The organism is Corynebacterium riegelii (assembly GCF_016728505.1).
In the GTDB taxonomy this organism is placed as follows: Bacteria; Actinomycetota; Actinomycetes; order Mycobacteriales; family Mycobacteriaceae; genus Corynebacterium; species Corynebacterium riegelii.
Map to the genome: position 1 here is coordinate 1,204,260 of NZ_CP068159.1, position 113,508 is coordinate 1,317,767.

Below are 113,508 nucleotides of genomic sequence, written 5' to 3' on the forward strand. Positions count from 1 at the left end.
GGCGGGGCGGTAGCGGCCGTGCGGGTCCTTCATCGCAACGACCTCCCCGGAGTCGAGGTCCGCCACCAGCCACGCGGAGGCAACCACGTCTTCGGGAACCTTGTAACCGGCAGCGGCACTGACCCCGCACGGACCGTCGTACGTCACCGGCAGTGCCGCAGGTGTTGTGGTGGCACGCTCTGACGTTGACACCGGCTCACGAGGTGCCGTTTCGTACGGGCAGTCGTCGGTGTCAGGCGCGTGTTCGCGGCTGGGTGGGATGAAATTTCCCGCCTCGTCGAAGTAGCCGGTGGTGGTGGGGGTTGGGGTTGTGGGGGTTTGCGCTGGCGTCGGCAAGCAGCCAAGGCTCACACAGCACACCGCGACTGCCAAGCTCAACCCCACACGCTTCATCTAGTTGCCTTTCTTCTTGTAGCGGGCCACGAGGCGTTCGATGAGTTCGTCGGTCAACGCGTCGTCGGCAAGAATGATGTCCAGCATGTCAGCATGTGCAGCCGCAGCTTTCTCAGGGTCGGACTGGGCCGTCTCATCGTTGTAGGAGGTGCCGTCAAAGTCCATACCAACGCCGTCCAAGAGGCGCTCGCGGTCTTTCGGCTTCTTCTCCGCATCGATGTCAGTATCGATGTCTGCATCGACGTCAGCATCGATGGCGGGGAACTGGTTGGTGAACTCGTTGAGGAACTCGTCCGCAGCGCTGCGCACTTCCGCCCGGTTCTTGCCCTTGACCACCTCAGCTTCTACACGACGCTCCAACGCCTTCTCCATCTGCCGATGCCGCCATGCACGCAGCGCCTTCGGCTCCAGCTCACGAGCAACCGCACGCGAGCGGTTCTCCGCGCGGCGCGCAATCTGCGCAACCTGCGAAACGGTCGCATTGACGGTGGCGTTGATGGGGGCAAAATCCTTGTCTTGGCTCAGCTTCCATTTGCCGTAGTAGCCAACAAGGAACAACGCGTAGCTGGCCAGCGGCCCCAATGCCATGCCGAGGGCGAGGAAGCCGGTTGCGTCGCCGACAATCAAAATCACTGCGCAGACCACGGCCGGAACCACGGTCGGCTGGTTGCCGCCGAACACGCTGGGCTCACGTCCCGTGACCACGTCGCGGATCATGCCGCCGCCGGTGGCGGTGAACACACCCATCATGATTGTGGGCAGCACAGGCAAGTCGTAATAAATAGCCTTCGACGCGCCAGTTGCGGCCCACAGGGCGGAGATCATTGCGTCGCCGTGTGACTGCATGACTTCCCAGGCACGGCCCTTGAAATATGTAAAGCGGGCGATCAGCGCGCCGGTGAACGCCAGGATCAAGTACTCCGGCTGGCTCATGGCGGCGACGGTGCCTTGGTTAATCAGCACGTCGCGCAGCATGCCGCCGCCGAGCGCCGACAGCATGGCGATGAAGAAAAAACCCACGATGTCATAGCCACGATGACGCGCAAGCGTGCCGCCGATAACGCCCATCAGCAGCACGCCGGAAACATCCATCCAGCGGTAGATGGAACTGATCAGCGGGTCTACCTGATCTACTGCCACGGTGTTAGAACTTGGAGAAGCGCTTGATCAGCTGGTCTTCCATCTCGGTCCAGGCCTGTGCCTTATCCGTAAACGGCGGGGATGGCACATAGCCTGCGGCCTCGGTGGAGCCGAGCATGTATGCCAGGTAATCCTGCATACGCGGGTTGGCCAGCAGCAGGGAGTTCAACGAATCATCGTCAGCCCAGTCCGCTGCGTCTGCCAAAAGCTCGTAGGCCTTGCCCATCTGCTTGGTGTCTACTGCGTCCACGTTCTTGGCAATGTCCTCGCTCAGCCCGCTGAAGGAGTACGTGTTGTCCGGGTGGACCTCCACCTTCAGCTCACCAGCATTCGCCGCGGCAATAACGTCGGCCCAGGTAGATACGTTGGCCAAATCGTGGTCGTCGTGCTCCAGGATCCAACGGCCGAGGTGCTTCGGGGTGGGGAAGGAGAAAATCTCGCCGTACTTGCCCAAAAACACCGGCTTGCCAGCAAGGTAGGTGCGCAGCGTGTACACGGTCTTGCCTTGCACCGTGATCTTCACCGGGTCGATGCCTGCGCGGCCCCAGACGGAAGAGTCGTACGGATCAGCAGCTTGGAGCATCTCCTGCTTCTGGGCTTCGGCCTCCTTTGCGGCCGCTTCACGGGCTTCAGTTGCGGCAGCAATCGCCGTTGCGGCTGCGGACACAGCAGCAGCATCAAGGCTTTGCGTATCGACGACACGCACCACCTCATCCAGCGACTCAACCACTGCTTCCCAATTCTTCAGCACCACGCGGCCCACACCGGACCATTCCTCCATGCCATTGTCGCCCGCGTAGTGGTCAGAGCCACGGTTGACGTTGTTCAAGATGGAGTGGGATGCGAAGAAGATCTCCGCCTGCTCCGCGCTGCCAACCTGTGCCAGCGAGCGCGAAATCTGGAACACGCGCGACAGCGCAGACACGTTGGCGTGGCTTGGGCGGCCAGCCAAAAAGTCCGGTGCGCCAACAATGTCGTAGTACTGCTTTTCCGTAGGAACCACGCGGGCGTCGCCCTGGGACTGGAATAGCGACCACTTCGGGTGGTCGCTCAAGTCATGCTTCGGCGTGGTCTGCAGGTACGTCAGCAGCTCCTCGGGGGAGTGGAAGGCGAGAACTGAGGTGTCGTCGCCCAAAAACGCCTGCCACTCGGTGCCCTTTTCTTTCCAGGTGGGTGCCCACAGCGTGTAGACATCCCCCTGAGGCAGGGACAATTTCACGGGAAGAATCGCGCGGGTGCTCATGCACGCAGATGTTACCGGTCCAACCACCTATGTTTTCGCTTACTACCCCGTGGGGCGCCAGAAGCCCATAAACGGCATACCGATATTGTCCGTGCGCACCGGGTTCATCTGTACCGGGCTGCCAGCTTCCACCATCATTCCGTCACCGGTGTACATGGCTACGTGGCCGGACCACACCACCAAATCACCCGGGGCGAGCTCCTCGTACGAGACCTGGCGGCCTACGCGTTGATCCACGGCAACTCGCGGAATCTCCACGCCCGCCTGGCGGTACGCCCAGGAGGTCAGTCCCGAGCAGTCGAACCCGCCGGGTGCAGACCCGCCCCAGCTGTAGGGGGTGCCAACCTGTGACTTTGCAAGTTCTGCCGCTGCGGCACCTGCGGCAGACGGTGCTCTGGCGGCGGGCGGTGCGCTGTAGGCCGCCGCGTGGTTGACCGCAGGAACCTCGCTGATCGACGCCGGCGTGGTTGCCCCCATCACATTTCCCGCATGACGCTCAAGCTGCGCCATCGCCTGCTGCACCGCGGAGCCTGAGCCGGGAACCACAACCGCTAGGGCGGCCTGGGTGTCCCTGGCAAGCTCTCCAGCAAGCGAGCCCAAGGCTGCTTCCAAACGGTCGAGCTCCTGCTTCGCGCGCTGCAATGCCTCTTTGATCAAGGTGACTACGGCAAGGCCAACGCCAATTGGCCCAAGTACGGCGCTGGCGCCAAGGACCTTCACTCCTTTACTCACCACATCCATGGCAAGGCCGGTTAGCGTTGCCGCGGTTGCTGCGCACTGCAGGCTTGCGCGCGAAATCTTGTCACTAATCTGCCCGCGGAACGCCTCAAGCGCGCGCACCATCTCCACGTGCTTGCCGGGATCAGCGCCAACTAGCTGAGCGAGCGCGCCAAAGGCATCAAACCCGGGGATTTGAAAACCTGGCAGGGTAGGGATGAGCTCCGGCCTGCTCGCCAGAATCTGCAATCCAGCGGCGACAGGATCCATCGCTGCGGCAGCGAATATGTCGCTTCTTTGCCACGGCAAAGACTTCGGTCCGGGGAGAAAGCCCGTCATCTCATATGCCAAGGTGCCGAGTGTGTCTAGCGTGTTCAAGCTCATAGCAGTCCTCCTAATCCTTTGCTGGTGTTGCCATCGACGGTGTCAGCCGCGGTGACGGTCAGATCCATGAACGCGGCAACACGACGGGCCTCATCGCGCACCTGTTGTGCGCGCGTCTCCGCAGCAGATGCGGCCGCCGCATATGCCTCATGAAAAGCGGTGAAGGGGTAGAAGGATGGAAAGGAGGTGCCGGGAAGTGGGTTAAGCGCTGCGGCATCAGCGCGAAGGGAATCGGTGTGTGAGGTAACAGTGTGTGAATCAAGTACGAATGTGTCCATGCCTATTTAGACCGACAAACTGGGTCCCCGGTTCCCTCGGCGCTGAAAAAAAATTTTCAGCGCCGGAGAATCGCACCGGAAAATCACGCCGGAAAATCACGCCGGAAAATCACACAGGGAGGCAGCACGGCCTAGCATGGTGGCTATGCAGATCACGGTTATTAACCACCCACTGGCGGCGTCCCGCCTGACCATCATGCGTGATGAGCGCAGCGACAACGTTGCGTTCCGCACCGCGCTTGCAGACCTCGGCGCGATGCTGATCTATGAGGCAAGCCGCGACCTTCCAGTGGAAACCTTTGAAACCAAAACCCCGGTGGCCGTTGCACAGGGCACTCGCCTGCAGAAACCGCCGATCATCGTGCCGATTATTCGTGCCGGCCTGGGCATGATCGACCCGGCGCTGTCCATGATCCCGGACGCGCAAGTGGGCTTCATCGGCATGGCACGTGATGAAGAAACGCATGAGCCGGTGCCGTACCTGGAGGCGCTGCCGCATGATCTGGCGGGCCAGCCGGTCTTTTTGGTGGACCCGATGCTGGCCACCGGTGGTTCCCTCATCCACGCCATTGACTTGTTGTTGGAGCGAGGGGCGGACGATATCACCTGTGTGTGCATGGTGAGTGCGCAACAGGGCGTCGATAAGCTAAAGGCTCACGGTGGGCCGGTGCGACTGGTTACGGCGACGATTGACCCGGACCTGAATGAGCAGGCCTACATCGTGCCTGGTCTTGGGGATGCGGGCGATCGCCTTTACGGGCCGCGCAACATCGACCTGTAGAAACGCTGGCGCTGATTCCGTCGTGCGGCTACGCTATTGAGCATTCACATGGAGGGGATGCCAAGGGGGATCAGTTGATGACGGAATCATTACCGCACTCTCAATGGAAGCCGTATGCGCTTGATCTGGGCCAGCGGGTGCGTCTGCTGCGCATGATGCGGGGGCTGACACAGAAGCGGCTGGCGGAAATCTCGGGGATTTCACGCACCCAGATCTCTAACCTGGAGCGCAACGAATACAACGGGTCTAAGGTTGCAGACCCCCAGGTAAGTACGGTGTATCGCCTGGCTGCGGCGCTTTACGTGCCGCCGGCGGCGCTGCTGCCAGGCGCGGGCGTTATTTATGACGGCAACTACCCAGAGGGCGAAAGCCAAGTAGAAATTGCCATGCGGTGGCCTCGTGGGCCGAAGGACACTGCACGCTTTGCGGAGGCTTACCTCAGGCTGGGAGCGCGGGCAAACACCGCACGGTTTTAAGTACGGTTTTCAGCGCTTCACGCCCTGGCGTAGACTTCTGCCGCAGAACAGTAGTTGCAAGCAGGAGGCAATCAGGGTGTCAGAGGCGGATACAGTGTCGATCTCCGCGAGCGTTAACGCGTGGTTTGCGCAGAACCAGGAGCGCGTGATCGGCTGGCGTCGACACTTGCACTCGCACCCGGAGCTGTCCAACGAAGAGGTGGAAACCACCGACTTCATCGTGGGCGTGCTTGCAGAATACGGGCTGAAAGCAGTGCGTTTCCCCGGCACCGGCTGCTACGTAGACATCGGCCCGGATACAGGCAAGCGAATCGCGTTTCGCGCCGATATCGACGCACTTGGCGTGCCGGAGCAGACCGGCCTTGAGTTCGCTTCGCTGGTCCCCGGCGTTTCGCACGCGTGCGGGCATGATGTGCACACCACGGTGGTGCTCGGTTTGGCGTGTGCACTTTCTACTATCGACGTCCCGTTGTCCATCCGCTGCATCTTCCAACCAGCAGAGGAAGTCATGGGCGGCGGCGCACTCGACGTCATCGAGTACGGGGGATTAAAAGGCGTGTCCTCCATCTTTGCGCTGCACGTGGAGCCGAAACTGCGCGTAGGTCAGATCGGTGTGCGCGCCGGCGCAATTACCTCCGCTGCTGATGTGGTGCGCCTAGAAATCGAAGGCCCGGGCGGGCACACCGCGCGCCCGCACATGACTGCGGACGTGGTCTATTGCCTCGGCGCGATTGCCACCCAGCTGCCGGCGTTGTTGTCGCGCCGGGTTGATCCGCGCACCGGCACGGTGATGGTCTTTGGCCACATCGAGGCAGGCGATGCCCCCAATGCGATTCCGAAGCGCGGCAGGATCGACGGCACGATCCGTACCGCAGACATCAGCATTTGGCGCGGGTTGAAAGACCTGCTGACGGACTTGATCGACATGATTGTCGCGCCGACGGGCTGCACCTACCACTTGGACTACGTCCAGGGCGTTCCACCGGTGCTCAATGATGATGCGGCGACGTCGCTGGCGGTGACCGCCGCGCGTTCCATTGACCCGCATGCGGTGGTGACCTCGCCGCAGTCCTCGGGTGGAGAGGACTTCTCCTGGTACCTCGAACATGTGCCGGGAACGATGGTTCGCCTCGGCGCCTGGGACGGTACCGGTGTGAAGCCGGACCTGCACCAAGGCAACCTCATGATTGATGAGCGGGCCATCGGAGTAGGCGTGCGGCTGTTCGGCGCGATTGTTGAGCAGTACAGTGCGGCTGCCGCCGCTGGCGCAGGTATGTAGACTAGCCACCGTTTTGGCCGGTTATGTAGGGAGTAAACACGTGAGCAAAAAGATCGTCATCATGGGCGGAGGTCCTGGCGGCTACGAGGCGGCCCTTGTGGCCTCCAAGTACGGCGCGGACATCACGCTGGTAGAGGACGAGGGTGCTGGTGGTTCGGCGATTCGCAAGGACGTCGTGCCGTCGAAAAGCTTCATTGCAGGCGCCAACATTAAAACCGACCTGCGCCGCGCGGACGCGATGGGGCTGAACCACACCTTGGGTGATGCGCAGCTTGCGTTGACCGCATTGAATAACCGTGTAGTGGCGCTGGCTTCGGAGCAGTCCCGCGATATTCACAACCAACTTGAGCGTGCCGGCGTGCGCATTGTGAAGGGGCGCGCTCGTTTCTCCTCCGAGCAGGATGGCCACACTACGCACCGTGTGGTGGCGGAGCTGGCAAATGGTGAAGAGGAGCGCTTGGACTGCGACATGGTCTTGGTGTGCACCGGTGCAAGCCCGCGCGTGCTCAAGGGTGCGGAGCCGGACGGTGAGCGCATTTTGAACTGGCGCCAGATGTACAACCTGATTGAGATGCCGACGCACCTGATCGTGGTTGGCTCCGGCGTGACCGGTGCAGAGTTCGTCTCCGCATACGCTGAGCTGGGCGTTGAGGTGACCATGGTGGCCTCGCGCGACCGTATTCTGCCGCACGACGACGCGGATGCCGCAGATGTGCTGGAGACCGTGCTTGAGGGCCTTGGCGTGCACTTGGAGAAGGATGCGCGCGTGGAGTCGGTGGAAAACACCGGCGATGGTGTGGTTGTGCGCACCACGGATGGACGTGAGATCCGTGGCTCGCACGTCATGATGTCCATTGGTTCCATCCCGAACACCCAGGACCTGAACCTTGAGGCGGCTGGTGTGGAGACCACCCCGTCTGGCCACATCCACGTGGATCGCGTATCACGCACCAACGTTGCGGGTATCTACGCGGCCGGTGACTGCACGGACCTGATGCCGCTGGCTTCCGTCGCCGCACAGCAGGGCCGCATCGCCGTTGACCATGCCCTGGGTGAGGGCGTTGCGCCGATCCGCTTGAAGACGGTGGGTAACGCCGTGTTCACCCGCCCCGAAATTGCGGCTGTGGGCGTAACGGAGCAGCAGATCCGCGACGGGGAAATTGAGGCGGACATTTACAAGCTGCCGCTGTCTACCAACCCGCGCGCCAAGATGCGTTCGCTGCAGCACGGTTTTGTGAAGATCTTTGCTCGCAAGGGCACCGGCGAGGTCATCGGTGGCGTGATTGTGGCGCCGACCGCATCTGAGCTGATCCACTCCATCACCATTGCGGTGACCAACAAGCTGACCGTGCGCCAGCTGTCGGATTCGATGGCGGTCTACCCCTCGCTGTCCGGTTCCATTACGGAGGCGGCACGCCGCCTTATCGCTCACTCCGACCTGGACTAACCGGAAACGCCCGCTGCGGGCATTCATTACGCGGACACGTCTCACACCCCGGCCCAATCGGGGTGGCTGAGTCAGGGGAGAGGTCCAAACCGTCCGCGTACACCAGGCGTTCGGCGTGGTCTGTGTCGCAGCCCAAGGCCACCGCGTTTTCCTGGCGTGGCGTGCCAAAGCCGGCCGCGGGGCCTTGCACCATGCGCGCCACCCACAGGTAGGTGCGCCCATCTGGCATCACCGCCACCTGGCGGGTGACACGGTTCGGGGTTTCAAAGGCGCGGTGGACCACCCACAGCGGGCAGGTCCCGCCGCGCTGGGAGAAGTGGAACGACGTGGTGGACTGACGCTTGGAAATGTTGCCGGCGCGGTCTGTGCGCACAAACGCAAAGGGGACGGCGCGCGCGCCGGGGCGCTGCAAGGTGCCGAGGCGCTGGCAGGTGGATTCAAAACCGGTGCCAAAACGGGCGGCAATCATGTCAATGTCGTAGCGGGTGGCCTCCGCCGCGGCCAAAATTTCGCCGTACGGCATGGTCACTGCGGCGGCAAAGTATTGCGCCAGGCCATGCCTGCCCAGGCTGTAGGCGTCGGGGTCGGTGATGGGGGCCAGGTGGGCGTCGATAAGCGAAATGTGCCCAATGAGCGCATAGTGGTACGACAGCTCGAAGCACTGCTGGGCCTCAGTCAGTCCGGTACGCAGGCGGATCTCGCGGGAAGCGGTATCCAACATTGAGCGCGGTCCTTGCGCGTACTGGTTGAAGCGGACCGTGTAGCCGTAATCGCGGTCAAACGCGGCGGCGAGGCGGGTCAGGCGCAGCTGGCGCGAGGGGGCGTGGAGCGCGAAGTTCTCAGCTGCCAGATCCAGGTCATCAAAATAGTTCTCATTGCGCTGGAAGAAATCACGCACCGTGGCGTGTGGGCTCAGTGCCGCCGAGGTCAGCAGTGTGGGGATCTCACGCACGGCGTCCGCGATGCGGGGGTAACGGATGGCAAAGTCTGCAAGCTCGTCGTCCGAAAGACCAGGCATGAGCTCGGCCAATTCACCAATGGTGCGCTGCTCGGAGTCTTGGGAGAAAAACGAGGCGTCCAGTCCGAAGACGCGGGTGAGTTGCAGAAGTACCGAGACGGTCAGCGGGCGCTGATCATTTTCTAGCTGGTTGAGATAGCTGGCAGAGATGCCAAGTTTTTGGGCCATTTCAACCTGAGTAAGTGAACGGGACGTGCGAAGCGTGTGAATCCGTGCCCCCGCGTAGTGCTTGCTCATAGCCTGTGCTCCTCTGGATAGTGCCCGCTACCTGCTGATTTACAAAGTTTACAATAAAGGCAAATCAACGCCACAATTCTTTGCAAATTAAGATCATGACGTAGCGCACACTTTTCTCCCTAGTATGAGCTGTAGCACCCGAGCGCAATGCCGGGTTCATTCACCGCAGAGGCGCAGCAAAGGCGCCACAGGGCGAAAAGGAGTTGAAGCGCACGATGATCCAACACGAAGTACGGACACATAAGTCCGCAGAAGAGTTCCCGATTGAAGAGCACCTGGCGTACAAGATTGCTCAGGTTGCCGCTGACCCGGTTGAGGTTCCTGAGGACACCAAGGAAATGATCATCAACCGCATCATCGACAATGCGTCGGTAGCGGTTGCCTCCTACGGTCGTCGTCCGGTGGCTACTGCCCGTGTCATGGCTGAGGCTCACCCGGTGCAGGAGGGTGGTGCCCAGGTCTTCGGCGTTGATGGCGCCTACTCCGCAGAGTGGGCAGCCTTTGCAAACGGCACCGCTGTGCGTGAGCTGGACTACCACGACACCTTCCTGGCGGCTGAATACTCCCACCCGGGCGACAACATCCCGCCGATCCTGGCAGTGGCACAGCACAAGGGCCTGGACGGCAAGGCGCTGATCCGCGGTATCGCTACCGGCTACGAGATCCAGGTCAACCTGGTTAAGGGCATCTGCCTGCACGAGTGGAAGATTGACCACGTTGCGCACCTTGGCCCGTCGGCCGCAGCGGGTATTGGCACCATGCTGAACCTGGACGTGGACACCATCTACCAGGCAATCGGCCAGGCGCTGCACACCACCACCGCAACGCGTCAGTCCCGCAAGGGCCTGATCTCCTCCTGGAAGGCTTCCGCGCCGGCGTTCGCAGGCAAGATGGCCATTGAGGCTGTTGACCGTGCAATGCGCGGCGAGGGCGCGCCGGCTCCGATCTGGGAGGGCGAGGACGGCTTCATCGCATGGATGCTGCACTCCCCAGAGCGCACCTACATTGTTCCGCTGCCGGCACCGGGTGAAGAGAAGCGCGCCATCCTGGACACCTACACCAAGGAGCACTCCGCGGAGTACCAGGCACAGGCGCCGATCGACCTGGCTCGCCGCATCAAGGCCACGATTGAAGAGCAGGGCAAGTCCACCAAGGACATCGAGTCCATCGTGCTGCACACCTCGCACCACACCCACTACGTGATCGGTACCGGCGCGAACGACCCACAGAAGATGGATCCGTCCGCATCGCGTGAGACGCTGGATCACTCCATCATGTACATGTTCGCTGTCGCGCTTGAAGACGGCACGTGGCACCACGTCGACTCCTACACCCCGGAGCGCGCAAACCGTCCGGAGACCGTTGAGCTGTGGCACAAGGTCTCCACGGTGGAGGACCCGGAGTGGACCCGCCGCTACCACTCGACCGACCCGGCCGAGAAGGCATTCGGCGCTAAGGCTGTCATCACCTTCAACGATGGCTCCGTGATTGAGGACGAGATGGCAGTGGCAGACGCTCACCCGCTGGGTGCTCGCCCGTTCGTCCGTGAGAACTACATCAAGAAGTTCCGCACCCTGGCTGAGGGCATTGTGGCACCGGAGGAGCAGGAGCGCTTCCTGACCGCAGTGCAGGATCTGGAGAACCTGACCGACCTCAGCGAGCTCAACATTGTGGTTAACCAGGCTGCACGCGATGCAGCTCCTGAGATTCCGGAAGGCATCTTCTAATGTTCGCACCCGAGAAAACCCCTCACGAGCGCCGCGTGGCGCTGCGTGAGTCCCTGACCAGCGAGACGATTACCAAGCTGCCAGGCGCGTTCAACCCGCTGACGGCGCGCTTGATCGAAGACATCGGCGCTTTCGAAGGCGTCTACGTTTCCGGCGCAGTGGTGGCCAACGACCTGGGTCTGCCGGATATCGGCCTGACCACCTTGACTGAGGTGGCAAACCGCGGCGGCCAGATCGCACGTGCGACCAACCTGCCGGTGCTGATTGATGCTGACACGGGTTTTGGTGAGCCGATGAGCGCTGCGCGTACCGTTGCAGAGTTTGAGGCCGCAGGCCTGGCGGCGCTGCACCTGGAGGACCAGGTCAACCCGAAGCGCTGCGGCCACCTGGACGGCAAGGAGGTTGTGCCGCGTGACCTGATGGTGCGCCGCATTACCGCCGCGGTGCGCGAGCGTCACGACGATGCGTTTGTCATCTGTGCGCGTACCGACGCCGCCGGCATCGAGGGCATCGACGAAGCCATCGAGCGCGCGAAGGCCTACGCCGACGCCGGCGCGGACCTCATCTTCACCGAGGCGTTGTACTCGGAAGAGGACTTTGCAAAGTTCCGCGAAGCCGTTGATACGCCGCTGCTGGCCAACATGACCGAGTTTGGCAAGACCGACCTGATTCCGGCACCTCGCTTGGAGGAGCTCGGCTACAACGCGGTGATCTGGCCGGTGACCACCTTCCGCATCGCCATGGGCCAGACCGAGGCAATGCTGCGAGACATCGCAGAAACCGGCACGCAGGAGCCGTGGCTGGACAAGATGCAGCACCGTTCCCGCCTGTACGAGCTGGTTCGCTACGACGAGTACAACCAGTTCGACCAGTCCGTCTTCACCTATTCCAAAGACACCTACACCCAGACCTTCAAATAAGGAGTGACCGAGAAATGACTGAGCAAGAAATCCGCAAGGGCCTTAACGGCGTTGTCGCTGACTACACGGCAGTATCCAAGGTCAACCCGGAGACCAACTCGCTGTTGTACCGCGGCTACCCGGTTCAGGAGCTGGCTGAGCACTGCACCTTTGAAGAGGTCGCCTACCTGCTGTGGAACGGTGAGCTGCCGACCCCGGAGCAGCTGGAAGAGTTCCGCGGCGGCTGCATGGAAAACCGTGACATTGATGAAGAGCTGATCCAGGTGATCAACTTCATGCCGAAGGACTGCCACCCGATGGACGTGCTGCGTACCGCAGTGTCCTACCTGGGTGCTGAGGATCCGGAGAAGTTCACGAAGGACTCGGATCACCTGCAGTCCATCGGCCGTAAGCTGCTGGCAAAGCTGCCCACCATCGTGGCTACGGATATCCGCCGCCGCCAGGGCAAGGAGTACATCGCTCCGAGCAAGGAGAAGGGCTTCTCCGAGAACTTCCTCTGGATGGTGTTTGGTGATGATGAGAAGTCGCCGGCGAACATCCCGTCCGACATTGAGGCGTTTGAGAAGACGATGATTCTCTACGCTGAGCACTCCTTCAACGCTTCCACCTTCACCGCACGCACCATTGCCTCGACGATGTCTGACGGCTGGTCCGCCATCACCGGTGCAATCGGCGCGCTGAAGGGCCCGCTGCACGGTGGTGCGAACGAGTTCGTGATGCACCACATGGAGGAGATTGGGGACCCGGCGAAGGCTGAGGAGTGGTGCCTGAACAAGCTCAAGAACAAGGAGCTTGTCATGGGCTTCGGCCACCGCGTGTACAAGAAGGGCGACTCCCGCGTGCCGACGATGGAAGCCGCATTCAAGAAGCTCGCTGCTGAGCACCCGGAGAAGGACGCACAGAAGTGGGTTGAGATGTACGACATCATGGCCAAGACCATGCATGACAACACGTCCATCAAGATCCGCCCGAACCTGGACTTCCCGTCCGGCCCGGCGTACTACATCCTTGGCTTTGACATTGAGTTCTTCACCCCGCTGTTCGTGATGTCCCGCATCACCGGCTGGACTGCGCACATCATTGAGCAGTTTGAGAACAACTCGCTGATCCGCCCGCTGTCTGCGTACAACGGTCCGGAGGAGCGTCACATCGAAGCGTAAATAGAGCTTCAAGCTTGACGACGTTTGCGTGAACCACCCCCACCTCCCTACGAAGTGGGGGTGTTTGCGTGCGGAGAGCGAACTTTTTCTCCAGTTTCTAGGTGATACCAACCCGCACTCCGATACTATTTGAAACATACTTGCAGTCATTTGCAGCCATTGCGAAAGGAAAAGCGATGAATCCGGACACGCTTCCACTGAACGAACTTCCCACCTTTAAAAAGATCCTGGTGGCCAACCGTGGCGAGATTGCGGTGCGCGCGTTTCGCGCCGCCTTTGAAACAGGTGCGAAGACGGTTGCGGTCTACCCACGTGAGGACCGTAACTCGTTCCACCGCCCGTTCGCGGACGAAGCGGTTCAAATCGGTGTTGAGGGCCAGCCTGTCAAGGCGTACCTGGACATTGAAGAAATCATCCGTGCGGCAAAACAGACCGGCGCGGATGCTGTGTACCCCGGCTACGGGTTCCTGTCTGAGCGTGCGGACCTTGCCCGCCGCTGTAAAGAGGAGGGCATCAAGTTCATTGGCCCTACCGCTGAGACCCTTGATTTGACTGGTGATAAGTCTGCCGCTGTCCATGCTGCTCAGCGCGCTGGCTTGCCTACGCTGCAGGACTCGGAGCCGTCTTCGGACCCGAAGCAGTTGGCTGAGTATGCCAAGGATTTCCAGTTCCCGGTGTTTGTGAAGGCAGTTGCCGGTGGTGGCGGCCGCGGCATGCGCTTCATTGAGAAGATCGAGGATGTAGAGAAGCTTGCAGCTGAGGCGTCGCGTGAGGCGGAGGCTGCCTTCGGTGACCCGAATGTCTACATCGAGCGCGCCGTGATTAACCCGCAGCACATTGAGGTGCAGATCATGGCCGACAGCTACGGCAACGTGGTCCACCTCTTTGAGCGTGACTGCTCGGTGCAGCGCCGCCACCAGAAGGTGGTTGAGATCGCTCCTGCGCAGCACATTACGGATGAGCAGCGTCAGCGTATCTGCCAGGACGCGGTGAACTTCTGTAAGGAAATTGAGTACGAGGGTGCCGGTACCGTCGAGTTCCTTGTAGATGAGCAGGGTAACCACGTCTTCATCGAGATGAACCCGCGTGTTCAGGTGGAGCACACCGTGACTGAGGAAGTCACCGGCATCGACATTGTGAAAAACCAGATGTACATTGCCGCCGGGGCGAAGCTGGAGGACGTGCACCTGAGCCAGGACCTTATTGAGGTCAACGGTGCTGCGCTGCAGTGCCGTATTACCACTGAGGATCCGCACAACGGCTTTAGGCCGGATTCTGGCACCATCACTGGCTACCGTTCCCCGGGTGGCGCGGGTGTGCGTTTGGACGGCTCGGTGGCCGTTGGTACCCCGATCACTCCGAACTTTGACTCCCTGCTGGTGAAGATGACCTGCCGTGGGCGTAACTTCCAGGTGGCTGTGGACCGCGCGCTGCGTGCTCTCAATGAGTTCGCCATTGATGGCCTGTCCACCAACATTGGCTTCCTGCGTGCGCTGCTGAGTGAGCCGGAGTTCCGCTATGAGCGTGTGAACACAAGCTTCATTGCAAAGCACCCGCACCTTTTGGATGCTCCGAACGCTGCGGATGATGCAGGCAAGATCCTGAACTACCTGGCTGAAGTGACCGTGAACAAGCCGAACGGTCCGCGCCCGACGAGCATCCAGCCGTCCAAGAAGCTGCCGAAGCTGGATTACCCGGACACCCCGCGTGGTTCCCGCGATGATCTTCTGGAGCTGGGCCCGAAGAAGTGGGCGGAGAAGCTGCGTAACCAGACTGCCCTGGGGGTTACGGAGACCACGTTCCGTGATGCGCACCAGTCTCTGCTGGCAACGCGTATCCGTACCAACACCCTGGTTGCTGCAGCTAAGCACGTTGGTCACCTGACTCCGCAGCTGACTTCCGTGGAGGCATGGGGCGGCGCCACCTTCGACGTGGGCATGCGCTTCTTGCACGAGTCCCCGTGGATGCGTTTGGACGAGCTGCGTGAGGCCATGCCGAACGTGAACATCCAGATGCTGCTGCGTGGCCGCAACACGGTGGGCTACACGCCGTACCCGGATTCTGTGACCCGCGCGTTTGTGCAGGAGGCTGCAACCTCTGGCATTGACATCTTCCGTATCTTTGACGCCCTTAATGACGTCAGCCAGATGCGCCCGGCAATTGACGCAGTGCTGGAGACCAACACCACCGTCGCTGAGGTGGCTATGGCGTACTCCGGTAACCTGCTGGATCCGAATGAGGACCTGTATACGCTGGATTACTACCTGAAGCTGGCGGAAGAGATCGTCGAGGCTGGCGCCCACGTGCTTGCCATTAAGGACATGGCTGGCCTGATGCGTCCGGGTGCGGCAGCGAAGCTGGTCAAGGCGCTGCGTGAGCGCTTTGATCTGCCGGTGCACGTGCACACCCACGACACCGCTGGTGGCCAGCTGGCTACCTACCTGGCTGCCGCAAACGCTGGCGCTGACGTGGTGGACGTGGCCTCGGCACCGCTGGCAGGTACCACCTCCCAGCCGTCCATGTCCGCACTGGTTGCCGCGTTCGCAGACACGGAGCGTGACACCGGCATCTCCCTGCAGGCGGTCTCTGACATGGAGCCGTACTGGGAGGCTGTGCGCCAGGTCTACGCACCGTTTGAGTCCGGCATCCCGGGCCCGACCGGTCGCGTGTACAAGCACGAGATCCCGGGCGGCCAGCTGTCCAACCTGCGTACGCAGGCGAAGGCATTGGGCCTGGAGGACCGCTTCGAGCTCATCGAGGACTACTACGCAGGTGTGAACACCATTCTTGGCCGTCCGACGAAGGTGACCCCGTCGTCGAAGGTGGTGGGCGATCTTGCGCTGCAGCTGGTGGGCCAGGGCGTGAGCCCGGAGGAGTTTGCGGAGAACCCGCGCAAGTACGACATTCCGGAGTCCGTTATCGGCTTCCTGCAGGGTGAGCTGGGTACGCCTCCTGGCGGCTGGCCAGAGCTGCGCGAGAAGGCCCTGGAGAACCGCTCTGTGGTTGACCACACGGTGGATGTGCCGGAGGAGCTCGTGCCGGATCTGGAGGGCACTGACCACGTTAAGCGTCGCGTAGCTTTGGACAAGCTGCTCTTCCCGAAGCAGTACAACGAGTTCCTGGAGCACAAGCGCACCTACGGCATCACTGACCAGCTGGGTGACAAGACGTTCTTCTACGGCCTTGAAGAGGGCGAGGAGACGATGATCTACTACGGCGAGATCGACGCGAACATCCCGCCGCTGGTGGTCCGCCTGGATGCGGTTGGTGAGCCGGATGAGAAGGGCATGCGCCAGGTCATCCTCACCGTCAACGGCCAGGTCCGCCCGATGCTGGTGCGCGACCAGAACGCCGAGTCCACCGTGGCTGAGGTGGAAAAGGCTGACAGCTCCAACCCGGGCCACGTAGCAGCGCCGTTCGCCGGCGTGGTCAACGTGACGGTCAAGGTTGGCGACGAAGTCAAGGAAGGCGACCCAGTTGCCACCATCGAAGCCATGAAGATGGAGGCTGCGATCTCCGCACCGAAGTCTGGCACGGTCGAGCGCGTAGCCCTGTCGCAGGCCACCAAGGTGGAAGGCGGCGACCTGGTGGTTGTGATCAGCTAGGCCTGGGATAGGCCTAGCCGGGGGGATAAGCCTAGATGTCGAGGACCATCACGTTCTCGGCATCCGGGTAGTCGCGGAAGCCGAAGGCTTCGTAGCGGTGGCGTGCACGCGGGTTGTTGGGGTCAACCCACAGTGCAAGCTGCGGCGCGCCCTGCTCGCGTGCAAGTTCCGCTACCGCCTCAAGCAGGCGGGCCGCCAGGCGGTTGCCTGCAAAACGGTTCTCTACCGCAATCGCAAGCTCCGGCACGTTGGGAGCAACGTTGGCGTAGCCGTCAGTCGGCTTTTCCCAGTAGCGCAGCCATGTGCCGCCGGCGGGCGTGCGGAACTCATCAAAGGCGATGATGCCGCCGTCACGTTCCGGATCCCAGTTGTCGATGTAGGGGGCGACGCCGGAGAGCGAATCTTCAGCCATCGCAGCAGTTTCATCGCCGAAGACCTCAGTGAGGTAGTTCAGGCGCAGCAGATAGGTGCGATCAGACTCGGTTGCTCGTTTAAACGTGAATTCAGGCATGCGCACCATCGTATTGCGTCGTATTGGTTGAGGCGGCGGCGGGGTTGTAGGGTTTTGCATCATGCAGCAAAAAACGGTGGCTCTAGCATTAGCGTCTGCGATGATGGTTGCAGCGGTGCCGACGGTGGCAACAGTGCCCGCCGCGCACGCTGACACAGTCACCGTGCGCCAAGGCGACCGAATCAGGGTGGGGGAGTCCTCCCAGTGCACGCTTGGCTACATTGAGCAAAGCCCGTCGGGTCCGGCCGGCTACACCGCTGGTCACTGTGGCAAAAACCGCACTGAGAAGGTCTACGTCAAGTCCGGCGACCAGTGGGTGCTGGTTGGGGCAACGGTGCGTTCAGGGAAGTACAACCCGGAACACACTGGCAATGACTGGGCATTGATCCTGTTCAATCGCGGCGTCCGGTTGGAGGGCAACCCGCTTTCTGGTAACGCAAGGACGGACATCGATGAGCTGAAATCCGGCGACAAGATTTGCTTCGCCGGCGCTACAACGCAGACCACCCGCTGCGGCGACTTCATAGGCACGATCGGTGGCAACATTTACTGGGAAAACACGGGCGCGCGTCCTGGTGATTCCGGTGCGCCCGTGTGGCGCGAAGGCGGCGGCTTCCTGGGCGTCCTTGCAGGCCAGAACATTGTGAGTACCTCGGAGCAGGATCAGCTCGTAGCGCTTCGGGCATCTATTACTGAGGACGCCGAAGCGCCTTCTTCGGATGAAGAAATGCGAAAGATCGCCCGCTTCTATAAGAAAGACGGCACCAACGCTATTTCGGTGAAAACCCCAGTTGTGGTGCCAAAGGGTGGAGCGTCCGCACCGGCAGGGGGCGCCACTGGCGGCTCAAGCAACCCGGAGACGATCGCGATGGTGCTCATTGCCATCACCGCCGTGCTTGGCCTTGCGCTGCCGGCGTTTGCCCAGGCAGCGAACATCCAGCTGCCGTTCTAGGCCAGCCAGTTTTAAGCCAGGCGCCCGATCGCTACTTCAGCTCCATGAGGGCGGCGCCCTTGTTCACCTGGGCACCAGCCTCAACAGCAAGGGCGGTCACGGTGCCAGACTTGTGTGCCTTGACCGGGTTCTCCATCTTCATCGCCTCAAGCACCACAACTACGTCACCCTCAGCAACCTCGTCGCCCTCGGCCACGTTGAGCTTGATCACGGTGCCCTGCATCGGGGAGGCAACCGCATCGCCAGAGGCGGCAACCTTTGCACCAGCGGCGCGGCGACGCTTCTTGCGTCCGTTGCCCACTACTAGGGACGCCGGCAGCGCCACCTCAATACGACGCCCACCTACCTCAACGGCAAAGCGCTGCTTCTCGCCGAGCTCTTCAAGGTCATCGCCAAGATCCAGGTTCTCGGACGGGGCGAGCTCGCCCGACCATTCCTCTTCAATCCAGCGAGTGTAGACGGTGAAGTTGTCGTTAGGTGCGGTAAACGCGTCGTTATCAAGCATGGCCCGATGGAACGGAATCACCGTAGGAATGCCACCCACGATGTACTCGTCCAAGGCGCGGCGGGCGCGTTCAATAGCCTGGGTACGGTCTTCGCCGTAAACAATCAGCTTGGCCATCATGGAGTCGAACTGGCCGCCAACCACGGAGCCTGCGCGCACGCCGGAATCCACACGCACACCCGGGCCAGCCGGCTCCGCGTACGTAGTGATCGTGCCCGGTGCGGGCATGAAGTTCTCCGCAGCGTCCTCACCGTTAATGCGGAACTCAATGGCATGGCCGCGAGGAGTTGGATCCTCCGTAAAACGCAGCTTCTCGCCAGCGGCGATGCGGAACTGCTCACGCACCAAGTCAACGCCAGTGGTGGCCTCTGTAACCGGGTGCTCCACCTGCAGGCGGGTGTTGACCTCAAGGAAGGACACCAGCCCGTCAGCGGCAACGAGGTATTCCACCGTGCCCGCGCCGTAGTAGCCAGCCTCGCGGCAGATGGCCTTGGCGGACTCGTGGATGCGTTCGCGCTGCTCATCAGTCAAAAACGGCGCTGGGGCCTCCTCAATGAGCTTCTGGAAGCGGCGCTGCAGCGAGCAATCACGCGTACCCATCACCACAACGTTGCCGTGTGTATCCGCCAACACCTGGGCCTCAACGTGGCGGGCTTTGTCCAGGTAGCGCTCCACAAAGCACTCGCCACGACCAAACGCAGCAGTGGCCTCACGCGTTGCGGACTCAAACAACTCCGGAATTTCCTCGCGGGTGTAGGCCACCTTCATGCCGCGGCCGCCGCCGCCAAACGCGGCCTTAATAGCCACGGGCAGGCCGTGCTCATCCGCAAAGGCCACAACCTCATCGGCACTGGCAACCGGGTCCTTCGTGCCCGGCGCCATCGGCGCATTCGCACGCTGCGCAATCTGGCGCGCAGTCACCTTGTCGCCCAGTGCAGCGATAGACTCCGGCGAGGGGCCAATCCATGTCAGACCAGCGTCAATAACCTTCTGGGCAAACTCGGCGTTCTCAGACAAAAAGCCGTAACCCGGGTGGATCGCATCCGCCCCGGAGTCCGCGGCGGCCTGCAAGATCTTGTCCATATCCAGGTAGGACTCCGCTGCAGTAGTGCCGCCGAGGGCAAACGCCTCATCGGCCAAGGCAACAAACGGGGCATCCGTATCGGGCTCCGCGTAGACGGCTACAGACGCAATACCTGCATCTTTTGCAGCACGAATAACACGCACGGCGATTTCGCCGCGGTTAGCAATCAGGACTTTCGTTAGCACCTTAGTTAGATCGGTAGACACGCATCTTCCGTTTCATTTCTTAGCGGTTAGAACTACCAATCATATCGCCCAAAGGCTACGCCTTGGCCACGGGCACGCGTACCATGTTGCCCCATTCCACCCAAGAGCCGTCATACAACGAGATGTCCTCAAAGCCCAGGATGTGCTTCAACACAAACCACGTGTGCGCAGAACTCTCACCGCTTTGGCAGTACACCACGGTCTTTTTCTTCGGGTCGAAGTCCTTATAAATCGCCTCGATGTCCTTACGCGCACGGAACAGCGAGTTGGGAAATACCGAACGGCCCCACGGCACATTCACGGCACCCGGGATGTGGCCGTGGCGGAAGGTGCGCTCGGTCATGTTGGAGCCGTCGTAGAGTTCCTTCACGCGAGCGTCGATAAGCTGGATGCCCTCAACCCCACTCAACAGGTCCGCCGCAAAGGTGCGCACCGGACCGTCGTTGCGCTCCGGAACAGGGTAGTGAGATGGAGTGCACTCCGGCACAACAAAGGACGTGTCGCGCTCTTCGCCCATCCAAGCGTCACGCCCACCGTCGAGCAGACGCACATCCGGGTGGCCGTAAATCTCAAACACCCAAGCCGTGTATGCCGCCCACCAGTTCGCGCGATCACCGTAGATAACCACCGTGTCATCACGGGAGATGCCACGCTGCTCCATGAGCTTGGCAAACGCCTCAGCGTCCAAAATGTCACGAATCAACGGATCATTCAGGTCCCTAGTGAAGTCAATGCGCATGGCGCCAGGAATGTGGCCAATGTCGTAGAGGTATGCGTCCGCATCACTTTCCACAACCTTCAACCCGTCCATACCCAGGCGTGCGGAAAGCCACGCCGGCGAAACAAACTTCTCGGGGTTGGAAAACTGCTGAAATTGGGGGCTTGTGTCTAGTTCAATTCCCACGTTGGGGTCCTCCTCGGGCGAACTGGAGCGGCTTGGGCGAAGCTCGCGCGAACGAAAAAATGCTGTAAAAATGCTGTTACGCCAAACCCTACCTTTGTGCAAGAAGCAACGGGCCCAAGATGGGAAAAATTGGTAAGATCTAACCCTTATTAATGCGGGTAGCGGGGTGGTGTGAAGTTAAACACTAAATGCCGTACTAAGTCGGCTAATACACCTTGGGCGCAATAAGGTCATACATGAAACATGTTGATCTACTCCGAAGGGGAACGTAGTGAAGAAGGCAATTGTAGTTTTTGAGGTCGAGGGCGGCTCCGACAAGTACATTGACGGCCACCGCAAGGACACCATGCCGATTGTCAATGCGATCAAGGACAAGGGCTGGCACGCTGAGGTTGTCTTCTTCCGCCCTGAGTGGTCCGAGGACCTGTTCAAGTACGTTTCCGAGAACTTTGATGCGTACATCTCCCGTGTGAACCCGGGCAACATCCCGGGCGGCGAGAAGGGCTACTTTGACCTGCTGACCCGACTGTCTGAGGCTGGCCTGATTGGCATGTCCACCCCGGAGGAGATGATCTCCTACGGCGCGAAGGACGCCCTGGTGAAGCTGAACAAGACGGACCTGGTCCCGTCTGACACCGCCGCGTACTACGACGTGGAGACGTTCAAGAACACCTTCCCAACCTCCCTGTCCTACGGCGAGCGTGTGCTGAAGCAGAACCGTGGCTCCACCGGTTCCGGCATCTGGCGCGTGCGCCTGGCGGATCCGGAGCTTGCCGCTTCCGTGGAGCCGGGTACCGCTCTGCCGCTGGACACGAAGCTGCGCTGCACCGAGGCTGTGGACAACCACACCGAGGAGCGCGAGCTGGGTGAGTTCATGGAGTTCTGTGAGCAGTACATCGTGGGCGACAACGGCATGCTGGTTGACATGCGTTTCATGCCGCGCATCGTCGAGGGTGAGATCCGCATTCTGCTGGTTGGCCCGCACCCGGTGTTTGTTGTGCACAAGAAGCCGGCTGAGGGCGGCGACGCGTTCTCTGCAACCCTGTTCTCTGGTGCGAAGTACACCTACCAGAAGCCGGAGGAGTGGCAGGAGCTGGTTGACATGTTCGCCGACGCTCGCCCGGTCATCGCTGAGAACCTTGGTGGCGATAACATTCCGCTGATCTGGACCGCGGACTTCATGCTTGCGGATGATGACGAGACGGGTGAGGACACCTACGTTCTCGGCGAGATCAACTGCTCTTGCGTCGGCTTCACCTCTGAGCTGGACATGGGCATCCAGGAGATGGTTGCAGAAGAGGCAATCGGCCGCGTGGAGGCAAAGCACGCCTAAGGGCTTTCTGCTTGCCGACGTCTAATGCGTCCCCCACCACCCCACCACTTTTCCCAGTGGCCGGGGTGGTTTTTAGTCGTAGGTGCCGAGCATGTAGAACCCGCTTCGGTCGCTCCACCGTTGGTAGAACTCGGCCACGTTGCCTTCGGTGGCGGCGATGCCGCCGCTTTGGGTTTGAATACGCACGGTGTATTGGGCGGTGAACCCTTCGGCAGTGGAGCGAGTACGTTCGCTCCAGGTAAATTCCAGCACCTTGTCTTCGACGAGTTGGATGGAGTCCACTCGGCCGAAGATGTGCATGTCTATTTGTGGTTTGCCGTAGGAGTAGAACGCAACACCGTCGGTAATAGAACCGGCTGTGCCGGCGGGACCGTTGACGTCGCCCAGCTGGCCGTCGAAGACGATCCAGGACAGGGGCGCGCAGGGATCGTAGTGGTTATCAATGTTGTCGATCCAGAAGTTGTAATCACTGCCATCGGCTGCAGGCATCCGGCCCGGTGCAGTGCCGGTCTCATACTGCTTGCGTGGGTCCTTCGGCAGGTTCGCGCAAGTGTCGTCCGGCTGCGAGGTGGTTTCCGGCGGAGCCTGTGTTGAGGTTGTGGTGATGACCTCTGTAACCGTGGGTGTTTCGGATGCCGCTTCTGGTGCTGCGTCCACCGAGGTGAAAATCGCCTCCGTGGCGCTGTGCTGCCTGGGCTGTTCAGCGCCGCCAGCGCCGCACGCGGCGAGTGCCAACGGCAGGAGTAGTGCGGCGCCGGCGAGCCCCGCACGGGTGCTGGCTGTCATTTTTACGCCTCCTGGCTGTCCAGAAGCCCCGCTACGCTTGCCGGGTCAGCGTCCGAAAGCATCTGGCGGCAGCGGTCGTACTCAGCGTCATCGCCAATAACCTTGGACGCCAACGCCAACATCGCAATCGCCTTTAATACCGGCTGGTTTGCCTCGTGCGATGCCGGGACCGGACCCCAGCCCTTCCAGCCGTTGGCGCGCAGGCGGTCAAGCGAGCGGTGGTAGCCGGTGCGCGCGTAGGCGTAGGCAACAATCTGGTTGCCCTCGGCCAGTTCACGCTCGGCGCGAGCCGCCCACACAGCGGGGGAGTCAGGGTGGGCGATTGCCGTTGCATCATCCAGCAAATCGTTACCGTGAGCCGGGTCTTCAGGCAAGTGAACTGGCGGGGGAGCGAGCATATCGTTGAATTCCATGGCCCTACGTTACCGCGCAAAGGCAGACAGAGGCGTCTAAAGTGGGGGACCGAAAACTTTTCAACGATTAAGGAGAGTCATGTCCAACCCGTACAACCCGAATGGTGCAGACGACCAGAACGACAAGCCGGATTTCACCGCGGAGCCGACTCCGGAGACCTCTAGCGAGCAGACAACTGAGTTCGGCAGCACCGCTGGCAGCACGTCCAGCAGCGCTGACTCCGCTGCGTCTGAGTGGGGCACGCCTTCCCAGCCGCAGTATGGCCAGGGTGGTTACACCCCGTACGGCGAAAACCAGTACGGCCAAGGCGGCTCCCAGGGCGGTTACGGCCAGGGTGAGCACCAGCAGCAGGATTACTCCCAGCAGCAGTACCAGGCGCAGGGTCAGGCACAGCAGCAGGGCCAGTATGGCCAGTACGGCTACCAGCAGCAGGGCCAGTACGGTCAGGGTGATTTCCAGCAGGCGCAGTACGGCGCTGGTTACCCGCAGGGCGGCTACCCGCAGGGTTACGGTCCGCAGGGTCAGTATGGTGTGCCGTCGAGCAACAACGGTCGCAAGAAGCCTGGCGACGGCTTCTTCCAGGCCCTGTTTGATTTCTCCTTCAGCCGCTTCATCACCATTGACTTTGCCAAGGTTATTTACGCTATCTTCCTGGGTCTCATCGCACTGGCCTGGGCGGCTGGTCTGATCGCTTCCCTCATCGGCTTCAGCGAGGGTGTTGGCGAAGGCTTCCTGGGCCTGATCGTGTACTTGATCGTGGGCACCGCGTTGGCGCTGTTTGCTACGGTTGGTGCGCGCCTGAGCCTGGAGTTCTACGTGGCCACCGTGAAGACTGCGCAGAACACCTCCAAGCTTGTTGAGTTTGATCAGGACAAGGCGGACAAGGCAGATTCTGACGCCTAGTAGCTCACTAACGCCCCAAGCGTGATGGGCCCGGCCGTGTGGTCGGGCCCTTTTTGCTGGTTCTTTTTGACGGCAGATTGCCAGCTGACGGCAAGGGTGCTTTGGGGTGTGCAACTTTATAGTGGGGCCTACCTGCCCGGTTTCAACCTGAACTGTTGCAAAGGAGTCCCGATGGCAAGCGCAATGTATACCGCACGAACCGGCACGTATGAAGAGTTCATGGACGTTTTTGATCCCGAAACAGATGACGTGACTGCGATGCTTCGTGAGGGACTGATTAACCCCGACCCCGAAGCCCGCGCCAAGATTGCAAACGACATGTTGGACAGGGGAGCAGACGCCGCGTCGGTGGAGTATGGCAACAGCACGCTTGCGCTGCTGCTTGGCGGCAATGAGCGCCTAGGCAAGGGCGACGGCGCGTTGGCGAAGCGCTTGGTTGCTAGTGGCGCTGATGTGAACCGGCGTTCCCGCGGTGATCTGCCGCTGCGTCTGGCCATCACAATTGATGCGGATGATGACGAAGAGCGTCGTGAAGTTTACGAAGCCCTCTTTGGATCTGAGGATTTGGATTTAAGCCTGCCGTCGAGCGAGCGCAACCCGATCAACACGATTGGCGGTTGGCTGCGGATGAACATAGACGGGCGCCCCGGCAAGCTCGATGTCCTGGACGAGTTCCTCAAAGAGAGCGGCTACTAGGACAAGCGGCTACTAGGACTCCCAGAAATCCGAGGCATCCAGCCCGAAGCGGTACAAACACTTGCGCAGCAGCGGCATTGATAGGCCGATGACGCTGGTTGGGTCGCCGTCGATGGAGTCGATGAACCAGCTTCCGAGTGCCTCCAAGGTAAACGCGCCCGCGCAGCCCAGTGGTTGGCCGGAGTGGGCGTAGGCGGCGATGTCGGCGTCGGACACCTCGCCGAAACGAATCGCGGTGGAGACCGTGTCCACCACCCACTCGCCGCGGAAACACACCGCGTGGCCCGTCAACAGGTGCGCTGTCTTGCCGCGCTGTGCTTTCCAACGCTCAATCGCTCGCTTGGGGGTGTGCGGTTTGCCCAGCAGCGTGCCGTCTAAAAGCAGCATGGAGTCACACCCAATGACCACATCTTCCGGAAACTCCGGTGCAACCGTCTCCGCCTTTGCGCGGGCGAGGGCGCTGACGATGTGGTGCGGTTCAGCGTCTGCAAGCTGAGCGATCAGCGCATCCTCATCAATGTTGGCCGGGCGAAGGAAGGGGCGAACCCCGCCTTGCTCGAGCAGCATGCGTCGCGACGGTGACTGCGACGCCAGCACCAACCGCATCTAGAAATACACCGCGCTATGAAACGCGTGCGGGTTAAACAGCGGGCCGCGGTAATTGCGCGGGGCAGGAGCGCCCCAACCGTTCGCGTCCGCAGGAGCGGCAGCCGAGTTCTTCGCCTTCAGCTCCTGCAGCACCTGCACCAAGGCAGCCAGCTCGTCTTCAGTGGGATTGCCCTTTAGAACCTCAATATCCATTGCAAAACCCTCCTACAGCGGCATATTGCCGTGCTTTTTCACCGGCGGGTAGACAACCTTGCGCTCCAGCAGACGCAGGCCCTCAAGCACCTGGGTGCGGGTCTGGGAGGGCTCAATCACCGCATCTACAAGACCACGCTCGGTAGCCACGTACGGGTTGAGGTTTTCGGCCTCGTACTCGGCGACGTCAGTACCAATAGCCTCGGCAGCCGTCGCGGCATCCGCCAGCGCGATCTGCGCAGTCGGCCACGCAAACACCAAATCAGCGCCCAAGCCCTTCGAACCAAGCAGCGCATACGCGGTGCCCAGCGCCTTGCGCGTAATCACAGTCACCGTGCCCACCTGGGCCTCCGCGAACGCGTAGGCCAGCGCCGCCGCGCCGCTGAGAGGGGCATCCTCGCCAGCAGGAATAACGGCATCCGCGCAGTCCACGAACTGCACCAACGGCAGGTTGAAGCCGTCGCAGGTGCGGATGAACCGCGCAGCCTTGCGTGCCGCGGCACCCGTGAGCGTGCCACCATCAACCTGCGGCTGGGTGGACACAACGCCAACGGCACGGCCACCGATGTGCGCCAAGCCAGTGAGCACGCTGCCAGCCGTCTGCGCGCCGAGCTCGAAGAAATCACCGTCCGTGACCGCGTTGATGATCTCACGGACGTCATAGTCCTGGGGGTCATCGTCTGGCATGAACGTGTCCAGGTCTAGCTCGGAAGCCTTCTCCGCTTCCGTGCCCAGCGGGGAAGCGGCAACGTTGTTCAGTGGCAGGAAAGCCAGCAGGTCGCGCACCTGGGCAATTGCCGCAGCGTCCGTGTCCACAGTCAAGTGTGCCTCGCCGCCATCGAAGGAAGCGCCAGCCACCTGGACCACGAAATCTGCCAGCGGCACCGTGGTTGCCGGAAGGGATGCAGTATCACCTGCTACCACGGCGATCTGCGGCACCAGACCAGACGCCTGGGCGGCTGCACGCAAAATCTTCGCCTGCATGTGGGCAGTAACAATGCCCTCCTGGAAACGCGGGCCAACCGAGTCATAGATGCCAATAACCGGCACGCCGGTCTTCGTTGCCAACTCGTAGAGTTTCAGGATTTTTTCGGCGTAGACTTCGCCCATCGCACCGTCGAAAAGCGAACTGTCCTGGGAAAACACGAACACGCGGCGGCCATGCACAAGACCGTAACCAGTGACCACGCCGTCGGTGGCGGGCTTGGTGCGGTACATCTTGTAGGCCTCGATCCGGTGGCGGGCCAGCGCGTCAGTCTCCACAAACGTGCCGCTATCCAGCAGCAACTCAACGCGCTCGCGGGCGGTGGCGCTGCCGCTTTCGCGCACGGCATCGATCGCCTCCTGACCGGCAGGGACCTGCGCCTCGGCGAGGCGATCGCGCAAATCCTGGATGCGACCGGCGGTGGTGGTCAAATCGGGTTTGGAAGTCATGGGGACCTAGTTTAGTGCTACAACTGCCTGTGCCTAATCAGGGCGAGATGGCCGTGTCACACGCCACGCAGCCTGGATGAGTGGGATCTGCAGCGGAAGGCGCGCAATCCCGGCAGCTTGCTGGTACCAGGGCTTCTTGCGCCACTTCCAGCTCATGTAGAAATTTGCAGGCCACACCGCCGTCAGCAGCGCGGCGGACAAGTATCCGCCGGCGCGACGCATTGCCGCTGACCTGCGTACGTGATCTGGGTTGCTGCGCGGGCCAAGTGCTGGGGAGGCGAGCAGCACCGCGGCGAGCAATTCGGCGGCTCCGGAGGCGTATGTGTAGTTGCGTGCGGGTCCTGGAAGCTGCGGCGGGACAATGCTGTCGAAGGGCTCGGGTTTGAGGAAATGGAGCACACCGGAGCTGACGAACAGCGGAATGAGGGTGTTGGAAGGGATCTGCATAGGCATGATCGTACCCGGTTTTGGGAACAAGTGTTCTGAATTTTGAGAGGGTGTGTGGGGTACGCCTTTTACACTGAAATCCCAACACCGGGGAATGAGATTTTTGGACAAAGGAGGTCCTTATGAACACACCAGAGCGACAGCGCGAAGTACTTTCCTTCGACACCACCATCCACGGCACGAAGCTGCACGCAGAAGTTGAAATCAGCCCGCGCGGCACCCAGTACCTGACGGAAGCACAGATGGATGCCACCCGTGCCTTGCTCACGCACCTGGCAAACGTTGCGGCTGAGTACCAGCCGGAGGAAGACACGCGCGATGAATCGCTGGATGCCTACGTGGTGCTGGCAGACACGTTCCAGGTACTGGACCTGGCACGTGCGGCGGTGGATTCGCGTCCGAAGGAGGCGATGCGTTACTTCTGGCACGCAGCATCCAACCTTGAGGTGCTGCAGGCGTGGGACCCACGTTTTACCCAGGCATACCTGGTGGCGCGCTACGGCGAGGAGTTGGCGGGCAACTTCGTGCTTGAGCCTCTTGAGGAGCTGTGTGAGCAAATCGAGTCCTGGATGCCGCAGCGTTACGCGGGCCCTGGTTTTACGCAGCGCCGCGTAGTGGTGGATGACCGTCAAAGCGCGGAGGATTTCCAGCGCACCTTAACGCCTGACCATGAGGCAGTCAGCGTGCTCATGGTGGATGATGAGGACTTGCCGGCTGATGAATACCAGCTCACCGGGCGCACCGTGCTGCCTGTGCCGATGTTCCCGGACGGCACGCTTGATACACGCGCCATGGTGCGACGCATCATGGATGACCAGTTTGTCACCTGCAAGTTTCACACTGACCGTCCTGCCTTCCACCTCCTGCGTACGCTGACCAGTGCTGCCCAGATGCAGCTTGTAGAGCGTCGTGGCAGCACGCCTGTGGAGTTCTACTCCCATCTGGCGCACGCCAAGCAGCTTTGCCGACTGGCACGCCAGGACCGCTTCTTGGCAGACGGGGTATATCGCCGCACTGTGATTGGTGCGCTCTACAGCAGCCTGATTACCGTGTCGTTGTTCAGCGACGAGTGGGTGATGCCGAAGTACCTGGCCAAGCTCGCCGCAACGCTGAATGAAGACCTTGGCAGTGATGATGTGATTTACACCGTCCACGCCATTGAAGCTTGGTTGCCGCGTGACATCCGTGAGCTGATGCCGCGCGTGTGGAACGAAAAGCTTGACACACAACTGCAGGAGCCCTTGGTAGCCGGCTTGAATGTCCTTCCGGGCGCGCGCTTCGTTGGCGTTTTAGACGAGCAGACGCAGGCGGATTTCGAGGAAACCGGGCTGCCCGACGTGGACAAGTTCAGCCCCATCGATTTGGGTCCCGAGCTGGGGGAAGACGCACTTGAGGTGCTGTCCATCCCCAACATCTCGGTGTTCCGCACTTGGGTATAGGCATCAAGACGCCTGCGCGTCGTAGGCTTGGAAACCATGAGCGTGAAAAACCTCCAGCGAATCCAGGAAGCGGTCGCACAGTATTGGTCTGATGTGCAGTGGGTTGAAACCACCGGCTCCACCAACGCGGACATGCTGGATCGCGGCACACCCGGCAGTGTGCTGATTGCAAACGAGCAGACGGACGGCAAGGGCCGGCTTGGCCGCCACTGGGTGTCCCCCAAGGATGCCCAGCTAGCTATGAGCATGGTGCTTGAGGTCCCGGAGCCGGCACCGGCGTTCGGGTTGCTGTCCATTGCGCCGGGCGTGGCAGTGACAGACGTGCTGCCGCAGGCGCAGCTGAAGTGGCCGAATGACGTGCAGATTAAAGGCAAGAAAATCGCAGGTATTTTGTCTGGCCTGGACTTTCCAAAGGTTGTTGTGGGCATTGGCATCAACCTGAACATGAAGGAAGACGAGCTGCCCACAGACATGGCAACCGCACTGAACCTTGAGGGCATCGACGTTGATTTTGATGACTTCACCATTGCAGTACTGAACGCCATGGGGCGTCGCTTCCAGCAGTGGACGCAGCGCGACCCGCAGCTGTTGGAGGATTACCGTAAGGTGTGCTCCACCATCGGCCAGCCAGTGCGCATCGAGCTTCACAACGGTGAAGTGGTTGGCACCGTCGACGGTGTCAATGATGAAGGCGAAGTGATCATTGACGGCACCGCGTACGCCGTTGGAGACGTGCACCACCTGCGGCCAACCAGTTAACGCAGCCAGCTAGTAACATCTACCCGCGTGGCACGACAGGCGCACAAACAGGTGCAGTTCAAGGTAGGCGAGGACGAAGTGGTCCTTGCTGACGTCACTGCGCCCGTCAGCGACCTGATCTTCCCCCTGCTTGAGCTGATTTTGATCACGGGTATCTGCTGGATCGCCATCGGCTGGATGGATGTCACCGCCACAGTCCCCTTAGTGGCGCGCAACGCCATGGTCATCCTGTGGCTGGTCTTAGGCTTTTGGCGCTTTGGCCTGCCGGTGATTCGGGGCCGCCGCCGACGCTTCGTGGTCACCGATCGCAGGGTGCTTGCCCGCGGTCGCACAGGCAAGGTCGATTCCATCCCGCACTCCCAAATCCACTCAGTTCGCCGCAACCGCGGGGAATTGTGGGTGGGGGTCTACGGCTATCCCCGTCCCATCAGGTTTGAGCAGGTGGGTAAGACCCGCGCGCTGGAGAAGCTGCTGCAGTCACAGCTCCGCGGCGGGTTCTAGCGCGAAAGCTCTAGCGCGAAAGCTCTAGCGCGAGAAATCCACCACCTGGCTTTCGTCGCCATCCTGGAAAATCAGCTCTAATCGCCCCACCTCAGTGCCAAGCGTGCGGCTAAGAATGCGGGCGTACAACTCGAGCTGCAGGAAGTAGCTGGCTACGCGCTCGGGTGTGGCGTATTCGTCGGTCTTGTAATCCGCAATGACCCACGTGTCCCCGTCGCGGTAGAGCAGGTCGATATACCCATTGACCGCAATCGTTTCTTCCTTCGTCACCGTCTCCTGCGAATCGGACGGGTTGGGCCTATCGAACTTGACCCCGGTGACGTGGCCTGCGATAGGCAACTCGCGGTAGACCACGTCGGAGTCCAGTGCGCGCATGTATGGCTTCGACGCGGAGAACGCACGTGCCGTTGCCGCGACCTGCGCAATTGCCGTGTCAGGGAGGCCATACAGCGCGGCAGCGATGGCGCTCAAGCGGTTCACGTCCCCGTCGGAATCAGGAAGGCGTTCCATGACTTCATGCACCGCCGAGCCGAAAGCGGCACCGCTGTCACCACGTCTCACGTTGGCGTTTACTGCACGGAAAACGTCGGTGGGAATCACACCTTCGTGCTCAAGCTGCATGCGCACCGCTGAACCTGTCATCCGGGTGGCGTAAGGCGCCTCATCATGCGCTTGCGCCCGGCTGATGTCTTGCTCGGTCGCGCTCGCACTGTCTGCGGCGTGGGCGATGGATGTCACGCCGAGACGCTGCGTGAGCGCGGCTGCGGCGTGGAGGAGCGCCTGCTGCCTGTCTGGATTTGCATTCGACAGAGCCTGTTCGGACACAGAGGCGCGCAAGCCCAAAGGCGGCAGCGGGTCTGTTGGGGCATTGAGTGAAGCGCGGTCCTGCAGTTGAATGAGTGGGGCGATTGCATCGAGCGCTTGAATAAGCGGCGTGCCGCGGACAGCTTTCCGCTTATTCGCCTTGGTCAGGCCGATGTGGAGCGGCACTGCCAACACAGACTCAGCACGCGTGAGCGCGACGTACGCGAGGCGCTTGAGTTCGTCGGCAGACGCGGCTGTGTCGAACTTCTTCCAACGCTCATAACCCGGAGTGCTCACACCTCCCAGCTGCACCTCCGCAACTTTCGCTTCGCCGCGGGAGAAGCCCTTGTTCGTCTTGTTCGGTGGCGGAGGGTTGCTGAATCCCGCAGCGATAACCATTGGAAATTCGAGGCCTTTTGACCTGTGAATCGTCATGACGCGAACGCCATTGGCGTTGTTGTCCAAAACCGGGTCATGCGCGGAGCTGGCGTTGTCGGTTTGCTCATCAGCCCAGCGGACGAACTCACGCAGCCCCAAACCAGTTACTCGCCCGAACTTGTCTGCCAGGGCAATCACCTGCTCAAGGCTTCCCAGATTGTCAGTGCGTTGCGACGCCACGTAGGCGTTACGAAGCTCGCACTCACTCACCACATGGCGCACAAGCGTACCGACGTCCAACGCCTGCGCCTCCAACGCCTTTGCACGGAGCCAGTCGCGTTCTTGCTGAACCTTCTCCTGTGCCTGTTCAAAGCCCGCAGCACCAGCTTCAGCTTTCGCGGCGGCTGCGAGTTGTGCATCGGAGCAGCCCAGAAGCGCAGTACGCAGCGCCGCTACCTGTGTGAACGCGTCAGCTGGGTCGCTGATCGCGCGAAGCACGGTGAGCAGGTCGCTGACCTCAGGAACCCGGAAGAGCAGCGTTGAGCCTTCCGACACACTCGGAATATTCGCGTTGCTGAGCGCACGGACGATTCGCCGGGACTCACCGTTCGTTGGAGTGAGCACTGCGATGTCAGAAAACTGCAGCGCCTTTGGGGTTGCTGTGCCCTCGATGAGGTTGCCTTCGGCATCCGTTTCAAACTCCGGGTTATGGCGGTAGTATTCCCCGCCAACGTTGCTCGTCGCTGCCCTGATGAGTGCAACAATGTCTTCTTCCTCGGCTTGCTTGATCTCGGCAGCAGTGCCAGCGGCAGTGTCTTCCTCGTGCAGGAAAATAACTTTGCCGGGAAGATCCCGGGTGTCGCCGTCGGGGAGGTTATACGACTGCGTTGGTTGTGCTTCCATCGCTTCGTAGGAGGCTTGCGTTGGCAAGCCCTCGCCGCGTGTACCGTCCAGAATGTGCGGGAACACCTGGTTAATGGCGGAAACCACTGCGGTGGAGGAACGGAAGTTCTGGTACAGGTTCAGCAGCACGCCGTGCCCGCTTCCGTCGAGGCCATAACTTGCTTTCACGCGGTCGAAGCTGTCGATGTCGGCGTTGCGGAAGCGGTAGATCGACTGCTTCGGGTCGCCCACTACGAAGAGGCGCCCAGGAACCGGGGTGCCGTTCACCTCGCCGGATGCGATGGCTCGCACAATGTCATATTGCACTGGGTCCGTGTCCTGGAACTCGTCGACGAAGATGACCTCGAACTGTTCGTGCAGCGCGGTGCGGATGTTGCCGTTGTCCTCACCACACACCAGCTCGTCAGCAAGGAACACCATGTCGTGGTACTCAAGGGTTCCTTTTCGCAGGCGGGAGTCTTTCTGTTGGAGGACTAGAGCCGCAAGTACTGGCAACACTCCTGTGAGCGCCTCAGTAAGTCCTGGGCGGCCGCGCTTTTCGAAAGCGTTATGCATGTGCACCAACATGCCTTTGACCTGGGCGCCAGCTTTGCCCCCCTTGACGTTCTTATCAACGTCCGAAAGATACTCCGCTGTCGCGTCGGGGATTGCGAGCTTCTCCCAATCTTTAGCCGACAGCCCGCCAGCCCTCGGAAGGATGGGCTGCCACAGCTTCGCTGCGGCAGCATCCGCAACATATGGCTGGATTGCATCGCGATAGGTTGTCAGCGCCGCAAACAGCTCATCGTTCTCTGGTACGAAGTTTTTGACCTCGTCGTATGTACCGTCCACGGCATCAAACATGCGGCGGACATGTTCGGCGTCACCTTCGACTTCAAAGCGCGGCGCCTTCAGGGTTTCGCCCAGCTCTCCCCAGCGCTGATCCATCCAGCAGGCAACGTCAGCGAGACCCTCTAAGCTCGCGCCTTCGGTGACCAGCAGCTGCACATCAGCTGCAACTTGAGCAGCGTCAGTGTGTCTAAGGCCGTAGGTGCGCTTAATCTCCTCAAGTTCTGCTAATGCCGTATCGTCCGCCTCGATGAGGCGGGTCAGCATCTCCACAATGGCGTCAGAGCGCAGGCTCAAATCAACCTGCTGCCGCAATTCATCAACCTTGTCCACCTTTGGCGGCAGACCAGCTTCCAGCGGAAACTGCTTCAGCAGTCGGAGGCAGAACGAGTGCAGGGTGCCGATTACCGCGCCAGGCAGCGACTCCAAAGCGCGGTCTGCGCGGGCTTGCGCCTCCTGCTGGTCGACCTTGCGGAAGACGGTCGGGGCACTCTTAGCAAACGGTGCGTGGGTGCCGGTTGCGGCTACCTGTGTCAAAGCCTGGCGTAGATCAGAGACGAGTTTTCCTGCCGCGGCTTCCGTGAAGGTGATCGCTGCGATCTGGTCGACGTTGATGCCGTCGTCAATGATGAGGGTGAGCAGACGTTGGATAAGCGTGGTGGTTTTGCCGGACCCGGCTCCAGCCTGCACGAAGACATTCGAATCGGTGGACCACTGGATGAAGTTGCGACCGTTGAGGTCAGTCGCCATCGCATCGCCTTCCACGACAATATCGGCGGGGGACAGGTACGTGTATTGGGTAGACATCGTGTGCTCCTTAGTTCTCCGCGTCCGTCCGAAGTGCAAGAGGAATGACCTCATGTTCCGTGAGTGCTTCCGTCACGGAGTCGTACTGTTCCATGCCGATACGCAGCATCGATTGATCAGCCCAGTGAGTCTTGATCGCATGCGGAGGGAAGGTGCCTGCTGCGATATGGCCGTAGATGTGGGCCAGGTTGTCGCGCAGGACCTCGATGACGTCCTCTGTGATGTCGAGGGAAATATGCGCCTGCTCAACAGTCGGAGCTTGGAGGTACCAGTAGCGAGACTGGACGTCGCGTACTTTAGGCAGCCCTTCAAGCGCTTCGGCGATGGGGGCGCTCCACGGTTCAGCCGACTCCGACGCACGCGCAGCAACGCCCGCATTGTCGTTCGCGGCCCCGTGTACGAAATGCTCGTAGAGTGCGGAACCGTAAAGCGCGAGTTGGAAGTGGTATCCGTATTTCTCTGAACCGGTCGGCTGCTTGGCATCGATAACGCTGCCTAACGTTTTCCACTTCGAGCCGGTTTTGTAGTCAGTGATTCTGAGCGTGACATACGGGTCGCTGGAGTCAGTGCTCTCCGTTATTTTGTAGTCGACCCTGTCGATGATCCCGTTGAAGCTGATGGAGGCGGTAGTGCCTGCTGCGGTGGGGACGTCGATAGTCGGCGATGTGCGTGCGGTGTTATCACCGTGGTTGACCCCGAACGGTACTTCGGCCCCGATTGGGCGCCACCCCTCACCGAGGATCTCGGTGCGTTCCTGCTGGAACCATGCTTCGATGTCGCGGCGGACCGTGGTTGAGAACCCTTGCCAGACGGCGGCGTTCACGCGCTCGCTGCGCATCTTCGCCAGCGCATCATCCACAATTGCCTCCAACGCCGGGCGTGCAACCTGCTCCCACCACGAGGCCTCTGCAACGTCTTCACCAGCGGGGATGAGTACGTCTCGCGTCCAAGCTTCGAGGATGCTGTGGTACAAGGTTCCGCCCTCGGTGGCCTCGACACGCATGGTGCTGACCTTGTCCTCGAGCACATGACTGCCCAAAATACGTTCGAGGAAGAAGAACAACGGAGATCGTGCAAATGCTTCCAGGCGTGAGTTGGAGATGTCCGCACCGAAGACTTCGTTTGTGAAGTCCATGCCCGTGTAGCCATTGAACTCCGCGCCGGGGGCGTTGCCGTGGGCACCCTCTTCGCGGAAGCGCATGATGTCGCGGTATCGAGCAATGCGGTCATGCACAGTGCCCTGGGCGGTCTGGATCATCGATTCTTCGACGCTAGTAAGTGGCGAGACCATGCCTTGCATAAGCATGGAACTCCACTGCGGAAGAACACTCACCCCAGCCTTGGTCTTCACGGGTTCTTCTGTTTGCGCCCCATCGATGTGAGCAAAGTCGTTGTACGGGGTGGCGGTGAGGCCGAGCGATGCAAGACCAGCAGTCGAGGCCCATTGCGACGGTTGCGTCGACCCCGAACCGTCCTGATGGGAACGCGGATGCGTGATAATAACGCGTTGTGCACTGGTCAAAGCAGCAGTGAACGCTTGTCGACGACGTGAGATGAACTGCATCGCATCCGAGTTGGTCTGTTCGAACGTAGTAGTTGCAGATGGCGTGATCGAGCCTGGCAGCGCATCATCCAAGGCGCCGACAATAAAAGCAGTGTGCAGGCAGCGGCCTGCGAGCGACTCTAGCGGACCGATGCGTACGAGACCGTTGTGGTGCGTCGGCTGAGGCTGCTCAAACAGAGGGGCGACCGCTTCGAAAGCGCGCAATCGGGAAACTGCGCCATGTTGACGCCGCAACGTCCGCAACAGCTCATCACGGTAGATCACCTCAGCCTGGCGAGCCGGGCGAAGGGTTTTCCCGGCAGCGTCGGCGAAACGGTCCGCAAATTCTGGCCAGGATGTGGCAGTCCACATCTGGGTAAGCACAGCGCTCAGGTGGTGCACCCATCGAACGATGGGAGCTGCTCGCTGTTCAACCTTTTCGTTGCGGAAGGGTGCGTTCCAGTCTTCACCCGAATAAAACTGTTGCGCGGAATTTCGACTTACTGCGTCGAACGCAAACAACGACGGTACTTCTACGTCTGTTTTCTTGCGCTCCAGCGCACCGGTAGATAACAGCACCGTAAGGTCGCGACGGTTCATCTCGCTTGGGTCGAGGCGCAGTAGCGTCACGAGTGCTCGAAAATATGGCTCCTGCGACCAGACCTCTGTTGAGGGGGCCGAATATGAAATGCCAGCGTCATCAAACGCCTGGGTAAGGTACGGCAGCTGGCTTTCATTGCAGTACGCCACAGCGAGTTCATGCAGGTTAGCGCCTTGGTCAACGGCTTTTGCCACGCCGTGTGCAACGAACTTTGCCTCATCGGTTTCTGCTACGAGGGAAGCACGCTCGACAAAGGGCGTACATCCGTCAAACGTGACGTGGACGCTGTTCTGAGTAAGCCGGTCCAAGGCCCATTCTGCACGCGCGTCGGTGCTGAGGTTTCCAACCACGATGAGGGACCGCTCACTGACATACGCAACAGCAGCGTCGACAGCCTCTGGGTAGGTGTACACCGAAGCTTTCAGCCTGGCCAAGACGCTATCGGTCATCTGGGCACTGGCCTGTGGAAGCGTGATCCCCTTGTGTAGCTCCCGCCATGCCGGAGGAACGTTGGCCAGTTCGAACACCGCGTCCGTCATGCCTTCGAGCGTTGCAGCCGAGTTATTCAGGCGCTTGTCATGAAACACAGTGGACTGCGGAGCATCGTCGCGAAGCAGATCTGCAACCTCGTTGGCAACGTCTCGTCGCTGCAGTGGCTTACGGCCGAGCTGCCGCGCCGCTGTGTGCAGCAGATTGTCTAGTGACGTCACCTCTACGTTGGCGTACGGTGTTGGGCTGCTCGCGACCGCCGCGGTGACGTCATCGAGTGCAGTGGCAGCACACAGGACAATCACCGGTGTGAACGGGTCGGTGCCTTTCGCCTTGTCAACAGCGGAGACGATGGTCGAGTTATATTCCTCCCGGGTCAGTGGAGAGGGAGTGTCGTTCATGTTGTTTGACGGTAGTCGAGGAGCCTTGCCTCGGTGGGGCGAACTGTCGGAACTGGGTATGCCCATTTCAGCCCCTTTCCCAGGGGAGCAGCGGGTTGACTGGTAACTCATCAACAAGCGCCAGTGCTCCTTGAACCGAGAACTCCTCGGGACGGTCCGCGTGCTCGGTGCGATACGCGTCAACTACGTGCCGCCAGCGCAGGGGAATTCCTTCTTCCCCGTACTTTGCGCCGAGCATTGCACCGGCGATGGCGCCGTTGGTGTCTGTGTCGCCGCCCATTCCGATGATGGCTACGAGGTCATCCTCAAAATTGGTGCCATGTACTGCGAAATAGCAGGCGATGTTGAAGGCGTAGCGCACGAAGCCAATGCTGTGGCTAGCTACGTCCTCCGGCAATGCGTCGAGGTAGGTTTCCACCTCCTTGGCAAGCGGGCTCGATGCCGCCTGGAGCGCGGCCTTTGGCTCCTCACCAGCGATGATGCGCGCAAGTGCTTCGGTGTAGATACCGTTGATGTCCACCACGTATTCGTTCGGGTGGGTGAGCATCGCGTCTTTTTCGGCAGCAGTACGCGCGGCCGAGGGGCACTCCGCGTAGGCGATGGCAATGGGGCTGACCCGCATGAGCGCACCGTTGGCCTTGCTTTCAACATTGAGTTCATAGGGAGGACACAGTGCTGCGACACACGTGTACCCGATGTCCGGTGGGGACGATGCGGCCCAGCGCTTGTACGACGCGCGTACGTCTTCTTCGTCGTACTTACCGCAGCGCACGATGCTGCGGGCTAGGGCCAAAGCAAGTTCAGAGTCGTCGGTTGCCTGCCCTGGCGCCACGTTGAATGGCCCACCGCCGACCATTTCACGGACCCCATCCGGATAGAGCTCGCGGATGCTTGCAGGTGTTTCAAACTCAACTATGGCCCCAAGATTGTCGCCAATAATCTGGCCGTACATTGCACCGCGTGCGCGGCTTCGCGTGTCCTTACCCAAAACGTTCATAAAGCCTCCTTGCTAACAACCTTCATGCTAAGGAGCGAGGGCACACTCCAGCCGAGACTTTCGAACGCGGTTTCTAAAAGATGGACACTACCTCTAATAACTAGTCTTTAATCTCCGTGGTGTGCAGCTGCTCATCCAGGTCCTCCGGCGAGAGGTTGCCGCCCTGGAACGCTGCAGTCACGGGCAGGTGGAGCTCCATGTCGGTGCCAGGGCACAGTTCAATAATGGCCTCGTCGATGGTGTAGTCGAGGACGTGGCCACCTTTCTCGTGGGCGCTATCAAGAAAATGCACATGGCACCCCGGAATGCCGATGCCTTTTGCATAGCTTGGGGTACGGAAACCACCGATGGTGCCGCTGATGTTGGTGAAGTGGTGCTCCGTGTCGTCTCCAACCGCCTCCGACATGGGGCGATAGGGCTTTTCCTGCTTTGCGACGGTACGCGTAACCACCTCAGCAAACCGACCAGTAATCCGCACAGCGTAGAAGTAGTTGCGGCTGGGCTCTAGCGAATCAACAAACTCTGAAAGTTCGGCGCGGCGCATGCCACGTGGGGCGTCGACACGAATGCGCGGCACGAAGTTGGTGACCACGGTAAACGGCGTGCGCTGATCCAAATCCGCAATGCGCGCCTTGCCGTCGGAGGTCAGCTGGTGACACACACCGTCTAAAATCAGCATCTCCCCATCGAGCGCGTCAAAGGTGCCAAGGCCGAAGTTGCCTTTGCTCAAGATGTCGCCGATGGTCAGCTCGCCGTCATAGATACCGTCTAGCAGGGCAGTCATCAGCGAGTTCTGGAAAATTGTGTGCCGTTGGATCATCTCAGCCATGGGTTCGATCGTACGTTGCGGGGGGACTACAGTGGTTGGGGTGACTAACACGTACGGGATGCCGGTAGTGGCCATTGTGGGCGACGGGCAGCTGGCCCGCATGATGCAAACGGAAGCAATTGAGCTAGGTATTGGAACCCGCCTGCTGGCGGGCAGTAACGAAGCCTCCGCAGCACAGGTGATCGCTGATGCTCGCCTGGGTGATTACACCTCGCTGAAGGACCTGCAGGAGGCCACCGCAGGTACGGATGCGGTGACCTTTGACCATGAGCATGTGCCGAATGAGCATTTGCAGGTGCTTATCGACGCTGACGTGAACCCCGAACCACGCCCCGCCGCACTGATCTACGCCCAGGACAAGCTGGAGCAACGCATCCGCCTGCGTGATCTGGGCGCGCCGGTGCCGGAGTTCGCAGGCATCGCCTCGGCGGATGACGCCAAGGCGTTCTGGGATTTCGTTGATGGCGCGGTGTGCCTCAAGGCCACCCGCGGGGGTTACGACGGCAAGGGCGTGTGGTTCCCGGAGACTCTAGACGAGTGCCTGGAACTGGTCGAGGAGCTGCTAGGCCGCGGCGTTCCGCTGATGGGGGAGCGCAAAGTGCCCTTTGAGCGCGAGCTTTCCGCCATGGTGGCGCGCCGCCGCTCTGGCGAGGTGGCGGCCTGGCAGGTCGCGGAGTCAATCCAGGACGGCGGCGTGTGCCGCGTGACCATCGCACCCGCGCCGGGCATTTCCCCGGAGCTGGCCAAGCGCGCAGAGGACCTGGCGTGCCGCATTGCAACCGAGCTTGACGTGACCGGCGTGCTGGCCGTGGAGCTGTTTGAGGCCGGCGGCGAGATCTTGGTCAACGAGCTTGCTATGCGCCCGCACAACACCGGCCACTGGACGCAGAACGGGTGCGTGACCTCCCAGTTTGAGCAGCACCTGCGTGCCGTGCTGGATTGGCCGCTGGGCAGCACGACACCCACCGCACCGGTGACGGTCATGGTGAACACCCTTGGCGGGGATGCGGACCCGGAGATGCCAATGGGCCAGCGCGTGGCCGCCGTGATGGAGAAGTACCCGCAGGCCAAGATCCACCTCTACGGCAAGCAGTGGCGCCCGGGCCGCAAGATGGGCCACGTCAACGTTGTTGCCGATACGGTGGAGGTCGCACGCGCGGTGGCGGAAGACGCCGCGAATTACATCATCAACGCGACATGGCTGGATGAGGAGTAACACAATGCAACCGCTCGTAGGAATCATCATGGGGTCCGACTCTGACTGGGACACCGTTTCACCCGCCGCTGAGGTGCTGGCAGAGTTCGGCGTGCCGTTTGAGGTGGGCGTGGTTTCTGCCCACCGCACGCCGGAAAAGATGCTGGCGTACGCCAAGTCCGCGCACTCCCGCGGGCTGAAGGCCATCATCGCGTGCGCGGGCGGCGCAGCCCACCTGCCGGGCATGGTGGCCGCCGCAACGCCGCTGCCTGTCATCGGCGTACCGCGTGCGCTGGCGGATCTGGACGGGCTGGATTCCCTGCTTTCCATCGTGCAGATGCCGGGCGGCGTACCAGTAGCAACCGTATCCATCGGCGGCGCGAAGAACGCTGGCCTGTTGGCTGTGCGCATCTTGGGTGCGGGCGATCCGGCGCTGACGGAGAAGATGGCGCAGTACCAGGAGAACATGGCCCAGGAAGTAGAGCGCAAGGACGAAGCGCTGCGGAAGCGTCTGCTGGGTGAGTAATAGCTCTACAAACCCGATTGTGGTGTTGGGCGCTCGTGTTGCTGACGGGCGCCCTTCGCCCATGTTGGAGTCCCGCCTGGCACGCGCGTTAGAGATTTACCACGCCAACCCGCGTCCCGTGGTGGTGACCGGCCACGGCGAGGCAGAGGTGATGGCAGGCTGGCTTGCCCACCACGGCGTTGCACACGAACACATCGTGATCGAGCCGGATGCGACCTCAACAAACGAGAACCTGGAACACTCGTGGGCACTCTTTCCCGACGCCACGCTGCTTACCGTGGTGACCTCTGAATTCCACGTGGCGCGCACCCGCGTGTGGGCGTGGCACCTGGCAATCCCCGTTGAGGTCATCGGTGCGCCCATGCCTGCGGGCTCGCCGAAGCGGAAAGCAAAAAACTACTCGCGTGAAGTGATTGCTGTGCCGCATTCACTTGCGCGAGTAGTGTGGCGCCGCCTCATGCACAAGGCACAAGGCGGGCGCTGAAACAGTCTTTAGCGGTAGACCATGCCGCCGTCGGTAAGGATGGACTGGCCAGTGATGTAATCCGAATCCTCGGAAGCGAGGAAGGACACCAGGTTGGCCACATCCTCCGGGGTCTGTGCACGACCCAGGGCGATGCTTTCAACGTTCTTCTCGTAGGTAGCACCCAGCTCTGCGCCGGTCAGCTCGTGGAAGCGGCGGTCAATGTCCACCCACATGTCGGTGCCAACGATGCCCGGGCAGTACGCGTTGACCGTGATGCCGTCGCTTGCGTACTCGCGTGCAGCAACCTGGGTCAGCGCGCGCACCGCGAACTTGGAGGCGGAGTAAGCACCCAGGATCGGGAAACCGTCGTGGCCTGCGATGGAGGAAGCGTTGATAATCTTGCCGCCACCTCCGCGCTCCTTGAACTTGGCAGCGGCAGCCTGGATGCCCCAGACCACGCTCTTGATGTTGACGTTGAACATGGCGTCCAGCTCATCGTCCGTAATAGCGTCGATCGGCTGCACCTGTGCAATGCCGGCGTTGTTCACGATGATGTCGAAGCTGCCGAGCTCCTTCTCAGTGCGGTCGATAGCGGCAAAGACCTCATCACGCTTGGACACGTCGGTGCCGATGGCGATGGCCTTGCGGCCCAGCTTCTCAATCTGGGAAACGGTGTCCGCGCAGTTTTCTTCCTTCAGATCAAGCACCGCGATGTCCGCGCCGTCCTGCGCAAGTCGCAGTGCGATTGCCTGGCCGATGCCTCGTGCTGCGCCGGTAACAAGGGCGACCTTGCCGTCAATGGATTTCGTTGGCATGTAGTTCTCCTTCTCGTAGCGTTTCAAGTTCTGCGCCGAAACATCCGGCACAACCCACGGTACGGAAAGATCAGACTTTTCGCTTGGGGCTGAGTTGGGGTGACCTGGGGCTGACTTGGGGTTGAGTTGGATCAGAGCAGCGCGGAAGTCGTGGCGATGGGGAACCGCTCTGGGGTAAATCCTGAATTCTTTTGGATTAGGTCCATTGGCCACCTGCGGAAACTGAATTCCTTGCCCGATTCCGGGAAACAAATTCAGGATTTGTGGCACCGCCCTGGTCCCGGTTGGCCGCCTGGTTGGTGCGCTGACAAATGCGACGAGGCTGTTTGCGTTTGCCCAGGTCGCCACCCTGGCACTAAGGGCGTCACGTCACATTTGTCAGAGGGGAGCCGCCCAGCTGACAAATCCGACGAGGCTGTTTGCGTTTGCCCAGGTCGCCACCCTGGCACTAAGGGCCCGCTGCGCGATTTGTCAGGATCTCAACGGGAGGACACCCGGAACCGGCGAATGCTGGCCAGGCCAGACCAGCCCAACCCAGCTAGCCCTTCACACCACCTGCGGTCAGGCCGGAGACAATGCGGCGCTGGAAGAGCAGCACCATGATGATCAGCGGGATGGTAACAAGGGAGCCGGCCGCCATAATCGCTGCGTAGGGGTATTCGAAGGCGCTCGGCCCGGAGAAGCGGGCGATGGCCACGGTCACCGGCTCGGTGGACGTGTTGGAAAGCTGGCGTGCCAGCATGAACTCGTTCCACGTGGTGATGAACGCAATGATCGCGGTGGTGAAGATCGCCGGTGCCGCCAGTGGCAAAAGGATGAGGCGGAACGCTTGGCCTCTGGTCGCGCCGTCGACACGCGCGGCCTCCTCAAGCTCCCAGGGAAGCTGTTGGAAAAACGACACCAGGGTGTACACCGTCAGCGGTAGCGCGAACGAGATATTCGGGATGATCATGGCGCGGTAGGTGCCAATCCAGTTCAGGTCACCGAACAGCTGGAACAGCGGGGTCACCAGCGCAATGCCTGGGAACATGGAGGCCGCCAGGATGATGCCTGTGATGATGCCCTTGCCGGGAAACTGCATGCGTGCCAGTGCATATGCGGTAAACACACCCACGATCACGGCCAGTGAGGTGGTGGCCAGGGAGATGATCAGGGAGTTGCCAATAGCGCCGAGGAAGTCGTTGCCTTTGGAGGTAGACATTGCGTCGCGGAAGTTGTCCAGCGTGACGTGCGTGGGCCACGGGGTGGTGTCAAAGGTGTGGCTCTTGTGGCGCAGTGCCGTGATCAGCATCCAGTAAAACGGCGCGAGCCCCCAGAACATGATGAAGATGACGCCGAGGTAGTGCCCGATTCGCTTCATTGCTTTGCCTTCCTTTGAGCCTTCCTTGCTTCACGACGCTTCGCCGCACCCCCAACGTCCGCCCCCAAGAAGCGGATCATGATGAATGCCACCGCGAAGATGAGCAAGAAGATCAACGTGGACAGCGCGGAGGCTGAGTTGAAGTTGCCTTGGCGCATGTCTTCCACCACCAGCTGGGAGATCGTGGCCGTGGGCGCGTTGGAGGACGCCGAGATCATGATCACCGGCAGGTCATACATACGCAGCGCATCAAGGGTGCGGAAGAGTATCGCCACCATCAGTGCTGGGCGCACCAGCGGCAGCGTGATGCGGGTGAACGACTGCCAGGCGTTCGCGCCGTCCACGCGCGCTGCCTCGTAAAGATCCCGGTCAATCATCTGCAAGCCAGCGAGGATGAGCAGCGCCATAAACGGCGTGGTTTTCCACACGTCTGCGATAATCACGGCAAAGCGCGCCGCCCACGGGTCAGTGGTCCAAGCGATGTCTTTACCCAGCAGGGAGTTCACAATGCCGTTGGGGGCGAACATGAACTGCCACAACTTAGCGGTCACCGCGGTGGGAATCGCCCAGGGGATAAGCACCGCCGCACGGATCAGGCCGCGCATCTTGGACGGGCGGTTCATGATCATCGCCATGCCCATACCCAGGATGGCTTCAAGGGCCACGGTGACCACGGTGAAAAACAGCGTGATTTTTACAGCCGGCCAAAAGTCCGTTGCCAACACGCCCGGAGGGCACGCACCGACCACGCCGGAGGGGCTCATGCAGCGGTTGGTGATCCAGTACAGGTAGTTGTCTAGGCCGGCAAAGCCTCCGTCAACAAACACACCCGTTGCTGGGTCCAGGCGGCGATTGGACTGGAACGACAGCCAGATCGCACGGACGATGGGGTAACCGATAACTACGGCCAACACGCAAAGCGCCGGAGTGACAAGACCGAACGCCTTGCCGGTGTCACTGGGCTTCTTCGCGGCGGGCGCATCGGCGCGCTTGCCCGTTGCCGGGGAATCGGGCCTAAGAGAAGTGCTCATGGACGCCTCAGATCAAAAAAATGTGCTGAAGAATTTGTGTGATTTTGGGGTCTAAAAACGGGCAACGCCCGAACCGCAGTGTAAACGGTTACGGGCGTTAATTTGCCGCAAGGCGCAAGTATGAACTTACTGTGCCTGCTTGATAGCTGCAGCCATGTCAGCAGTTGCGTCATCCACGCTCTTGCCAGCGGTCAGGGCAGCGTAAGCGTTGTCCTGGATCGCCTTGGAGATAGCCGGGTAGAACGGGGAAACCGGACGCGGCTGAGCGTTCTCCAGGGACTCCTTCAGAGCCGGCAGGTACGGGTACTTCTCAATCAGGTCAGCATCGTCGTAGATGGATGCCAGAACCGGCGGGAAGGAAGCCTCAGCGAAGGACAGCTGGTTCTCCTCGTTGATCACGAACTCAATGAAGTCACGAGCCGTGGCCTTGTACTTGGAGTTCACGTTGATGCCGTTGTTGTAGCCACCCAGGGTGGACACGCCAACACCGTTCTCACCAACCAGCGGCTGGACCTCAAAGTTCAGGCCCTTCTCCTCTGCGTTGGTGTACATGTACGGCCAGTTGATAGCAAACGCCGTCTTGCCCTCGGTGAAGGCCAGGTTGGTCTCCTCCTCGGTTGCAGCGGTGGAGGACTTGGCAATGGTGCCGTCAGCGTAAGCGTCAACCAGTGCCTGCAGGCCTGCCTTTGCCTCAGCGGACTCAACGGTCGGCTCGCCGCTGTCATCGATCACAGCGCCGCCCCAGCCGTTGATGAAGCCCAGGGTGTTCACCGTCAGGCCCTCGTACTGCTTCAGCTGCGTGGTCAGGCAGTCGCCCTCCACAGCCTCACAAGCAGACTTGATGTCTGCAAAGGTGTCCGGCTTGGACTCAATCAGGTCAACGTTGCGGAAGAGCAGCTGGCCGTTGGTGTTCTGCGGCAGGGCGTAGAGCTTGCCGTTGTAGGTTGCGGAATCCACCGTCGGCTGCAGCAGCTTGGAGGTGTCAACCGCGTAGTCACCCTCCAGCGGCTCCAACCACTGGTTAGCGGCGAAGTCTGCGGTCCAGACAACGTCAAGCGCCATCACGTCATAATCAGCGTTGCCAGCCTGCAGGGACTGCACGAGGGTCTCGCGCTGAGCGTCAGCCTCACCAGCGAGCTCGGACAGGGTGACCTGCTCATCCGGGTGCTCGGCGTTCCACTTCTCAATGATCGGGATGATCTTGTCAGTGTCGTTTTTGCCCATGGCGAAAGTGATCGGGCCACGGTCCTCTGCAGATGCAGCGGAGTCGGTGGTCGCTGCAGCGTCAGTTGCCGTAGCGGTATCGGTGGTGTCCGTGGTTGCCGCCTCGTCGCTGGAGCAAGCAACCAGAGCGGTGGTGGACAGTGCGAGAGCGCAGATTGCTGCGCCCGACTTGCGGGTAGCGGAGAGCTTCATGCAAGGACCCTTTCATCTTGGAGGTGTAAACAATGTAAATAACTCCAAGGCGAAAAAGTCGCTGTTTTTTCGCATTCCCCCAAAAACGGGGGTAGTGAAGAAAAGTTAATCTGCTGTTAAGAAGTGCGTTACTTTCTCCACCTGCGTGATGTGATCTAAACGCTCCGCCGGGATCAGGCCCGTCGCTACCACCACCGAGCCGCCCGCGGCAAGCGGGGCCAGCACGTTGTACTCAAACTCCTCACGCGTAGTCCACGGGTGAGCCAAATAGCGGTGCGGGCCGAACTCTGCTCGGGCGAAGTCGGACAGGTCGGCGCTTTCGCCGTAGTACTGGTCGCCGTAAAAACGCACCGTCGGGCCAAAATCCACGGTGCCAAACGGCAACTCGCCACCGGATTCCACAACGCCGCGGCCAAAAGGATCGTTGGAGACAACAACTACGTCGGGCACCTCCGTCCATAAGGAGGCTCGCTCGGTAGTGGTGAAGGTGACGGTTGGGGGAGACAACGGAGCGTCGAAAAGCGGGAAGCTCTGTGCGTTGTAGGTGCCAAGCGCAATGGCTGCAGACTGCCAGCTGGCGGGAAGATCGATGTGTACCTGGGAGCCGGACTCCACATCAAACTCTTCAATCAACATGTTGGCCACCTTGTTCGCCCAGTTTTCCAAGGTCTGGCCGGAAAATTCCATGCGGGTGCCCAGAGCCTCGTCATATACCGTCAGGCGGGGCGAGGCGGGATCTTGCATCAACGGGCTGAGCATGCTCATGCCCGCCCACAGTAGACAATTAATTCACACAGCGCGGGCCGGTACCGCCAGCGTTGATCTCAGGACCAACCTCCGTGGCGCCGAAATCCTCACCCGGAGTACCCACAGGCGCGTAATACTCCGTCTCATCCACCTCGCCGGGCTCCACCATGGCAGGGCCCGCGTAGTCTTGCGCCACCACCACGATCAGACTGCCAGGCTCAAGGCCCGCATTGGCCGTCACAGGCAGGCCGCCAAGCATGTTGGCAAGCTCCAAGGCGGCCGGATCTTGAGGGTCTGCAGCCACGATCTGGGAGGAGGAGTAGACCCCGTCCATGGCGTTGGACACGTTGGCAACCGTGATGCCCTGCTTACGCAAGTGATCACCCATCGCAGCCGCCTGGCCCGGACGGGACCCGGCGTTGAGCACATACGCCTCGTACTGCGCGAACTGCTCAGCAGGCGCCACCGGAGGCTCCGAAGACGATTCAGCGTCAGTTTCTTCCGCCGGAGGTGCAATAACTTCTTCCATGAACCGGCGGACCTGACCAACGTCCACGGTGACAATGGACTCGCCGTAATCACCAACACCGTTGACAGAGGTCACCGGGATGGTGGTGAAGCTGACGTCACCACCAGCCAAACCAGACATCTGCTGCGCAAACGCCATCACATCCCAACCCTGGTCCAACGTCACGGAGCGCTCCGCGGCCGTAGCCAGATCACGCAAACGTGCCGGGTTGGTCAGCGTGCCTGCAGACAGGGTCTTTTGCACCAGGGAAGCCATGTAGGCCTGCTGGCGCACAATACGGTCCAAGTCTCCGCGGGGCAGGTCGTGGCGCTGGCGCACAAACGACAAAGCCTCAGCACCGTTGAGCGTCTGGCGGCCCGCCGGGAAATTCGCACCAGACAGCGGCTCATTGACCGCCTGGTTCAGGCAGACCTCAACGCCGCCAACCGCATCCGTCATCAAAGCAAAGCCCAGCAGGCCCACCTGCGCGTAGTGGTCCACCTCCACGCCGGTTAAGTCCGCCACCGCTTGGATCAGGCCCACCTGGCCAGCTTGGGCAACGCGCTGCTCCAACTGCGGGCCGGGGGAGTAGCCGGCCTCCGTAAGCTCCGCGCGGCGCTGCTGCGCGTGAGCGGCATAAACGCCGTTGATTTTCAGGTTGCCGTAGTCATCCGTATGTACATAGGTATCGCGCGGAATAGATATTGCGGTGGCGCGGGAACCATCCGCCGGGATGCGCAGCACCATGATGGTGTCCGTATTAATCTCGCCGTCTGAAATACCGGCGTGCAAACGCGCGAGCTCGGCTTCGCTCAAGGGATTGCCCTGCGCATCCGTGCGTGAGTCAGAGCCCACAAGCAAAATATCCAGCGCGCCGTCTTGCAGCCCCTTCTTTTTCTTCGACGACTTCCCGTCCCCACCTTGTTGCGTAGGAATGTCCAGATCGGAGGCGCTGAGCTGACTGTCTAGACGGCCGACGGTGGCGTAGCCAACGCCGGAGACCAAGATGGTGCCCGCAGACAGTAGGGCCAAAAACCCCTTCAGCACAGGGTGGCCGGACTGGCGCACATCCCGCGCGCGGGATGGCGCTGGCGCGATGTTGCGCGCACGCCTTGACCTCTCGGCTGACCTCTCAGCTGGCCTTTGGCTCGACCTTTCAGTCGGCCACTGGCTTGGCCGCCGGCTTGGACCCTGAGTTGAGTCCTGTGGCGAGCCCTGTGGTGCATCGGGGTTGTCTGTCACAGCGGGCAAGTATAGTGCGCGCGCCTGCCCAATCGGGCACGAAGCGCTGGGTAAGCTGGCTGCCATTGTGAGCATTGAGAAGAAAACGGCAAACGGCGCATCCGCTGACGCCGGCGCGCGCCCCCTGGCTGTCATCGCGGTGACCTATTCGCCAGGACGACACCTGCAGGAGCTACTTGCCTCGCTGCCGCAGTCCACGGACCTGCCCACCTGGCTGGTGTGCGCAGATAACGGCTCACGTGACGGCGCACCCGAACAGGCTGCGCGGGAGCATGACAACGTGGAGTTTTTCCCAACGGGCGGCAACATCGGCTACGGCGCGGCAATCAACGCAGCGGTAGAACACCTGCGGCCGCGCAAAAATAAAGGCGAGATCAATCAGGAGTACTTCCTGGTGGTGAACCCAGACGTGCAGTTTGCCCCGGGCAGCGTGGACAAGCTCATGCAGTGTGCACAGTCCGCCCCGCGGGCCGGTGCGGTGGGGCCGCGCATTGAGGAGGCAGATGGGTCCGCGTACCCGTCTGCGCGTCAGGTGCCGGGGCTGATCAATGGCATGGGGCATGCGTTGCTTGGAGACGTTTGGCCGAACAACCCTTTCACCGCCTCCTATAAAAAAGGTGCGGATATGGACACGCGGCGTACCGCCGGCTGGCTTTCCGGCGCATGCCTGCTTGTGCGGTGGGAGGCGTTCGACGCCATCGGCGGTTTTGATGAGCGCTACTTCATGTATTTCGAAGACATTGACTTTGGTGATCGGCTCAGCCGCGCCGGGTGGGACAACCTGTACTGCCCGTCCTCGGTCATCTTCCATGATCAGGGGCATGTGGCGGGCAAGTACAACCGTGTCACGGTGCCGGCGCACCATGAGTCGGCCTACAGGTTCCAGCGTGACCGCCACGCCAAGTGGTGGCAGGCGCCGCTGCGTGGTGTGTTGTGGGCAGGGTTGAAGGTGCGTGGGGCTGTGAAACGTTTGGAGGGAAGTCGCAATGCGTAGTGCAGTTGATGCAGATGCCGTCATCTTGGTCGGTGGGCAGGGGACACGGCTGCGGCCGCTGACGGTGTCCACGCCGAAGCCGATGCTGCAAACTGCGGGCTATCCGTTCCTGCAGCATTTGCTGGCGCGCATTGCTGCCGCAGGTATGCGGCATGTGGTGTTGGGCACCTCGTATCGCGCTGAGGTGTTTGAGCAGTACTTCGGGGACGGCTCGGATTTCGGTCTGGAAATTGAGTACGTGGTTGAAGAAGAGGCGCTGGGTACCGGCGGGGCGATTCGCAATGTGTTGCCGAAGCTGCGTTCTGACACGGTGATGGTGTTTAACGGCGATGTGCTCTCTGGTGCGGATCTGGGGGCGATCCTGTGCACGCATGAAAAGGGCAATGCGGATGTGACGTTGCATCTGGTTCGCGTGCCGGATCCTCGCGCGTTTGGTTCTGTGCCAACGGATGAGCACGGCCGTGTTCTTGCCTTTTTGGAGAAGACGGAAGACCCGCCGACTGATCAGATCAATGCTGGGTGTTACGTGTTTAAGCGCGAGGTGATTGAGCAGATCCCGGCTGGTCGTGTGGTCAGCGTGGAGCGTGAGGTGTTCCCGAATCTGCTCTCGGCCGGTGCCAATGTGTTGGGGCATGTGGATTCTTCGTATTGGCGCGATATGGGTCGACCGAGCGATTTTGTGCAGGGTTCGTCGGATTTGGTGCGTGGCATTGCGCCGTCGCCGCTTCTGGAAGGCCGCACGGGGGAAGCGCTGGTGGACCCGTCGGCGGGTGTTGCTGGAGGGGTCATTCTGGTCGGTGGTTCTGCGGTTGGTCGCGGTTCGGTCATTGGGGCTGGTTCGCGTATCGACGGCTGCGTGATCTTCGACGGCGTCACCATCGAACCCGGCGCCACCGTGCAGGACTCCATCATCGCTTCCGGTGCGACCATTGGGGCGAATACGCGTATCGACGGCTGCGTGGTCGGCGAAGGCGCCCGCATCGGCGCACGTTGTGAGCTCAAAGGTGGCATGCGTGTCTGGCCGGGTGTGGAGATTCCGGACTCGGGAGTGCGTTTTTCTCCAGATGCGTAAGCGACACGCCGGATCGGCCAGCTTGTTATAGAAATGGGCCCCACCTACTACATGTAGTACCCCCTGACATTACCCCCGTCTCTGAACGTATGTAACTGGTGTGACTGGTGTGACTGGTTGACTGGGTGAACCCTTAGAAACCCTCGGAATCTGGCGAAATCTACGGAGCGAGGTTGCGGCTATTTAGTGCAGCGGTGTTGAATCGCATTCGTGTAATCCACTTCCCCGCGACAGACGGAAAAGAAGGGAGGGCGTGGACGATATGGCAGATGTCGGAGGCATGACTCTGGATGAGTTGTTTGGCACCGTCGAGCAAGAATGGCAGGACCAAGCGCTCTGCGCACAGACCGATCCGGAAGCGTTCTTTCCTGAAAAAGGTGGATCGACCCGCGAGGCGAAGCGTATTTGTAAGGCCTGCGCAGTGCGTGATGAGTGCCTAGAGTACGCACTCGAGCATGATGAGCGCTTTGGTATTTGGGGTGGCCTGTCCGACCGTGAGCGCCGCCGCCTGAAGAAGCAGATCGGCTAATTTACCAGGGGAAATCTGGGTCCACGTCGCGTGGATCCAAGTTGAGGTAGTACGCCACCAGTGCGGTGAGTACCCACGTAATTAACTCTGAGCGTTCCTCAGTGCCGGTTGTGCGCTGCTCAATGGGACGACGGAAGATAACAAAACGCGCCCGCGTTGGGTTCCCGTCGCGGTCCACGCCGGCTTCAAGGACGCGCCCCAAAGGAACAGGCCCATCGGCCACAATCTCATCCGGCAGTACCGTCATATCCGCACGCAGGCGCATGCGCGGGATGGTGTCTACCGCAAGATCAACCCCGCTGAGCTGATCAAAGTAGGCATTGTGCAGCGGCGCGTACATTTCCAGCACCAGCTGATCAAATGCCTGCGATCGGCTACGGTAGCGCGGCACACCCACCGGCAACACCGGCCCGCGCACGCCACGGCCATGCCGGTCGCGGCCTGGGCGCAGGTGGGAAGGGCTGTTACGGGTGGTCATGGACACTTATCGTATGGGCCTTCGCGGTGAAAGACGGGTGGCGCGCCGCGCGCATGCTACCGATTACTCAAGTAGGGGTTTAGACTTGGCCCCCGTGAGTACTTTCCGTCGTTGCTGCCGTCCGGGCTGCGGCCGCCCAGCCGTGGCCACTCTCGTCTACGCCTACGCGGAATCCACTGCAGTCATCGGGCCACTAGCGCCGGTGCCGGATCCGCACGCATGGGACCTGTGTGAGCGCCACTCCGCCCACATCACCGCACCCGTGGGGTGGGAGATGGTGCGCGTTGAGCAGATTGACATTACGGATGAAGAGCTCGACAACATGGATGAGGCGGACCTCACCGCACTTGCCGAGGCCGTGCGTGAGGCCGGCCGCGTGACTACCGGATTGGTGGACACTTCCCAGGATCCAATTGAGTACCCGGCCTCACGTGACTTCAATGACCCGGAGACTTCCAACCACCCGGTACACCGCACGAAGCGGATCGAGGAACAGGCAGCGGCTGAGCGTGAAGCGCGCCGTTCCCACCTGCGTGTGGTGCCTGATCCCTAAAAACCTCTCAAAGCCCTAGGGTTTAGACTTCTCGCATGGTGTATTCCAGCGAGCAACTCGCGCAAGTAATCAAGGCCTACGACATCCGCGGCGTGGTCGGCGAGACCATCGACGCAGATTTGGTGCGCAACATCGGCGCCGCATTCGCACATATCCTGCGCGGTGAAGGGGAGACCCGTGTCGCGGTGGGCTATGACATGCGTCCGTCTTCACCAGAGCTCGCTGAGGCGTTTGCAGAAGGTGTCAACGCCCAAGGCTTGGACGTGACCCTGCTTGGTTTGACGTCTACGGATGAGCTGTACTTTGCCGCAGGCACGCTCGGCTGCGCAGGTGCGATGTTTACCGCCTCCCACAACCCGGCACGCTACAACGGCATCAAACTGTGCCGTACAGGCGCAACCCCGGTGTCCACGGACACGGGCCTTGGCCAGATCACCCAGATGCTGGTTGATGGGGTGGGGGCGTATGAGGGGGCACGCGGGGGCGTCGATAAGCAAGATGTCCTGGATGCTTATGCCGAGTTCCTGCGGGACTTGGTTCCGGTGAGTGGCAACCTGACTGTGGCTGTGGATGCGGCAAACGGCATGGCTGGGCTGACTGTGCCGGCGGTGCTGGGGGATATGGATATTCGCCCGCTCTACTTTGAGCTGGACGGGACCTTCCCCAACCATGAGGCCAACCCCTTGGACCCAAAGAACCTGGTGGATTTGCAGAAGTTCACCGTAGAGCAGGGGGCAGACATTGGTCTTGCCTTTGACGGGGATGCTGACCGCTGCTTCGTGGTAGATGAGCGCGGCGAGCCGGTCTCACCGTCTGCGATTACGGCGCTGATTGCCACTAGGACCCTGGCCAAGCACCCGGGGGCGACCATTATTCACAACCTGATCACCTCGCGCGCTGTGCCCGAGATGATCCAAGAAGCCAGCGGTACCGCAGTGCGCACCCGTGTGGGGCACTCCTACATCAAGGCGGAGATGGCTTCGCGCGGGGCGCTGTTTGGGGGCGAGCACTCCGCACACTACTACTTCCGTGAGTTCTTTAACGCGGATTCCGGCCTGGTTGCCGCACTGCACGTGCTGGCAGCACTTGCGGAAAGTGACAAGCCGCTCTCCGAGCTCATGGCCCAGTTTGAGCGCTACTGCGCCTCCGGTGAGATCAACTCTGAGGTGGCCGACCAAGAGGCCACTACTCAGCGCGTTGTGGAGGCGTTTGCGGATCGCACGACGGAGGTGGACCACCTGGACGGGGTGAGCGTGAGCCTGGATTCCGGTGCGTGGTTTAACGTGCGCGCCTCTAACACGGAACCGCTGCTTCGCCTGAACGTGGAAGCACCCACGGAAGCTGAGGTTGAGGCGCTGGTTGCGGAGATCTTGGCCGTCATTCGTGGCTAACTGGTAGCGTTGTCGGTCGGTCTTTTATCTGAAGGAGCCGTATTCGATGCACAACCTTGAGGCTGCGCTACGCACCTACCCGTGGGGCTCTCGTACCCTGCTGGCACAGTTGCGGGGTACCACCTCACCCGCGCCGACCCCGGAGGCGGAGTTGTGGTTTGGTGCGCACCCGGCGGCGCCGTCGTCAATCAACGGTGAGCCGTTGGACAAGGTGATCAGTGCGGACCCTTCGGCGGCGCTGGGGCAGCGCGTGGAGAAAGCGTTTGACGGCCAGCTGCCGTTTTTGGTCAAACTGTTGGCCGCAGGCGAGCCGCTATCCATCCAGGCACACCCGTCACGGGACCAGGCGGCGGCGGGCTTTGCCCGCGAAAACGCGCTTGGGCTTGCGTTGGATGATCCGCGCCGAAACTACAAGGATGCCAACCCGAAGCCGGAGATCATCGTTGCGTTGACGCCGTTTCGCGCCCTGGCGGGCTTCCGTCCGGTGGCGCAGACCCGTGAGCTGTTTGATGCCTTGGACGGGCCTGACGGCGGGTTGGCTCGCTACAGCGCCATGCTTGTAGATGCGGAGCCCACAGCGAGCGTCCGCGCTGTGTTTACTACGTTGATTTCCCTGCCGGGGCCGCTGCGCAAGAGCCTGTTGGCGGATGTCGTTGCCGCCGCCGAAAACATCGGGGATGCGCCCGAGTGGATCAGGGACGCCGCCGAAACGTTCCTGGCGCTGGCGAAGCGTTACCCAAGCGATGAGGGCCCGCTGGTGGCACTGATGCTGAACTTGACCACGCTTGCTCCCGGTGAGGCGCTGTACCTAGCCGCTGGACAGCCGCACGCCTACCTCTCTGGCCTGGGTGTGGAGGTGATGGCCAACTCTGACAACGTGCTGCGCGGCGGGTTGACCTCTAAGCACGTTGATGTGCCTGAGCTAGTGCGCGTGTTGGATTTCACTCCCACGGGACACCTGCGCGTGCCTGTGCGTGAGACCGACGGGGTAGTTGAGTACGAACTGCCGGTCAACGAGTTCGAGGTGAGCAAACACACGCTGGCAAAGGGCGAGGAGCTCAGCTTGCTTATCGACGGCCCAGCGATCCTCCTCATCACCTCCGGCCACATCACCAACGGGGACTGCGTTGTGGGCCCGGGGCAGGGGGCGTGGATTCCTGCGTCAGAGGCGCCAGTGTCTGTTGTTGCGCAGGACGATGACGGCGCAGAGGTGTTCTTCGTCCGCGCCTAAGTTGCTCGCTTAGTTTTCGCTGGCCGCCGCCGCGCTGGTAGGCGTCTCTGTACCGGTGTGAGGCGTGATGATCTCCGGGGCTTTGCTCGCTTCCGGAGTTGTGGGTGTAGTCGACTCAGCAGGAGCTTCGGTGGAGTCCGGGGTGTCCGTCGGAACCGTTGGGTCGGTGGGTTGAGTCGGCCCTGTCGGCTCAGTTGGCTCAGTGGGCTCGCTTGGCTCCGTTGGCTCGCTCGGCTCTGTGGGCTCGGTGGGGTCCGTAGGGGTGGTGGGCTCGCCGGTAGCCGGTGGCACAGCGCCATTGGGTGCTGAAGGCTCAGTAGCGTCCGGCTTCGGCGGAGCCGCGGGCTCGCCAGGTTCGGGTTGCGGCGCCGGCTCGGCCGGCGGTGCAGGCTCAACTGGTGCTGGTGGCGCGGCCAGGTACGTCTCCGAAGGGAGATCGTTGTGCTCCGCTGGCGGGGCCACGTTCACGTTGGTGGGGCGGTAGTGCGCGGTGGGCACCCCGGATGCGCGAGTGCCAATCACGGCGTGCGGGGGCGCCAGCGGGTCATCTTCCATCCGGTACCCGCGAGGAGCTGGCGCTGCCTGGACGAAGTGGCCTTCGGTTCCGCCCCAGTTGGGGGATCCTGGCACCTGTCCCGCTTGAGCGTTCCCACGGTTCTTCGGGCGCTGGAACGGGGTGATACGCGGTGGTGTGGCCACCGAAGACGTCGTGCTGCCGCCCAAAAGCGTCCCGGCGGTCTGCGGCGAAGCAGTTGTGTCGCCGGTGTAGCCTGCCGTTACTGGGCGTCCCGGGGTAGAGGCGCTCCAAACCGCAAGACCAACTATGAGGGCTGCGGCTAGCCCAGCGGCCATGAACACACCCACGCTGCGTTGGTTCCGGTTCATGGGGACTCCCTGGGGTTACGAATTGATAACGGCGACTGTGTGACCTGTTTATAACATAATCAGTGGACAACATGCACTACCGTGGCGGGAAGAACGCAGGGCTGTGGCGTAGATACCGCATATAGAAAGGACAAGCAGATGAGCACGTGGGATCGCGAGATTTTTTCCGACGAGACGAACGCAGATTTTCTCGATGAACTGGTAGAACTTGAGCCGGAAGAGATTCTTGAGGCTGTCTCGGACGCCGTGTTGCTGGCAAATGGTGCCGGGGCTTCGGACGAAGAGATTGCCAATGGTCGCGCAGCTGCAACCATTGCTGCCATTTGGTCGGGCGCACCGTTTTCCGCGGGCGATATCGCGGAGTCGTACCCGTTTATCCGTTCCAACCCGGGTGAGATCAGTGAGCAGATCGCTGAAGCCGCCGCGGCACTGCTTGAGGCAGCAGCTGAAGATGGTGACACTGAGGCGGACGTGGACCAGTTCGTCGAAGCACTGTCATAAGAGGGAAACACGTAACTGATACTCAATGATCATCGCAGTTGAAGGTATTGACGGCGCGGGCAAGAACACCTTGGTCAGCGCCGTACTGAAGGAAGTTGACGCTGCAACGCTAGCGTTTCCGCGCTATGAAGATTCCGCTGCAGCCCAGCTGGCGCAGGCAGCCCTGCACGGCAAGATGGGGGACATGACGGACTCCGCCTACGCCATGGCCGCCATGTTTGCCTTAGACAGGCATGGTGCGATGGATATGCTGCAGGAGTATGCAGGCAACCCGGACAAGGTGCTGCTTTTAGATAGGTATGCGGCGTCCAACGCGGCGTACACCTGGGCGCGTACCGGTGATGAGACCGCGCTTGGCTGGGTTGAGGCGCTGGAGTTTGAGCGTCTTGGCTTGCCGCGCCCGGACTTGCAGGTACTAGTGCCCACGGATCCGGAGCTTGCTGGTCAGCGCGCCCAGAAGCGGGAGGCGGAAGATGACTCCCGCACGCGTGATCGTTATGAGCGTGACCGGTTGCTGCAGGTGGCCACCTATACGGCGTATACCGAGATGGCGAAGCGTGAGTGGGCAAGCCCCTGGCTGGTTACCAGTGACGCGAACAGTATTATTGAGGCCTGTCGCCCAAGCAGTTAAGGAGCCACCATGCCGCCAAAGATCCTGGTTGTAGATGATGATCCCGCGATCAATGAAATGCTCACTATCGTGTTGGAAGCGGAGGGCTTTGCCACTGAATCAGTAACTGATGGTGCTGCAGCGGTGCCCACGTTCCGCTCCACTAACCCGGACCTGATTCTGCTGGATCTGATGTTGCCGGGGGTTAATGGCATTGATATTTGCCGTGAGATCCGCAAGGAATCCGCGGTGCCGATTGTCATGCTGACCGCGAAGACGGACACGGTTGATGTGGTGTTGGGCTTGGAGTCCGGGGCGGATGATTACATTACGAAGCCGTTTAAGCCGAAAGAGCTGGTCGCCCGTATCCGGGCGCGTCTGCGTCGCATGGATGATGAGCCGAGTGAGACCTTGAGCATTGGGGATCTGACTATTGATGTGCCGCAGCACATGGTCACCCGTGGTGGCGAGGAGATTAACCTCACGCCGCTGGAGTTTGACCTGCTGTTGGAGATGGCGCGTCGTCCCAACCAGGTGCATACGGGTGAAGAGCTGTTGGAAAACGTGTGGGGCTACCACAATGCGTCTGATACGCGTTTGGTGAATGTGCACGTGCAGCGTCTGCGTTCCAAGATTGAGCATGATCCGGAGAACCCGGAGATCATTTTGACGGTGCGTGGCGTGGGCTACAAGACGGGTAAGACTGAGGGTGCCTAAAGCGCCAAGGCCGTTGCGCCGGATAGGGGAGAACGTCGCCGATTCGTGGCGCACATCCCTTCAGGTGCGCTTTGTAGGCACGGTGCTTCTGGTGTCCACCGTGGTGATGCTGGTGTTGGGGTTTACCTTGGCCACGGTGATGACCCAGCGCATTGCGCAATCAAAGATTGATGCTGCGGATGTGGAGATTGATCGCGCTCGCGTGCTGGTGGAGGAGCAGCTGGAAACAACCGGTGCGAATGCGTCGTTGCAGTCGCGCTTGAACACGACGCGTGCCAGTTTGACGCAGCGTACGCAGCAAAGCACGGATGTAGCCAACGTGTATGAGCCGGTGCTGCTGGTGGAGTCCTCGCTGGGGGTGGTGACGTCTTCGCCAGAGAATTATCGGGTGCCTGACCAGCTGGTGGAGTACGTCAAGCAGGGCAATGTGGCGTACCAGTTCGCGGTGGTTGAGCGGCCCGATTCAAGCCAGTACAACGCGCTGATCATTGGCACGCCAACGGATGCGGATGTGCCTAACTTGCAGCTGTATTTGGTTACCAACATTGATAATGAAACGTCCACGCTTGCCTTGATGCGTGGTTTGCTCGCCTCTGCCGCGCTGATTGTCATTGTGTTGTTGGTGGGTATTGCGTGGTTGGCTTCCCAGCAGATTGTCGCGCCGGTGCGTTCGGCGTCAAGGACGGCGGAGCGGTTCGCAGCAGGCCATTTGCGTGAGCGTATGCCGATTGAGGGGGAGGACGAGATGGCGGTGTTGGCCTTGTCCTTCAACAACATGGCGGACAAGCTTTCCCGGCAGATTAATCAGCTGGAGGAGTACGGTGACCTGCAGCGTCAGTTCACCTCCGACGTGTCGCATGAGCTGCGTACGCCGTTGACCACGGTGCGTATGGCTGCGGACATGATTGCTTCTGATCAGGACGCGTTGGAGCCGGCGCAGCGTCGAGCTAGTGAGTTGATGATCCGTGAGTTGGATCGTTTTGAGGCCTTGTTGACGGACTTGTTGGAGATTTCGCGCCATGACGCAGGCGTGGCTGATTTGGCCAGCGCGATGATGGATGTGCGTGCCCCGATTGAGTCGGCGTGGGCGCAAACGCAGCACTTGGCAGAAGAGCTGGATGTGGAGGTGAGCTTTGATCTGCCGGATGCGCCGGTGCAGATTGAGGGTGATCCGCGCCGGATTGAGCGCATTGTGCGCAACCTGATTGCTAATGCCATTGATCATTCTGAGGGCAATCCGGTGCACGTGGCGCTTGCACAGAATGATGAGGCCGTGGCTGTGACGGTGACTGATGGTGGCGTGGGGTTGAAGCCTGGCCAGGAGGAGTTGGTGTTTAACCGCTTCTGGCGTGCAGATAAGTCCCGCAAGCGCCACTCTGGTGGTACGGGCTTAGGCCTTGCCATTGCGCGTGAGGACGCACAGTTGCACCACGGCATCCTCGACGCCGCAGGCGTTTCCGGCGTTGGCTCCCAGTTCCGTCTGGTGCTGCCGCGGCATCCGGACGAAGGTTTTCGGCACGCGCCGGTGGAGCTGAACCCGCCGGGTGCGGTGGCTGAACTGCCCGCACCTGAGGAGGTGGAGGACCATGAGTAAACGCATGAGTAAACGCCTGCACAAGCCGCTGCCAGCCCTCCTTACAGCCACAGCCTTGGTGGTGAGCCTGACAAGCTGCGCAAGTTTGCCTTCCACGTCAAGTCCGCACGTGCTTCGCTCCTTCAACCCGCAAGCGCCTGCAGTGCCCGTGATTGCCCCGGAGGAGGGCCGCGAGCCTGACTTGCTGTTGCGTGACTTCTACGCGGCGTCTGCTATTCCTACATCGGATTATGAGGCGGCGCGTGCGTTTATGACGTCGCAGGCGTCCGCAGCGTGGGACCCCACGGAGGAGACCCTGGTGGTGGATCGCATCGGCGTGACCACCATGCCTGGTAGCACGCCGAATCGTCGGAGTTTTTCGGTCCACGGCAACGTGGTCGGTGTGCTTGGTGCCGGCGGCATGTATCGCCCGGAGCGCGGCTCCTATGAGGCGACGATTGAGCTGCAGCAGGTCAGTGGTGAGTGGCGTGTGGCCTCACTGCCTGCGGGTGTGGTGTTGGAGCGCACCGAGCTGCGCAACCAGTACCAGCCGTTTAACCTGTACTTTTTTGATGAGCGCAGTGGCGAACTTGTCACTGATCGCCGGTGGGTGTTCTCCCGGCGCGAGACCCTGGCCAGCGCGTTGATTTCGTTGTTGATGCAGGACCCGTCCACACGCCTTGAGCCTGCGGTGTCCACTGTTTCGCCCACGGGCGCGTCCTACCTTGGCATGGAGGACGGCGCGTACGGGTTCTCCGGTTTCGGTGGGGTAAATGATCAGGACCGAGCGCGGTTTGCGGCGGGTGTGGTGTGGACGTTGGCGTCGGCAGGCATCAATGGCCCCTTCCGCATCACCGCGGACGGTGCTCCGTTGATCAGCGGGGCCACGGACCTGACTACGGATGATTTCAGTGAACTCAGCCCGGTGGTGCAGGCTGCAGGGGAATCGCGGCTTTACTCGTTGACCGGTGGGAGCATTTCGCTTGTCGACGCCGCGTCGACCTCCCTCATCGATTCCCCCCTATCCAGCGAAGGCACTGTTCAAAGCGTAGACATCAACGCCGCTGGCAAGTGGGCTGCCGTGTTTGCTGCCTCCGGCCAGCCAGCGAAGCTGCGCGTTGGCTCCTTCGACGGCGCCGACACTGAGTTGATGGAGGCGGAGACGTTTACGCGTCCGTCGTTTGAATCCAAAGCCAATGCGGTGTGGACGGTGGCAGACGGCCAGCACATCCAACGCACGGTGCGCTCCGCGGCAACCAATGAGTTCACCACTGAGCAGATTGCCATCCAGATGCCAGAAGGCATTTCCGGCAACATCTCCGTGCTGCGATTGTCGCGCTCCGGCGCGCGCGTCGTCTTAGTAGTAGACGGCAGGCTGTTTACCGGCATTGTGGACAGGCGATCACCAGGCGAGCGCGCCATTGTCAACGTCATGGAGTACGCCACTGAACTCGGCGGGTCAGTGGTTGCTGCGGACTGGCAGCCAGACGGCTCACTGATCGTGGGCACCTCAAGCTCCATCTCGCCGGTGCTGCGCGTGGAACAGGACGGATCCTCCGCCACCACACTGAGCGTGGGCAACATCTCCGCGCCCGTGGTTGCCGTGGCGGCCTCGCCGAACATGCTCTACGTCACCGACGCAAACGCCATCCTGCAACTGCCCAACGCAGGCGAGGACAACCCGCTGTGGCGCGAAGTTCCGGGCCTGCAGGGCGTGCGCGCCATCCCGATCGTGGCACGCTAAATGACACTGTTCACTGAGCTTGCAGAGCTTGTTTTGCCGCGACACTGCGCAGGCTGTGGCGCGCCGGGCCATCTGCTGTGCCCCACGTGCAAGCGTGATCTGGCCGCGCCGCCTCAGCGTGTGTTTCCGCCAACCTCGCCGCACGTGCCGGTGTTTGCACTGGGGCCGTATGACGGGGCGCACCGCCGCGTCATCATTGCCATGAAGGAGCGCAACAACCTCGCAGTGCGCACGTACGTCGGAGCCGTTGTGGAATCCGCATTGGACTTCCTGGAGGCACGCGGCGAGATCCCGTACGGCTGTGCGCTTGTCCCCGCACCTACGCGTGCGTCCTCAGCGCGTGCCCGCGGTGGGGATCCGGTCAAGGCGTGCTGCGTGGCAACTTCGCGCAACGTTGCGCCCGTGTTGCACCTTGATTCGCATGCGGCCGACCAGTCTGAACTTGACGCCACAGCGCGCCGCGCGAACCTTGCCAAAGCGGTTCGGCTTGCTGCACTACCCCCGTTTCTTGGCCCCGCTACACCATGCATTGTGGTTGATGATGTGGTGACTACGGGGGCGACGTTGCAGGCGAGCGTCGAAAAGCTACTGGCCCATGGCGTCAATGTTGCTGCCTGCCTGACCATCTGTGAGGCATAGCAACGGCTGAGAGACGAATGCCACTTGTATGATGGGAAGTGACCCCGTTCCTACAACCTTTTGAGGAGGAAAGCAGACATGACTGCTGCTGAACACGACAACAATGCCGGCCTGAGCCCCGCCGCCCAGGTGACCATCACCGGCCGAAACGTCGAGGTTCCCGAGCACTTTCAGGAACGTGTGAACTCCAAGCTGGCAAAGATTGAGAAGCTTGACCCAACGCTGACCTTCTTTAACGTGGAGCTCAAGCACGAGCGCAACCCGCGCCGTGAGGCTCACGCAGAGAGCATCCAGATCACCGCAACCGGCAAGGGCCACCTCGCCCGCGCTGAGGCCAAGGAAGACAGCTTCTACGCTGCGCTGGAGGCTGCAGTGGACAAGCTGGAGCGTTCCCTGCGCAAGGTGAAGGTCCGCCGCGAGATTTCCCGCTCCGGCCACCGCGCACCGAAGTCCACCGGCCAGGTTGCAGCTGAGCTGGCAACTGAGGCAGCTGAGGCTCGTGAAGCAGCGCCGGGTAAGTACGACGTTGACCCGTACGCAGACCAGTTCGACGACTTTGAGCCGGGCCAGGTTGTTCGCAGCAAGCTGCACCCGAACACCCCGATGAGCGTGGATGACGCGCTCAGCGAGATGGAGCTCGTTGGCCACGACTTCTACCTCTTCATCGATGAGGAGACCCAGCGCCCGTCTGTGGTCTACCGCCGCCACGCGTTCGACTACGGTCTGATCGCGCTTGCGCCGGAAGGCGAAGTTGAGTCTGCTGAGTAAGTAGCCTCTTGGCTCGTGTTGGCCCGCACCCTGTACTGCACGGGGTGCGGGCATTTTGCTGTTGTTGCGGCCTGCGTTTTTGTGTGCATTTTGTTGCAGCGCACGCCTGCAGCGCCTCTGCTGCTGTGCGCTGCTAGACGACATTGCGGTGCGCTGCTAGACGACATTGCAAAATTTGTGAAATGTCTGCACACGTGACCTGGGGTTTTGGGGGCGGTTTTTCAAAGTCGTCTAGCAGTGGGGCGGTGCCACTCCCCGTTTCGCCCTGCGGACCCCTCCCGGTCGGGCCTGCTAGCACACAACGTAGAAACCGCGATGTGTAAACACAACTGACCTGGGGAAACGCATGGTCCAAATCTTTGTCTGCTAGTGGCGCAGGCCCCGCGGACCGCGACCACACTGCAACCACGCCACAGCCGCACCTCGCCGCACTCCGGCGCACTCGAAACCTGGCAATCACCTAGCAATTGCGGCAACTATCCCCGGTTTGGCAACATGCTGCCGCAATTCCAAAAAGCTCTACCCGCACCCAAGCCAGCCACCCAACCCACCCAAGCCAGCCACCCTGCCAGCCACATAGTGATCTCAACGCCGGTGTGGGTACAATGTTCTGTTGGTATACCCCCAAAACCTACAAAAGGATTCGTCGTAACGTGTTTGGTGGACTTTCAAAACTGCTCCGCGCCGGTGAAGGGCGCACCGTTAAGCGTCTTTCAAAGATCGCTGACCAGGTTATGGAGCTGGATGAGCAGTATTCGGCCCTTACGGATGAGGAGCTGAAGGCCAAGACTGACGAGTTTAAGCAGCAACTGGCAGACGGGGCGTCGTTGGACGACATCCTGCTGGATGCGTTTGCGACGGCGCGTGAAGCGTCGTGGCGCGTGCTGGGCCAGAAGCACTACAAGGTGCAGATCATGGGCGGCGCTGCGCTGCACTTCGGCTCGGTGGCCGAGATGAAGACCGGTGAGGGTAAGACGCTGACGTCCGTGCTGCCGGCGTACCTCAACGGTCTTGAGGGCAAGGGCGTGCACATTGTCACGGTGAATGACTACCTGGCTAAGCGTGACGCGGAGATGATGGGCCGCGTGCACCACTTCTTGGGCTTGAGCGTTGGCGTGATTTTGTCTGAGCTGCGCCCGCCGGAGCGTAAGGCTGCGTATGACGCGGATATTACGTACGGCACCAACAATGAGCTTGGCTTTGACTACCTGCGTGACAACATGACGCGCTCTGTGTCTGAGATGGTGCAGCGTGGCCACAATTACGCGATTGTGGATGAGGTTGACTCCATCCTGATCGATGAGGCGCGTACCCCGCTGATCATTTCCGGCCCGGCGGATGGTTCAAGCCAGTTCTACACCGTGTTTGCGCAGCTTGCCCCACGTATGCGCGAGGGCATCCACTATGAGGTGGATCAGCGTAAGCGCACGATTGGCGTGTCTGAAGAGGGCGTTGAGTTCGTTGAGGACCAGCTGGGCATTAACAACCTGTACGCCCCGGAGCACTCGCAGCTGGTGAGCTACCTGAATAACGCGCTGAAGGCGAAGGAGCTGTTTGAGCGCGATAAGGACTACATCATCCGTCAGGGTGAGGTCATGATTGTGGACTCCTTTACGGGCCGTGTGCTTGCGGGTCGTCGTTACAACGAGGGCATGCACCAGGCGATCGAGGCGAAGGAAAACGTCGAGATCAAAAATGAGAACCAGACGCTGGCTACGGTCACGCTGCAGAACTACTTCCGTCTGTACAACAAGCTTGCTGGCATGACGGGTACTGCAGAGACTGAGGCTGCGGAGCTGCACCAGATTTACAAGATTGATGTGGTGCCCATTCCGCCGAACAAGCCAAACCAGCGTGTGGACCGTGATGACCTGATCTACAAGACACAGGAGGCGAAGTTCGCCGCCGTGGCTGAGGATATTGCGGAGCATGTGGAGAAGGGCCAGCCGGTCCTGGTTGGTACCACGTCCGTGGAGCGTTCTGAGTACCTGTCGCAGTTGCTGACGCGTAAGGGCATTAAGCACAACGTGTTGAACGCGAAGCACCATGAAGAAGAGGGTCGCATTATTGCGGAGGCTGGTCTTCCGGGCAAGGTGACTGTGTCTACCAACATGGCTGGTCGTGGTACGGATATCGTGCTTGGCGGCAACCCGGAGATTTTGCTGGATGCGAAGCTGCAGGCGCAGGGCCTTGATCCGTTTGAGGATGAGGAGCGTTACCAGGAGGCGTGGAACGCGCAGTTGCCGGCGGCGAAGGAGCGTTCGAAGCAGCTTGGTGATGAGGTGCGTGAGGCCGGCGGCCTGTACGTGATTGGTACGGAGCGCCATGAGTCGCGTCGTATTGATAACCAGCTGCGTGGCCGTTCTGGCCGTCAGGGGGATCCGGGTGAGACGCGTTTCTACTTGTCCATGCGTGATGAGCTGATGGTTCGCTTCATGGGCAACACCATGGAGAACATGATGAACCGTCTCAATGTGCCGGATGATGTGCCGATTGAGGCGAAGATGGTCTCCAACGCCATTAAGAGTGCGCAGTCTCGTGTGGAGAATCAGAACTTTGAGATGCGTAAGAACGTCTTGAAGTATGACGAGGTGCTCAATGAGCAGCGCAAGGTTGTTTACCGTGAGCGTCAGGAGATCCTGGATTCCAAGGACATCGCGGGTCAGGTTCGTCGCATGATTGAAGAGACCGTCAGCGCTTACGTTGATGGCGCTACCCATGAGGGGTATGTGGAGGACTGGGATCTGGATGAGCTGTGGCATGCTCTGGAGTCCCTGTACGGTCCGACGGTTTCGGCACAGCAGCTTATCGACGGCACCGAGTACGGCCGCGCCGGCGAAATCACTTCCCAGCAGCTGCGCCAGGCGCTTGTGGACGATGCGCTTGCGCAGTACGACAAGCTGGAGGAAAACGTCTCCGCTATTGGTGGTGAGTCCCAGATGCGCAACATTGAGCGCATGGTGATTCTGCCGATCATTGATACGAAGTGGCGTGAGCACCTCTACGAGATGGATTACCTCAAGGAGGGCATTGGCCTGCGTGCGATGGCGCAGCGTGACCCGCTGGTGGAGTACCAGAAGGAAGGCGGCGACATGTTCAACGCTATGAATGAGGCCGTCCAAGAGGAGACCGTCCGCCAGCTGTTTATGATGCGTAAGCAGTTTGAGCAGCCGGAAGAGGCCCCGGTAGAGGCTTAGAGCACTTTGAAGGACACCAGCCGCCCGTCTTGAATGCGGGCGGCATACGCATATCTGCGCTCGCCGACGGAGACGCTGCCGAAGAATTCGCCGTTGTCACGCGCGTGGCTGGAGATGATCTGGAACTTGTGCACGTTTGGTGCGGTGCGCCTGCGTGCGCGGATATGGCTGCGAACGCCGAGGTCAAATAGGGCGCCGGTAAGGGTTGCGGGGTCGCGATGACCAAAGGCTGCGTCAAGGGCTTGGCGTACCAGCGGTGAAATTGGGTCGGCGGGCACGGCTCGCATGCCGGAGCCGCGCAGGGCGCCGGGGGCGCGCGGGACGTCTGGAAGCGTGGCACGGGGGATGAGTACTTTCATGTGCTGGTACCCAGGCGCCGGGAAGTACATGTTGCAGGCTGCTCCTTTTGCGGTTCGTTTTTGCGGTGAAACGGTGTGAAACGTTGCGTGTACCGGATAGGTACTATTGTGCCCAGTCGCACGCGCTTTTATCTAGAGTGTCGTGTTCATTAAAGTGTGCACGCGGCGTGGAACCGCGGGGCGAGTAAAACGTGGATGTAAGAAAGTGAGTTGGAATGCAGGCGTTGATCTTGGACTACGCGGGGGTGCTTGACGGGGATGCGGAGGAGCAGCGTCGTTGGCGTGAGCTGATCGCCGCGGTGCGCGCAAAGGGCGTGCCTACTGCGATTTTGTCCAATGAGGAAGCTGGCAGCGAGATGGCTGAGAAGATCCGTGAGTGGGAGTTCCGCGGTGATGTTGATGCCGTGATTCTCTCCGGTGAGATCGGGGTGGAAAAGCCGGAGCGTGCCGCCTTCCAGGCTGCCGTGGACGCACTCGATGTGGTGATCAATGATGCGGTGATGGTGGACAATGACATTCTGATCGTCCGCGCCGCTGTTGAGTACGGCATGATCGGTCTGCTGCACACTGCGTTTGAGCGCACGGCAGTTGAGGTGCAGACTCTGTTTGGCGTTGAGGGCGAGTTCTAAGGTGCGCGTCTACATTCCGGCCACGTTTGGCATGTTGGCCTCCCTGAGTGAAAACGGCCTGATCCACGCGCGTAGTGGCTGGGCGTTTGCTGCCACGAAGGAGCTGCAGGAGTTCTTCACCTCCGGGGATATGGAGGAGATTGAGGCGGTGGCGTTTGATGACGCAGCGTTGGCGTCCATACGCCTGCTCGCCATTGGGGACGAAGAGCGCTTCCCGCACCGCCGTGTGGTGATTTCCGCGGACGTGGAGGCGACCGGGCATCCTGACATGGGTGAGTCCGTGGTCAAGCTGTCCGCACCGGTGGCGTTGGAGGATGTCGCTGCGATCCACGTGGACGTGCAGGACGCCGAGGAAGCCACGAAGAAGGCCATCGCGTGCATTGACGCCGCTGATCTTGGGGATGAGGACGCGGAGCTTGCCGTGGGCGACGCCCAGGACAATTACATGGCGTTCTATGACCCGAGTGAGCTACCGGTTCTCATCGAGCTGTTTTAGCTCCCACTCTTTGTTGGAGTAAAGGGCGGTGAGCAGGCGGCGAACTGCCTGCACGCGGCGGCCAAGCGGGGAGTCAGCCTCGACGGTGTCCCACGCGCACTCCGGGTCCGTTGGGGGACCTAGGTGGGTGCAGCCGCGGGGGCAGGCATCGGCGACGTCTGCAAGCTCGGGGAAGACGTCAATGATGGCCTCCGGCGCAATGTGGGCCAGGCCGAAGGAGCGGATGCCGGGGGTGTCAATGATCCATCCGCCTTCGGCCAACGCAAACGCCACGGACTGGGTGGAGGTGTGGCGGCCTTTGCCAACGCCGGAGACCTCGCCAGTTGCGCGGTCCGCATCCGGCACGATGCGGTTGACCAGGGTGGATTTACCCACACCGGAATGCCCAATGAGGGCAGAGACTTTGCCGGTGATGCGCGCCAAAAGCGCGTCGATGGGCTCTTCAATGCCCACCTCATACACGGCAACGTTTAAGTCTTCGATTTCCCGGATGAACTCGCTGGGATCAGCGATGTCGGACTTGGTCATGCACACAATCGGGGTCACGCCGCCGTCGAAGGCGGCAACGAGTGCGCGCTCCACAAACCCGGTGCGCGGCGGGGGATCGGCAGCCGCAACCACAATCAGCATCAGCTCCGCGTTGGCCACGATGATGCGCTCATACGGATCCGTATCGTCCGCCGTGCGGCGCAGCACCGAACTGCGCTCCTCGCGCTTGACCATGCGCGCAAGCGTGTCCTTTTGGCCGGAAGTATCGCCCACCACGCCCACGCGATCACCCACCTCAATAGAGGTGCGCTTCAGCTCACGAGCGCGCATGCAGGCCACCAGCGTGCCGCTATCTAGCTGCACGCCCCAGCGGCCGCGGTCTTTGGTCACCACCATGCCAAACTCGGCGTCGTCATGCGTGGGGCGGTCCTTGGTGCGGGGGCGCGAGCCGCGGCCGCGGCGCACGCGAACGTCAGATTCGTCGTAATCGTGGAAGCGACGTGCCATTAGGAGCGCACCATCTCGTCCCACATCACCTCAAAGCCGGGCAACGTCTTCGCGGTGGTGCCAATGTTTTCCACCTCAACGCCCTCAACAACCAGACCTAAGATGGCGCCGGCGGTGGCCATCCGGTGGTCGTCATAACTCGCCCAAGTCCCGCCATGCAGGGTGGCAGGCCGGATGCGCAGGCCGTCTGGCAACTCCTCGCAGTCGCCGCCCAGGTTGTTGATCTCACGCGTCAGCGCCGCCAGGCGGTCCGTCTCATGGCCGCGCAGGTGCGCAATGCCGGTCAACTCGGACTCTGTGGTGGCAAGGGCAGCCAAAGCTGCAACAGTGGGGGTGAGCTCACCAATATCGCTCATGTCCAACCGCAGGCCGCGCAAGCCGCCGGGCTCCGGGCCCTGGACCTCAAGGGTGTAGTCCTTGCCGTCCGCGTACAGCTCCACGTGGCAGCCCATGCGCTCCAAAATCATGCGGATGACATCGCCCGGCTGGGTGGTGCTCAGCGGCCAGTGCGGCACCCGCACCCGGCCACCGGTGACCGCTGCGGCAGCCAAGAACGGCGTGGCATTCGACAAGTCCGGCTCAATGGCAAAGTGCGTTGCCTTAATCGGCTGCGGATCCACACGCCAACGCTGGCCGGTGGCCTCCACGTGCACGCCGGCGTCCTTCAACATGGCAAGCGTCATCTCAATATGCGGCATGGACGGCAAGATGCCCGCAGCGTTGACCACGGTCACGCCGCGATCAAACCGCGCCGCCGCCAGCAGCAGGCCAGAGACGAACTGGGAGGAACCAGACGCGTCAATGGCTACCTCGCCACCTTCTGCATGCCCGCGGCCATGCACGGTAAACGGCAAGGTCTCGCCGGCAACGGCAACGCCTAGCTGGCGAAGTGCGTCCAGGATGGTGGACATGGGGCGTTTGCGGGCGTAGGCGTCGCCGTCGAAAAGCACAGGCCCCTGTGCAAAAGCCGCAACCGGGGGCACGAACCGCATGACCGTGCCGGCTAGGCCGCAATCAACCTCCGCGCCGCTGAGCTCACCCGGGGTCACGCGGATGCTGTCGCCCTCATGTGCGAACTTCACCCCCATGGCGGCCAGCGCCCCCTCCATCAAATCCGTATCACGCGAGCGCAACGCACCCGTGATGGTGGATTCACCCTCTGCAAGACTTGCAAGGATGTACGCCCGGTTGGTCATGGATTTAGACCCCGGGATGGCCACAGTGTGGATGATCGGAGACGCAGCAACAGGAGCAGGCCACAGGTTAGTCATGCGGATCATCATAATGGAGGCATGTGCGGACGCTTTGTGCTTTTCACCTCAGGCCAGGACCTCATCGATGAAGTGGCGGGTGTAGACGGCATCACCACCGTCGAAGCCCCCGATGGCACCCCGCCGCCACGCTACAACATCGCCCCCACCCAACCGGTGCCGCTCGTGCGTATCGACGGCCCCACCGCCCACCTCAACCCCGCCCGCTGGGGGCTTCTGCCCACCTGGAAGAAAGATGAAACCGGGCCGCCGCTATTCAACGCACGCGGCGAAACCATTGCCGAAAAGCCCTCCTTCCGCTCTGCGTTCAAGTCCCGCAGGGGGCTGATGGTTCTTAACGGCTACTACGAATGGCTCCAACGCGACGGTGTGAAACAACCGTTTTATGTGCGCCCGGCCGAGGGCATGCTGTACGCGGCGGCGCTGTGGGAAACCGGCCTTGACAAACTGTCTGTGACCATGGTGACCACGGACGCCACCGAAAACATGGCGTGGCTGCACCACCGGCTGCCGCTGTTTCTGCGTGAAGACGAAATCCGTACCTGGGTTTCCGGTAGCCCCGAAGAAGCCTTGGCGCTGGTCCACCCCTCGCGGGTGGCGGATCGCCTTACGTGGAGCGAGGCGGCGCAGGAAGTGGGCAACGTGCGAAACGACTACGCGGAGCTGATATCCGCGAACTGAGCTTTTGTCAGCTTGGCCAGATCCTGCGGGCTGAGCTGGGCCGACAGGCCACGCTGGCCTGCGGAGACGGTGATGGTGGGCAGGTTGGCCACGGAGGCATCTATAAGCGTGGGCAGCGTCTGCAGCGTGCCAAGCGGTGAAATACCCCCAACCACGTATCCGGTGGCGCGCTGCGCCTTGGCTGGATCCGCCATCTCCGCGCGCTTCCACCCCAGCGCCTTCGCCGCGGCCTTGAGCGACAGGTGACCCGCGACCGGCACGCAGCAGATAGCCATATCACGATCGTGGTGGATCACCAGCGTTTTAAGCGTTGCCTTCGGGTCCAAGTTGAGCTCATGCACCGAATGCTCACCGAAATGATCCTGGCTAGGGGAGTAGGTGAGCACCTCATGCGGGGTGTTTTTCAATGCGGTTAGCGCGCGGGTTTTCTCAGCCATGGCGTAAGCGTAACGCCATGTGAGCACGTGTGTGGAAACGTGGTTTGCCAAGGGCCCTACAATGGCCACTATGCCCGAAACCGAGCTTGCGACTGATCTCAAGGCGCGCTTCACCGAAGAAGCGATGCCCCTGCTGGACCAGCTTTACGGCGGCGCGCTGCGCATGACGCGCAACCCCCAAGACGCCGAAGACCTACTGCAGGAAACCTACCTGAAGGCCTACAACGCCTTCGACAGCTTCAAACCGGGCACCAACCTCAAGGCGTGGCTGTACCGCATCATGACAAACACGTACATCAACAACTACCGCAAAATGAAGCGCCGCCCGCTGGAGACCTCTGCCGAAGACGTCACGGATTCGCAGCTGTACACCTCCTCCTCCCACGACTCCACGGGCTTGGAATCCGCCGAGGTTGAGGCGCTAAAAATGATGCCGAACTCCCGGATCTCGGACGCCTTGAACTCGTTGAACGAGGACTACCGGATGGTGGTGTACTACGCCGACGTTGAAGGTTTGGCGTACAAGGAAATCGCCGAAGTGATGGAAATCCCACTGGGAACGGTGATGAGCCGCCTTCACCGTGGAAGAAAACAGCTGCGTGAGATGTTGAAGGATGTAGCACACGAGCAAGGCATCGGACTGGAGGAGAAGTAAATGGCTACCGACAGCAACTGCACCTGCGGTGATTGCAGCGACGCACGGCTGACATCGCTTCTGTGTGAGCTTTTCGATCCTTCGACGTCTCGTGCCCGCGCCGACGAAATCCGCGCCACCATCGAGTCCTGCCCTGAGTGCTTCAGCCGCCTCGAATCCGAGCAGGCAGTACGCGGGCGGCTTCGGGAATGCTGTGGGCACGCTCAAGCACCCGAACCGCTGCGCCAGCGCATTATTACGTCTATTACCTCTGTGACGACAGTGCGCGTGACCGAGGTGCGCTACCAGTAGGAGCGGGTGGCGGGCTCAGCCCGCGTGCTCCCAAACGCGTTTGCAGCTACCTACACCCGGCTACCAAGCGAAAAATCGCTAAGTAGCTGCATGTAGGTAGCTGCATTTAGTTCCCGGGGGAGCTAAAACACCGCCCCGCATCCCTTGAAGCCAGGGGAGCGGGGCGGTGTTGTTTTGCGTTACTACGCAGGCGTCAACTTATGCGTTGGGGCGCTTGCCGTGGTTTGCGCCCTTCTTGCGACGGTCCTTGCGCTTACGACCACGCTTGCTCATGTGGGGCCTCCTTATGTGTCAATACGGGAAATTCAGGTGTAACTGTATCGCCTTGTATAGAGGGGAAAGAAATTGACCCCGTCGAGCTTGGTCGGTTGTGTCTTAGACAGCTACGGCTGCGCGCTTGCGGGCACGAGCCTTGTTGCGACGCTTGAGCGCACGGCGCTCCTCCTCGCTCAGGCCGCCCCACACGCCAGCATCCTGGCCAGTCTCAAGTGCCCACTTCAGGCACTGAGAGGTAACCGGGCAGCGGTTGCAGACCATCTTTGCTTCGGCGATCTGGGACAGAGCCGGGCCAGAGTTACCAACCGGGAAGAACAGCTCCGGATCCTCGTCGCGGCAGATTGCTTCGTGGCGCCAATCCATGATGAAAACTCCAATTCGTGTCGTCGTTGTACTTCATTTAGTGCGCACCACTTCAACCCCAATTACTTGGGATGTTGCAAACGAAGTTTGATTCCAGGGCTCCGGGCGGTGTTACTCGGAGGATCCGAGACCCGTCTACCGGCTTAACCTGGCGTTAACCCTGTGGTGGCTGAGGGTTAAGGGCTGTGTAACCAGCCCGTTGTTTTTGCTACTTGAGAATAATGACACGATTGCTAGATTCTCGCTAGAGGTAAATGCAAAAAAGTGACAGAAGTCATATTTACTGCGCCATTTATGCTTAGGTCCTAACCCCGATTTTGTGAACTATCTCATTGCTGTCAACGCTGTGAAGTGGGGAAACGCAGTTCCTGTTGGCGGCACACAATGGTGCTGCGGGTCAAATCGACCAGTGTTGTGCCACAAGCGGGGTACGCAAGAGGGATACCAAGAGGGATACACTGCATGGCTGTGAATAGACCTGTTGCACCTTTTTTGCGTTACGGCGCGGTAGTAGCACTTGTGCAATGCGTTGCCGTGTTTGGCTACATCATCACGCTGCTGATTGATCAGTTCAATGACCATCAGAGCGTCCTAGAGTCAGAGACCGCCGCCGCCAACTACGTCAACCTTGGCACCGCGCTGTTTCTGGCCATCGTGTTTGGCTACATCGCGTGGATAGCCATCTCTACGCTGCGCGGCACCCCGCGCGCCATGGGCGCGCTGATGCTCGTGGAATGCATCCTGGTGGGTGTGGCCATCTACATGTTCCGCGGAGGCGTGCCGGGCATGGCCGTGGCCACCCTGGTTACAGCGGTGTTTGTATTGGCAAGCCTGTGGCATCCAACGACACGGCAGATGCTGGAGGAGCGGTATGTGGAGAAAACGGAGCGTAGATAAGCAAACTAGCTCGCGGCCAGCACCACGATCTCATCGCCGCGCTTTTCCACCACCGTTGCTCCAGCAGAGTTAATGAAGACTGGGCCGGCGTAATCACCGCGGTCAACGGGAATGATGTCTTCGACCTTGTTGCTGTCCCAATCCACCACGGCAACCCCGCCAGAGGAGGCGTACAGCAGGCGGTCACCCGCAGCGAAACCGGTGCCCAACGCGCCCTGGAACACGTCAGTGGCGGTCAACTTCGCCGGCTCCATCAGCACCAGGTAATCGTCCTCAAAATAGGTCATGTGGTGCGGAAGGTCGGCGACGGGCAGGATGTGCGTGCTGCCGTCGATAGTCAGGGGAGCCTCAAGCGCCGGCACCGTTGACGCACTGAGTTGGTTGCCCTCCTTGTCGTAGGAGCGGATCTCCTGCGTGTCCGGGTCATAAACCGCTGCTGCGTCCTGGGAAATAGCAACCAAGTAAGCACTATCCCCAATCTCCTGGCTGGAGTAGATCTCCGGCTTGCGGGAATCCTCCGGAGTAGCGTTCTGTAGCCGCAAAAACGCGCCGTCGGTACAAATCTCCGTCACCGCAAATAACTCCGTCCGAGTCAACGCCGAGGTGATCTGGCACTGATTCGGCTGCATATCCGGCTCCTGCGGCGCCTCAACCGCGCCATACTCCACCGTGCGCACCATGTCTGAACGCCACAGCTCCGCACGCGTGGAACTGACGTAACCAACACGGTCATTCGACACAACGGACGTCACATCCGTCGGCGCGATCGCAGAACGCGTACCGGCGTACTTACCGGTCAGGGCCTCAATAGCCACCACGTCGCCGCAGCCAGCGTTGTCCTTGTAAGCGGCAACAACCTTGCCCCACGCCTGAGCAAGCACGCAGAGCTCATTCGGACGGTGGTACGTCCACGCCGTCTCACCCGAAGACGTTGTTGCCGTCACCGTGCCGTTGTAATACGTAATGATCAACCCGTTGACCACAACCGGCTGCAGCTCAGGGGAGTGATCAGGCAGCCGAAACAGCTCCTCAAGCTTGGTGGGAGCGGTGGCCAAACGGCCCTCGTTTTCCAGCTCCTCCGGCGCAGACTGCAAATCAGCCGCACGGATCGGGGCAGTGAAATACGCGATGGCAAGCAGCACCACAGCAATCGCGGCAATGACCGCAGTAGCGATTAAATCTCCGCGTGTGCGGCGCAGTGGCTTTGTCACCGGCGTCGGCCTCCTCGGGAACGGGAACTAGAACGTGATCGGCTGCCGGAACGGGATCGTGCATGAGCGCTGCGATCCAGGCGCGCCGGACGTGCCCCGTGCACTTTACGCGGAGGACCCACCGTGGCCGAAGCTGAGTCCGGGATATCCAGCGCCTGCGCAAGCTCCGGGGAGGTGGAAAACCACTCCGGCGGGGTGGGGTTATCCAAGTCCAGCTCGGTGTTGATCAGCTCCCACTTGTGCGCCTCATCAAAACCAACCAAGGTCACTGCGGTGCCGGAGTTGCCGGCGCGGCCCGTGCGGCCAATGCGGTGGACATACGTCATCGGGTCATCCGGGGTTTGGTAGTTGATCACATGCGTGACGTCATCAACGTCAATGCCGCGAGCCGCCACGTCAGTTGCCACCAGGATGTCCACATCGCCTGCACGAAACGCGTCCAAGGAGCGTTGGCGGGCTGATTGCCCAAGGTCACCGTGGACAGCGCCGGCGGAAAAGCCGCGCTTGGCTAGGTCTTCGGCCACCTCGGCGGCGCTGCGCTTGGTGCGGGCGAAGATGATGGTGCGGCCGCGGCCCTTGGCCTGCAGGATGCGGGCGACCACCTCGGGCTTGTCCATGCGGTGGGAGAAAAACACCACTTGGTTGGTGCTGGCGTGGGTGGCAGAGGCGTCTTCCGCCTCGGCGCGGATGTGCAGCGGGTTGTTCATTTTAGAGCGTGCTAGCGCCAAGATCGGGCCTGGCATGGTGGCGGAGAACAGCATGGTCTGCAGTTTGGCGGGCACCGCCGCCCAGAGCTTCTCAATGTCGGGAAGGAAGCCCATGTCCAGCATCTCGTCGGCCTCATCGAGCACCAGGATCGCCACTTGGTCCAGGCGGAGATCCCCGCGCTGGTGCAGGTCAATCAGGCGGCCCGGGGTACCTACGATCACGTCAACGCCGCGCTGCAGCGCCTCAATCTGTTCCTCGTAGGGGCGCCCGCCGTAGATCGTGGCAATGCGCACCGGCGTGTATTTAGCGGCACGCTCCAAGTCTTCGCCTACCTGCACGGCAAGCTCACGGGTGGGAACTACAACGAGCGCGCGTGGGGTGCCGTCGAGTTCGGCCACGTCAGCGTCGTCAAAGACCCTGTCCAACAGCGGGATGCCAAAGCCGTAGGTTTTGCCCATGCCAGTGCGGGCCTGGCCGATGATGTCACGGCCATCCAGGGCAATGGGGATTGCCAGCTCCTGGATGGAGAAAGAAGAGGTGATGCCCAGCTCTGCCAGTGCGTCAATAATTTCGGCGGCCACCCCTAGTTCCGTAAAGGTGGGTGGTTGTTTGACAGGACTGTTTTGTAAAGACGCGTCTGTAGCCACGCGCCTTAGTCTAGCCCGCGCTGGTAGCAGCAAGCAGGCGGTGTGTGGCGGGCCGTTACAATGGCCGCTATGGATATCAAGATTGGTCTTGCAGACATTTCCCGTGAACTGACCATCCGCCTGCCGGAAGGCGGCGAGGAAGTTGTTGCGAAGATTCAGAGCGCTATTGAGGCGGGCACGCCGACTATCACGGTGGAGGATGAGAAGGGGCGTAGCTACCTGATTCGTACTGATCGCATTGCGTACGTCGAGCGGGGCTCGGCGGCAACTCATTCCGTGGGGTTCATGCGCTAAATTAACTGCATATGACCACACGGCACCAGCGAGGAACCCACGAGGGCGGCATGGATAATGATGACGCCTGGGACGATTTTGACGACTTCATTTTTGATGAACTCGACGAGTGGGAGCCCGAGCCAAAAGAGCGCGCCAAGCGTCGCGCACGCCATGAGCGTCCGGAGCGCGACCAGGCTGCTGAGGGCTGGTGGGTGCGTTTTGCCCGTGAGTACGGATGGCGTGCGTACGCCATCCCTGTGCTGTCTGTGATTACGGTGTTTGTGCTGATCAACATGGTGCAGAACCCGGATGCTGGTGTGGTCACTGCCGCGGGTACTGATGAGGTTGCGGCACAAGACGGTGATGCCACAAACGGGGAGCACGGCGCGCATGAGCACGGCGACTGGCCGCACCGCGAGCCGGCGGAGATGCCGGAGGCCGTGCTGGATGTCAATCACTTGCCCCCGGGTGGGCCATATACGGAGTCGGGTACTGGCAACTTCTTTGTCATTGGCCAGCCGGGTGCCGCTGGCGGCATTGGTGAGGAGTTGACCGTGCGGTACGTGGTTGAGGTTGAAGAGGGCATTGACACAGCGCTCTACGGCGGCCCGGACGCGGTGTCTGCCATGGTGGATTCCACGCTGCTTGACCCGCGCAGTTGGACGAATGACCCGCGTTTCAGGCTTGAGCACGTTGCGCCGGAGGATAACCCGACGCTGCGTATCCGCCTAGCTTCTGTGAACACCACGCGTGAGCTGTGTGGTGGTGAGCTTGGTTTGGAGACCAGCTGCCGCACCCGCATTACTGGTGAGGACACGGTGGTGATCAATGAGTCGCGTTGGGTGCGCGGCGCGGCCCCGTTTGAGGGCGATCTTGGTTCGTACCGCCAGTACGTGATTAACCATGAGGTTGGCCACGCGTTGGGCTTCGCACGCCATGAGCAGTGCCCGGCTGATGGGGCGTTGGCGCCGATCATGATGCAGCAGACCCTGAGCCTGAACAATGCACAGCTTCGCAGCTTTGACCCGGGTGAGGTCTACGAAGATAACAACGATACGTGCCGGTATAACCCGTGGCCGTACCCGCGCCCGGCGGTGCTCTAAGGGGGCGTGATGCGGATTCCTGAGCATGTGTTGCGCGCTTTCCAGCTTGACGACGAGGAAGGCGTAGCCACCTCTGACGTGTGGGATGGTGGCGTGCGTTTTGGCCGGGTTGTGGTTGCTCCTGCGCAGGATGCTGCCGTGTGGTCTGCCAAGGTCCGTGAGCGGGCCGAATCCAGTCTGGGCTTGCGGTTTTCGCGTGCTGTGCGGGCAACTGATGGCCGCTTTGTGGTGGGTGGTTTTGTGGCTTCGGAGTTTGTTGAGGGGCAGCCCGCCGCGCGCGTTGATGAGGTTGTGGGGGCTTCCCTGCTTATCGACGCTGCGTTGTCCACCACCCCCGCACCCACCACCGAACCTGTGGAAGGCTCTTGGCGTGAGATTGACCGCGCTGTGTGGGCGGGCGAAGAGCAGGATTTTGGCGGCGAGTACGTTGTGGCGGATCTGGACCTGCTGCGCCGCTGTTTGTTTGATGGTTACGCCCCGCCGGCGGTTGCGGCGTTGACGCCGTCTGCTGAGCTGCGTCCGCGTGGGTATACGGCGGCGATTGTGATGGTGGATGGCTTGATTGCGAATGCGGTTGATGCGCGTGTGATTGATCGTTGGGCGCACATTCCAAACCTGCGTCAGCTGCTTGCAAAGGCGTGGGAGTTTCGCCAGCTCACCACCCCGCATTCGAACATAGGTCCTGATTTTCGAAGGGTTGGGCAAATCGTGTGTCCCTAGTGTGTAACGATGGTGCCTATGAGCTCACCGGTTACACCCCGCGCCTACCTTGTATCGCGCCTAACTGACACCACGCCACGTACGTGGCCAGTTGATCTGCCCAAGGAAGGTCTGTGGAAGGTCACGGGAGACGCGGGTGCAGGCGTTTCTAGTTTTCTTGTAGATACCGCTGTGGAGGCCGTGGCCCGCGGGCGGGTGTTGGTGATTGCTTCTTCGAAGGAGTCCGGTGCTCGTCTACGTGCGGAGCTCTCGGAGCGCCTCGCGGCTACAGGTTTTGTGGTGGATGAGCCGCTGGTGCGCTCCGTGCACTCTTTGGCGTTTGCGCTGCTTCGCCAGCAGACGGAAAAAGAGATCCGGCTGATCTCTGGCGCTGAGCAGGATGCGATGATCCGCCAGCTGTTGGCTGGTAATGCGCAAGACGGTACGGGGTCTTGGCCGGAGGAGCTGCGCCCCGCGCTGCCGATGGTGGGCTTTGCCCGGCAGCTGCGCGACTTTTTGTTGCGCGCCGTTGAGCGCGGTTTGGGCCCGGATGATCTGCGGCGTTTGGGTAGGGATCACAACATTCCGATCTGGTCTGCTTCCGGGGAGTTCTTGCTTGAGTACCAGCAGGTGATGCGGCTTACCGGTGCGCTGCGCTACTCGGCCTCAGAGCTGGTGGCTGAGGTGCTGGCGGGCATGAGGGCAGGCGAGATCACGGAGACGTGGGATGCGGTGATTGTGGATGACGCGCAGCATCTCGCCCCGGCCTCCGCCGAGTTGATTTCGCACCTGTTGCAGCGCGCCACACTTGGCGTGGTTGGTGGTGATGGGGAGCAGGCGGTCTTTCGGTTCCGCGGTGCATCCCCACGCTTCTTTGCCACCATGAGCGGGTTGGATCACCAGGTGATTGACTTAGGTTCCACGCGGCGCAACCCGCAGCGCCAGGTGGTGATTGCGCCGGAGGAGCAAACGCACCACGCCACCTTGGTGGACACGATTCGGCGCGCGCACTTTGAACAGGGTGAGCCGTTTTCCTCCATGGCGGTGGTGGTGCGCTCCACGCCGATGATTGAGCCGATTCGCCGCAGCATGCTGGCGGCGGGCGTGCCGGTGATGCTGGATCCCACAGATGTGGTGCTGTCGGAGCAGCGCATTGTTGTCTCACTCCTGCTTGGCCTAGAGGCGCTGGAGAGTGAGCTTCAAGCGACGCAGTGGCGCGACCTTCTGCTTGGCCCGGTTGGCGGTGCGGACCCGGTGACGCTGCGCAGGCTGCTGCGTGGTTTGCGTCGTTTTGCGCCGGAGGAACATGCGGAAGCGGTGCTGCACCGCCTTCTGGCAACTGACCAGGAACTGCCGGACTTTGACGGCGTACTGACAACGCGCGAGGTAGCGATTTTGACGCGTATGCGCTCCGTGCTGGAGGCCGGCCGTGCGGCACTTGCAGTCAACGGCAGCGTGGAGGAAGTGCTGTGGGCACTCTGGGCGGCAACGGGCTTGTCGGATCGCCTGATGGCAGCAGCCTTACGCGGTGGTGCAACCGGTTCGCAGGCAGACCGTGACCTGGATGCGGCGATGGCGCTCTTTGACGCGGCCGGTGACTTCACGGAGCGGCGCCCAACCGCAGGGGTTGCGTCTTTCATTGAATACATCGCGCAGCAGGAACTCCCCACCGGCGTGCGTGATAGGCGGACCGCTAAACCTGACGCGGTCCATTTGGCTACCGCCCACGGTGCGGCGGGCAGGGAGTTTGGCCGTGTGATCGTGGCAGGTGTGCACGAGCACTCCTGGCCCTCGCTGGGTGAGACCGGCACGATGTTCCGCCAGGAAGACTTGATTGACCTGCTTGATGCGGGCGTGGACCCGGCGGTGCCTGTTTCGCATGCCTCGGAGCGGTTGGTGGAGGAGCGTCGGCTGTTCCACGTGGCCACCACGCGTGCAACGAACCACCTTTTGGTCACCGCGATGGATGACCAGGACAGCGACGAGGTGGTCACCCCCTCGCGCTTTATTGAAGAGTTCTGCACCACCTTCAACGTGGACCCCATCGAGGCTGACTCGGATACGGTGCAGGTGCTGGCCAAAGACGAAGTCATTGCGCAGCTTCGGCGTGTGCTGACAGACCCGGAAGTTGATGCGGTTTCCCGCGAGCAGGCGGCGCGGCAGTTGGCGCGCCTGGATAACGCTGGCGTGAGTGGGGCTGGGGAGGGGCAGTGGTGGGGGTTGCGTGGGGCGTCGACAAGCGAAGCCCTGCAGCAGCGAACGGCGCTGTCGCCGTCGAGGATTGAGAAACTCCTGGAATGCCCCATGCGTGAGGTGCTGGAGCGCATGGTGGGGTTGGACGAGACGATGAGCATGATTCACGGCTCCCTTGCACACGCCTATTTTGAGGCGCTGGGCCGCGGGATGGAAGCGGCGAAAGCGCGCGCGGCGGTGATGGCGGCGAGGGAAGAAATGCAGGACGGGCCTGCGTGGAAAAACGAACGTGACCTGGCAGATTTTGCCCGTCTGCTGGACCGTATTGATACGTGGGTGGTGGCCGCGCAAGCCCGCCATGAGCTGCTGGCGGTGGAGGCCAATGTGGATGTGACCGTGGACGCGGAAACCGGGCTGCGGATTCGCGGGCGCGTAGACCGGCTTGAGGCTGATGAAGGCGGCTTGGTCCGCATCGTGGATCTGAAGAGCGGGGCCAACATGCCCAGCCAAAAAGAGACGGAAGACAACAAGCAGCTGCTGGCGTATCAGCTGGCGCTCACTCAAGGTGAGTTGCGCGGTGAAGAGATCCGGGACGCGCGCGGTGAGGGCATGCAGATTGGCAGTGCTGTGCTGGTCTACCCGGGGTCTACAACAAAAGCCGTTGGTACTCGTGAACAGTCAGCGAAATCGCCTGAGGAACTGGCGGAGTTTGCGCAGTGTATTCGCCCGTTGCCGGAGGCGATGGCGGGCCCGGTACTGACTGCTACTACAGGATCGGGGTGTGAGTACTGCCAGGTGCGTTCGCTGTGCCCGGTGCAGTCGGAAGGAATGGTGATTGCAGATGTCTAATGTGACGTATCCAAAGATTGTGATGCCGCCAAAGACGCTGTCGGCAGCGCTGAAGCAGAAGTTCCCGCCCACGCCGCAGCAAGCGGACGTGATTGGCGCGGACCCGGGGCCGCTGCTCGTGGTGGCCGGTGCGGGTGCCGGCAAGACGGAGACCATGGCTGCGCGCGTGGTGTGGCTGGTGGCCAACGGGTTTGTGCGCCCTGATCAGGTGTTGGGCCTGACGTTTACGCGTAAGGCGGCGCGCGAGCTGGACAAGCGTATCCGTGACCGGCTGGCCACCCTGGCTGAAGACAGCGCGCTGGTTGCGCGCCTGGACCCTACCGGGGAGCTGGGCAAGGCGCTTGAGGTGATCGCGCCGACGGTGTCCACGTATGACTCGTACGCAGGGGACCTGATCCGGGAGTACGGACTTTTGGTGCCGGTGGAGCCGGACGCGCGCCTGATTACAGATGCGGAGCTGCACGCCGTGGCCACAGACGTGGTGGCGAACTATTCCGGCCGGCTGCTGGCTGAAGACGGGTCAAACCGCAAGATCAACTCCGTTGTGGAAAACCTGCTGGGGCTGGTTACCTCCATGGGCAATGAGCTGGCAGATTCCAAAGAGGTTGCGGAAAATGCGTCAATTTTCTTGAAGGAAACCGAAGAACTCACCGGCAGCAAGCGCACCAAGGGTGAGTACTCGGCGGATATGACCAAGTGGCGCGCCATCCAGCAGGAGCGCGCAGCATATTTGCCGTTGGCTGCTGAGCTGCAGGCGGAACTACGCCGTCGCGGTCTGGTGACGTTTAATGAGCAAATGTCTGTGGCGGCCGCCATGGCGCGTGATCACGCGCAGGTGGGCGAAAGCCAGCGCAGACGTTTCAGGGTGGTCATGCTCGATGAGTACCAGGACACCTCGCACGCCCAACGCGTGTTGCTGACCAGCCTGTTTGGCAAGAACCAGGATCCGGGGCTGACCGTGACCGCGGTGGGCGATCCCATGCAGGCGATCTACACCTGGCGCGGTGCAACCGCGGCGAACCTGGCGGCGTTTGTTGCAGACTTCCCGCAGGCTGACGGCTCGCCTGCACCGAAGAAGCAGCTGACCACCTCCTGGCGCAACCCCCCTGAGGTGTTGGCGCTGGCCAACGAGGTCTCTGATGAGATTTTGGGTACTGGTAAAGACCGCGCCGTTGAACCGTTGCAGCCGCGTGAGGGCGCTGACGCGGGCCGGGTGCAGCTGGGCTACTTCAACACTGAGGATGAAGAGGTCACCTACGTTGCTGATGAGCTGCAGCAGCTGTGGCAAACATCGCAATCAACGGGTGAAGCGTTCAAGGTGGCCGTGCTGGTGCGTAAAAACCGCCACACCGCAGCCATGGCAGAGGCGCTGGAAGCGCGTGGCGTGCCCTACGAAATTGTCGGCGTTGCGGGTCTGCTGGCCGTGCCCGAGGTAGCGGACACCGTGGCCATTGCCACCATGCTGGTGCGCCCCGGGGATTCGGCGGCCGCGCTGCGGGTACTCGGCGGGCGCGCCGTGGGTCTAGGCCTAGCGGATCTTCACGCGCTTGCCGCTCGTGCTGAGAATCTTCGCGCCCGCGAGCGGGGCCAAGATCCCGATACCGCCGAGCGTGTCGAAGAACTCGCCGGCGAGATGACCGCTGAGGAGCGCCTGCAGCGCGAACTGGAAGACCTTGTGGATCGTGCTGCTGAAGTCATGGCACGCTCTGAGCGCTCTGCCGGGTTGGCGGACGCGGTGGCTGATCTGGGTGAGCCGGAACGCTACTCGGAAGAAGGCCTGACGCGCCTGAAAGACCTCAGCGCGAAGCTGCGCTGGCTGCGCACCCACAGTTTGGGCAAGCGTTTGGCGGACCTGTTTGCAGACATCATGAGTGTCTTTAACATCCGCACCGAAGTTCTTGCCCGTGACAGCGTCACCCGTGCTGCCCACCTGGACCGCTTGCTAGATGAGGTGGCAAAGTACCCGGGTTCTAGCCTGGATGGCCTGCTGGACTACTTTGAGCTGGCACGTTCGCTGGAAGACGGGCTGGAACCCGGCAACGTGAGTGTGAAGACCGACCGTGTGCAGCTGCTGACCGCCCACAAGGCGAAAGGTCTGGAGTGGGACACCGTGGCGGTACTGCACGCGGATGCCGGCACCTACGGCGCAAAAGCCGGCACGTTTTTGGGCCAGATCAAACTCCTGCAAGACGACACGTTTGCAGATACTGAGATCACTCCGGAGTTTGCGGAGGTGGAAACCCGCTCCCAGTTTGAGAAGGCCGCCAAGCAGTGGGTGAAGTTTGTCCGCGGGCGCGAAGCCGAGGAAGCGGCGCGACTGTTTTATGTTGCCGTGACCCGTTCCGCCCGCAACCTGTATGTCACCGCGTCGCGCTCCGCGCCCTATGAGTATTTTGCGCAGATGCGTGAGCAGGTGGATGAGCAGTGCGTGGTCACCTGGTGGGACGGCGCTGAAGCCGAGGACACCGACAGCACAGGCAACACGAACACAGACGAGCGCGTGGGGCACTGGCCGGATTTCGTGCCCTCGCCAGAGACCATCGCGGCAGGCCAAGCGGTGGCAGACGCACGCGAATCCATGCCGGAAGTGAGCAACGCAGAAGCCCGCTTCACACAGTGGGAGCGCGACGTCACCGCGCTGATTGAAGAACACGAGGCGTTGCAGCGCGCCGAGGTCCCGGTGGTGTTGCCCGGTGAGCTGACGGCGTCTGATGTGGTGGCGCTTCGCGCTGACCCCGCCCAGTTTGCTCGCCGTGCGCGCAGGCCGGTGCCGTTTAAGCCGAACACGTACGCCAAGCGCGGCACGGCGTTCCACGAGTGGCTGGAGGAGTTCTTCGGGGCGCGCCCACTGCTGGATGAAAATGAGCTGCCGGGCAGTGAGCAAGAGGAGGTCGACGCCGCCGTGCTTGAGCAGCTCAAGAGCTCCTTTGAGCAGAGCCATTGGGCCAGCCGCACCCCGGCGTTTGTGGAGCGCGCCTTTGAGCTTGCCCTGGGTGATGTGGTGGTGCGCGGGCGTATCGACGCCATCTTTGAAGACGATGAAGGCTGGACCGTCGTGGACTGGAAGACCGGCATGAAGCCCACACACGCGGACATGGAGGCGGCGAAGCTGCAGTTGGCGGTGTACACGGAAGCGTGGCGCAGGATAGCCGGTGATGACAAGCCGGTACGCGCAATGTTCTTCTATGTGCGCACCGGCGAGGACTTCGCTCCACGCGACCTTCCGGGCGCGGACGAACTGGCAGCGTTGATCGCGCCGGAGGAAGCTTAGGAGTGGACTACAGTGTCTTGCGGTGAATTAACCAGAACCAGCACAGCGGAAGGGAGGCGCGAGTGAGACTGCCGTATATGAGCGCGTGGGGCGATCGTTTCCGCTCGGGCACTGATGTCAGTGACATGCCGGTGCATACGCTCACTGAGATCATCACTATTCCGCGCTCCACGCCGATCACGCCGTGGTCTTTGATCGCGCGGCGTTTCGCCTACGCGATGCTGCTCATGGTGTTGGTGGCAACGCTGGTTTACATTGACCGGGATGGGTACTCCGAGCCCTTAACGTACATTGACGCGTTGTATTACTCGGCGGTGTCGCTGTCTACCACGGGTTATGGTGACATCACGCCGGTGACGCAGGGGGCGCGTCTGGTCAATATTTTCCTGATCACCCCGGCGAGGGTGGCGTTTCTTATGCTTCTGGTCGGTACCACGTTGTCGGTGCTGACGGAGGATTCCCGCAAGACGCTTCAGATTCAACAGTGGAGGCAATCCGTGCGCAATCACACCATTGTCATTGGCTACGGCACGAAGGGCCGTTCCGCGATTGATGCGTTGCTGGCAGGTGGCGCTGCCCCTTCCAGCATTGTGGTGGTGGATACGGATGCGGTGAGTTTGTCGCAGGCGGAAAACCGCGGCCTGGTCACGGTGCATGGGGACGCGACGAAGTCGGGTGTGCTGCGCATTGCTGGTGTGAGCCGTGCGCGTTCCGTGGTGGTTGCGCCGAGTTCGGATGACACGGCGGTGTTGGTGACGTTGTCGGTGCGTGAGCTTGCGCCGAGCGCGATGATTGTGGCTAGTGCCCGTGAGAGTGAGAACCAGCATCTGCTGATGCAGTCGGGTGCGGATTCTGTGGTGGTTTCTGCGGAAACTACGGGGCGGTTGCTTGGGTTGGCTACGGTGACTCCGCCGGTGGTGGAGATGATGGAGGATCTGCTGAGCCCGGATGAGGGGTTTGCGGTGGCTGAGCGTCCGACGGCGGATGATGAGGTGGGTGCGAACCCGCGTCACTTGGCTGACATTGTGCTTGGCGTGGTGCGCTCGGGTGAGCTGTATCGTATTGACGCGCCTGAGGCGGAGGCGGTGGAGCCGGGCGATCGCATCCTGTATGTGCGCATGACCAAGCCTGTTGAGCAGGCTGATGACTAAGTACTTGTTGGTGGATGACAGCAGGGCTTTTCTGCTTGTCGACGCCCAAACGGCGCCCCTCCCCAGCGCCCCCACCACCGGTCCCACGATCCAGCTTTCCAAGGACATTGTTGCCACGCGTATTCATAGCACAAGCGTGAGCGAGCTGAAAGAGCTCGCCCAACACGCCCAGCTATCTGGTGATGCGCGCACGCACGCTGATGATCCGCTGATCGCTCGTGCGATTGCCCTGCTGAATGCCCAGGAGCGCATGCGTGTGCACCCCACGGACGGCACGCCGTTGACGTGGAACGCTCAAGGCACGCAGGCGCAAAGCGAAGCCGGCAACATAGTGTTTCCGCGTATTGACCCGAGCGTGATTGGCATTGTCACCAGCGCCGATGATCAGAAGATCCTGATGGTGGAAAACGCACGCCGCCCTGGCTACTTCACCAGTGTTGCCGGCTATGTGGATCCGGGCGAGACGATCGAGGCGGCCTGGGTGCGCGAGGTGCGTGAGGAGACCGGCTACACGGTAAACAACCTGGCGTACGTTGGATCCCAGCCGTGGCCGCTGTCAGGAGCGCTGATGTTGGGTTTTGTCAGCCGGGTTGATGAAACGGAAACACCAGGTGAAACGGACGGGGAGCTGCGCCGCATGGTGTGGGCGAGCCGGAACGAGGTGGGTGATTTGCCAATGCCGCCGCTGGGCAGCATTTCGCGCACGCTGATCACGCGCTGGGTGGATAAAGGTTTTGATGATGTTGTGTTTGGGGATGTTGGGGGAAGTGATTTCTAGTGGCTATTGATTTGAGCTTGTTGGATGAGGACCAGCGGGTGGCGGCAACCGCCCCACGCGGGCCGGTGTGCATCCTGGCGGGTGCGGGTACGGGTAAGACGCGCACGATTACGTACCGCATTGCCAACCTGATTGATCAGGGCATGGTCAGCCCGCAGCGGGTGCTGGCGGTGACGTTTACGCAGCGCGCGGCAGGTGAGATGCGCGACCGTCTGCGCCAGATGGGGATTGGCGGGGTGCAGGCGCGAACCTTTCACTCCGCGGCACTGCGGCAGCTGGCGTATTTCTGGCCGCAGATTGCGGGCGATTTGCCGTGGAAGGTGCTGGATAACAAGTACCCGCTTGTGGCGCGCGCGGCACGTGCCGTGGGCTTGGATACCGGCAAGGACATGGTGCGCGACCTGATGGGGGAGATCGAGTGGGCCAAGGCGAATGTGATTGGGCATGAGGATTATGTCCAGCGCATTGGCACGTTGGGCCGCACTGCACCGACAGAGGCGCAGAAGGTGGCGGATGTGTATCGCCACTATGAGGAGCAGAAGACCAGCCCTGAGGGCATGCTGCTGGATTTTGATGACCTGCTGTTGCACGTCGCCGCAGCGCTAGAGAACGCGCCTGCGGTGGCGGAGCAGTTCCGCGCCCAGTACCAGTCTTTTGTGGTGGATGAGTACCAGGACGTGACCCCGTTGCAGCAGCGTGTGCTGGAGGGTTGGCTGGGCCAGCGCGATGATCTGACGGTGGTGGGCGATGCCAACCAGACCATCTACTCCTTTACGGGCGCGACCCCGGATTTTCTGCTGAATTTCTCGCGCACCTATGAGCACGCCACGGTGGTCAAACTCCAGCGTGACTACCGTTCCACCCCGCAGATCACGGATCTGGCGAACACGGTGATTGGCAAGGCCACAGGGCGCGCAGCGGGTACTCGTCTTGAGCTGATTGGTATGCGCGAGCCTGGCCCTGAGCCGACGTATTCGGCGTTTGATGATGAGCCGACGGAGGCTCGCGAGGTCGCCGCGGCAATCCGCCGCCTGCTGGATAGCGGCGTGCCGGCACGCGAAATCGCTGTGCTGTATCGCATCAACTCTCAGTCCGCGGCCTTTGAAGCGGCACTGGCAGACGCGGGCATTTTGTACCAGGTCCGTGGTGGTGAGGGCTTTTTCAACCGCGGTGAGGTCCGCGAGGCCATCCACCAGTTGGCGCGCGCCGCAAACCGCAGCGACCTGCCTGATGACCCGGTGCAGGTGGCGCGTGCGGCGTTCGCCCCGCTTGGTCTGACCCCGAAGGAGCCGGAGGGTGCGCAGGCGCGTGAGCGTTGGCAAGCACTGCGTGCGCTGGTGGACCTGATCGAAGAGATTGTGAACTCTAAGGAGGCCGATGACCTGGCTGGTGTGCTGCGCTCTTTGCGCCAGCGCGCCGAGGCGAAGCAGCCACCGGCGGTGGATGGTGTGACCCTTGCCAGCCTGCACGCTGCGAAGGGCTTGGAGTGGGACGCGGTCTTCCTCGTCGGCTTGGTGGAAAACACGTTGCCTATCTCTCACGCGATTAAGGCGGGCGATGAGCAGATTGAAGAGGAACGCCGGCTGTTCTACGTGGGCATTACGCGTGCGCGTGAGCACCTGCACATGTCGTGGTCCCTCTCGCGTCAGGAGGGCGGAAGGAAGTCACGCACCCGCTCACGCTTCTTGGACGGTCTTGTGCCTGAGCTTGAGGTGGAGCGCTCCCCGCAGCGGCTGAAGCGCAACCGTCGTTGCCGGGTGTGCAACAACTTCTTGGACACCCCGGCGGATAAGGCGTTGGGGCGCCACGTGGACTGCGAACCTTCCTACAACGAAGACCTTTTCACCGCGCTGAAGAGCTGGCGTTTAGACGTCTCGCGTGAAGCCGGCCACCCGGCCTACATGGTGTTTTCAGACGCCACGTTGATTGCCATCGCGGAAGCCATGCCGCAGGACGTGTCCAGCCTGCTGGATGTGCCAGGTGTGGGCCCTGTCAAGGTGGAGGCGTACGGGCCTCAGGTGTTGGAGATCTTGAGCGAGTACAGCTAGAACCTTTTATGCTGGCGGCCATGACGCACGCACCACCGCCAATGCCGCCGTCACTGCCAACGCCGCCGTCACTGCCAGTGCCACTGCCGCGAACGCCGTTGAAGTTTTCCTCCGAAAGTGATGAAGCCCTAGCGCCGAAGTCCATGAAGGAAAACGATCAGCAGCGCAATACGCATATGGATCGCAGCGGCATGCGCGAGGCCATCAACAGCTCTGGGCCACCCATTGGCCGATCGAGTTTCAGCATGATGATGGTAGGCGGCATCCTCACCGCCATGGGTGTGATGGCGTTGTTTTTCGCTGTGGTGCACACGCTGTTTATCACCATTTTGTTCCCCGGTGCGGAGGGCATCATCGACGGGATTCCCATTGCCAGCCTGATCAACGGCGCAGCTGCGGTGGTGTTCATCGTTGTCGGGATTTTGGTCCTGCGAGGAAACTTGGGGCGAACAACGCGGCTGCGTACCGCGTGGGAAAACGGGTGGGTTGAGTACCGGCCAGCGCTCATTGGGGAGTTGATGCACAAGCGCGTCGTGCGCTTCAGCGAGGGCTCGGATGATCACTACTACACAGCCCCGGTGCTCATCCTGCAGCCGGACGGCACGCTGACAGAGGCCGTGACTGAGGAGTTCCGTTTGCCGGATCCGAACTGGCTGCAAATCCGCGGTCGCAAGCTTGCGGGAGTTGGGTACCGGGCCATTGTTGATCTGAACCTCAACAACGGCTGGGGCGTGGTGGGCTACCGCGTGGACACCGGCATTCCAAAGCCAGAACTGGAAAACGGCCTGCGCAAAAAGAACATCGAGGCAGCGCTTGCCTTCGCGGAACAGAATTGGGTCAAACCCTAACCGCACACTTCACACCGCGGGTGCGGCAGCACCGTTTTGCGCTTCAAAAACGTTGTGGCAAAAGGGTCAACCACGTGCAGCTCACCAGCCACCGGCGCAGCCATGGAAACACCAGGGGGCTGCGCAACACCTGCCACGCGGCGGATATAGGCCGCAGCGGCCGCAGCGCCAGCGCTTAAGACAACATGGTCGGGGGAGTGTGGTCCGGTGGGGAAGTGCCGTAATGCAATGGCCCACCCGTCGTCCACATCCGAAAAGTGGCGGGCGGTACACGCAAGACAGGCCGAGCCCTCGCCGTCAAACAAGGGGCCGACAAACACTTGCGAGTCCACCAGGTTCACCGGCACGGTGGCGCCCACGCGGCGCTTGGTCATCCGCGCTACCGCCTCAGCTTCTGCCAGCTTGTCCACGGCAACCACCGGCACCCACGGATCCGCCCGCCCCACAAACCGCTGCTCGGTGGTGTTGCGCATCGGCGAGCGCACCTCAACACCACACCCGCGCAGCACCCGCGATAGCTGCTTCGCCAGCGGGGAGTTGCCCAGCAGGATCACCGGCACCGGATCTGCCGGTACCAAAATACGAAAGGACACCAGATCCGCCACCATGCTCTCCGCAGCATTCGCGCCCACATAGGCCGTAAACGCACGCGTCAGGTGGTGCAGTGGGGTGGGGGTGACCGCAGCGTCGATAAGCAAGGAAAGCTCCTTGGCAAAGGGTGTTTCAATCACACCCGTGCGCGTGGCGTCCAGCCCGAACTGGATGAGGTTTTGCGCACGTAGAAACACACTAACCCCCGGCGCAAGCCGCACATTTGAAAACCTGCCAACACGCTGGTTCGTTGACACCATGAAAGACACCCCCCGATGTGTATTTCGCACCATCCTACAATGCGAAGTCATGGCAGACATCCCGTACACCGTGATTCGCTCCGCCAAACGCACCCGCACGGTGCAAGCCCGGATGGAAAACGGGGTGGCGGTCATCCGCATCCCGGCACGCATGAGCAAGGCGCAAGAGTCCGAGGTTGTTGCAGAGATGCTGGCAAAACTCCAGCGAAAATCCGCCCGCAACCCGCGCTCGGATGAGCAGTTGGCGCGCCGGGCGGAAGAACTCAACCAACAGGTCCTGGAGGGTCGCGCGCGGATCGGCTCGATCAGGTGGGTGGATAATCAGACCACGCGCTGGGGCTCCTGCACCGTGTCCACGGGGGATATCCGGTTGAGCAGCAGGCTTATAAGCGCCCCAACGTACGTCATCGACGCCGTCATCATCCACGAACTCACGCACACCTTCATCAGCGGGCACACGGAAGAGTTCTGGGCGTGGGCAGATCGTGCGCCGCACGCCGAGCGGGCGAAAGGCTACTTGGAAGCGCTGCAGCGCTTCGTCTAGTCCTCTTCGCCCTTTTCCGGATCCTCCGGATCTTCGGAGCCCTGCTTGCGCAGCTCTTCTTCCATCTTGGCAAACTCGGCGTCGAAGTCGGTGTCCGGTTGATCGTCCAGAAGCATGTCAATGAACGCAGCGGGGTTGTCCAGGTGCTCGGCGGTGGGCAGGAAGTCCGGGTGGTCCCACACAGCGTCACGGCGCTGAACGCCAACCGCGTTTTCCGCACGGCGCCACAGCTCAGCGGCCTCACGGACCTTCGGGGCAGCCAGCTCAATGCCCACAACGTTGGCAAACGCCTGCTCCGCAGAACCGCCGGTTGCGCGGCGGCGCGCCCAGGCCTCTGCAAGCTGCGGGGCGGAAGGGATACGACCCTCCAGTGCCTCGTTGACCACAACGTCCACCCAGCCCTCAACCAGCGCCAGCAGGGTCTCTAGGCGCGAAGTGGCCGCGGCGTTGCGCGAGCCCACACGCGGCGCTAGGTCTTCGCCCTCAAGGTTCTGCAGGGCTTCCTGGATGGACTGCGGGTCACCAGACTCCAAGTTCAGCCCGCGTGCGACCTCTTCAAGGTGGGAAGTGTCAATCTCTAGGCCTGCGGCGTACTCCTCAACGGCGGATACAATGCGCTCAACTAGCCACGGCACGTGCTTGAACAGGCGCTGGCGCGCTGCCTCACGTGCGGCGATGTAGACAATGACCTCCTGGCCAGGTACCTCAAGACCCTTGGCAATCTCGCTCACGTTGCCCGGCAGGATCGCCGCGACGTTGCTGGGAGCAACCGGCAGGCCGAAGTCGGTGCCGGTGAGCGCCTGCTGCGCCAAGTCACCGAGTGCGTGGCCCAGCTTCATGCCCATCTGCATGGAGTTCATCTGGCGCATCATGGTAGACATCGGCCCCATCATTTCGCGGACCTCGTCCGGCATGGTTGCCAGTTGGGCGCGGTTCATGTGGTCGGCCACCGGGTTGACCAGGCGCTTCCACATCGGCATGGTCTCCGCAATCCAGGTTTGCGCGTTCCATGCCTGTGCCTGCGCGCCGGAGGCGGGAAGGGTGGTGGCCTCATCCAGCCAGAGATCTGCAAGCTTGACGGATTCCTCTACCGCCTTCGCATCACCCGCGGAAGCGTCCTTGGCACTGCCCAGGCGCTGGCGCGCCATGCGGCCTGCCAGCTCAAAATTCACTGCGTCGGCGTCGTTTTGGGCGTTCATGGAGCTGCCCATGCCGGAAAGCATCTGGCCGAACTGGTTCAAAATGTCGCCTAAACCGCCAGCGCCGCCGGCACCGCCGAAGCCTGCGCCGGGTTGGAAACTAAAGCCGAATGATGCGAACGGGTCGGAGTTGCCGCCGCCTGCGCCGCGGTCGTTGTCCCCGTTGCGGTTATCACCATTGTGGTCATCACCGTTGTTGTCGTTGGGGAAGGAGAAACCAAATCCGTTACTCATACCCGCCCACACTACCGGCATGTGCCACACGTTGTTACGACGCAGGTCATATGCAGAAAAATTTTCTAGCTTCGGCTTTGGTCTATGCTTATCGGCCGTGACAACTGTTGTACATCCCTCGCCGGAGCCTTCTCAGCAGCCGCCTGCGCGTAAGCCCGAATCGCCGGATCCGCGCAATACTCGCCGCGCCGCCATCGCATGGGGTGCGGTGCCGGTTGCGGTGCTGATGGGTTTATTAACGGTTGACCACATCCCGGGCACCGATATTTCCCTTACCGTGCCGTTTGCTGCCCAGGGCCCGGGCCCGATGTTTGACACACTCGGGGAGGTTGCAGGGGAGCCTGTCGTGCGTATCGACGGTGCCGAGACCGACCAAACCTCCGGCACCTTAAACATGACCACGGTGTCTGTGCGTACGAACATGACGCTGCTGCAGACCCTGAACCGGTGGATTACTACGGATGACACGATTGTGCCCGTAGAGCAGGTCATGCCGCGTGATTTAAGCCCGGAGGAAGTCAAGGAGTACAACACTCGGGCGTTTGTGGCCTCTGAGGCCTCCGCCACGGTTGCGGCGATGAACTACTTGGGCAGGCCCACGCGCGTGGTTATCCATGAGGTGGTCGACGGTGCCGCAGCCCACGGCAAGTTGGAGGCCGAAGACACCATTACTGCCATCAACGGCCAGGCCGTAACCAAGCCGGGCGAGGTCCAGGAGCTGGTGCGTGCGCTCAAGCCTGGCGACGATGTTGCAGTCACCGTGATGCGCGGTGACGGAGCTGGCGCCGAAGAGCACACCGTAGATGTCACGCTGGGTGAAAACCCGCATGAAAAAGACGTGGCCATGCTGGGGATTTTGATGACCTCTGAGCCAGGCGACGGCGTGGAAGTGACCTACAACCTCAACGACGTCGGCGGCCCGAGCGCCGGCATGATTTTTGCGCTTGCCGTAATTGACAAGCTTTCCCCGGGTGAGCTCACACACGGGCGCACCGTGGCGGGTACCGGCACGATCAACGAGGAAGGTCAGGTCGGCCCGATCGGTGGCATTACGCACAAGCTCGCCGGTGCGCGCGATGGGGGAGTGGAACTCTTCCTGGCTCCCGCGGGTAACTGCGCAGAAGCCAGCCGGGTCGATTCCGGCGAGATGGTGGTGGCCAAGGTGGACACGCTTGATGATGCGGTGAAGGCGCTTGATGATTTCGCCGCTGGCCGCGACGTGCTTACCTGCGAGGCGAACTAGCCGCTAGTTCGAGGCCGTCTCCTCGGCCTCGGCTTCAGTCTCAGCCTCTGCTGACTTGGTTGCAGCAGTCGTGCCAGGCGTGGAGACTTCCCCGGTCTGCTGCGCAAGCCCAAGCTCGTAGATGAGGGTGCGGGGATCCACATCGTCGGTGGAGATCAGCTGCTGCATCACCTGGCCGGTGTTGTTGTCCACCACGGTGATAATCGCGGAGTTAGCCAGCACCGACCAGCCAACAATGCGGTCATTTTCGTCCTCCACCACACGTGAGGAGCGCAACTGCGTCAGCAGCTGGGTGGTGGAAGCAGCCTTCGACTCAGAGTCAAAGAACTGGAACTGGCCAATTTCACGGCCGCTGCAGTTATACGCACCGTCGAAGCCGCCTTCGGTGCACTCATCCAGCTGGGCGAAAAATGACGCCGGCGCCAGGGTTGCAAAATGCTCCGCAACCTCATCCAAAGTGGAGTTTTCTTCCTTCGCCGTCGAAGTGGCACTGGTTGCAGTGCTCTTGCTTGTCGACGAAGAGGCCGACGCCGAAGACGCCGTAGTTGCCGAGGTTGTTGCGGACGACGTTGCAGACGTTGTTGTCGGCGCCGTGGTCGTCGTAGATGCCGAAGATGAGGCGGCGCTCGTCGTCGAAGAAGCAGGCTCCGGGTCCTCGGCGTCGTTGCCACAGGCGCTCAGCGTTAATGCAACAGCAGCCGCGGTAGCGGGAATGGTCAGGTGTCGTTTCAGCACAGTTCTCATGTTACGGCTCATTTTATGCCAGCTCATCCGGGTCATGCGTCAGGCTATATTGCAGCGCGGCAATCACCGTCGGCGCCACATCCGGCCCACCACGCAGCTCAATCTTGTCTTGCGCGAACAATCCGCCCGCTTCCAACTCCTCCTCGGTGGGGCGAAGCTGGAGGAGCGTTTGCACGATATCGTTATCACGCAGAGCCCCCGAAAACAGCCGTGCCGGGCGCGGGGAGGGGTCCTCGGAGGAAGAATCGCGGAAGATGATCTCCTGGGCCAGGATCACACCTTCCACCTCATGCGGCCATGCAACGCGGGCAACGTAGTCGGCGAGTTCCTCAGAACCCGGCTGGATGTGATCCGGCAGGGTTTGCACAACAAGCGTCAGCGGCGAGTTATCTGCCCGGTCGAGCTCCTCCAGCTGATCAACCAAAAGTTCACTAGGTACCAGGCCAAACAGGGTTGGCGGCGCGTCCCATCCTTCCGCGTGGACGAACTCGACGGCCTCCATCATCGCCTTATTCAGCGCCTGCTGTTGCATGCCTTGGGAACCCTTCTAACGTTTTTTGCGTTGGACTATTTAGGCTAGAAGCCTACTTAGAAGTTTGCAGCCGCGATAAAAGGAGAAGGATTGACTACCCGCGTCAACCCGCCAAGACCAAGTGCCAGTAAGCCGAACCGGGGGTTATGGACCGCGGTTAGCATTCTTGGCGTCATCCTCATTGTCCTACCAATGCTGGTGGGCCTTTACACCGACTTTTTATGGTTCGGTGAACTGGACTTCCGCTCCGTGTTCAACAAGATGGTCCTGGCCAGGGTGATCCTCTTTGTCCTCTTCGCTGCCATTGGCGGGGCGATAGCTTTCTTCGCCGCGCGTATTGCGTGGAAGGGCCGGCCTGGTCTGGACAGTGACCCGTTTGCGCCGAACGCGAAGTACCGCGCACAGCTTGAGCAGGGTATCCGCTCCATCCTGGTGTGGGTGCCGCTGGTCGTCGCACTGTTCGCCGGTCTTGCTGGTCAGGGCCTGTGGCGCACGCTGCTTCTGGCACTCAACGGTGAGAGCTTCGGGGTCAATGACGCACAGTTTGGGCGTGACCTTGGCTTCTACGCATTCCAGCTGCCGGCAATAACTGCGCTGGTGGACATCCTGTCCATGCTGCTTGTCGTGGCGTTTTTGATCGGTGCGGTAACCCACTACCTGTTGGGCGGTATCCGCATTGCCAGCAACCTGACCGGCGCTACCGGTGGTGTGTCCAAGGCGGCACGTGTGCAGCTGGCGGTTACCGCTGGCCTGTGGATGCTGTTGAAGGCGGCAAGCTACTGGCTTGAGCGCTACCAGCTGCTGTACGCACGCAACGACATTTTCACGGGTGCGTCCTACACCTCCGTCAACGCGATGCTGCCGGCCAAGATCATCCTGACGATCATTGCGGTGCTGGTTGCCGTGGCGTTCTTCGCCTCCGTTGTGTACAAGGACCTGCGCATCCCGGTGCTTGGCACGGTGCTGATGCTGGTCAGCTCCCTGGTTGTTGGCAACGTGTGGCCGGCGCTGCTTGAGCAGTTCAGCGTAAAGCCGAACCGCCAGGCCAAGGAGTACGAGTACATTGGCCGCAATATTGAGGCCACCCGCTTCGCGTACGGGCTCACCGATGAGACGGTGACGTACGAGGAAAACTGGGGCCAGTCCACTACCTCGAATGCTGAGGTGGCAAGTGATGCGGCGACGATTTCTAACATCCGTCTGCTTGACCCAGACATCATCTCGCCGACGTTTACCCAGAACCAGCAGCTGCGTAACTTCTACGGCTTCCCGGAGCAGCTGGCCATGGACCGCTATGAGATGGACGGCGAGATGCGCGACTTCGTGGTCGCTGCGCGCGAGCTCAACCCGAACTCGCTTTCTGAAAACCAGCGTGACTGGATTAACCGCCACACCGTGTACACCCACGGCAACGGCTTTATCGCAGCGCAGGCGAACACGGTTGATGAGGCAGCCCAAGACGCAGGTTCCACCCGTGGTGGCCTGCCCATCTTCACGGTGTCTGATCTGCAGACCAATGAGAAGGCTCGCGAAAACGACGAGGCTGAGGAGCTGGGTATTCGCGTAGATGAGCCGCGTATTTACTACGGTCCGGTGATCGCTTCTGCGCAGGATGGTCTGGATTACGCCATTGTGGGCGACAACGGCCAGGGCCCGGTGGAGTATGACACCGATACCACCACCTACACCTACACCGGTGAGGGTGGCGTGAATGTTGGTAACTGGATCAACCGTGTCGCGTATGCGGTGAAGTACCAGGAGCTGAACCTGCTGCTGTCTGACCGTGTTGGCGGCCAGTCCAAGATTCTGTACGACCGTGATCCGCGCCAGCGTGTGGAGAAGGTCGCACCGTGGCTGACCACGGATTCCAAGACGTACCCTGCGGTTATTGATGGCCGCGTGAAGTGGATCGTGGACGGCTACACCACGCTGAGCCGCCTGCCGTACTCCTCGCGTCAATCGCTGACTGGTGCGACGGTGGATGCGCTGAACCCGGACGGCACCACGCAGCGTGTGATTAACAATGACTTGGGCTACATCCGCAACTCCGTCAAGGCGACGGTGGATGCCTACGACGGTACGGTTGAGCTCTACGCGTTCGACGAGTCTGATCCGGTGCTGCAGGCCTGGATGGGTGTCTTCCCGAACACGGTGAACCCGGCTAGCGAGATCTCTGACACGCTGCGTGATCACCTGCGCTACCCAGAGGATCTGTTCAAGGTGCAGCGCCAGCTTTTGGCTCGCTACCACGTGGATGACCCGGGTGTGTTCTTTAACAACGACGCGTTCTGGTCCGTACCTAATGACCCGACCGCGCCGGAAGGCCGCGACCAGCTGGATCAGCCGCCGTACTACATCGTGGCATCTGATCCGGAGACGGGCGCACCGTCCTTCCAGCTGATCACCCCGTACCGTGGCCTGAACCGTGAGTTCCTCTCGGCCCACATGTCGGTGTCTTCTGACCCGGAGAACTACGGGCGTATCACGGTGCGAGTCTTGCCAACGAACACGCAAACTCAAGGCCCGAAGCAGGCTCAGGATGCGCTGATGTCTTCTGACCAGGTGGCGCGTGACCGCACCCTGTGGGAGGGCTCCAACGATCTGAAGAACGGCAACCTGCTCACCTTGCCGGTGGGTGGCGGCGAGATCCTTTACGTGGAGCCGATCTACTCGCAACGTAAGGACCAAGAGTCTGCGTTCCCGAAGTTGCTGCGCGTGCTGGTGTTCTACCGTGGCCAGGTTGGCTACGCGCCGACCATCTCCCAGGCCTTGAGCCAGGTTGGCATCAACTCGGCTGCCGTGCAGGAGATCGAGGTTGTAGACGAGAACGCTCAGGCCGATAAGCCTTCCGCTCCAGAGAATGAGAGCGGGGAGCAGTCGGCTGAGCAGCCTACCGGTGGGGCAGAGAACGTTGACGAGGCAATGAACAACCTCAACAACGCACTGCGTCAGCTTGAGACTGCACGCGACGGTTCCTTCGAGGAGTACGGCCGCGCACTGGACCAGCTGGATCGCGCGGTGAAGGAGTACCAGGACCTGACTCGCTAAGGCGTCAAGGCTGACCCGCCTTATCCCGTCTTAGCCAGCGGATTTGGTGCCCCGCGGCGGTGGACGTATAGTAGTCCACGTTGCCGATTATGGCAGCAGGTGAAATGAATATCTCACCCGTCGCGGGGTGGAGCAGCTCGGTAGCTCGCTGGGCTCATAACCCAGAGGTCGTAGGTTCGAATCCTGCCCCCGCTACCAACTTCCAAGCCCCTACCAGGAGAAACACTGGTAGGGGCTTTAGTTATTTCTCTTAAGGCGCACGTCCTGGGACTCAAATCGGGACTTTAGCGATGGCATTTTGTCACTTAAGCCGGTTTGGAAGTGATGGGGTTAAGTGACAATTTTCGATTTTGTGACCTTGGATGACTGTGTCGTTTTGAGGAGTCGTCTGCACGGATTTCAGAAGTCCTCTGTACTATCGCCATCCACTCCGGAGAGGCCGCGGGCGTTCGTCCACTTCATCTGGAACGCGATTCGACAGAGCGCATTCAATACGATGGTCTTTTTCTCCCTGCGAAGGATGGGGGCAGTTTAGGGTGCCAGGGTGTTGACCAGATCGAGGAATTCCTCAGCGTAGGCAATTTGCTTGCGTAGCTTTTCGTAGCGGGTGCGCGTCTCCTCACGAATGTCGGCAAGGGTGGCCTTGGCATTACTCCGTGCCTGCTGTGCGGTATCACTGTCCTGCCCGCCATCTGAACTATGAAGAATCTCCGCAGCTTCCAGGAATTCCCGCATCTGATCCAGAGTAAACCCCAGCGGTTTCATCCGTCGCACCAGCAAAACACGACGTACATCAGCCTCACTATAAAGCCTGAACCCACCAGGGCTACGCCCCGATGGGGTAATCAGGCCGACGTTGTCATAATAACGCAAGGTGGGAATCGACAACCCCGTCTGGTCAACGACCTCGCCGATCTTGAAATTACTGTTTTGCATTGCCTGTTCTCCTTCACGGTGATGTTGCCCACGGGTTCCTGTGCCTGGGTTGGCGGTTGAGTAAAACTCCCGCTACCATGACCACCATCACCAAACCTAAAGTTACTAGAGGGTTGGATTCCTTTCGGGCGTTCGCCCAGTTACCTATCCCCTCAAAGATTGGACATCTATGACTGAAACTAGCACGGCGGCCCCCCGCCCCCTCCTGAGTCCAGACGGCGCTGATGCCCCTACCGGGATCATCGCATCCTTCCGTTACGCATTTTCTTCCCCCGCCCGTATCCGTATAGAGATTCTGGCCGGACTGGCGGTATCCCTGGCGCTGATCCCTGAGGCCATTGCCTTTTCCATCCTTGCCGGTGTTGACCCAGCCATGGGTCTGTTTTCCTCGGTAGTCATGGCCATTGCGATCGCCTTTACCGGTGGCCGCCCGGCAATGATCACCGGCGCCACCGGGGCTATTGCCCTAGTCATTGCTCCTGTGGCGCGTGGTTACGGGATGGATTATTTCATCGCCACCGTCCTGTTGGGCGGTGTCCTACAAATCGTGCTCGGCGCCCTCGGTGTGGCGAAACTTCAGCGTTTTATCCCCCGATCGGTGATGCTGGGTTTCGTCAATGCACTGGGCATTATGATTTTCACCGCCCAACTCGAACACCTCATTGATGTGCCTTGGATAGTCTACCCACTCGTCGGCTTGGGTGTGGTGATCATGATTTTCTTCCCCAAGCTCACCAGTGTGATCCCCGCCCCGCTGGTCACGATTATCGTGCTCACCGGTTTGGTCATTGCCGCCGGTTTGACTGTCCCGACGGTCTCGGACATGGGCAAGATGCCGGAGACCTTACCGTCCCTGTTTATTCCGAACGTGCCGTGGACGTTGGAGACCCTGCAGATCATCGCGCCTTATGCCCTGGCCATGGCCGTGGTCGGTCTCATGGAATCGTTGATGACCGCCAAGCTCGTCGATGACATCACCGACACTCATTCCGATAAAACTCGTGAATCCTGGGGACAGGGGGTGGCTAATATTGCCTCCGGTTTCTTCGGCGGCATGGGTGGCTGCGCGATGATCGGTCAAACCATGATCAACGTCCGCGAATCCGGGGCACGTACCCGCCTATCCACCCTGTTAGCCGGTGTGTTCCTGCTGGTCCTGGTCCTGGCACTGGGCGACACCGTTGGCATGATCCCGATGGCTGCGCTGGTGGCAATCATGATCATGGTCTCGGTCGGCACCATCGACTGGCACTCGGTGCATCCACGCACCCTGAAGCTCATGCCGGTGAGCGAAACCATTGTCATGGCCGTGACCATCATCGCCACCCTAGCCACCCACAACCTGGCCATCGGCGTGGTGCTGGGCGTGCTCACTGCGATGATCATGTTCGCCCGCCGGGTGGCCCATATCGTCTCTATCGAGAAGGTCTCCGAACTCGACACCGACCACGACGGGAAGATCGATACGCGGACCTACCGGGTGCATGGCCAGTTGTTCTGGGCATCAAGCAATGACCTGGTTTATCGCTTTGATTACACCGATTCTGCCCGTCATATCACTATTGATCTCACTGAGGCGGAGATCTGGGATGCCTCCACGGTCGCGACCTTTGACGCGATTACGCAGAAGTTCCAGGACAGAGGCAAAACCGTGTCCATTATCGGGCTCGACGGTCCCAGTCAGGACCGGCTGAACCGCCTGTCTGGCCGGCTTGGCACCGGCCACTAACATCCCCCGACTCGAGCACATCGACTTGGCGCCCCAACTTATAACCGGGGCGCCAGTTTATTGGTGCTGTTGCAAAGTTGGGGCATAGGAAGAGCATAAAAGAAGCGTAGCGGTTAACCGCTACGCTGTGTTGTGGGGATTTTTACTTTTTACGGTGCACGTGTTCTAGTTAGTGGTTCGTTTCTTTCCTCGGGTGATTGCGACGGTATTCCTCGACTAAGTGAGCAATACCCGGCGCAGCCTGGGACAACATCCAGGTCATAAGCGCTATAAGAACCCCTATGACGATAAGTGTTAACGCCAACCAGCCCAGTGTTGGGCCGATGCCGTTGGCCTCCTGGACGTGACCCCACAAGGCAGACACGCCGTCGGGTATGCCGAGCATACTTAGCAGCCCGTTCCCCAAGGCTCCGACAGCAACGAGTGCGATAGCAACGAAGAGAACACTGGCTGCAATCCACGAGGCAGACATGCAGGCCTTAATAAAGTTCGTGTTCGACTTTTCCATGTCGTCGTTGTACTTTTTGCGCTCTGCACGTATCTTCTCCAGCAGCTTTTCGTTGGACTCCTTCTCCTGGAGCAGGGCGCTGCGAGCCTTCTTAGATGCTTCTGCTGCCTTGTGCAGGCTTTCGGACTCTTTCGACATTGCCTCAGATACAGCTACTTCTACCAGCGGTTCCAGGCTAGAAGTCAGGCTCGAAGTCATCTGAGCGTTCAGGCTCTGGGCTACTGCTTGGCTGGAATCCTTGTCGAGATGGATGGGGCTTTCGGCTGCTTTGAGTACCAGCTGTTGCATCCTTGTCAGACGCGACATCTGCTCGCTTATCTCGATTAGGTACCCTTTTACCCCCTCCAGGCCGTTGGGCAGATCCTCGATGTTCCTTATCAGCCCGGTGATCATCTGCTGCACTTCCATCATCGTTACTTGGAAGTGACTGCTGCTCACGTAGTTCTTGTTTGCGGCGAGATTGCTTTTTACGTTCCTTAATTCGCTTTCCGCTTGCGTCAACCTCGTCGAGAAGTCGCTGGGCAGAGAACTGAGAATGTCCCCTGTATTCTCCGGCAGACTCTTCAGTTTCTCCTGCAGCGTCTTGATAGCCTTCTCCGCCTTGTCCAGGCGTGGGCTGAGAACCTTCAAGACGCTGTCCATCTTGCCTTTCGCCGCTGCTTGGGCTAGCTTCGTCATCTCGGTCACTGACACCATGATTGAATACCTCCTGGTTGTTATAGTTTTCTTCCTCCTCGTCATCGAGAAGGCTGGAGCCGTATTTCGCCTCCAGGTCATCATCAGTTGCATCAGCTTGAAGCGCCTCAAGCTGTCGCGCAACGAGTGCTGCTTGAGCCTCGTTAACGCGCTCGGTCACACCCTCTAGCGAGTAACTGCGGCCTAGCTTCGAGCCGGCCTTAGCTGCCTTACGCTTTCGAGTACGCCCGGCCTTCGTGGTGTTCGTGAAGTAGGCATCCTCGCCGTCATCGCCGACCAGGGCCACGGTCAACGACTCGCCTTCAGCCTTTGAATTGGGCTGCACTTTTAGAGACAGGTTGTAATCGCCAGCAACCTCTATCGCCTTCTCCAGTGGGTCGCCAGCATCGGCCACCCGTTCATCCGCGCACAGTTCATCCATGCGCTTACGCGCGGAATCCGCCCAAGTGCTTGCGGTCAACTCATCCACCTTCAAGCAGGTCGAGTCTGTGGACTTGCCTTCTTTGTGTGCCCTGCGCTCGGCAGGAAGTAGCGATATTTCTGGCTCACGTTCTAAGACACGCATCCCCAAATCGCGCATCAACTCGTCGTTGATATTGCGCAACTTGTACCAGTTACGCATGTCTCTCGGTGCAGCTTTTTTTGTACGAGTGTCATGGTTAGCAAAGACGACATGGTTATGGACGTCCGACCGTAGGCTGGTTTTGCGCGATCTCGGTTTCAGCAATGTCCATCAAACGCACGAGACGAGGCTTGATGCGTATTACAGGTTAGGCTAACCTAACTCGAGAATGATTGCTATCTTCTGAGAGGGCAACACAGCGCCGCTTGTGACTGACGAACCCGAGCACCTAACCCGAAAACGCCGCGTGGACGCGGCCCACACACCCGGAGACAGAACCAGATGAAGTCGATTGCCCAGATCGTCCAGCCGAGGTTCCTCAGCCGCTATGCGAGTGAACCGATGGATGCCGCCGCCGTCGAAGGGCTGCTCGCCGATAGCGGCATCGCTTACGCGCAGACGTTCGCCGAAGCCAACGGGTTGAAACTGGGCGGAGCCTCACACGTCGGCATGGTGTACTTCCGCACTCTCACGAAGAAAAGCGCGATCGGGGAGGCGGGCAAGTGAGCGCCGTGGACGGGACCGTAGGCCCGTGGTCGCTGCTCGCCCCGATTCGGACCCGGATGCGTGCGGTGGTCGCGTTATCCGTCCTGTCGTCGGTGGCTACCGTCGCTTCGCTGGTCGGCATCATCGACATCGCGATGACGTACCCGGAGGCTCCGGAGCATCGGACGTGGTTGGCCGTGGCTGTCATCGTCGTCGCCGCAACGGTGCGCATGGCCGCGGACGGCGCCGCCGGCATGCTCTCGCACCGGGCGGATAATGACCTGCAGCTCCACCTCCGGCGCCGGCTGGTCGCCCAAATCCGGAAGTTGCCGCTGGGCTGGCTGGATGCCCGGCGCTCGTCGGGAATCATCGAGTCAGTTGAGAAGGACGTCGCGGCTGTCCACCAGCTCATGGGCCACACCGTCGGTGAGACCGTGGTGGCGGTGCTGGTTCCCCTGCTTTCCCTCATCGCGCTCGTCGCGGTGGATTGGCGGATCGCGGTGGTGGCGGTCGTCCCGGTGCTGGTCACCTTCGCCCTGATGGGCGTGATGATTTCGCGCGGAGCCGGTCTTCAGCGCGACTACGAGCGAGCCTCCGAAGGAGTGACGGCCGCGGTCATTGAGTTGGTGCGCGGTATCCCGGTGATGAAGTCCTTCGGACGCGCTAACCAGGGCGCGGGTCGCTACGATGCCGCGGCGTTGTCGTTCGTCCGCGCGTGGTCCGCCTGGTCCCGGCAGTCGAACATCTATCTCGGGCTCATCGACGTGGTGACGTCCCCGACCACAGTTCTCGCAGTGGTGTGCGGGGCCGGCCTCGCTCTGAGAGACGCCGCGGGCGGCATACCGGAAGGTCTCGTCGCCGGGCTGGTTCTCAGCCTTGGACTCTCCGCGGCGATCGTGCGGGTGGCCATGAACTCCGAACCCATCATCGCGGGGATCGCCGCCCTGAAGTCCATCGCGGAGGTGCTGAGCACGCCGCCGATCGCCGAGCCCGCCGATCCGGTGCCCGCGCGCGGAGGCGCGCTCGAGGTCCGGAACCTGGTCTTCTCCTACGGCGATGGGCCGCGGGTCCTCGACGGGATGTCCGCGACGTTCGAACCAGGGACCCTCACTGCGCTAGTGGGGTCCTCCGGTTCCGGAAAGTCCACCGTCGCCCGGCTGTTGGCGCGTTTCCACGACCCCGTTGAAGGCTCGGTGCTGCTGGGCGGCGTCGATCTTCGCGACATTGCCGTGCGCGACGTGCACCGCTCGGTGTCGGTGGTGTTCCAAGATCCGCAGTTGTTCACGCTGCCGTTGCGGGAGAACATCCGGCTGGCCAGGAGAGACGCCACCGACGACGAAATCATGGCGGCCGCGAAGCTCGCGAACCTCGATGCGGTCATTGCGGCGCTGCCGAAGCGCCTGGATTCGGTGGTCAACGTCGACGTGACCTTTTCCGGTGGTGAGGCGCAGCGCGTAGCCATCGCGAGGTCGATCGTCACGGACGCGCCGGTGCTCATCTTCGACGAGGCAACCGCTTACGCGGATCCGGCTTCCGAGGCCCTCATCCAGTCCGCAATCGAGCGTTTGGCCCGTTCGCGGACGGTGATTGTGATCGCGCACAGGTTGAGCACGATCCGCAACGCTGACCGCATCCTCGTTCTCGATGGGGGAGCGGTCGCGGAGGCGGGTACTCACGACGAGTTGCTTGCGCGCGGTGGCCGCTACCGGGATTTGTGGCGCGCGTTCACGCTCGACGACGAACCATCCGCCCCGCGGGGCGCTGAATCAGACGATGAAAAGGCGGGGAACCGATGATTCGAGACTTGTGGTCGATGACGGATCGGCGCTCGAGAATGACGCTGGTGTGGCTCATTGCGTTGGCCACGCTTGCCGCGCTGGCCCAGGGAGCGGCGTTCGTCGCGCTGCTGCCGCTGCTGTCGGCTCTGGCCGAGGGAGATGATGCGACGGCGTGGCGTTTCACCGGCGTCATAGCCGGCCTCGCGGCCGCCCATGCGGTGCTGTCCCTCGCCGCGGGGACAGTCGGCAGGGCGAATTCCGCAGCGGTGCTGTCGTCCCTGCTGCGTTCCCTGGGCGAACGCGTGCTGACGTTGCCACTCGGGTACGTCACCAAGTCCACGGCCGGCCGCTTTTCGGAGATGGCGTCGTCGGGTATCGCGTTCGCGGCGTCCGTGCCGCACGTGATCCTGCGGCCCGTCATCGCCGCGGTGGTTACGCCGACCGTCATCGCCTTCGGAATTCTGGCGGTGGATTGGCGCGTCGGTTTGGTTCTTGTCGCGTCGGCGCCGGTGCTCTTCTTCGCCTACCGGGCCATTGGCCGGGTCGGTGGGGAGTCGGACGAAGCGCATGCTGAGGCCGTCGCTGCTGTCTCCGGCAGGCTGATCGAGTTCACCCGCGGCCAGCAGGCGATTCGCGCCGCGGGCGACGGTTCGGCGGCGGACGCGATGGTGGATGAGGCTATCCAGGCCCAACACGATGCGTTCGCGAAGGCGACGTCGACGCAGGGGGCGGCCATCGGACGGTTGGGTTCGATTGTCCATGCGGTGTTCACAGCGGCGGTGATCGTCGCCGTGGCAGTCGCTGCGACGGGCGGGATGGCGCCGGGGCATTTGGCGCCGATGCTCATCGTGCTCGTCCAGTTCACCGGACCGATCACCACGGCGGGAGCGTTGTCCGGCGGTTTCGGTGCGGGCCGCAACACGTTGGCTGCGTTGCGTGACCTGCGGGCAATCCCCGCCCTTCCTGAACCTGCCGCACCGGAGCTGCCCGACGGGCATGACGTGGAGTTCCGCGGCGTGAGCTTCGGGTACGGAGATAAGAAGGTTCTCGACGACGTCAGCTTCCGTGCACCTCAGGGAGCGCTGGTTGCCGTAGTGGGACCGTCGGGGTCGGGCAAGACGACGGTCATGCGGCTGCTGTCGCGTTTTCACGATCCGGACTCGGGGGAGATCCTCATCGGCGGGGTGCCCTTGCCTCGGATCGGCACCGACGGCGTGAACTCGCTGGTGACCCCGGTGTTCCAGGAGACGTTCCTTTTCGACGCGTCCGTGCGGGACAACCTGGTCTTCGCCGACCCCGGCTTCGGTTCCAGGCCCGGTGACGGGGACCGCTTGCGCGAGGCTGCCCGGCGTTCCGGGGTGGACCGCATCGTGGAGCTGCTGCCTTCCGGGTGGGATACCCCGGTGGGGGAGGAGGGGACGCTGCTGTCGGGAGGTGAGCGGCAGCGCCTCGCCATCGCCCGGGCGCTTCTGAAGGATTCCCCGGTGGTGCTTCTCGACGAGCCGACGTCCTCGCTGGATGCGGCCACTGAGCGGGCGATCGTCGGCACGATGGAGGCGTTGCGCGGCGATCACACTGTGATCGTCGTCGCCCATCGCCTGCACACCATCCGCGATGCCGACCTCATCGTCGTGCTTTCGGAGGACGGGACGGTCGCAGAACGGGGCACGCACGATGAATTGCTGGCGAAGGGCGGCCCCTATGCCGAGTCGTGGACCACCACGACGACGGCATCGGAGAAGCGCGGATAGCTAGTTCATCTAGCGCCAGATTGGCTTAGTTCCCAGGAGCCAAAGCGCACCGCGCAGACACCCCAGTGGAGGAGCAAGAGCACGAGGAGGGCCAAGGAAAGTGTGTGCCAGCCTTCGTCCCAAGCACCCATGCACAGGGTGCCCACGGGGAAGGTAGAGCCCCACCAACCAGGGCCGTAGGGCGCCCAGTGGAGGACAGCTTCGTAAAAGCAGTACATGGCGTAGAGGACACACGGTGCGCCGAGGGTGAACATGATGAGGCCGTACAGGTGGGCGTCGAAAAGCAATGTCGATGCTGCCGTCGACTGGCCGACAACACCGAGGGGAATCCACGCTGTACCCGCGGCGGCGCCACGCGGGCGCGTGCCGGACCAGTAGCAGTAGAGGAAGAGCGGGATCGCGGTGAACAACGTGAGGAAGAAGCACAGCTCACCCGCGTAGTGATAAAACTCGCCGTGATGGGTGGCGAGCTGCCCGCCGGATGTCGCAGCGACCATCGGGGACACGAGCGCCAAGCCCCACGGGAACGCAGGCTCGGTGTAGTGCGCGGACTGCTTCCACAAACCCCAGAGTTGCCACAAGCACACGATGATGGCCAGTGGCGCACCGACCCACCAGCTGAACAGCTGGAATGCATCGTTGCCCGTGAGTGCCGTCCACGCCGAGCCGCACGCGAGCAGCCCCATCGAATACATGCCCCACGCCGCCATGTTCTGGTGCCGCGGCGGCTCATTGCGCACGCCGACCGTGAACACAACGAGGAGCCCCGCCGCGATGAGCGCAAACACGAGCTGGGCTACATGAAATCCATGTAACCCAGTCAAACTCGACGCAATCGAGGTTCCCATTAAAGCGCCGGCCCAAGCGGGACCGAACTTTGGCAACGTCATAGGACTAACGCTAGGCCTGCCACCTCGCCTCATCCACTTTGGGTCGGGGCTTTGTGGTTTTTAGAACGCGATTGGCCTGAAGCGCGCGACGGCGCCGGGTGCTTCGAATCGACGGAAAAGACCACGCCAATTGCCCATCACGGATTCGCATCAGTAGGGTGAAAACATGTCGAAGAGCCAGGCGCAGCGTAGCGTGCCGCGCAACCCCCGCACACGCCGACGCTCACCCGGTTGGGTGCCCGACCAACACGGCGCCTGGTTTATGGTCACCGTCCCCGCTATCACCGGCGTCATCCTGGCACCGTCGTGGACTGCGATTCCCCTGTTGCTGACCTGGTGGCTCGGCTATTTCACGTTTTTCGCCAGCAGCGTCTGGATCCGCTCGCGCTTCCGCGAACGCAACCGGCCCCCAGTCTTGGTCTACGGGTCGCTCGCGGCGGTCGCGGGTGTGACAACGCTGATCTTCGACTGGCGGCTTCTCATGTGGGTCCCGGCGTTTGCGCCATTGGTGGCCATAGCCGTGTTCGAGGCATGGAAGCGGCGTCCGAGATCGCTGTTGTCGGGCGTCTCCACTGTCGTAGCGGCCTGCCTCATCCTGCCGGTGGCCGCCTGGGCCGGAGGAGGCCTGGATACGGAGGCGTGGGCCGCATTTGCCGTGTACCTGGCGTACTTCGTCGGCACTGTGCCCTACGTGAAGACGCTCATCCGTGAACGCGGCTCCAAGCCCTGGTTCATCGGGTCGGTGGTCTATCACGTCGTCGTGCTTGTCGCCGCCGTCGTTGCCGTGCTCGGCACCGGCGGGCATCCGTTCCATCCAGCGATCATCGTCGTGGCCGTCGTGTTGCTCGCGCGGGCGACGCTGATGCCGATCACCGGCGCACGTCGTGAGAAGCCATGGACGCCGAAGGTCGTCGGACTTCTGGACGCTGCCATCACAGTGCTGGTGGTCATCGTTGTGCTGCTCTGAGGCGCCCCATTCGCTGCAGCGTCACAGGATCCTCCGCCAGTAACGCCGCAGGTCAGCAGGGGTAGTGCGGCGGCTTCATGGGCGTCCCTGTGTCGCAGGGCCGCGGCAAGGATGACAAGAAGCAGCGCCCGAAAGCGGTCACCAGTGCGGTTGAGAGGGAGGGCAACATCCACGCCCTGCTTGGCGACGCCCCCTTGGTCAACCCCGGCGTCATCGGCTTCAATGTGCGTGGCCGGTAGGCAGGCCAGCGCGCTGGTGTAGTTCGGCGGCGCGCTCGGGGCGTGGCCGCAGCCGCCAGATGTGCGCGCTCACCCCGGCACCGATCCCGACGAGCAGCAATGCCACCGGCCACAGCCCGACCACCACAATCACCACCCATATGGAGGCGCCCATCCCCAACCAGAGTAGCCCCACAATCCGCAGCTTCTGCGCCCGCGTCAGCTGTCCTGAGTAGTAATCAATAATGAACGGCCCGAACGTGTCATGGCGTAGCAGGTAGCGCTCCATCCTCGGCGAACTCCGCGTGAAGCACATCAGCGCAAGCAACAGAAACGGCGTCGTGGGCAGGATCGGCAGCCACACGCCGGCCGCGCCCAGGGCGAACGCCACCAGCCCCACAATCATGTACACGTATCGCATCGTTGCCACATTCTAGGCGCAACATACAACAATAGTTGTATGACTGCCTGCACTATCTTGTACGCCTCGTTCTACGGATCTACCAAGGAATACGCGGATGAGCTTGCAAAACGCCTCGGTACCACCGCCGAGCCAATCCCCGGCGCCGACTTCAACCCCGAAGGCCCCATCGTGGTCCTCGCCCCCCCATCCATGGCCCGAACAACCCCGGCGCCAGCTTTATCGGCAAGCTTTCCACGCCACTTTTCGGAGCCCGCACCGAGCGCCTCTAGCGACGGCGGACGAGGTCCATCGCGCGCGTCGCGTCGAGGACGTCGAGGTAGGGCAGGGGATCGATGTCCATGTCCTCGACGTAGTCGGTGAGCATGGTGCGCACCACCTGGTGTAGCTCGTCGACGTTCCAGGGCTTGGCAATGTAGTGGTCCAAGTTGGCCTCGTTGACCGCGCGTACCGTGTCGTGCAGCTGCGCCTGGCCGGTGACCAGGACTTTGCGGGTGGCGGCGGTGCGGTCGTCGTCCATCATCTGGACTAGGAACTCCACGCCGGTGGTGCCGGGCATGCGGTGGTCGCAGAGTGCGAGGGCGAGCACGTCGCCGTCTTCGGTGAGCTCGTCGATCACCTCCCAGGCTTCCTCCACGTCGGAGGCGACCTCCACGCGGATGTGTTCAGCAAAGGGCAGCAGGTCGCGCTCGACGGCGGCGCGGACTTCCGCCTCGTCCTCGAGGATCAGGATGGCAAGGTTCATGGTGTGTCTCCTTCGTCGTGTGCGTGCGGGCCGTCAATTGGCAGGCCAACGGTGGCGCAGGTGCCGTTGGTAGAAGAGGTCAGTTCGATCGTGCCGTGGTGTGCGCTGACGATGCCGCGGCAGATGCTTAAGCCGATACCCATGCCGAAGCGGACCTCGCCGTTCTTCGTGGTGAAGCGGGGCTCGAAGAGCTTGTCGATGCGCTCGAGTGGGATGCCGGGGCCGTCGTCAATGACCTCCACACGCACCCACCCGGGCTTCGGGGCGCTGGTGCGGATAGTGATGGTGGTGCCTTTGCCGGACTCCTCGATGGCCTCGGCGGCGTTGGTGATCAGGTTCGTCCACACTTGCGCGATCTGCCCGGGCGTACACGTCACGTGCGGCAGTTCGGCAAAATCCCGTTTGACCTCCACACCGCGCAGTTTGTGGGCGATCAGCTGCAGCGTGTCCTCGATGCTTTGGTGCAGGTCCACGTCGGTGACCGGGTCGCCGTCAGGCCGCGCGTATGCGCGTAGCGAGGCCACCAGCTGCGTAATGCGGGTCGATGCGGTGGAGAGGTTGCGCAGGGCAGTGCCTATCGACGCCGCGTGCTCCACCGTCTCGTACTCCAGCTTTCGATTCGCGCGCACCTGCTTGGCAAACTCCACGTCGTGCAAGCCGGCGAGTACCCAGCGCTGGGCGAGCGCCCGATCGCCGGTGACCTCGGTCAGTTCGCGCCGCAGCGCGCGTGCCTCCTTTGTGCTTACCGCGTGCGAGCTGCGCGCCGCCTCCAGCGCGTGGCTGGTCGCGTCCCGCCACCTGCGGTTGGGGCTGGACGCGATCAGGCCTTCGACGTCTTCGGCGAGATGCGCTGCGGTGCGCTCGATCGCCGCCATCGGGTTGTTCAGCTCGTGGGCAACGCCTGCGGCGAGTTCGCCGAGGGAGGCGAAGCGCGCCTGGCTCATCAGCTCGCGGCGCGCTGCTTCCAGGTTGTGCAGTGCTGTGGTCAAGCGTGCGCGCTCGTCTTCGAGTTGCGCGGTGAGTTCGTGCTGCTCGATCTGGATGTCCTCGGCGCGGCGCAGGCGGCGGTCGTAGGAGCGCACGAACAAGATATTGAACAGGCGCGCAAGCTCCGGCTCCTGGCGGATGAGGTAGTCCACCTGCTCGGTGGGCAGCTGGACTGCGACGACCTCGGTGGTGGTACGCGCGGTAAAGAAGCCGACCCGGTTGCTCGCCAGGGCGAGTAATCCGATGACGTGGCCGGTGGAGGCGTGATGCATGACGATATCGCCGGCGTCAGTAAAGCGCTGCAAAAGCACCTGGCCGGAAAGGGCGAAGATGACCTCCTCGACGTAGTGGCCCTCCTTAGTCAGGTAGACCCCCGGCGGGAAAACCAGGCGCGGCTGGTAGCCCAGGTGCATGTCGGCGGCCTGGATGATGCGGCTGATGATCTCCTGGTCGGTCAGCCCTACGTCCAGTTCGGTGACCTCTGGCAGGGCGAAGGTGCCAGCGATAGAAGGGTCGTGCTTGGCGCGCATGTACCAATAGCGGTTGAGCTGCTGCTGGATGTTGTGCAACAGTGCCTCCGGCTTGATCGCCGGGGTGAACACGAGCATGTCGAGCCGCCCCATGTCCGTAAGTGCATCCAGGCCCGCGACCTCTGGCGCGGTGGTCAGCACCATGACGCGGGTGTACTCGAAACCGGGCTCCGAGATCAGCTCCAGCAACGGGTGGTCGGGCGCCAAGCCGTCCTCGTGGACGGTGACGGTGACAAGCGCGAGCGGGTCGCCGTTGAGAAGCGAGCGCAGGTGCTCGACATTATCGGCGGCGAGGATGTCATGCGTGGCGCCCAGTGCCTCGTTGACCACCTGCTGCACGTCGCGGGTGGCCTGGGACTTTCCCACGATAGAGAGGGTGGAACGGGGCAGCACCTAGCTCACCAGCCCCATCAGCTGCCAAACGGAAGGCAGAGCAAAGATCAACAGCAGCGTGCCCACGGTACCGACCACGAGTCCCACTAGCGCCATCTGCGGAATGGAGATCTCCTTGGTGGCGTACGCAATCGCGTTCGGCGGAGTGGAGATTGGCAGCGCCATGCCCAGCGAGCAGGCGATCGCCACCACCGCGGCAACCACGAGCGGGTCGATGCCGTCGAGCGAGAGCGCCAGCGAGACCGCCAGTGGGACCAGCAGGTTGGCGGCCGCAGAGTGCGAGATGACGTTCGCCATGCCGAAGCCGATCAGGCCCAGCACGGCGAGGATCGCCAGCGCACCCATGACCTCCCAGCTGACCGAGCCGACGAGCCACTCGTCCAGGCCGCTCGCACCCACGCCAGTGCCGAGCGCGATACCACCGGAGACGAGCCACAGCACCGGCCAGTCAAGTGCCTGGACGTCCTTGCCCTTCATCACCTGCAGGCACAACAGTGCCACGACGGGGATGAAGCCGACGGTGTTGGAGGAGATGCCGTGGAGCGGCTCGCTCATCCACAACAGGATGGTCAGACCTGCCACGGCGTAGAAGAGTTTCGCGTCGGTGGCGGTGTTCCACTTCGAGCGCATCTCGATGGAGATGCGGGTCTCAGCGGGGATGAAAACGAGACAGAGAAATACCCAGGCAAAGGCGAGGACAACCAGCATGAAAGGCACCGCCATGAGCATCCAATCCACGAAGGACACACGGATGCCGTGCTCGGCGAGCGCACCGATCGCGATCGCGTTCGGGGGTGTGCCCACCGGGGTGCCGATGCCACCCACGTTGGCAGCGAGCGGGATAGACAGCGCCACGCCGGCGCGCGCTTTGCCCGCGGGCAGCGTCTTGAGAATCGGGATGACGACCGCGAACATCGTCGCTGTGGTGGCCGTGTTCGACATGAACATGCTGAGCACGGCGGTAATCAGCATGAGCCCCAGCACGGTCAGGCGCGCCTTGTCTGGGAAGGGGCGCAGCATGATCGCTGCGAGGTTGCGATCTAACCCGAACTTCTCTGCCCCGTGCGCGATCATGAACCCGCCGAGGAAGAGGATGATGACCGGGTGGGCCAGCGCAGAGAAATACGCGGATGCAGGAAGCAGCTGATCTGCTAGTGCTGGGTCTCCACCGGTGGGGTCGACTATCGCGCCGTCGGAAAGCAGGAGGACCTCCAGCAGGATGACCAACACCGCCGTGGCCGTGAGCGGCACGGGCTCGAGCACCCAGAAGACGATGGCGAGCAGGAAGATCGATAGCATCCGGTGCCCGGGGGTGGACAAGTCCGGGATCTGGACGAAGAAGGGGATGAGGAAGCAGACCACGCCCAAAACCAGGCCCACCAACTGCTTTTTGCTCAGCTGGGGGCCTTTACTGGCTAGCGCGGGCGGGCGTTGTTTCGAGCGGCGTTGTGTCTCCACCATGTGTCGAATTCTACCCGCTACAACAGGGATTACTTGGTTTGTCAGGAGTTCTCTACGGCGTCCGCACGCAGGTCGACCTGCACGCCTTTGCCTCTCAGAAAGGTTCGAGTGTTGCACTCAAGAAAGCCAGAGCTCTCAGCGATGCTCTCCACCTGCACTGATGTAGAGATCTGACAGGCGCTGCCCACCGAGACAGTTTTCCTAGCGAAAGTATTGGGTTTCCTCCGTAGGATGTGGCGCATGAACTTCCGGAATGTTCAACTCAACTCCGTCGCGGCGCTTGTCCTCAGCCTGTTGGGGGTGGCGTTCTTTACCCTGGGGCGGGTTATGTTTGAGGTGGTCGGATGGATGGTTCTCTTCTCCGTTCCAGTTGGGGCGATCGCGGCGCTTTTGCTTCTTGGCCTGTGGTTCATCCCCGTGCGCAACGTGAAAGAAGGCCCAGGGGCAGGGTCGTCTAAGACCTTCGGGTGGCGCGAATCCTGGGCCTTCATTGCGGTGACGGTGTTTCTCTTCCTGGCTGGCTTCTTTATGGTCGATGGCGGTGACACCGAGGACAGCGTGAAATCCGTCTTCACCCTGCTTGTTGGACGGCAGGCGACAGAGCTTTCTGCGTTGTTGTGTTGGCTCTGTCTCCTTGGGGCGATTGTGTCCTACATCGTGGGTCTTGTTGTGGCGGTGAAAGGACGCATTAAGGATGCTGAAGACCGGGTGTCGTATCCTGGGCCGACCGAAACGCAAGTGTGATGCTAGGCGCTGCCCACCGAGGAAGTTTTGCCGGCGAGAGCAGTGGGTTTTCTCCGTAGGATGTAGTGCATGAATTACCGGAATCTCCGTATCAACTCCGTCGCGGCGCTTGTCCTAAGCATGTTTGGGACTGCGTTCTTTGCCTTTGGTCGGATGTTCTTTGGGGTGGGCGGATGGATGATCTTCTACTCCATTCCTGCTGGGTTTTTCGTGGCACTTTTGCTTATTGCTCTGTGGTTTATCCCCGTGCGCAGCGCGAAGGAAGGTCCAGGGGCAGGCCCGTTTAAGTCCTTCGGTTGGCGCGAGTCTTGGGCCTTCATCGCGGTGACGGTGTTTCTCTTCCTGGCAGGCTTCTTTATGGTCGATACCGGTGATACTGAGGAGAGCGTGAATTCCGTCTTCACGAAGCTTGTGGGGCGCTCGGCGTCAGAGCTTTCCTCTACATTGTGTTTGCTTAGCGTCCTTGGGGTGGTTGTGTCCTACATTGTGGGCGTTGTTGTGTCGGTGAAGGGCCGCAAGGGCGGGGCTGCAGTTTAAACCTTTCGGGCAAGGCATGGCACAGCAGGCTGCGCTGGTTGGTGCATGAGGTGGAATCGCCCATCACAATAAGGAAAAGGGCAGGGTCTCGCCTAGTTCAAGAAGAAAGTAATTCGGTGACATTTCACCTAAGCGTCGTATAGTCCGTGTATGACACACAGCAAGTCTTCAGCAAGTGGTGCGCCGGTTGTAGAAACCTTAGGGATTGATATTGTTCCCGAATCCGAGCGCACCGCGAAACCCTCCGACCTGTTCTGGCCGTGGTTTGCCGCGAACATTTCGGTGTTCGGTATTTCCTACGGTTCGTTCGTGCTCTGGTTTGGGCTGTCGTTC

Annotated in this window: 106 protein-coding genes and 1 tRNA gene (2 of these 107 running past the window's edge); 60 read left to right on the forward strand and 47 right to left on the reverse strand. The window is 61.3% G+C overall.

Annotation, left to right across the window (positions count from 1 at the left end):
• The 5 genes in view from I6I71_RS05580 to I6I71_RS05600 are tightly spaced (at most 52 nt apart) and all read right to left on the reverse strand, a layout consistent with a single transcriptional unit that may run on beyond the window.
• Nucleotides 1–393, reverse strand: partial view of a D-alanyl-D-alanine carboxypeptidase family protein gene (locus I6I71_RS05580; protein WP_201822936.1) — the 5' end (the start) only. The gene continues 855 nt to the left of window position 1, outside the view; the window shows 393 of its 1,248 coding nt (coding positions 1–393); the start codon lies at nt 391–393; the stop codon falls past the left edge of the window.
• The gene (locus tag I6I71_RS05585; RefSeq protein WP_201823430.1) at nt 394–1,485 is read right to left on the reverse strand and encodes a trimeric intracellular cation channel family protein; all 1,092 of its coding nucleotides are present in this window, start codon (nt 1,483–1,485) and stop codon (nt 394–396) included.
• A 52-nt stretch (nt 1,486–1,537) separates the two neighbouring features.
• Complete coding sequence (locus tag I6I71_RS05590; RefSeq protein WP_201822939.1) at nt 1,538–2,776, reverse strand: hypothetical protein; 1,239 nt, start codon at nt 2,774–2,776, stop codon at nt 1,538–1,540.
• Between the two features lie 42 nt (nt 2,777–2,818).
• Nucleotides 2,819–3,877: an NlpC/P60 family protein gene (locus I6I71_RS05595; protein WP_236587420.1), complete on the reverse strand. Its 1,059-nt coding sequence runs from the start codon at nt 3,875–3,877 to the stop codon at nt 2,819–2,821.
• Entirely contained in the window at nt 3,874–4,155 is a 282-nt protein-coding gene (locus I6I71_RS05600) for a hypothetical protein (protein ID WP_201822942.1), read from the reverse strand. Before I6I71_RS05600 ends, I6I71_RS05595 begins: the two co-directional genes overlap by 4 nt.
• Before the next feature lie 145 nt (nt 4,156–4,300).
• On the opposite strand from I6I71_RS05600, the gene upp reads away from it, so the two are divergent.
• The 4 genes from upp (at nt 4,301) to I6I71_RS05620 (ending at nt 8,138) form a co-directional block, all read left to right on the forward strand.
• Nucleotides 4,301–4,936, forward strand: a complete 636-nt coding sequence (gene upp / locus I6I71_RS05605) for a uracil phosphoribosyltransferase (RefSeq protein ID WP_070493476.1) — start codon at nt 4,301–4,303, stop codon at nt 4,934–4,936.
• 77 nt (nt 4,937–5,013) lie between these two features.
• Entirely contained in the window at nt 5,014–5,412 is a 399-nt protein-coding gene (locus tag I6I71_RS05610; RefSeq protein ID WP_052205272.1) for a helix-turn-helix domain-containing protein, read from the forward strand.
• Between the two features lie 94 nt (nt 5,413–5,506).
• Complete coding sequence (locus I6I71_RS05615; protein WP_070493473.1) at nt 5,507–6,691, forward strand: amidohydrolase; 1,185 nt, start codon at nt 5,507–5,509, stop codon at nt 6,689–6,691.
• Nucleotides 6,692–6,731: 40 nt separating this feature from the next.
• Nucleotides 6,732–8,138, forward strand: a complete 1,407-nt coding sequence (locus I6I71_RS05620) for an NAD(P)H-quinone dehydrogenase (protein WP_236587421.1) — start codon at nt 6,732–6,734, stop codon at nt 8,136–8,138.
• On the opposite strand, the gene I6I71_RS05625 is transcribed toward I6I71_RS05620, so the two are convergent.
• Nucleotides 8,113–9,393: a short-chain fatty acyl-CoA regulator family protein gene (locus I6I71_RS05625; RefSeq protein ID WP_052205270.1), complete on the reverse strand. Its 1,281-nt coding sequence runs from the start codon at nt 9,391–9,393 to the stop codon at nt 8,113–8,115. The genes I6I71_RS05620 and I6I71_RS05625 overlap by 26 nt on opposite strands.
• Nucleotides 9,394–9,608: 215 nt before the next feature.
• Here I6I71_RS05625 and prpD point away from each other — a divergent pair, with 215 nt between their 5' ends.
• From prpD to I6I71_RS05645, 4 genes are all read left to right on the forward strand, one after another.
• The gene (gene prpD / locus I6I71_RS05630) at nt 9,609–11,120 is read left to right on the forward strand and encodes a 2-methylcitrate dehydratase PrpD (RefSeq protein ID WP_052205269.1); all 1,512 of its coding nucleotides are present in this window, start codon (nt 9,609–9,611) and stop codon (nt 11,118–11,120) included.
• The gene (gene prpB / locus I6I71_RS05635; protein WP_052205268.1) at nt 11,120–12,040 is read left to right on the forward strand and encodes a methylisocitrate lyase; all 921 of its coding nucleotides are present in this window, start codon (nt 11,120–11,122) and stop codon (nt 12,038–12,040) included. Before prpD ends, prpB begins: the two co-directional genes overlap by 1 nt.
• A 14-nt stretch (nt 12,041–12,054) precedes the next feature.
• Nucleotides 12,055–13,200, forward strand: a complete 1,146-nt coding sequence (locus I6I71_RS05640; protein ID WP_052205267.1) for a bifunctional 2-methylcitrate synthase/citrate synthase — start codon at nt 12,055–12,057, stop codon at nt 13,198–13,200.
• Between the two features lie 176 nt (nt 13,201–13,376).
• A complete protein-coding gene (locus tag I6I71_RS05645) occupies nt 13,377–16,805 on the forward strand; it encodes a pyruvate carboxylase (protein ID WP_201822955.1) in 3,429 nt (1,142 codons plus the stop codon).
• A gap of 31 nt (nt 16,806–16,836) precedes the next feature.
• On the opposite strand, the gene I6I71_RS05650 is transcribed toward I6I71_RS05645, so the two are convergent.
• The gene (locus I6I71_RS05650; protein WP_070493467.1) at nt 16,837–17,316 is read right to left on the reverse strand and encodes a GNAT family N-acetyltransferase; all 480 of its coding nucleotides are present in this window, start codon (nt 17,314–17,316) and stop codon (nt 16,837–16,839) included.
• A gap of 61 nt (nt 17,317–17,377) precedes the next feature.
• On the opposite strand from I6I71_RS05650, the gene I6I71_RS05655 reads away from it, so the two are divergent.
• Nucleotides 17,378–18,268 carry a chymotrypsin family serine protease gene (locus tag I6I71_RS05655; RefSeq protein WP_201822958.1) on the forward strand — a complete coding sequence of 297 codons (891 nt, stop codon included), beginning with the start codon at nt 17,378–17,380 and terminating at the stop codon, nt 18,266–18,268.
• A 31-nt stretch (nt 18,269–18,299) separates the two neighbouring features.
• On the opposite strand, the gene I6I71_RS05660 is transcribed toward I6I71_RS05655, so the two are convergent.
• Nucleotides 18,300–20,063, reverse strand: coding sequence for an acetyl/propionyl/methylcrotonyl-CoA carboxylase subunit alpha (locus tag I6I71_RS05660; RefSeq protein ID WP_201822961.1), 1,764 nt, complete (start codon nt 20,061–20,063; stop codon nt 18,300–18,302).
• Nucleotides 20,064–20,118: 55 nt separating this feature from the next.
• Nucleotides 20,119–20,967, reverse strand: a complete 849-nt coding sequence (locus I6I71_RS05665) for a sulfurtransferase (protein ID WP_201822964.1) — start codon at nt 20,965–20,967, stop codon at nt 20,119–20,121.
• 271 nt (nt 20,968–21,238) lie between these two features.
• Between I6I71_RS05665 and I6I71_RS05670 the strand changes: the two genes are divergently transcribed.
• Nucleotides 21,239–22,300 (forward strand): Cj0069 family protein, encoded by a 1,062-nt coding sequence (locus I6I71_RS05670; protein ID WP_052205258.1) that lies wholly within the window; start codon nt 21,239–21,241, stop codon nt 22,298–22,300.
• 72 nt (nt 22,301–22,372) lie between these two features.
• Here I6I71_RS05670 and I6I71_RS05675 read toward each other — a convergent pair whose 3' ends face one another.
• Together I6I71_RS05675 and I6I71_RS05680 are read right to left on the reverse strand one after the other, a co-directional pair.
• On the reverse strand, nt 22,373–23,086 hold the full coding sequence (locus I6I71_RS05675; protein WP_201822967.1) for a hypothetical protein: 714 nt from the start codon (nt 23,084–23,086) through the stop codon (nt 22,373–22,375).
• A gap of 2 nt (nt 23,087–23,088) precedes the next feature.
• Nucleotides 23,089–23,499 carry a DUF3151 domain-containing protein gene (locus tag I6I71_RS05680; RefSeq protein WP_201822970.1) on the reverse strand — a complete coding sequence of 137 codons (411 nt, stop codon included), beginning with the start codon at nt 23,497–23,499 and terminating at the stop codon, nt 23,089–23,091.
• 79 nt (nt 23,500–23,578) lie between these two features.
• On the opposite strand from I6I71_RS05680, the gene I6I71_RS05685 reads away from it, so the two are divergent.
• Together I6I71_RS05685 and I6I71_RS05690 are read left to right on the forward strand one after the other, a co-directional pair.
• Nucleotides 23,579–24,403 carry a DUF4282 domain-containing protein gene (locus tag I6I71_RS05685; protein ID WP_201822973.1) on the forward strand — a complete coding sequence of 275 codons (825 nt, stop codon included), beginning with the start codon at nt 23,579–23,581 and terminating at the stop codon, nt 24,401–24,403.
• A 171-nt stretch (nt 24,404–24,574) separates the two neighbouring features.
• Nucleotides 24,575–25,099, forward strand: coding sequence for a hypothetical protein (locus I6I71_RS05690; protein WP_201822976.1), 525 nt, complete (start codon nt 24,575–24,577; stop codon nt 25,097–25,099).
• 12 nt (nt 25,100–25,111) lie between these two features.
• Here the strand turns inward: I6I71_RS05690 and I6I71_RS05695 are convergent, their stop codons facing one another.
• The 4 genes from I6I71_RS05695 to I6I71_RS05710 are packed head-to-tail and all read right to left on the reverse strand — an operon-like array spanning nt 25,112 to nt 27,781.
• On the reverse strand, nt 25,112–25,705 hold the full coding sequence (locus tag I6I71_RS05695) for a Maf family protein (protein ID WP_201822980.1): 594 nt from the start codon (nt 25,703–25,705) through the stop codon (nt 25,112–25,114).
• On the reverse strand, nt 25,706–25,900 hold the full coding sequence (locus tag I6I71_RS05700; RefSeq protein ID WP_052205252.1) for an acyl-CoA carboxylase subunit epsilon: 195 nt from the start codon (nt 25,898–25,900) through the stop codon (nt 25,706–25,708).
• A 12-nt stretch (nt 25,901–25,912) separates the two neighbouring features.
• Entirely contained in the window at nt 25,913–27,334 is a 1,422-nt protein-coding gene (locus I6I71_RS05705) for an acyl-CoA carboxylase subunit beta (RefSeq protein WP_201822983.1), read from the reverse strand.
• Between the two features lie 33 nt (nt 27,335–27,367).
• Nucleotides 27,368–27,781 carry a DoxX family protein gene (locus tag I6I71_RS05710; RefSeq protein ID WP_201822986.1) on the reverse strand — a complete coding sequence of 138 codons (414 nt, stop codon included), beginning with the start codon at nt 27,779–27,781 and terminating at the stop codon, nt 27,368–27,370.
• Between the two features lie 122 nt (nt 27,782–27,903).
• Here I6I71_RS05710 and I6I71_RS05715 point away from each other — a divergent pair, with 122 nt between their 5' ends.
• The 3 genes from I6I71_RS05715 to I6I71_RS05725 are packed head-to-tail and all read left to right on the forward strand — an operon-like array spanning nt 27,904 to nt 30,480.
• On the forward strand, nt 27,904–29,220 hold the full coding sequence (locus tag I6I71_RS05715) for a hypothetical protein (RefSeq protein ID WP_201822989.1): 1,317 nt from the start codon (nt 27,904–27,906) through the stop codon (nt 29,218–29,220).
• A gap of 36 nt (nt 29,221–29,256) precedes the next feature.
• Complete coding sequence (locus I6I71_RS05720; RefSeq protein ID WP_201822992.1) at nt 29,257–29,979, forward strand: biotin--[acetyl-CoA-carboxylase] ligase; 723 nt, start codon at nt 29,257–29,259, stop codon at nt 29,977–29,979.
• Nucleotides 29,980–30,006: 27 nt separating this feature from the next.
• A complete protein-coding gene (locus I6I71_RS05725; RefSeq protein ID WP_236587423.1) occupies nt 30,007–30,480 on the forward strand; it encodes a hypothetical protein in 474 nt (157 codons plus the stop codon).
• A gap of 24 nt (nt 30,481–30,504) precedes the next feature.
• Here the strand turns inward: I6I71_RS05725 and I6I71_RS05730 are convergent, their stop codons facing one another.
• The 4 genes from I6I71_RS05730 to budA form a co-directional block, all read right to left on the reverse strand.
• Complete coding sequence (locus tag I6I71_RS05730; protein ID WP_201822995.1) at nt 30,505–34,200, reverse strand: UvrD-helicase domain-containing protein; 3,696 nt, start codon at nt 34,198–34,200, stop codon at nt 30,505–30,507.
• A 10-nt stretch (nt 34,201–34,210) separates the two neighbouring features.
• Nucleotides 34,211–37,234 (reverse strand): PD-(D/E)XK nuclease family protein, encoded by a 3,024-nt coding sequence (locus tag I6I71_RS05735; protein ID WP_201822997.1) that lies wholly within the window; start codon nt 37,232–37,234, stop codon nt 34,211–34,213.
• A 67-nt stretch (nt 37,235–37,301) separates the two neighbouring features.
• On the reverse strand, nt 37,302–38,231 hold the full coding sequence (locus I6I71_RS05740; protein ID WP_201823009.1) for an ADP-ribosylglycohydrolase family protein: 930 nt from the start codon (nt 38,229–38,231) through the stop codon (nt 37,302–37,304).
• 100 nt (nt 38,232–38,331) lie between these two features.
• On the reverse strand, nt 38,332–39,051 hold the full coding sequence (gene budA, locus I6I71_RS05745) for an acetolactate decarboxylase (protein ID WP_101734008.1): 720 nt from the start codon (nt 39,049–39,051) through the stop codon (nt 38,332–38,334).
• 7 nt (nt 39,052–39,058) lie between these two features.
• Between budA and I6I71_RS05750 the strand changes: the two genes are divergently transcribed.
• The 3 genes from I6I71_RS05750 to I6I71_RS05760 are packed head-to-tail and all read left to right on the forward strand — an operon-like array spanning nt 39,059 to nt 41,265.
• Complete coding sequence (locus tag I6I71_RS05750) at nt 39,059–40,276, forward strand: 5-(carboxyamino)imidazole ribonucleotide synthase (RefSeq protein WP_414017450.1); 1,218 nt, start codon at nt 39,059–39,061, stop codon at nt 40,274–40,276.
• 4 nt (nt 40,277–40,280) lie between these two features.
• The gene (gene purE, locus I6I71_RS05755; protein WP_052205246.1) at nt 40,281–40,781 is read left to right on the forward strand and encodes a 5-(carboxyamino)imidazole ribonucleotide mutase; all 501 of its coding nucleotides are present in this window, start codon (nt 40,281–40,283) and stop codon (nt 40,779–40,781) included.
• Nucleotides 40,774–41,265: a YdcF family protein gene (locus I6I71_RS05760; protein ID WP_083439780.1), complete on the forward strand. Its 492-nt coding sequence runs from the start codon at nt 40,774–40,776 to the stop codon at nt 41,263–41,265. The genes purE and I6I71_RS05760 overlap by 8 nt, the downstream gene beginning before the upstream one ends.
• A gap of 8 nt (nt 41,266–41,273) precedes the next feature.
• On the opposite strand, the gene I6I71_RS05765 is transcribed toward I6I71_RS05760, so the two are convergent.
• The 6 genes from I6I71_RS05765 to I6I71_RS05790 form a co-directional block, all read right to left on the reverse strand.
• Nucleotides 41,274–42,062, reverse strand: coding sequence for an acetoin reductase (locus tag I6I71_RS05765; RefSeq protein WP_101734009.1), 789 nt, complete (start codon nt 42,060–42,062; stop codon nt 41,274–41,276).
• 538 nt (nt 42,063–42,600) lie between these two features.
• On the reverse strand, nt 42,601–43,422 hold the full coding sequence (locus I6I71_RS05770) for a carbohydrate ABC transporter permease (RefSeq protein ID WP_052205243.1): 822 nt from the start codon (nt 43,420–43,422) through the stop codon (nt 42,601–42,603).
• Nucleotides 43,419–44,453 carry a carbohydrate ABC transporter permease gene (locus I6I71_RS05775; RefSeq protein WP_201823012.1) on the reverse strand — a complete coding sequence of 345 codons (1,035 nt, stop codon included), beginning with the start codon at nt 44,451–44,453 and terminating at the stop codon, nt 43,419–43,421. Before I6I71_RS05775 ends, I6I71_RS05770 begins: the two co-directional genes overlap by 4 nt.
• 126 nt (nt 44,454–44,579) lie before the next feature.
• Complete coding sequence (locus I6I71_RS05780; protein ID WP_070493307.1) at nt 44,580–45,869, reverse strand: ABC transporter substrate-binding protein; 1,290 nt, start codon at nt 45,867–45,869, stop codon at nt 44,580–44,582.
• Nucleotides 45,870–45,974: 105 nt separating this feature from the next.
• Nucleotides 45,975–46,634 carry a TIGR03089 family protein gene (locus I6I71_RS05785; protein ID WP_201823015.1) on the reverse strand — a complete coding sequence of 220 codons (660 nt, stop codon included), beginning with the start codon at nt 46,632–46,634 and terminating at the stop codon, nt 45,975–45,977.
• A gap of 19 nt (nt 46,635–46,653) precedes the next feature.
• Nucleotides 46,654–48,192, reverse strand: a complete 1,539-nt coding sequence (locus tag I6I71_RS05790) for an LCP family protein (RefSeq protein WP_236587424.1) — start codon at nt 48,190–48,192, stop codon at nt 46,654–46,656.
• A 241-nt stretch (nt 48,193–48,433) separates the two neighbouring features.
• Here I6I71_RS05790 and I6I71_RS05795 point away from each other — a divergent pair, with 241 nt between their 5' ends.
• The 3 genes from I6I71_RS05795 to I6I71_RS05805 all read left to right on the forward strand — a co-directional run bounded on the left by I6I71_RS05795 (nt 48,434) and on the right by I6I71_RS05805 (nt 50,961).
• A complete protein-coding gene (locus I6I71_RS05795) occupies nt 48,434–49,360 on the forward strand; it encodes a glycosyltransferase family 2 protein (protein WP_236587425.1) in 927 nt (308 codons plus the stop codon).
• Nucleotides 49,353–50,432, forward strand: a complete 1,080-nt coding sequence (gene manB, locus I6I71_RS05800) for a mannose-1-phosphate guanylyltransferase (protein WP_201823019.1) — start codon at nt 49,353–49,355, stop codon at nt 50,430–50,432. Before I6I71_RS05795 ends, manB begins: the two co-directional genes overlap by 8 nt.
• Nucleotides 50,433–50,694: 262 nt before the next feature.
• Nucleotides 50,695–50,961 (forward strand): WhiB family transcriptional regulator, encoded by a 267-nt coding sequence (locus I6I71_RS05805; protein WP_101734012.1) that lies wholly within the window; start codon nt 50,695–50,697, stop codon nt 50,959–50,961.
• A 1-nt stretch (nt 50,962) separates the two neighbouring features.
• On the opposite strand, the gene I6I71_RS05810 is transcribed toward I6I71_RS05805, so the two are convergent.
• Complete coding sequence (locus I6I71_RS05810; RefSeq protein WP_201823021.1) at nt 50,963–51,439, reverse strand: metallopeptidase family protein; 477 nt, start codon at nt 51,437–51,439, stop codon at nt 50,963–50,965.
• A 94-nt stretch (nt 51,440–51,533) separates the two neighbouring features.
• Here I6I71_RS05810 and I6I71_RS05815 point away from each other — a divergent pair, with 94 nt between their 5' ends.
• Genes I6I71_RS05815 through manA form a run of 3 tightly spaced genes read left to right on the forward strand, consistent with a single transcriptional unit; the run spans nt 51,534 to nt 54,614 of the window.
• A complete protein-coding gene (locus I6I71_RS05815; protein ID WP_236587426.1) occupies nt 51,534–51,992 on the forward strand; it encodes a DUF3499 domain-containing protein in 459 nt (152 codons plus the stop codon).
• A gap of 35 nt (nt 51,993–52,027) precedes the next feature.
• A complete protein-coding gene (locus I6I71_RS05820) occupies nt 52,028–53,383 on the forward strand; it encodes a phosphomannomutase/phosphoglucomutase (RefSeq protein WP_201823024.1) in 1,356 nt (451 codons plus the stop codon).
• A 46-nt stretch (nt 53,384–53,429) separates the two neighbouring features.
• Nucleotides 53,430–54,614, forward strand: coding sequence for a mannose-6-phosphate isomerase, class I (manA, locus tag I6I71_RS05825; RefSeq protein WP_201823026.1), 1,185 nt, complete (start codon nt 53,430–53,432; stop codon nt 54,612–54,614).
• A gap of 9 nt (nt 54,615–54,623) precedes the next feature.
• On the opposite strand, the gene I6I71_RS05830 is transcribed toward manA, so the two are convergent.
• Complete coding sequence (locus I6I71_RS05830; protein WP_201823028.1) at nt 54,624–55,499, reverse strand: hypothetical protein; 876 nt, start codon at nt 55,497–55,499, stop codon at nt 54,624–54,626.
• A gap of 138 nt (nt 55,500–55,637) precedes the next feature.
• Here I6I71_RS05830 and I6I71_RS05835 point away from each other — a divergent pair, with 138 nt between their 5' ends.
• The 8 genes from I6I71_RS05835 to secA all read left to right on the forward strand — a co-directional run bounded on the left by I6I71_RS05835 (nt 55,638) and on the right by secA (nt 65,248).
• Entirely contained in the window at nt 55,638–56,000 is a 363-nt protein-coding gene (locus tag I6I71_RS05835; protein WP_070493291.1) for a DUF4259 domain-containing protein, read from the forward strand.
• Nucleotides 56,001–56,025: 25 nt separating this feature from the next.
• The gene (locus tag I6I71_RS05840) at nt 56,026–56,631 is read left to right on the forward strand and encodes a dTMP kinase (RefSeq protein ID WP_070493289.1); all 606 of its coding nucleotides are present in this window, start codon (nt 56,026–56,028) and stop codon (nt 56,629–56,631) included.
• A gap of 9 nt (nt 56,632–56,640) precedes the next feature.
• Entirely contained in the window at nt 56,641–57,327 is a 687-nt protein-coding gene (mtrA, locus tag I6I71_RS05845; protein ID WP_201819314.1) for an MtrAB system response regulator MtrA, read from the forward strand.
• Between the two features lie 22 nt (nt 57,328–57,349).
• On the forward strand, nt 57,350–58,921 hold the full coding sequence (mtrB, locus tag I6I71_RS05850) for an MtrAB system histidine kinase MtrB (RefSeq protein ID WP_236587438.1): 1,572 nt from the start codon (nt 57,350–57,352) through the stop codon (nt 58,919–58,921).
• Nucleotides 58,914–60,644: an LpqB family beta-propeller domain-containing protein gene (locus I6I71_RS05855; protein WP_201819317.1), complete on the forward strand. Its 1,731-nt coding sequence runs from the start codon at nt 58,914–58,916 to the stop codon at nt 60,642–60,644. The genes mtrB and I6I71_RS05855 overlap by 8 nt, the downstream gene beginning before the upstream one ends.
• Nucleotides 60,645–61,283, forward strand: a complete 639-nt coding sequence (locus I6I71_RS05860; RefSeq protein WP_070493277.1) for a ComF family protein — start codon at nt 60,645–60,647, stop codon at nt 61,281–61,283.
• A gap of 78 nt (nt 61,284–61,361) precedes the next feature.
• Entirely contained in the window at nt 61,362–62,051 is a 690-nt protein-coding gene (hpf, locus tag I6I71_RS05865) for a ribosome hibernation-promoting factor, HPF/YfiA family (protein ID WP_201819321.1), read from the forward strand.
• A gap of 653 nt (nt 62,052–62,704) precedes the next feature.
• The gene (gene secA / locus I6I71_RS05870) at nt 62,705–65,248 is read left to right on the forward strand and encodes a preprotein translocase subunit SecA (RefSeq protein WP_236587248.1); all 2,544 of its coding nucleotides are present in this window, start codon (nt 62,705–62,707) and stop codon (nt 65,246–65,248) included.
• Here secA and I6I71_RS05875 read toward each other — a convergent pair.
• Nucleotides 65,245–65,607, reverse strand: coding sequence for a hypothetical protein (locus I6I71_RS05875; protein ID WP_232305680.1), 363 nt, complete (start codon nt 65,605–65,607; stop codon nt 65,245–65,247). The genes secA and I6I71_RS05875 overlap by 4 nt on opposite strands.
• A gap of 215 nt (nt 65,608–65,822) precedes the next feature.
• Here I6I71_RS05875 and I6I71_RS05880 point away from each other — a divergent pair, with 215 nt between their 5' ends.
• Both I6I71_RS05880 and I6I71_RS05885 read left to right on the forward strand, forming a co-directional pair.
• Nucleotides 65,823–66,236, forward strand: coding sequence for an HAD family hydrolase (locus I6I71_RS05880; protein WP_052205225.1), 414 nt, complete (start codon nt 65,823–65,825; stop codon nt 66,234–66,236).
• A 1-nt stretch (nt 66,237) separates the two neighbouring features.
• Nucleotides 66,238–66,732, forward strand: coding sequence for a DUF6912 family protein (locus I6I71_RS05885; RefSeq protein WP_052205224.1), 495 nt, complete (start codon nt 66,238–66,240; stop codon nt 66,730–66,732).
• On the opposite strand, the gene rsgA is transcribed toward I6I71_RS05885, so the two are convergent.
• Both rsgA and aroA read right to left on the reverse strand, forming a co-directional pair.
• The gene (gene rsgA / locus I6I71_RS05890; protein ID WP_052205223.1) at nt 66,706–67,728 is read right to left on the reverse strand and encodes a ribosome small subunit-dependent GTPase A; all 1,023 of its coding nucleotides are present in this window, start codon (nt 67,726–67,728) and stop codon (nt 66,706–66,708) included. The genes I6I71_RS05885 and rsgA overlap by 27 nt on opposite strands.
• A complete protein-coding gene (gene aroA / locus I6I71_RS05895; protein WP_201819332.1) occupies nt 67,728–69,008 on the reverse strand; it encodes a 3-phosphoshikimate 1-carboxyvinyltransferase in 1,281 nt (426 codons plus the stop codon). The genes rsgA and aroA overlap by 1 nt, the downstream gene beginning before the upstream one ends.
• Before the next feature lie 12 nt (nt 69,009–69,020).
• Here aroA and I6I71_RS05900 point away from each other — a divergent pair, with 12 nt between their 5' ends.
• Nucleotides 69,021–69,680, forward strand: coding sequence for an SOS response-associated peptidase (locus tag I6I71_RS05900; protein ID WP_201819333.1), 660 nt, complete (start codon nt 69,021–69,023; stop codon nt 69,678–69,680).
• Here I6I71_RS05900 and I6I71_RS05905 read toward each other — a convergent pair.
• Nucleotides 69,653–70,117, reverse strand: a complete 465-nt coding sequence (locus tag I6I71_RS05905; RefSeq protein ID WP_052205221.1) for an aminoacyl-tRNA deacylase — start codon at nt 70,115–70,117, stop codon at nt 69,653–69,655. The genes I6I71_RS05900 and I6I71_RS05905 overlap by 28 nt on opposite strands.
• Before the next feature lie 70 nt (nt 70,118–70,187).
• Between I6I71_RS05905 and I6I71_RS05910 the strand changes: the two genes are divergently transcribed.
• Nucleotides 70,188–70,772, forward strand: a complete 585-nt coding sequence (locus tag I6I71_RS05910; protein WP_201819336.1) for a sigma-70 family RNA polymerase sigma factor — start codon at nt 70,188–70,190, stop codon at nt 70,770–70,772.
• Nucleotides 70,773–71,063, forward strand: a complete 291-nt coding sequence (locus tag I6I71_RS05915) for a mycothiol system anti-sigma-R factor (RefSeq protein ID WP_101733947.1) — start codon at nt 70,773–70,775, stop codon at nt 71,061–71,063.
• A gap of 198 nt (nt 71,064–71,261) precedes the next feature.
• On the opposite strand, the gene I6I71_RS12260 is transcribed toward I6I71_RS05915, so the two are convergent.
• On the reverse strand, nt 71,262–71,336 hold the full coding sequence (locus I6I71_RS12260; RefSeq protein WP_370513275.1) for a 50S ribosomal protein bL37: 75 nt from the start codon (nt 71,334–71,336) through the stop codon (nt 71,262–71,264).
• 102 nt (nt 71,337–71,438) lie between these two features.
• Nucleotides 71,439–71,702: a WhiB family transcriptional regulator gene (locus I6I71_RS05920; RefSeq protein ID WP_070464078.1), complete on the reverse strand. Its 264-nt coding sequence runs from the start codon at nt 71,700–71,702 to the stop codon at nt 71,439–71,441.
• 462 nt (nt 71,703–72,164) lie between these two features.
• Between I6I71_RS05920 and I6I71_RS05925 the strand changes: the two genes are divergently transcribed.
• The gene (locus tag I6I71_RS05925; protein WP_201819339.1) at nt 72,165–72,599 is read left to right on the forward strand and encodes a hypothetical protein; all 435 of its coding nucleotides are present in this window, start codon (nt 72,165–72,167) and stop codon (nt 72,597–72,599) included.
• A 5-nt stretch (nt 72,600–72,604) separates the two neighbouring features.
• Here I6I71_RS05925 and I6I71_RS05930 read toward each other — a convergent pair whose 3' ends face one another.
• Nucleotides 72,605–73,810: an Rv3212 family protein gene (locus I6I71_RS05930; protein ID WP_201819342.1), complete on the reverse strand. Its 1,206-nt coding sequence runs from the start codon at nt 73,808–73,810 to the stop codon at nt 72,605–72,607.
• Entirely contained in the window at nt 73,807–75,165 is a 1,359-nt protein-coding gene (locus I6I71_RS05935) for a DEAD/DEAH box helicase (RefSeq protein ID WP_201819346.1), read from the reverse strand. The genes I6I71_RS05930 and I6I71_RS05935 overlap by 4 nt, the downstream gene beginning before the upstream one ends.
• 69 nt (nt 75,166–75,234) lie before the next feature.
• On the opposite strand from I6I71_RS05935, the gene I6I71_RS05940 reads away from it, so the two are divergent.
• From I6I71_RS05940 to I6I71_RS05980, 9 genes are all read left to right on the forward strand, one after another.
• Nucleotides 75,235–75,459, forward strand: coding sequence for a DUF3107 domain-containing protein (locus I6I71_RS05940; RefSeq protein ID WP_201819359.1), 225 nt, complete (start codon nt 75,235–75,237; stop codon nt 75,457–75,459).
• A gap of 11 nt (nt 75,460–75,470) precedes the next feature.
• Nucleotides 75,471–76,544: a DUF3152 domain-containing protein gene (locus I6I71_RS05945; RefSeq protein ID WP_236587249.1), complete on the forward strand. Its 1,074-nt coding sequence runs from the start codon at nt 75,471–75,473 to the stop codon at nt 76,542–76,544.
• A 9-nt stretch (nt 76,545–76,553) separates the two neighbouring features.
• Nucleotides 76,554–77,264: a hypothetical protein gene (locus I6I71_RS05950; protein WP_052205214.1), complete on the forward strand. Its 711-nt coding sequence runs from the start codon at nt 76,554–76,556 to the stop codon at nt 77,262–77,264.
• 18 nt (nt 77,265–77,282) lie between these two features.
• Nucleotides 77,283–80,285, forward strand: a complete 3,003-nt coding sequence (locus I6I71_RS05955; protein WP_236587250.1) for an ATP-dependent DNA helicase — start codon at nt 77,283–77,285, stop codon at nt 80,283–80,285.
• Nucleotides 80,278–83,556, forward strand: a complete 3,279-nt coding sequence (locus I6I71_RS05960) for an ATP-dependent helicase (protein ID WP_414017430.1) — start codon at nt 80,278–80,280, stop codon at nt 83,554–83,556. Before I6I71_RS05955 ends, I6I71_RS05960 begins: the two co-directional genes overlap by 8 nt.
• Nucleotides 83,557–83,633: 77 nt before the next feature.
• Nucleotides 83,634–84,707 (forward strand): potassium channel family protein, encoded by a 1,074-nt coding sequence (locus I6I71_RS05965; RefSeq protein ID WP_052205212.1) that lies wholly within the window; start codon nt 83,634–83,636, stop codon nt 84,705–84,707.
• Nucleotides 84,700–85,485 (forward strand): NAD(+) diphosphatase, encoded by a 786-nt coding sequence (locus I6I71_RS05970; protein ID WP_201819365.1) that lies wholly within the window; start codon nt 84,700–84,702, stop codon nt 85,483–85,485. Before I6I71_RS05965 ends, I6I71_RS05970 begins: the two co-directional genes overlap by 8 nt.
• The gene (locus I6I71_RS05975) at nt 85,485–87,533 is read left to right on the forward strand and encodes an ATP-dependent DNA helicase UvrD2 (protein WP_201819366.1); all 2,049 of its coding nucleotides are present in this window, start codon (nt 85,485–85,487) and stop codon (nt 87,531–87,533) included. The genes I6I71_RS05970 and I6I71_RS05975 overlap by 1 nt, the downstream gene beginning before the upstream one ends.
• A 20-nt stretch (nt 87,534–87,553) precedes the next feature.
• Complete coding sequence (locus tag I6I71_RS05980; RefSeq protein WP_236587251.1) at nt 87,554–88,381, forward strand: hypothetical protein; 828 nt, start codon at nt 87,554–87,556, stop codon at nt 88,379–88,381.
• On the opposite strand, the gene I6I71_RS05985 is transcribed toward I6I71_RS05980, so the two are convergent.
• Nucleotides 88,378–89,232, reverse strand: coding sequence for a TOMM precursor leader peptide-binding protein (locus tag I6I71_RS05985; protein ID WP_201819379.1), 855 nt, complete (start codon nt 89,230–89,232; stop codon nt 88,378–88,380). The two genes, I6I71_RS05980 and I6I71_RS05985, sit on opposite strands and share 4 nt — an antisense overlap.
• A gap of 49 nt (nt 89,233–89,281) precedes the next feature.
• Between I6I71_RS05985 and I6I71_RS05990 the strand changes: the two genes are divergently transcribed.
• Nucleotides 89,282–89,776 carry a M48 metallopeptidase family protein gene (locus I6I71_RS05990; RefSeq protein WP_201819382.1) on the forward strand — a complete coding sequence of 165 codons (495 nt, stop codon included), beginning with the start codon at nt 89,282–89,284 and terminating at the stop codon, nt 89,774–89,776.
• On the opposite strand, the gene I6I71_RS05995 is transcribed toward I6I71_RS05990, so the two are convergent.
• Complete coding sequence (locus I6I71_RS05995) at nt 89,773–91,209, reverse strand: zinc-dependent metalloprotease (RefSeq protein ID WP_201819395.1); 1,437 nt, start codon at nt 91,207–91,209, stop codon at nt 89,773–89,775. The two genes, I6I71_RS05990 and I6I71_RS05995, sit on opposite strands and share 4 nt — an antisense overlap.
• A 226-nt stretch (nt 91,210–91,435) precedes the next feature.
• Between I6I71_RS05995 and I6I71_RS06000 the strand changes: the two genes are divergently transcribed.
• A complete protein-coding gene (locus tag I6I71_RS06000; protein WP_201823456.1) occupies nt 91,436–92,452 on the forward strand; it encodes a YlbL family protein in 1,017 nt (338 codons plus the stop codon).
• A 3-nt stretch (nt 92,453–92,455) separates the two neighbouring features.
• Here I6I71_RS06000 and I6I71_RS06005 read toward each other — a convergent pair whose 3' ends face one another.
• Together I6I71_RS06005 and I6I71_RS06010 are read right to left on the reverse strand one after the other, a co-directional pair.
• Nucleotides 92,456–93,196 (reverse strand): hypothetical protein, encoded by a 741-nt coding sequence (locus I6I71_RS06005; protein WP_201819398.1) that lies wholly within the window; start codon nt 93,194–93,196, stop codon nt 92,456–92,458.
• Between the two features lie 13 nt (nt 93,197–93,209).
• Nucleotides 93,210–93,728, reverse strand: a complete 519-nt coding sequence (locus tag I6I71_RS06010; RefSeq protein ID WP_070493238.1) for a PPA1309 family protein — start codon at nt 93,726–93,728, stop codon at nt 93,210–93,212.
• Nucleotides 93,729–93,890: 162 nt separating this feature from the next.
• On the opposite strand from I6I71_RS06010, the gene I6I71_RS06015 reads away from it, so the two are divergent.
• Both I6I71_RS06015 and I6I71_RS06020 read left to right on the forward strand, forming a co-directional pair.
• Nucleotides 93,891–96,776: a UPF0182 family protein gene (locus tag I6I71_RS06015; protein ID WP_236587439.1), complete on the forward strand. Its 2,886-nt coding sequence runs from the start codon at nt 93,891–93,893 to the stop codon at nt 96,774–96,776.
• Between the two features lie 121 nt (nt 96,777–96,897).
• Nucleotides 96,898–96,974, forward strand: a tRNA-Met gene (locus tag I6I71_RS06020).
• Between the two features lie 333 nt (nt 96,975–97,307).
• On the opposite strand, the gene I6I71_RS06025 is transcribed toward I6I71_RS06020, so the two are convergent.
• Nucleotides 97,308–97,712 carry a MerR family transcriptional regulator gene (locus I6I71_RS06025; protein ID WP_005293770.1) on the reverse strand — a complete coding sequence of 135 codons (405 nt, stop codon included), beginning with the start codon at nt 97,710–97,712 and terminating at the stop codon, nt 97,308–97,310.
• 169 nt (nt 97,713–97,881) lie between these two features.
• Between I6I71_RS06025 and I6I71_RS06030 the strand changes: the two genes are divergently transcribed.
• Nucleotides 97,882–99,441 (forward strand): SulP family inorganic anion transporter, encoded by a 1,560-nt coding sequence (locus tag I6I71_RS06030; protein ID WP_201819404.1) that lies wholly within the window; start codon nt 97,882–97,884, stop codon nt 99,439–99,441.
• Between the two features lie 169 nt (nt 99,442–99,610).
• On the opposite strand, the gene I6I71_RS06035 is transcribed toward I6I71_RS06030, so the two are convergent.
• Nucleotides 99,611–100,087 carry a hypothetical protein gene (locus tag I6I71_RS06035; protein WP_012359769.1) on the reverse strand — a complete coding sequence of 159 codons (477 nt, stop codon included), beginning with the start codon at nt 100,085–100,087 and terminating at the stop codon, nt 99,611–99,613.
• Between the two features lie 37 nt (nt 100,088–100,124).
• Nucleotides 100,125–101,267 (reverse strand): relaxase, encoded by a 1,143-nt coding sequence (locus tag I6I71_RS06040; protein ID WP_236587253.1) that lies wholly within the window; start codon nt 101,265–101,267, stop codon nt 100,125–100,127.
• 282 nt (nt 101,268–101,549) lie between these two features.
• Here I6I71_RS06040 and I6I71_RS06045 point away from each other — a divergent pair, with 282 nt between their 5' ends.
• The 3 genes from I6I71_RS06045 to I6I71_RS06055 are packed head-to-tail and all read left to right on the forward strand — an operon-like array spanning nt 101,550 to nt 105,282.
• A complete protein-coding gene (locus tag I6I71_RS06045) occupies nt 101,550–101,774 on the forward strand; it encodes a hypothetical protein (RefSeq protein ID WP_052205204.1) in 225 nt (74 codons plus the stop codon).
• A complete protein-coding gene (locus tag I6I71_RS06050; protein ID WP_201819406.1) occupies nt 101,771–103,549 on the forward strand; it encodes an ABC transporter ATP-binding protein in 1,779 nt (592 codons plus the stop codon). The genes I6I71_RS06045 and I6I71_RS06050 overlap by 4 nt, the downstream gene beginning before the upstream one ends.
• Nucleotides 103,546–105,282: an ABC transporter ATP-binding protein gene (locus I6I71_RS06055; RefSeq protein ID WP_201819409.1), complete on the forward strand. Its 1,737-nt coding sequence runs from the start codon at nt 103,546–103,548 to the stop codon at nt 105,280–105,282. The genes I6I71_RS06050 and I6I71_RS06055 overlap by 4 nt, the downstream gene beginning before the upstream one ends.
• Before the next feature lie 5 nt (nt 105,283–105,287).
• Here I6I71_RS06055 and I6I71_RS06060 read toward each other — a convergent pair whose 3' ends face one another.
• Nucleotides 105,288–106,172, reverse strand: a complete 885-nt coding sequence (locus I6I71_RS06060; protein WP_201819411.1) for an SLAC1 family transporter — start codon at nt 106,170–106,172, stop codon at nt 105,288–105,290.
• 262 nt (nt 106,173–106,434) lie between these two features.
• On the opposite strand from I6I71_RS06060, the gene I6I71_RS06065 reads away from it, so the two are divergent.
• Nucleotides 106,435–107,139, forward strand: coding sequence for a YwiC-like family protein (locus tag I6I71_RS06065; RefSeq protein ID WP_236587440.1), 705 nt, complete (start codon nt 106,435–106,437; stop codon nt 107,137–107,139).
• A gap of 77 nt (nt 107,140–107,216) precedes the next feature.
• Nucleotides 107,217–107,378 carry a hypothetical protein gene (locus I6I71_RS06070; RefSeq protein WP_180950614.1) on the forward strand — a complete coding sequence of 54 codons (162 nt, stop codon included), beginning with the start codon at nt 107,217–107,219 and terminating at the stop codon, nt 107,376–107,378.
• Here I6I71_RS06070 and I6I71_RS06075 read toward each other — a convergent pair.
• The 4 genes from I6I71_RS06075 to I6I71_RS06090 all read right to left on the reverse strand — a co-directional run bounded on the left by I6I71_RS06075 (nt 107,359) and on the right by I6I71_RS06090 (nt 111,894).
• Nucleotides 107,359–107,778: a YbaN family protein gene (locus I6I71_RS06075; protein ID WP_052205191.1), complete on the reverse strand. Its 420-nt coding sequence runs from the start codon at nt 107,776–107,778 to the stop codon at nt 107,359–107,361. The two genes, I6I71_RS06070 and I6I71_RS06075, sit on opposite strands and share 20 nt — an antisense overlap.
• Before the next feature lie 268 nt (nt 107,779–108,046).
• Nucleotides 108,047–108,523, reverse strand: coding sequence for a response regulator (locus I6I71_RS06080; RefSeq protein ID WP_102724514.1), 477 nt, complete (start codon nt 108,521–108,523; stop codon nt 108,047–108,049).
• Nucleotides 108,520–110,406: a sensor histidine kinase gene (locus tag I6I71_RS06085; RefSeq protein ID WP_201819416.1), complete on the reverse strand. Its 1,887-nt coding sequence runs from the start codon at nt 110,404–110,406 to the stop codon at nt 108,520–108,522. The genes I6I71_RS06080 and I6I71_RS06085 overlap by 4 nt, the downstream gene beginning before the upstream one ends.
• A gap of 27 nt (nt 110,407–110,433) precedes the next feature.
• Nucleotides 110,434–111,894: an SLC13 family permease gene (locus tag I6I71_RS06090; RefSeq protein ID WP_201823482.1), complete on the reverse strand. Its 1,461-nt coding sequence runs from the start codon at nt 111,892–111,894 to the stop codon at nt 110,434–110,436.
• Nucleotides 111,895–112,134: 240 nt separating this feature from the next.
• On the opposite strand from I6I71_RS06090, the gene I6I71_RS06095 reads away from it, so the two are divergent.
• The 3 genes from I6I71_RS06095 to I6I71_RS06105 all read left to right on the forward strand — a co-directional run.
• Nucleotides 112,135–112,638: a hypothetical protein gene (locus I6I71_RS06095; protein ID WP_201819421.1), complete on the forward strand. Its 504-nt coding sequence runs from the start codon at nt 112,135–112,137 to the stop codon at nt 112,636–112,638.
• Between the two features lie 69 nt (nt 112,639–112,707).
• Complete coding sequence (locus tag I6I71_RS06100) at nt 112,708–113,175, forward strand: hypothetical protein (RefSeq protein ID WP_201819423.1); 468 nt, start codon at nt 112,708–112,710, stop codon at nt 113,173–113,175.
• Nucleotides 113,176–113,325: 150 nt separating this feature from the next.
• A protein-coding gene (locus tag I6I71_RS06105; RefSeq protein WP_201819425.1) for a purine-cytosine permease family protein crosses the window boundary here: on the forward strand, nt 113,326–113,508 show its 5' end (the start). The gene runs 1,269 nt beyond the window's last position; the window shows 183 of its 1,452 coding nt (coding positions 1–183); it begins with the start codon at nt 113,326–113,328; its stop codon lies off the right edge, out of view.

What these genes read in the sequence shown, in the direction of transcription:
- I6I71_RS05835 (WP_070493291.1), top strand. Translation starts at nt 55,638, where the DNA reads ATGAGCACGTGGGATCGCGAGATTTTTTCCGACGAGACGAACGCAGAT.
- purE (WP_052205246.1), top strand. Translation starts at nt 40,281, where the DNA reads ATGCAACCGCTCGTAGGAATCATCATGGGGTCCGACTCTGACTGGGAC.
- manB (WP_201823019.1), top strand. Translation starts at nt 49,353, where the DNA reads ATGCGTAGTGCAGTTGATGCAGATGCCGTCATCTTGGTCGGTGGGCAG.
- I6I71_RS05675 (WP_201822967.1), bottom strand. Translation starts at nt 23,086, where the DNA reads ATGACAGCCAGCACCCGTGCGGGGCTCGCCGGCGCCGCACTACTCCTG.
- I6I71_RS05715 (WP_201822989.1), top strand. Translation starts at nt 27,904, where the DNA reads ATGAACACACCAGAGCGACAGCGCGAAGTACTTTCCTTCGACACCACC.
- I6I71_RS06035 (WP_012359769.1), bottom strand. Translation starts at nt 100,087, where the DNA reads ATGTCGAAAGAGTCCGAAAGCCTGCACAAGGCAGCAGAAGCATCTAAG.
- I6I71_RS05985 (WP_201819379.1), bottom strand. Translation starts at nt 89,232, where the DNA reads ATGGTGTCAACGAACCAGCGTGTTGGCAGGTTTTCAAATGTGCGGCTT.
- I6I71_RS05765 (WP_101734009.1), bottom strand. Translation starts at nt 42,062, where the DNA reads ATGCCAACGAAATCCATTGACGGCAAGGTCGCCCTTGTTACCGGCGCA.
- I6I71_RS05915 (WP_101733947.1), top strand. Translation starts at nt 70,773, where the DNA reads ATGGCTACCGACAGCAACTGCACCTGCGGTGATTGCAGCGACGCACGG.
- I6I71_RS06070 (WP_180950614.1), top strand. Translation starts at nt 107,217, where the DNA reads ATGGGCGTCCCTGTGTCGCAGGGCCGCGGCAAGGATGACAAGAAGCAG.
- I6I71_RS05860 (WP_070493277.1), top strand. Translation starts at nt 60,645, where the DNA reads ATGACACTGTTCACTGAGCTTGCAGAGCTTGTTTTGCCGCGACACTGC.
- upp (WP_070493476.1), top strand. Translation starts at nt 4,301, where the DNA reads ATGCAGATCACGGTTATTAACCACCCACTGGCGGCGTCCCGCCTGACC.
- I6I71_RS05655 (WP_201822958.1), top strand. Translation starts at nt 17,378, where the DNA reads ATGCAGCAAAAAACGGTGGCTCTAGCATTAGCGTCTGCGATGATGGTT.
- mtrA (WP_201819314.1), top strand. Translation starts at nt 56,641, where the DNA reads ATGCCGCCAAAGATCCTGGTTGTAGATGATGATCCCGCGATCAATGAA.
- I6I71_RS05735 (WP_201822997.1), bottom strand. Translation starts at nt 37,234, where the DNA reads ATGAACGACACTCCCTCTCCACTGACCCGGGAGGAATATAACTCGACC.
- I6I71_RS06045 (WP_052205204.1), top strand. Translation starts at nt 101,550, where the DNA reads ATGAAGTCGATTGCCCAGATCGTCCAGCCGAGGTTCCTCAGCCGCTAT.
- I6I71_RS06005 (WP_201819398.1), bottom strand. Translation starts at nt 93,196, where the DNA reads ATGAGAACTGTGCTGAAACGACACCTGACCATTCCCGCTACCGCGGCT.
- I6I71_RS05980 (WP_236587251.1), top strand. Translation starts at nt 87,554, where the DNA reads ATGACGCACGCACCACCGCCAATGCCGCCGTCACTGCCAACGCCGCCG.
- I6I71_RS06095 (WP_201819421.1), top strand. Translation starts at nt 112,135, where the DNA reads ATGAACTTCCGGAATGTTCAACTCAACTCCGTCGCGGCGCTTGTCCTC.
- I6I71_RS05720 (WP_201822992.1), top strand. Translation starts at nt 29,257, where the DNA reads ATGAGCGTGAAAAACCTCCAGCGAATCCAGGAAGCGGTCGCACAGTAT.
- I6I71_RS05690 (WP_201822976.1), top strand. Translation starts at nt 24,575, where the DNA reads ATGGCAAGCGCAATGTATACCGCACGAACCGGCACGTATGAAGAGTTC.
- prpB (WP_052205268.1), top strand. Translation starts at nt 11,120, where the DNA reads ATGTTCGCACCCGAGAAAACCCCTCACGAGCGCCGCGTGGCGCTGCGT.
- I6I71_RS05875 (WP_232305680.1), bottom strand. Translation starts at nt 65,607, where the DNA reads ATGAAAGTACTCATCCCCCGTGCCACGCTTCCAGACGTCCCGCGCGCC.
- budA (WP_101734008.1), bottom strand. Translation starts at nt 39,051, where the DNA reads ATGATCCAACGGCACACAATTTTCCAGAACTCGCTGATGACTGCCCTG.
- I6I71_RS05910 (WP_201819336.1), top strand. Translation starts at nt 70,188, where the DNA reads ATGCCCGAAACCGAGCTTGCGACTGATCTCAAGGCGCGCTTCACCGAA.
- I6I71_RS05600 (WP_201822942.1), bottom strand. Translation starts at nt 4,155, where the DNA reads ATGGACACATTCGTACTTGATTCACACACTGTTACCTCACACACCGAT.
- I6I71_RS05610 (WP_052205272.1), top strand. Translation starts at nt 5,014, where the DNA reads ATGACGGAATCATTACCGCACTCTCAATGGAAGCCGTATGCGCTTGAT.
- I6I71_RS05810 (WP_201823021.1), bottom strand. Translation starts at nt 51,439, where the DNA reads ATGACCACCCGTAACAGCCCTTCCCACCTGCGCCCAGGCCGCGACCGG.
- I6I71_RS05695 (WP_201822980.1), bottom strand. Translation starts at nt 25,705, where the DNA reads ATGCGGTTGGTGCTGGCGTCGCAGTCACCGTCGCGACGCATGCTGCTC.
- I6I71_RS05710 (WP_201822986.1), bottom strand. Translation starts at nt 27,781, where the DNA reads ATGCAGATCCCTTCCAACACCCTCATTCCGCTGTTCGTCAGCTCCGGT.
- I6I71_RS05950 (WP_052205214.1), top strand. Translation starts at nt 76,554, where the DNA reads ATGCGGATTCCTGAGCATGTGTTGCGCGCTTTCCAGCTTGACGACGAG.
- I6I71_RS05775 (WP_201823012.1), bottom strand. Translation starts at nt 44,453, where the DNA reads ATGAGCACTTCTCTTAGGCCCGATTCCCCGGCAACGGGCAAGCGCGCC.
- I6I71_RS05940 (WP_201819359.1), top strand. Translation starts at nt 75,235, where the DNA reads ATGGATATCAAGATTGGTCTTGCAGACATTTCCCGTGAACTGACCATC.
- I6I71_RS05970 (WP_201819365.1), top strand. Translation starts at nt 84,700, where the DNA reads ATGACTAAGTACTTGTTGGTGGATGACAGCAGGGCTTTTCTGCTTGTC.
- I6I71_RS06060 (WP_201819411.1), bottom strand. Translation starts at nt 106,172, where the DNA reads ATGACGTTGCCAAAGTTCGGTCCCGCTTGGGCCGGCGCTTTAATGGGA.
- I6I71_RS06075 (WP_052205191.1), bottom strand. Translation starts at nt 107,778, where the DNA reads ATGCGATACGTGTACATGATTGTGGGGCTGGTGGCGTTCGCCCTGGGC.
- I6I71_RS05965 (WP_052205212.1), top strand. Translation starts at nt 83,634, where the DNA reads ATGAGCGCGTGGGGCGATCGTTTCCGCTCGGGCACTGATGTCAGTGAC.
- I6I71_RS05705 (WP_201822983.1), bottom strand. Translation starts at nt 27,334, where the DNA reads ATGACTTCCAAACCCGATTTGACCACCACCGCCGGTCGCATCCAGGAT.
- I6I71_RS05840 (WP_070493289.1), top strand. Translation starts at nt 56,026, where the DNA reads ATGATCATCGCAGTTGAAGGTATTGACGGCGCGGGCAAGAACACCTTG.
- I6I71_RS05805 (WP_101734012.1), top strand. Translation starts at nt 50,695, where the DNA reads ATGGCAGATGTCGGAGGCATGACTCTGGATGAGTTGTTTGGCACCGTC.
- I6I71_RS05640 (WP_052205267.1), top strand. Translation starts at nt 12,055, where the DNA reads ATGACTGAGCAAGAAATCCGCAAGGGCCTTAACGGCGTTGTCGCTGAC.
- I6I71_RS05880 (WP_052205225.1), top strand. Translation starts at nt 65,823, where the DNA reads ATGCAGGCGTTGATCTTGGACTACGCGGGGGTGCTTGACGGGGATGCG.
- I6I71_RS05920 (WP_070464078.1), bottom strand. Translation starts at nt 71,702, where the DNA reads ATGGATTGGCGCCACGAAGCAATCTGCCGCGACGAGGATCCGGAGCTG.
- I6I71_RS05990 (WP_201819382.1), top strand. Translation starts at nt 89,282, where the DNA reads ATGGCAGACATCCCGTACACCGTGATTCGCTCCGCCAAACGCACCCGC.
- I6I71_RS05780 (WP_070493307.1), bottom strand. Translation starts at nt 45,869, where the DNA reads ATGAAGCTCTCCGCTACCCGCAAGTCGGGCGCAGCAATCTGCGCTCTC.
- manA (WP_201823026.1), top strand. Translation starts at nt 53,430, where the DNA reads ATGCACAACCTTGAGGCTGCGCTACGCACCTACCCGTGGGGCTCTCGT.
- I6I71_RS06010 (WP_070493238.1), bottom strand. Translation starts at nt 93,728, where the DNA reads ATGCAACAGCAGGCGCTGAATAAGGCGATGATGGAGGCCGTCGAGTTC.
- I6I71_RS05740 (WP_201823009.1), bottom strand. Translation starts at nt 38,231, where the DNA reads ATGAACGTTTTGGGTAAGGACACGCGAAGCCGCGCACGCGGTGCAATG.
- I6I71_RS05820 (WP_201823024.1), top strand. Translation starts at nt 52,028, where the DNA reads ATGGTGTATTCCAGCGAGCAACTCGCGCAAGTAATCAAGGCCTACGAC.
- I6I71_RS06025 (WP_005293770.1), bottom strand. Translation starts at nt 97,712, where the DNA reads ATGCAAAACAGTAATTTCAAGATCGGCGAGGTCGTTGACCAGACGGGG.
- I6I71_RS06065 (WP_236587440.1), top strand. Translation starts at nt 106,435, where the DNA reads ATGGTCACCGTCCCCGCTATCACCGGCGTCATCCTGGCACCGTCGTGG.
- I6I71_RS05855 (WP_201819317.1), top strand. Translation starts at nt 58,914, where the DNA reads ATGAGTAAACGCATGAGTAAACGCCTGCACAAGCCGCTGCCAGCCCTC.
- I6I71_RS05685 (WP_201822973.1), top strand. Translation starts at nt 23,579, where the DNA reads ATGTCCAACCCGTACAACCCGAATGGTGCAGACGACCAGAACGACAAG.
- I6I71_RS05750 (WP_414017450.1), top strand. Translation starts at nt 39,059, where the DNA reads ATGGGTTCGATCGTACGTTGCGGGGGGACTACAGTGGTTGGGGTGACT.
- I6I71_RS05960 (WP_414017430.1), top strand. Translation starts at nt 80,278, where the DNA reads ATGTCTAATGTGACGTATCCAAAGATTGTGATGCCGCCAAAGACGCTG.
- I6I71_RS06040 (WP_236587253.1), bottom strand. Translation starts at nt 101,267, where the DNA reads ATGCGTAACTGGTACAAGTTGCGCAATATCAACGACGAGTTGATGCGC.
- I6I71_RS05905 (WP_052205221.1), bottom strand. Translation starts at nt 70,117, where the DNA reads ATGGCTGAGAAAACCCGCGCGCTAACCGCATTGAAAAACACCCCGCAT.
- rsgA (WP_052205223.1), bottom strand. Translation starts at nt 67,728, where the DNA reads ATGGCACGTCGCTTCCACGATTACGACGAATCTGACGTTCGCGTGCGC.
- I6I71_RS05585 (WP_201823430.1), bottom strand. Translation starts at nt 1,485, where the DNA reads ATGGATGTTTCCGGCGTGCTGCTGATGGGCGTTATCGGCGGCACGCTT.
- I6I71_RS05590 (WP_201822939.1), bottom strand. Translation starts at nt 2,776, where the DNA reads ATGAGCACCCGCGCGATTCTTCCCGTGAAATTGTCCCTGCCTCAGGGG.
- I6I71_RS05770 (WP_052205243.1), bottom strand. Translation starts at nt 43,422, where the DNA reads ATGAAGCGAATCGGGCACTACCTCGGCGTCATCTTCATCATGTTCTGG.
- I6I71_RS05955 (WP_236587250.1), top strand. Translation starts at nt 77,283, where the DNA reads ATGAGCTCACCGGTTACACCCCGCGCCTACCTTGTATCGCGCCTAACT.
- I6I71_RS05925 (WP_201819339.1), top strand. Translation starts at nt 72,165, where the DNA reads ATGGCTGTGAATAGACCTGTTGCACCTTTTTTGCGTTACGGCGCGGTA.
- prpD (WP_052205269.1), top strand. Translation starts at nt 9,609, where the DNA reads ATGATCCAACACGAAGTACGGACACATAAGTCCGCAGAAGAGTTCCCG.
- I6I71_RS06055 (WP_201819409.1), top strand. Translation starts at nt 103,546, where the DNA reads ATGATTCGAGACTTGTGGTCGATGACGGATCGGCGCTCGAGAATGACG.
- I6I71_RS05830 (WP_201823028.1), bottom strand. Translation starts at nt 55,499, where the DNA reads ATGAACCGGAACCAACGCAGCGTGGGTGTGTTCATGGCCGCTGGGCTA.
- hpf (WP_201819321.1), top strand. Translation starts at nt 61,362, where the DNA reads ATGACTGCTGCTGAACACGACAACAATGCCGGCCTGAGCCCCGCCGCC.
- I6I71_RS06100 (WP_201819423.1), top strand. Translation starts at nt 112,708, where the DNA reads ATGAATTACCGGAATCTCCGTATCAACTCCGTCGCGGCGCTTGTCCTA.
- aroA (WP_201819332.1), bottom strand. Translation starts at nt 69,008, where the DNA reads ATGATCCGCATGACTAACCTGTGGCCTGCTCCTGTTGCTGCGTCTCCG.
- I6I71_RS05995 (WP_201819395.1), bottom strand. Translation starts at nt 91,209, where the DNA reads ATGAGTAACGGATTTGGTTTCTCCTTCCCCAACGACAACAACGGTGAT.
- I6I71_RS06080 (WP_102724514.1), bottom strand. Translation starts at nt 108,523, where the DNA reads ATGAACCTTGCCATCCTGATCCTCGAGGACGAGGCGGAAGTCCGCGCC.
- I6I71_RS05625 (WP_052205270.1), bottom strand. Translation starts at nt 9,393, where the DNA reads ATGAGCAAGCACTACGCGGGGGCACGGATTCACACGCTTCGCACGTCC.
- I6I71_RS06000 (WP_201823456.1), top strand. Translation starts at nt 91,436, where the DNA reads ATGGGTTTATTAACGGTTGACCACATCCCGGGCACCGATATTTCCCTT.
- I6I71_RS06090 (WP_201823482.1), bottom strand. Translation starts at nt 111,894, where the DNA reads ATGGTGGAGACACAACGCCGCTCGAAACAACGCCCGCCCGCGCTAGCC.
- I6I71_RS05700 (WP_052205252.1), bottom strand. Translation starts at nt 25,900, where the DNA reads ATGGATATTGAGGTTCTAAAGGGCAATCCCACTGAAGACGAGCTGGCT.
- I6I71_RS06030 (WP_201819404.1), top strand. Translation starts at nt 97,882, where the DNA reads ATGACTGAAACTAGCACGGCGGCCCCCCGCCCCCTCCTGAGTCCAGAC.
- I6I71_RS05730 (WP_201822995.1), bottom strand. Translation starts at nt 34,200, where the DNA reads ATGTCTACCCAATACACGTACCTGTCCCCCGCCGATATTGTCGTGGAA.
- I6I71_RS05595 (WP_236587420.1), bottom strand. Translation starts at nt 3,877, where the DNA reads ATGAGCTTGAACACGCTAGACACACTCGGCACCTTGGCATATGAGATG.
- I6I71_RS05900 (WP_201819333.1), top strand. Translation starts at nt 69,021, where the DNA reads ATGTGCGGACGCTTTGTGCTTTTCACCTCAGGCCAGGACCTCATCGAT.
- I6I71_RS05680 (WP_201822970.1), bottom strand. Translation starts at nt 23,499, where the DNA reads ATGGAATTCAACGATATGCTCGCTCCCCCGCCAGTTCACTTGCCTGAA.
- I6I71_RS05645 (WP_201822955.1), top strand. Translation starts at nt 13,377, where the DNA reads ATGAATCCGGACACGCTTCCACTGAACGAACTTCCCACCTTTAAAAAG.
- I6I71_RS05945 (WP_236587249.1), top strand. Translation starts at nt 75,471, where the DNA reads ATGACCACACGGCACCAGCGAGGAACCCACGAGGGCGGCATGGATAAT.
- I6I71_RS05650 (WP_070493467.1), bottom strand. Translation starts at nt 17,316, where the DNA reads ATGCCTGAATTCACGTTTAAACGAGCAACCGAGTCTGATCGCACCTAT.
- I6I71_RS05785 (WP_201823015.1), bottom strand. Translation starts at nt 46,634, where the DNA reads ATGAGCATGCTCAGCCCGTTGATGCAAGATCCCGCCTCGCCCCGCCTG.